Here is a 113,818-nt window from a genome sequence, read left to right on the forward strand (position 1 = left end):
AAGTTATCGGTCACCAACGGCAACAGGCCGGTAGGCCGCAGCGTCAGCACCTGTGTGGAGACCAGAATGCTCGAAGGTTCAAACAGACCGCGCAGGCGATCCATCATGCCCGCCGCTTCACCGGCGGTGATGGTTACCTCATCGCCTTTTGACATATCGATCAGCACTTCGCGGCGTTCGCCCGGCGCCAGCGAAAGTTGCTGCACCGCCACCGGCGCAGGCAGGAAGCCCTGATCGCTGGCGACAACGTTAAGCGGCCGGCCGTCGCTCAGTTGCAGCATGTAGCGGCGCGAGTTGGAAGCATTGAGCAGGCGCAGACGTACCCAGCCGCGTGAAACCTCGACGTAAGGATTTTGCACGCCGTTGACCAACAGCGTGTCACCGACAAAACCGCCCTGCGACGGCGGATCGTATTCCGGCGTACCGAAGTTATCCAACCGCTTGTCCTGAATGATCAGCGGGAAGTCGTCAACGCCGTAGTGGTTCGGCAACGGCAGCGCTTTGCTGACCTCATCCTCAACCAGCCACAGCCCGGTCAGGCCATTGTAAACGTGCGGTGCCATGCGGTTCGGCGTATTGGCGTGATACCAGCAGGTAGCCGCGCTCTGGCGAATGGGCAACACCGGCGACCAGTCAACGTTAGGCGACATCATGCGCGCCGCGCCGCCCATCAGGGTACCGGGCACCTGCAGGCCGCTGATGGTCATCGCCACCGGCTCCGGTAGACGGTTGCTGTAGATCAGCTTGACGTCGTCCCCGTTATAAACCCGCACCGTCGGCCCGAGATACATGCCGTTAATGCCCCACACCGATGCCTTGCGGTTATCCATAAACGCCCAGTGGGCACGCTGCAGGGTTAAAAACAGCGGCTGACCTCGGCGGGACTCCAGCAGCGGAGGAATGGGTAATGGCGTCTGCATTCCGCTCGCCTCAGCCCTCAGCGGCACGGCTCCCGCGCACAGCGCCAAGCCCGATGCCTGAATAAACTGACGTCGACTGAGTGACATATTTTCTCCATGAAAAGCAATGACTAAACTCTGGGCAAAGACCGGGCCCCTGTTAATCAGATTAGCAGGAGCCCAGGCGTTAACGGCAGCAGGCGCCGTTTAAAAATTCATTCTTTGAAGCCGGTTGGAATATTATTTTCCGGCCGCATTGCGCTGGGCGACTTCCTCGTCCAGTTCGGCGATTTTCGCCAGCATCAGCTCATGGCAATGGGCCGCCAGCTCACGCACATTTTCTCTGCCGTAATTGCTGATGTCGATCGGCTCCAGTATTTCTACGATCGCATGGCCATTATTCCAACGGTTAAGATTAATTTTACCGGTGGTGGTAGAAACGCAGATCGGCACAATCGGCACCCCTGCGGCAATGGCCGCGTGGAATGCACCGGTTTTAAACGGCATCAGCCCGCGCCCACGGCTGCGGGTGCCTTCAGGAAACATCCAGATCGAAATGTCTCTTTTTTTGAACTGTTCGGCTACCTGAGCAATGGTACCGTGCGCTTTGGCGCGGTTATCCCGATCAATCAGCAGATTGCCGGTCAGCCAATACAGCGGACCAAAAAAGGGAACCCACAACAGGCTTTTTTTACCTACGGTCACGGTTCGCGGCTGCACGGCTTTGGCGGCCGTCACCATATCGTAATTATTCTGGTGATTGGCGATATAAATGCAGTTGCCGTTTTTGGCCGCATCGGCCGGTACGCGGACTTCTACTTTCAGCCCGAATAACCCGGACAGGCGGCCAAACAGGTGGCCGAACGTCGCCACATGGCGGGGATCGCGGGGACGGAATAATAAACAGTAAATAGAACCGAAAATGCACACCAGAAGACAATACAGAGTGGCGAGCACGGCACGCAAAATTAATAACATAACAACCTCATTAGCACACTGCCGACGCAGCCTGAAGCGCTGCGCAGATCCCTTTACTCATTCTTTGATTGCAGAGTCCGAAAACCTGTCCTGCATTTTTTTCTATTTTCCCGCCAGCCGACGATACGCACAATAATTTTATGCAGGGAAATGTTAACTATTTGAAAATAATTGCCGGTGGCTGGAAATAAAGCGGGCGCAGCATGCTGCGCCCGTTTGTTATGCCGTCAGGTTTACTCTTCGCTGTCGCCCGCAGGCGCACGCGCCGGCGCATCGACCTCTACGCGATCGATTCGCTGCAGGCCACGCGGCAGTGAGGTACCTTTACGGCCACGCTCCGCACGGAATTTCTGCAAATCTTCCGGGCGCAGCGTCAGCTTGCGTTTGCCCACATGCAAGGTCACGGAGGTTTGCGGCGGCAACACGAACAGCCACGCCAGTTTGTCTTCACCGGAAGCGGCCTGCGCCGCCGGGATGGAAACAATCTTGTTGCCCTTGCCCTTCGACAGCTGCGGCAAATCGGCAACCGGGAACAGCAACATGCGCCCGGCGGCGGTGATCGACAGCAACATGTCGTCGTCGCCGTGGATTTCCATCGGCGCCAGCGCCTTGGCGTTATCCGGCAGGGTGATCATCGCCTTACCGGCACGGTTGCGCGCCACCAAGTCGTTGAAAGTACAAACGAAACCGTAACCGGCGTCAGAGGCCATCAGCAGTTTCTGATCGTCCGCCGCCATCAGTACTTGTTCGATGGTGGCGCCCGGCGGTGGCGTCAGCTTGCCGGTTAACGGCTCGCCCTGCCCGCGTGCCGAAGGCAGCGTCAGCGGATCAAGCGCGTAGCTGCGCCCGGTGGAGTCGATAAACACCACCGGCTGGTTGGTTTTGCCGCGCGCCGCGCTGCGATAGCTGTCGCCGGCCTTGTAGCTCAGGCCGCTTGGATCGATATCGTGGCCCTTGGCGCTGCGTACCCAGCCCATTTCCGACAGTACGATGGTCACCGGCTCGGACGGCACAAAATCGTGCTCGCTCATTGCCTTGGCTTCCGCACGCTCGGTAATCGGCGAGCGGCGATCGTCGCCATAGGCCTGCGCATCGGCCTGGATCTCTTTTTTGATCAGGGTATTCAGCTTGCGTTCGGAAGCCAGCAATGCCTGCAGGTGATCGCGTTCTTTGGCCAGCTCATCCTGCTCGCCGCGGATCTTGAACTCTTCCAGCTTCGCCAAATGGCGCAGTTTCAGCTCGAGGATCGCTTCCGCCTGGGTGTCGGAAATGCCGAAACGCTGCATCAGCACCGGCTTGGGTTCGTCCTCGCTGCGGATGATGTGGATCACTTCATCAATATTGAGGAACGCCACCAGCAAACCTTCCAGAATGTGCAGGCGTTTCAGCACTTTTTCCAGACGGTAATTCAGGCGGCGGCGCACCGTGTCGCGGCGGAATGCCAGCCATTCGGTGAGGATTTCAACCAGCCCTTTGACCTGCGGGCGGTTGTCCAGACCGATCATGTTCATATTGATGCGGTAGCTGCGCTCCAGATCGGTGGTGGCGAACAGATGGTTCATCACCTGATCCAGATCGATACGGTTGGAGCGCGGCACAATCACCAGCCGCGTCGGGTTCTCGTGATCGGATTCGTCACGCAGATCTTCCACCATCGGCAGCTTTTTGGCGCGCATCTGGCTGGCGATCTGCTCCAGCACCTTGGCGCCGGAAACCTGGTGCGGCAAGGCGGTGATCACCGCGCTGCCGTCTTCTTTTTTCCATACGGCGCGCATGCGCACCGAACCGCGGCCGTTTTGGTAAATTTTACGGATTTCATCGCGCGGCGTAATGATTTCGGCTTCGGTCGGGAAGTCCGGGCCCTGCACGAACTCGAGCAACTCCTCAAGCCCTGCGCCGGGTTTGTCGATCAGCGCCACCACGGCGGCAGCCACTTCGCGCACGTTGTGCGGCGGGATGTCGGTCGCCATGCCGACGGCAATGCCGGTGGTGCCATTGAGCAGGATGTTGGGCAGGCGCGCCGGCAACATCTTCGGCTCTTGCATGGTGCCGTCAAAGTTCGGCACCCAGTCAACGGTGCCCTGGCCCAATTCGGCCAGCAGCACTTCCGCATATTTGGACAGGCGAGATTCGGTATAACGCATCGCCGCGAAGGATTTCGGATCGTCCGGCGCCCCCCAGTTCCCCTGGCCGTCTACCAGCGGATAGCGATAAGAGAACGGCTGCGCCATCAGCACCATAGCTTCATAGCAGGCGCTGTCGCCGTGCGGATGGTATTTACCCAGCACGTCACCCACGGTACGGGCGGATTTTTTGAATTTGGCGCTGTTGTTCAGCCCCAGTTCGGACATGGCGTAGATAATGCGGCGTTGTACCGGCTTTAGACCGTCGCCAATGTACGGCAACGCCCGATCCATGATGACGTACATGGAATAGTTCAGATAGGCGTTTTCAGTGAATGTGTGCAGCGGTAAACGCTCTACACCGTCATGAGTCAGATCACTCATTACTCAATTATCCTCAGACCGTGGCTTGGCAATCCCTGGACGACAAAGCAAAGGGTACAGCTTGTCGATTCTGTCGGCGATAGTAACCCATCAGCAGGGTAGCTGTCACAGTTGGCGCAGCAATCACCTTGTGAAGCCGATTCAACTGCCGATTTTATGCAAAAATTCATTGTCTGCCGGTGGATTTGTTGACTCCGAGTCAACACTGTTGTGCGCTGGATCCCATTTTTACCGGCATTGCTAACGATTACACTCCCTGTCAGCGAAATGTTTTCTGCGCCAAAACGCGGAAAGCTCCCCCTATTTCAACTCTGACAGGAGCCGCGAAAAATGAGCAATATCCTGATTATTAATGCTAAAAAACAATTCGGTCATTCTAATGGCGAACTCAACCAAACGCTGAGCGACGTGGCGGAAAGCTACCTGCGCGACGTGAAACACGATGTGCAGGTGACCGTGGTCGACGACGGTTATGATATTGAGGCCGAAGTGCAGAAATACCTGTGGGCCGACGTGGTGATTTATCAGATGCCGGGTTGGTGGATGGGCGAACCCTGGATCCTGAAAAAATACATCGATGAAGTGTTCACCGCCGGGCACGGCAGCCTGTACGCCAGCGACGGTCGCACCCGCGCGGACGCCGGCAAGAAATACGGCTCCGGCGGCCTGATTCAGGGCAAGAAATACCTGCTGAGCCTGACCTGGAACGCGCCGCTGGAGGCCTTTACCGATCCGCAGCAGTTTTTCCATGGCGTCGGCGTTGACGGCGTTTATCTGCACTTCCACAAAGCCAACCAGTTCCTGGGCATGGAAGCGCTGCCGACCTTTATCTGTAATGACGTGATTAAACAACCTGATATCGACAGCGATATCGCACGTTATCGCGCGCACCTGGCAGAAATTTTTGCTTAACTAAGACCGCTTAAGCACATAAATCAATGAGGTTGTGATGATCACCGTAATTGCAGAAATCAAGACCAAGCCGGGCCACCGTGAAACGGTGCTGAAAGCGATCGAAAAACTGATCCCGTTGGTACTGGCGGAAGAGGGTTGCGGCGAATATACGCCGATGATCGACAGCCATACTCAGGCACCGTGGCAGAAACTGTCGCCGGACTCGGTGTTTATGCTGGAAAAATGGGAAAGCCAGGCGCACCTGGAAAAACATCTGGATATCGCGCATATGCACAAGCATCGCGACACCATCAAAGACAGCGTGGTTGGCGTGACCATTCACGTGCTGGGTAACGCGCTGTAATACCTGGGGCTGCTCTGGCCCCTACAGCGTCTGCGCGTCGATATGCGCGCTGACGTAGTCCAGAAAACAGGTAATACGCGCCGCCAACTGGGTATTGCGGTAATACACCGCATTAATCGGCTGGCGCACGTCCAGCGTATCCTGTTCCAGCAGTTGCACCAACCGTCCGCTTTGCCGATCGTCGCGCGTCATGAAGTCCGCCAACTGCACTATTCCTTCGCCACGTAACGCCAGTTGCCTCAGCGTTTCACCGCTGGATGCCGAGAGGGTCGGCGTAATGGCGAAATGCTGCGCCTGCGGGTTGCGCAGCGGCCACAGATTGAGTGATTCCGGTTGGCTAAAGCCGAGCAGACAGTGGTCGCGCAGCGCTTCCACGCTGTTTGGGGTGCCGTAACGCTCAAGATAATCCGGGCTGGCGAGAATGCGCAAACGGCTGGCCCCCAGCAGACGCGCATGAATGGTCGAGTCGCGCAGTGTGCCGATGCGAATGGCAATATCGGTGCGCTTCTCCAGCAGATCGATGATCAGGTTGTCGGTGTTCAACTCCAGCTCGATCTGCGGGTAACTTTGGCGAAACCCCGCCACCAGCGGCACTATCACGTGTTCCATAAACGGGGCGGCGGCGTTGACCCGCAATTTGCCGGCCGGGATCAACCTGCGCAGCGCCATCTGCTCTTCGGCGTTCTCCACCGAACTGATAATGTCGCGTGCATGGCCAAGAAAGCTTTGACCTTCTTCGGTCAGCTCAAGCCGGCGCGTGGTGCGGCGCATCAGGGTGGTGTCGAGTTTCTTTTCCAGACGACTGAGCGCGCGGCTGATACCGGACGTGGTCTGGCCGAGCTGCTCAGCGGCGGAGGTAATGGAGCCGCTGTCGACCACAGAGATAAACGCCAGCAATTCTTCGAGGGTGATTTTCATGCATTCCGCCCAGAGTGGTCGGGTGCGGCTTGCGCCCCCCTGCGGGAAGAAGGCCCGGCGCAGAAGCCGGGCCTGACATATGGATCAGAATCAGACGGAAAGTTCGGCCATGTCGCCTTTGTCCTGCAGCCAGTTACGGCGGTCTTCAGAACGTTTCTTGGCCAGCAGCATGTCCATCATCGCCAGCGTCTGAGCCACATCGTCATCGCTCACCGTCAGTTGCACCAGACGACGGGTATTGGGGTCGAGCGTGGTTTCACGCAGTTGCAGCGGGTTCATCTCGCCCAGCCCTTTAAAGCGCTGAACGTTCGGTTTGCCCTTTTTGCGCTTCAACTGTTCCAGCACGCCGGCTTTCTCTTCTTCATCCAGCGCGTAGAACACCTCTTTGCCGAGGTCGATGCGATACAGCGGCGGCATTGCCACATACACGTGGCCGCCCTTCACCAGCGAACTGAAGTGGCGCACGAACAGCGCGCACAGCAGCGTGGCGATGTGCAAGCCGTCGGAGTCCGCATCCGCCAGGATACAGATTTTGCCGTAACGCAGTTGGCTGAGATCTTCGCTGTCCGGATCGATGCCGATCGCCACGGAAATGTCATGCACCTCCTGCGAGGCCAACACTTCGTCCGAAGACACTTCCCAGGTATTCAGGATTTTGCCCTTCAGCGGCATGATGGCCTGATACTCGCGATCGCGAGCCTGCTTGGCTGAACCGCCCGCCGAGTCCCCTTCCACCAGGAACAGTTCGGTCATGTTCAGATCCTGCGAAGTGCAGTCCGCCAGTTTACCCGGCAGAGCCGGGCCGCTGGTCAGCTTCTTGCGCACCACTTTCTTGGCGGCGCGCAGACGGCGCTGGGCGCTGGAAATAGCCAGCTCGGCCAGCTGTTCCGCCGCCTGTACGTTCTGGTTCAGCCACAGGCTGAAGGCGTCTTTCACCACGCCGGAAACGAACGCCGCGCATTGGCGCGACGACAGGCGTTCTTTGGTCTGCCCGGCAAACTGCGGATCCTGCATCTTCACCGACAACACGTAAGCGCAGCGGTCCCAGATGTCTTCGGCGGACAGCTTTACGCCGCGCGGCAGAATATTGCGGAACTCGCAGAACTCGCGCATCGCGTCCAGCAGCCCCTGACGCAGGCCATTAACGTGGGTGCCGCCCTGCATGGTCGGGATCAGGTTAACGTAGCTTTCGGTCAGCAACTCGCCGCCTTCCGGCAGCCACAACAGCGCCCAATCCACCGCTTCGGTATCGCCGGCGAAGTTGCCGACAAACGGCGCTTCCGGCAGGGTGATCAGGCCGTTGACCGCTTCCATCAGGTAATCGGTCAGGCCGTCCTGATAGCACCAGCGTTGCTCGGTGTTGTTCAGCTTGTCGATAAAGTAAATTTCAACGCCGGGGCACAGCACCGCTTTGGCTTTCAGCAAATGGCTCAGGCGCGAAACCGAAAAGCGCGGGCTGTCGAAGAACTTCTCGTCAGGCCAGAAGTGGATGCTGGTGCCGGTATTGCGTTTACCGCAGCTGCCGGTTATCGCCAGTTCTTGCACCTTGTCGCCGTTTTCGAAGGCGATGCTGTAGACGTTGCCGTCACGCTTGACGTTGACTTCCACCCGCGTAGACAGGGCGTTAACCACCGAAATCCCCACGCCGTGCAGGCCGCCGGAGAACTGATAGTTTTTATTGGAGAATTTACCGCCCGCATGCAAGCGGCACATGATCAATTCAACCGCCGGGACGCCTTCTTCAGGGTGGATATCCACCGGCATACCGCGGCCGTCGTCGATCACTTCCAGTGACTGATCGGCGTGCAGAATCACGTCGATGCGCTTGGCGTGGCCGGCCAGGGCTTCATCGACGCTGTTATCGATCACCTCTTGGCCGAGGTGATTTGGGCGCGTCGTGTCGGTATACATGCCGGGACGACGGCGCACTGGTTCTAGACCGCTGAGTACTTCAATGGCATCAGCGTTATAGCTGGATTGAGTCATCGTTGAATTTTTTCGTGGTTAGTAAGGAAGGTGCCTATACCCGTCGTCTTTCAAGCCGCAGGGTATAACTCGCTTATTCACACAGCGTTTAGCCCTAAAAAATCCACAATCTGGGGGAAGTAGTGCTCGAAACCGACGAAGGCGTGGTTTCCACCCGACTCCACCGTTTGCCGGCACGCAGTGTAATAGGCCACCGCCTGCCCATAATCGAGAATTTCATCGCCCGTTTGTTGCAGCAACCAGATTAAATCCGGTGACTCCAAGGGATCGACCTGCATCGTTTTCAGATCGTAAACGTGACGTGACTCTAACACATATTGTTGACCGGTGTAGGGGTTCTCGTTTTTGCCAAGGTAGTCAATCAACAGCTCAAACGGCTTCACAGCGGGGTTAACCACTACCGCCGGCAGTGAAAAACACTGTGAAAGCCAGGTGGCGTAGTATCCGCCCAGCGAAGAACCCACGATGCCCAAGGTCTGCCCGGCGCGTTCCATCACCATGTTTTCAAGCATCTCGGCGGCATCGGCCGGAAAAACCGGCAATTGCGGCACCAGCATCTCGATGTCCGGGTGATTGTCAGCCAGCCACGCCTTGAACGAGGTTGCCTTGGCCGAGAGCGGCGAACTGTTAAAACCGTGCAAATAAAGTAGCGTCGACATCAGTACCCTTCCGAATCCATGTCGGGGCGAAAATCATCGTTTTCCAAGCGGAAAACCTGGGTCTCGACGCGGCCGTCCGGCAGCAGATCGAGATAGCGCCAGCCGGGCGAAACGTCGTCGATGGTAAAATTGGTGCAGTGCGGCTTGAATTGCACGCAGGTGGAAGGCGATGCCAGCAACCGGCGGCCCTGCCATTCCAGATCCAGATCCTGGTGAATATGCCCGCACACCACGGTGTTTACGTTCGGGTAGCGCAGCAACACCGCGCCCAGCGTGTGCGGGTTGCGCAAGCTGTGCTGATCGAGCCAGGTGCAACCGGAAGGCAGCGGATGATGATGCAGCAGCAGTAACGTATAACGCTCGGGGTGGGCCTGCAGGCAGCGCTCCATCCACTCAAGTTGATAGTCGCTCAGTTCGCCGTGCGGCACGCCAAACACCTGGCTGTCCAGCAGCAACACCTGCCAGTTATCGCCCAGCAGCACCTGCTTTGACGGGGCAATGCCTGCGGCGGCCAGCGCATCGACCATCGCCGGCTGAAAATCATGGTTGCCCGGCAGCCAGACGCAAGGCGCAGGCAGCCGCGCAATACCTTCGGCAAAGTGCCGGTAAGCAGCCAGAGAATGATCCTGCGCCAGGTCGCCGGTGGCGACGACCAGATCGAAACCGCGCTGCTGCGCCATGATGGCGTCCAGCACCGCGTGGTAGCTGCGATAGGTATTGATGCCGAGCAAGGTCTCGTTTTCGCCGGCAAAAAGGTGGGTATCTGTTATTTGCAGAATCCTGACCCTGGCCCCACTTGCCACGGTCAGTTTAAACAGGCTTTCCAAATGGTGTCCTTTGTTATTTCAGTCTGTTTAACAAACCGGAACCGCCATCGCTCCATGCGCCAAACAGTAGCGCAACCAATCAGCAAGAAACTGGTTAATTTGATGCTTTTCGTCGCGTTGATGCAACTTTTTATTGGGATAATCATAACGCGCTTTAAAGCGGTAGATCTGCTGACTGGAACACACTTCCGCAACCATCGCGTCGTGATACAGCCGCACCGTCATGGCAGGCAGGCTCCAATAACTGACCGCCGGCGCGGTCTGCTCGATCTGCACCAGCGAGGTGTAGCGCGTGGATTCAACAATAGTCAGACGATAACTGGCGCCGTTCACCTGATAAGTCACCGTTTCGCCCACTTCATCGTTGCGCGGCAGCAAGCGGCGCAATTGCGCGAAGTTGGTTTCACACAATCTCATCATTTCCGGGAAATCAGGGGTATAGCGCTGTTTCATTGGTTGGCCCACTCTTTTCTTAACGATTCATGGTGCAACGCCAGCCACTGCAATGCAATCACAGATGCGGCGTTATCAATCGCGCCTTCTTCAACCCAACGGTAAGCCTGTTCGCGGCTAACCACGTGGACACGGATATCTTCATGCTCTTCTTCCAACCCATGGATGCCTTCGGCGGTAGTGGCGTCCACTTCGCCCACCATGATTGACAGCCGCTCGCTGGTGCCGCCAGGGCTTGCCAGGTAGCTCAACACCGGTTTGCAGCGCCCGACCTCGACGCCGGCTTCTTCCTGCGCTTCACGGCGGCACACGTCTTCGACGCTCTCGCCGGTTTCGATCATACCCGCCACCATTTCCAGTAGCCAGGGGGAACTACTGGTATCGACCGCGGCGATGCGCAGTTGTTCAATCAACACCACCTCGTCCCGCACCGGGTCATAGGGCAGCAGCACCGCCGCGTGGCCGCGTTCGAAAATCTCGCGTTTTACCTCCGGGCTCATGTCGCCGTTGAACAAGCGATGGCGGAACCGATAAAGATTGAGTGAAAAAAAACCACGATAAAGCGTCTCACGTGCAATAATTTCTACATCGTTTTTATCGAGAGTGACGGGCGACGGCTGCGAGTGGTTCATAAGCGAATTCTCCTGCGTGAGTATGCCGATAAAATAAACAGTTTTGATGACAGAAACGGCGGGGTAATCTTCCGCAGCTTTATGCTAGATTGTGAGCCATGATATCAGCTGTAACCTGCTCGACCAGTTGAACCAAAGTAAACACAACGGTCTGAAAGGCAAAAGATACGCGAGATGGCACATTCAGCCACCTTATGCGAACAACAGACTCTGCTAGAATCGGCAACTATTTCGTCTATCGTCAGCGCTAACCATAGCAATATTGCTGCACAACAAGGAATGCAAATGAAGAAACTGCTCCCCCTTCTTATCGGACTGAGCCTGAGCGGCTTCAGTGCAATGAGCCAGGCAGAGAACCTGCTGCAGGTTTACAAACAGGCCAGGGAAAGTAACCCGGATCTGCGCAAGACTGCCGCTGACCGTGACGCCGCATTCGAAAAAATCAACGAAGCGCGCAGCCCGCTGCTGCCGCAGTTGGGTTTGAGCGCAGGTTATAACCGCAGTTATGGTTATCGTGACAGCCGCGACATGAACAGCAACACCACCAGTGGCTCATTAGCGCTGACCCAAACCATTTTCGACATGTCGAAATGGCGCGCGTTGACGCTGCAGGAAAAAACCGCCGGTATTTCCGACGTGACCTTCCAGACCTCGTCGCAACAGCTGATCCTCGACACCGCCACCGCCTATTTCAACGTGCTGAGCGCCATCGACTCGCTGTCCTATACTCAGGCGCAAAAACAGGCGGTTTACCGCACCCTGGATCAAACCACCCAACGTTTTAACGTGGGTCTGGTGGCGATCACCGACGTGCAAAACGCCCGTTCCAACTACGATACCGTGCTGGCGTCCGAAGTGACCGCCCGCAACACTCTGGATAACGCGCTGGAAAAACTGCGCCAGGTAACCGGCACCTTCTACCCGGAACTGGCCTCGTTGAATACCGACAGTTTCAACACCAAACGCCCGGAAGCGGTAAATAACCTGCTGAAAGAAGCCGAAGCCCGCAACCTGAGCCTGCTCTCCGCCCGTCTGAGCCAGGATCTGGCGCGCGAGCAAATCAAATCAGCGCAAACCGGCTATATGCCGACCGTTGATTTCAGCGCTTCAACCGCCGTGTCCAACAACAGATACAGCGGTTCAAATAATCTTTCTCAAGACAACGATGCCGGCGAGAACAAAGTAGGGCTGAGTTTCAATCTCCCGCTGTACAGCGGCGGCCAGACCAATTCCCAGGTGCAGCAGGCGCAGTACAACTTCGTCGGCGCCAGTGAGCAGTTGGAAAGCGCACACCGCAGCGTAGTGCAGACCGTGCGTTCGTCGTTCAACAACGTGAACGCTTCGATCAGCAGCATCAACGCCTACAAGCAGGCCGTGGTCTCTGCCCAGAGTTCATTGGATGCGATGGAAGCCGGTTATCAGGTAGGTACCCGTACTATCGTTGACGTGTTGGATGCCACCACCACGCTGTATAACGCCAAGCAGCAGCTCTCCAGCGCGCGTTATACCTATCTGATCAACCAGTTGAACATCAAGTCCGCACTCGGCACGTTGAATGAAAATGACCTGCTGTTACTGAACGGTGCGTTGGGCAAACCGGTTTCTACCTCGCAGGATGTGGTAGCACCGCCGACCAGCGCGCAGGACGCTTACGCGGACGGTTATAACGACAATGCCCCTGCGTCGCAAACGGCTGCACCGGCTCCGGTCGCAACCCGCGCTTCTGCGCCGGCGATCACCACCACCCAGCCGGCGCGCAGCGACAGCGGTAACCCATTCCGCAACTGATTCGCGCACTGCCATACACGGGGCCCGGCATCTGCCGCGCCCCGTTTTTTTTGCCTCAAAGCCGGTTCTGCCCGCCGCCTCACAGCCAGCCCCCCGCCCTGCGGTGGTATCATCAGCGCCATTGCCTTATCTCAGTCCGGATGGGATCCCATGGAGAACACCTCAAGCTGGCAACAGTTGATGGCCGATGGCGCATTGCCGCTCGCACAGCGCCCTGCGCCGGCAATCTATGCTTCCTGGTTGCGCTGCCGCAGCCTGATGCAGCCCGCAGTGTGGAAAGCACCGCACCTTGCGCTCGGCGCCACCTTCAACTCTATCTGCCAGCGTAAAAACGATCTGCTGACGCTTGGCCAGGCGTCGCTGGAAGATGCCTGCGAATATATGGAGCCACGCCGCTGCCTGCTGATGATCCTCGACGAAAGCGGCTGCATGCTGTGGCTGTGCGGTGACGCCCTGACTCGCGAACGCCTGCAGCAATTGGGGTTTACCCCCGGCGCCTATTGGGCCGAGGGCGACATTGGCACCAACGCGCCTTCGCTGGCGGCGGCAGAAGGCCACCCGATACAGGTGAGCGGCAACGAGCACGTGCGGCAGGCGCTGCACGACTGGTCATTCTGCGCCACGCCGGTTTATGACAACAGCGGCCGCCAGCGCGGCTCGATTGCGCTGGGCTGCCTGCTGGCGGACTGCGCCGCCGGCGATCTGTCACTGACGCTGGCGATCGCACGCGAGATAGGCAATTCGCTGAACGCCGACGGCCTGTTGGCGGAGTCCAACCGCCACCTGAATCAGCTTTACGGTTTGCTTGACGGGGTGGATGACGGGGTGATGGCCTGGGACCATCGCGGCTACCTGCAATACATCAACCAGCGGGCCGCCACCCTACTGAAGTTGGACGAACAGCAGAGCCAGGGCAAACCCTTGACGCAGTTGCTGACGCTACCCGCCCTGCTCAACCGGGCCATCGCTCAGCGCCAACCGCTGCAACACGTTGAAGTCACTTTCGAAAGCCAGCGGCAGTTTATCGCCGCGCTGCTGACCCTAAAACCGATCTTCGACGGCGAGCGCTGCAGCTTTATCGCCCTGCTGCACCCGATTGAACGGCTGCACCAGTACGTCAGCAGCCAACTGGGCCGCGTCAGCCACAGCTTTGAACAGATGCCTTCCGCCTCCCTGGAGATGCGCCGGTTGATCCGCTACGGCCAGCAGGCGGCAAAAGGCCAGCACCCGATCCTGCTGTGCGGCGAAGAAGGGGTCGGCAAGGAGCGGCTCAGCCAGGCAATCCACAACGCCAGTGAACGCGCCGCCGGGCCGTATATCGCGCTTAACTGCCAGTTGATGCCGGAAGCGCAGGGGCTGCGTGAACTGTTGGGCAGCGACGCCAGCGAGGAGGAAGCGGGCCAGCTCAGCAAGTTTGAACTGGCCAACGGCGGCACGCTGTACCTGGAGCAAATTGAGTATCTGCCGGCGGAAATGCAGTCTGCGCTGCTGCAGGTGCTGAAAACCGGCGTGGTAATGCGGCTGAATTCCAACCGGGTGATCCCGGTCGATGTGCGGGTGATCGCCGGCAGCGCCGCCAATCTGCCGTTGTTGGTGCAGCAGAACCGCTTTCGCCGCCAGCTGTTTTACAGCCTGCAGGCGTTCGAGATCCAGATCCCGGCGCTGCGCCAGCGGCTGAGCGACATTCCGCTGTTGGTAAAGCACCACCTGCGTACGCTGGAACAGCATTTCCAGTGCCGATTCCGGGTCGATGACGACGTCATGGCCCAGTTGGGCCTGTATCTGTGGCCCGGCAACGATCTGGAGCTGAAAGGCGTGGTTGAGCGTACGGCGATGATTTGCCACGGCCACCATCTCCAGTTAGCGGACTTGCCCACACATTTGCTCAGCCACCAGCCGTTGCTGGAAAGTGAACCGCAGCCGGGTACGCCACTGCTGACGTTGGCGGAAATGGAACGCCAGGCGATCATTCGCACTGCCAACGTCAGCCGCGGGCAGCTCAATGAAATGGCGCAGCTGTTGGGCATCGGCCGCACCACGCTGTGGCGGAAAATCAAACAATATCAGATTGATATACACCAATTTAAGCTGCGCGCCTGATAGCTCAGCTCAATGACTGAGCTGCAATACCCCACGCGCCGCGTCCAGCATCGCTTTCTGGCCGCTACGGGTTTTGCTCAGGCAGTCGTTCATGCCGATCACCATCGGGATGCCCATCGCCTTCGCCAGAATCGCGCTGTGCGACAGCGCATTGCCGCCGCTCAGGCAGATGCCGAGCACCAGGCGACGATCGAGCATCACCACGTCGGAAGGCATCAGTTCGTCCATCACCAGAATCGAGGGCACAGTCAGCGTAATCGGCTGTAGCGGCTGCTGTTGCAGATGGCTCAGGGTGCGGCGCAGCATGTCCCGCACGTCCAGTTCGCGCGCCCGCATGTACTCATCGTCCAGCGCACGATAATCCTCGATGATCGCCTCCATTTCCTGCCGCCAGGCCTGCTCGGCGCTGCATTGTTGCTGAGCAATGCGCGTATAGGCCGCCTGTTGCAGATCCGGATCGTCCAGCAGCATGCTGTGCGCACCGAAAATCGCCGCCTGCGGTTTGCCAATCAATGTGCCGGTACGCTCCGCCAGCCGGTTGAGATCGCTCAGGGTATGCTGCAGCGCCTCGCGCAGCCGCTGCTGTTCGGTCAGCACGTCGTCCGCGCCAATCGGGCGCTCGGTCACCGTCGGCCAGAAGCTGAGCGCCTGCAACACCGGGCCGCTGGTCACGCTTTCCGCCACCGGGATGCCGTGCAGCGAGGGCAGTTGCTGCTCTGAAACCGTTTCGCCAAAGTGCTGTTCCGCCAGCGCCCTGAACGCCGTCAGCGCCTGCTCAGCCTGCGGACCGTCGGCAATCAACCTAACGGTGTCACCGTACCGCACCTGCAACAACGCCAGTTGATTGAGGCTGCGCGGATTGGCGCATTGCCCCTGTTTTTCCAACACCAGCTCGGCCTCAAAAGGCGCCAACGTTTCCGCCAGCCGCGCCGCCGGTCGGGCATGCAACCCATGCGGGTTCTGCACCGTCCAACTGACGCTTTTTCCCTGCGTCAACGGCAATTCAACGCTTTTTGCCGCCGGTGCGGCTTCCCCCAGTTGCGCCTGCTTGGCCAGCAGCGCGCCCTGAGCTTCTGCCAGCACCTGTTCCAGCCCGGCACCGGAATTGGCGGCGACCACCGCGGCCAGCGTCCCCTCAACCAGCGGTGCCGAACACAGCCGCACTTTGGCGGCCAACTGAGGTTCCAGCAGCTCGATCGCGGTTTCTGCGCTCAGCAACGCACTGCCCAAATCCATCAGCACTACAATGCCTGCGCCGTCCGCCACCGACTCAATAGCTTCCATGACTTTGATCGCATCTGTGCCTATAGGATGCTCGGTGTCATCGACGCCCGCCGCCAGCACCAGTTTGCAGCCGTCGCCGCGCATCATCTGCAGCGCCAGCTCTTCGACCCCGCGCGCCAGCTGCGCGCTGTGGGAAACTACAACGATATTGATCATCTCGCCTCCTGCTAGTGGCCGGCGACCTCGGCCAGCGTTTTTATCATCAGCATCACCGAGGTGGCACCCGGATCCTGATGGCCGATGCTGCGCTCACCCAGGTAGCTGGCCCGCCCTTTACGCGCCTGCATGGTGATAGTGCTCTCTACCGCCTGCTCCGCCCGTTCACTGGCGCGCTGCATGGCCTCTGCCACGCTCAACTGCTGCTGCGCCGACTGGCCGAGGCTTTCCACCACCGGCCACCAGACGTCGCACATGGTTTTATCGCCCGGCTCTGCCTTGCCGCGCATCACCACGCCCTCGACACCCTCTTGCATCATCTGATGGAGCTCCGCCAGATCCAGGCTTTGCTTGGCATTGGCCGCCTGTGCCGCTCGGATAAAGAAAGTGCCGAACAGCGGGCCGCTGGCACCGCCAACGCTCGACAACAGCGTCATGCCGGTATTTTTGAGAATAAAACCGATGTCTTTATCCGCTACCGACGGCAGCTTTTCCACCACCTTGTTGAAACCGCGGTTCATGTTCAGGCCATGGTCGGCATCGCCAATTTCGGTATCCAGCCGGGTCAGAAAATCACGCTGCCGGGTAAACACCTCGCCGCAGCGCATCAGCCAATCCACTACTTGTTGTTTCGTTAATGCCATAGATCCTCCTAGCAACCCCAACGCAGCGCGGGCGTTTTCACCGGCGCATCCCACAATGCCAACAGCTCGTCATCCACCTTCAGCAGGGTGATCGATACTCCCTGCATGTCCAGCGAGGTGCAATAGGCTCCCACCAGGCTGCGTTCAACGATCATTCCCGCCTCGGCGCAGCGCTCCGCCAACCGGTGATAAACGCCGTAGAGTTCGGACAGAGGTGTCGCCCCCAGATTATTCACCAGCGCAATCACCCGGTCGCCGCGCGTCAGCGGCTGCTTGGTCTGCACTTCATCGCGCCATTCGCCCTGCCGGCGATCCCAGGCACGAATGGTGCGCTGGTAATGCCCATGTTCGATCAGGGTATGAAACATGTCATCCACCGCCGCATTGAGGCCGGTGAACGAACGCCGTGCAATACCCGGCTCGCCGTGAATACCGACGCCGAACTCCATCTCGTTTTCCGCCAGCACAAACGAGGGTTTGCCGGCTGCGGGCACGGTACAGGCGCCCAGCGCGATGCCAATCGAATGCCCTTGATTGTTGATCCTGTGGCCCAGCGTCACCACGGTGTCCAGATCGTCGCCGCGTGCCGTCGCGGCACCGAGCAATTTTTCCATCAGTACGGTATTCGCCACGCCACGTCGGCCGGCGGTGAACAGGCTGTCCTTGACCGCCACGTCATCGTCCACCAATACCGTCGCCACCTGAGTGCCGCTGTCGTGCAGCAGTTCGGTGGCGGTTTCGAAATTCAGCACGTCGCCGGTGTAGTTTTTGATCAGCAACAACACCCCGGCACCACCGTCGATAGCCTGGCCGCACTCGTACATTTTATCCGGCGTCGGCGAGGTAAAAATCTCCCCCGGGCAGGCGCCGTCGAGCATGCCTTCGCCGACAAAGCCGCAGTGCATCGGTTCGTGGCCGCTGCCGCCGCCGGACAGGATAGCCACCTTGCCCGCTACCGGCGCGTCGGCGCGGGTAACGAATACCGGCTCCTGATGCACCAACAGTTCAGGGTGCGCTTCCGCCAGCCCCAGCAGTTGCTCTTCCAGTACCGACTCAACCTCATTGATCAGTTTTTTCACGGTCATTTCCTCGTTTAGCCAATGGGACGCAGCCTGCTGCGCCCCTGCGGTATCAGCGTTGGTGTTGTTGCAGCCAGGCGCTGCCCAGCCGGTCTGCCGTCAAGATTGCGGCCTGTACGCCGGCCGGCGTCACCTTGAACGGCATGTTGTGGATGGTTTCGCCGGTGGCGCAGCTGGCTTCGGCAACCGCCATGACTTTCTCTGCCGCATCGCCGCTAACGCCCATCTCGGCCAGCGTGATGGGCAGGCCGATGCGGTGGCAGAAATCCAGCACCGTTTCGATCTGCGCCATGCTGCTGTTTTGCAGCACCAGTTGCGATAGCGTGCCGAAAGCCACTTTCTCGCCGTGGTACAGGTGATGGCACTCTTCCAGCACGGTAAAACCGTTGTGAATAGCATGTGCCGCCGCCAACCCGCTGCTTTCAAAACCAATGCCGCTCAAATAGGTATTGGCCTCGATAATGCGTTCGACCGCTTCCGTCACCACGCCGGCCTCGACCGCCAGTTTGGCTTTGACGCCTTCTGCCAGCAGCGTTTCATAGCACAGCCGCGCCAGGCTAAGCGCCGCCAGCGTCGATTTGCCGCCCGCCATGCTGGTTGCCTGAGCATCGAAACAAGCCTGCGCCTCAAAATAGGTGGAAAGCGCATCGCCCATTCCCGCCACCAAGAGGCGCACCGGTGCCTTGGCGATAATCGCGCTGTCCATCACCACCATATCCGGGTTGCGCGGGTAGATCAGATACTCGGCAAACTCGCCCTGTTCGGTATAGATCACCGACAGCGCGCTGGTCGGCGCATCGGTGGAAGCAATGGTGGGGATTAACACCACCGGCAATTGCTGGTAATGCGCGATGGCTTTAGCGGTATCGAGGGTTTTGCCGCCGCCGACGCCAATCACGCCGCGACAGCCATGGGCCTTCAGTTCACGCCCCAACCGGTCGATTTCCTTATGGCAGCATTCGCCGTTGAACAGGCAGGCGTGATGTTTCACCCCGTGCTGTTGCAGGCTGCCCATCAGGGTATCGCCTGCCAGCTTCATGACGAAGTCGTCGGCAATCACGAAATAATGGTCGGCAAGCGCTTTAGCGTATTGACCCACGGCGGCCAGTGCATTGGCGCCCTGAATGTACTTGCCTGGGGACTGGATGATTCTCAACATAACCGGATCCTTGTAGGGGAATTGGCGATGGTAACGTTCAGATATCAGGTGATGATGCGTCCGGTCTTGTGCCGTCGCGTTGTTATGCACTGACTATAGGGCGAACGGAGAGCTTTGCGCCAGACCGCGTTTTTGTTCCATTATGAAACGCAATAACCTTTCTGCCGTTTCATAATGGAACTCTGTCGCTACTTTTTTAGCCGGTAAAGCGAGCTGGCGCACAGCCTAACGTATAACTGCGTAAAGAGTGGATTCCACGGGCGTTTCAGCTTTAATTTTGACCATCTTTCCCCTATTCTTACCGCCACTACTGGGAAAGGGCGAAAACAGCCCGACTGATGGGATTAATAACGATGAAACGGACAAAAAACATCAACCAAGAGACGTTCCGCAAATCCTGGCGCAGCTACCGCGTTGCGCCCGTAGCCTTGGCAATCAGCGGCGTATTTATGCTGGCCGGCTGTGAAAAAACCGATGAAACGGTCTCGATGTATCAAAATGCCGACGAGTGTTCGCGCACTAACCCTTCCATGAGCGAGCAGTGCACCACCGCCTATAACAACGCCCTGAAAGAAGCCGAAAAAACCGCACCTAAATACGCCAGCCGTGAAGACTGCGTCGCCGAATTCGGTGAAGCGCAGTGTACTCAGACACCCGCTCCGGCGCAGGCCGGCATGGCGGCAGAATCGCAAAGCAGCGGCAGTTTCTGGATGCCGCTGATGGCAGGCTACATGATGGGCCGCATGATGGGCGGCTCCGGCTTTGCCCAACAGCCGCTGTTCACCTCCAAAAACGCCGCCAGCCCGGCCAACGGCAAGTTCGTTGACGCCACCGGCAAGAGCTATGGCCCAGCCACCGCCGGCGGCCGCACCATGACGGTGCCGAAAACCGCGATGGCGCCAAAACCGGCAGTAACCAACACCGTTACCCGCGGCGGCTTTGGCGAATCCGTGGCCAAGCAGACCAGCATGCAGCGCAGCAGCGCGACCTCCGGCAGCTCACGCAGCATGGGCGGTTAAGACATGAAACGCGTTGCGATTACCGAGCGCCCGGACTGGCGCGAAAAAGCGACCGAGTTCGGCTTCAAATTCCACACCATGTACGGCGAGCCGTACTGGTGTGAGGATGCCTATTACCAGTTTACGCTGGCGCAAATTGAAGAGATTGAAAGCGCCACTGCCGAACTGCATCAGATGTGCCTGCAGGTGGTGGAGAAAGTGGTCAGCAGCGATGCGCTGATGGCCAAATTCCAGATCCCGAAACACACCTGGGATTTCGTGCGCAGCTCATGGCGCACCAGCCAACCTTCGCTGTATTCGCGTCTCGATCTGGCCTACGACGGCGTCAATCCGCCCAAATTGCTGGAGAACAATGCCGATACGCCAACCTCGCTGTATGAAGCGGCCTTCTTCCAATGGCTGTGGCTGGAAGACCAGATCAACGCCGGCAATCTCAGCCCGGAGTCCGATCAGTACAACAGCCTGCAGGAAAAACTGATCGAGCGTTTTGCCGATCTGAAAGCGCACCACGGCTTCGGTCTGCTGCATCTGGCCTGCTGCCAGGACAGCGAAGAAGATCGCGGTACGGTGCAATACCTGCAAGACTGCGCACTGGAAGCCGGCGTGCCGACCGAGTTCCTGTTTATGGAAGAGATTGGTCTCGGCGAGAAGGGCCAGTTTACCGATCTGCAAGACCAGGTTATCGGCAATCTGTTCAAGCTTTATCCGTGGGAGTTTATGCTGCGCGAGATGTTTTCCACCAAGCTGGAAGATGCTGGCGTGCGCTGGCTGGAGCCGGCGTGGAAAAGCATTATCTCCAACAAGGCGCTGCTGCCGATGCTGTGGGAAATGTTCCCGGATCACCCGAACCTGCTGGCAGCCTACTTCGCGCAAGACGAGCATCCGCAGCTCGATCACTACGTCACCAAGCCGCTGTTCTCACGCGAAGGCGCCAATATCCAGATCGTGCAGAACGGTCAGGAAGTGGTACGCGTTGACGGCCCGTACGGTGAAGAAGGCATGATTGTGCAACAGTTCCACCCGTTGCCGCAGTTCGAGGGCAGCTATACGCTGATCGGCAGTTGGTTGGTGGACGATCAGCCCTGCGGTATCGGCCTGCGTGAAGATCGCGAGTTGATCACTCAGGATCTGTCGCGCTTCTACCCGCATATCATCCTCGGCTGACGAAGACTCGCCAGATACCTGAAATGCAAACGCCAGTCTGAGACTGGTGTTTTTTATCGGGTGCGCCGTAAAACCCCGTCCTTCAGGGCGGGGAGGATGTCAATTAACCGACCTGCACCGACAGCATGCTCAAAGCCCCCATCTCGATGCCGTCCACAGGCACGGATATCGCTTCTTCACCATCCCAACTGCCCAGCACATACAGCAGCGGCAAATAGTGTTCCGGCGTCGGGTTCGACAACGCCGCCCCCTGATGTTGCATGAAATTCACCAGAGGATGGTTATCTCCCTGATAATTCAGATTATCGCGCACATACTTGTCAAAGGATTCCGCCCACGGATAAGGGGTGGCGTCACCCTGCCATTTCACCATCCGCAGGTTATGTACCACGTTGCCGCTGGCGACAATCATCACCCCCTGCTCACGCAACGCCGCCAGTTTGCGGCCCAGCTGGTAATGATATTCAGCCGGTTTGGTGCCGTCGATACTGAGTTGTACGATCGGGATATCCGCATCAGGATACATCTTGATCAAGACTCCCCAGGTGCCGTGGTCCAGCCCCCATTCGCTGATATCCGCCGTGACCTCAATCGGCGCAAGCAACTGCTGCAACTGCGCCGCCAGTTCAGGAGAGCCCGGCGCCGGGTACTGAGTATCAAATAGCGCCTGCGGGAAACCGCCAAAATCATGGATGGTTTTCGGCTTTTCCATCGCGGTAACCGCGGTGCCACGGGTGTACCAGTGAGCAGAAACGGCGACGATGGCTTTCGGACGCGGTAGCGTTTCACCCAACGTACGCCATGCCTGAGTGTAGCGATTTTCTTCCAGCGCGTTCATCGGGCTACCGTGGCCGAGGAAAAGAGCAGGCATACGAGAGGTGTTCATACATAATCCTTGGTTAGTCATCATAGGTTCTGCTAAGCAGATTACGCCGTTTACCACGGCAACACAGCCGGATAACCATGATGATCATCTTCAATAAATTTGAATGGTTTAAACAATCGAAGTCATCCGTCAAACCCGCTCGATTTCAGCTGTGACTCTGTTAGTATCAGAAAACAAACAATAATTATCAGCATATAAGGAGGCTATTCTGTCAGTACCCCTGATCCTGACCCTGCTGGCCGGCGGAGCCACCTTTGTCGGCGCCCTGTTCGGCATCATCGGCCAAAAACCGTCAAACCGGATGCTGGCCTTTGCCCTCGGCTTTGCCGCCGGGATTATGCTGCTGATTTCACTCATGGAAATGCTGCCTGCGGCGTTGCACACCCAGGGTATGTCGCCGATGCTGGGCTACGGCATGTTCATGCTCGGCCTCTTGGGGTATTTTGCGCTGGACCGCCTGCTGCCACATCAGCACCCACAGGATTTGCAGCAAAAGCCGCTCACTCCCTATAACCTGAAACGCACCGCAATGCTGCTGACGCTCGGCATCAGCCTGCACAATTTCCCGGAAGGCGTCGCGACCTTCGTCACCGCCAGCGCCGATCTGGAATTGGGGATGGGCGTCGCGCTGGCCGTCGCCATCCACAATATTCCTGAAGGATTGGCGGTTGCCGGGCCGGTGTATGCCGCAACCGGCTCAAAAACCAAAGCGCTGCTGTGGTCGGGCATTTCCGGCATGGCGGAAATTCTCGGCGGCGTGCTGGCGTTCCTGCTGCTCGGCCCGATGATCTCGCCGGTAGTGATGGCGTCGATTATGGCAGCGGTGGCCGGTATCATGGTGGCGCTGTCGGTGGATGAACTGATGCCGCTGGCCAAAGAGATCGACCCGCACAACAACCCCAGCTACGGCGTGCTGTGCGGGATGGCGGTCATGGGGTTCAGCCTGACGCTGTTGCAAAGCGGCGGTATCGGCTAAGTATTTTCAGCCACAAAAAAAGCCGCATTCGCGGCTTTCTTCATATCGGCGTAGCTATCAGCTGGCCTTCTGCTCGTGGGCCTGGCGATAAGCCACCAGATCCTCGATGGTCACCACGGTCATATCATGCTGCCTGGCGAAAGCGATCACTTCCGGGGCATGCGCCATGCTGCCATCGTCGTTGGTCAGTTCACACAGCACGCCGGCAGGTTTGAAACCGGCCATTGCCACCAGATCTATGGTCGCTTCGGTGTGACCGCGGCGGCTTAGCACCCCGCCCGGCTGCGCACGCAGAGGGAACACGTGGCCAGGGCGGTTCAGATCGCTCGGCTTGGCGTTCTCGGCAACTGCCGCACGAATGGTGGTCAGGCGGTCGGAAGCGGAAACGCCGGTCGTCACACCCTGCGCCGCTTCGATAGTCACGGTGAAGGCGGTCTGGAACTGGCTTGAGTTGTTGGTCACCATCATCGGCAGCTCAAGCTGCTGACGGCGGTCTTCGGTGATGCACAGGCACACGATACCGCTGCCGTGACGAATGGTCAGCGCCATTTGCTCAACGGTCATGGTTTCTGCGGCGAAGATCATATCACCTTCGTTTTCACGATTTTCATCATCAAGCACCATCACACCGCGCCCGTTGCGCAATGCTTCAAGAGCGCGTTCAACGCGTTCTACCGGCGTGCCGAAATCTGAAAGTAGCGTCTGATTCATGGTAAAAAACCTCATTAGAAAATTATGGATTACCAGAACCAGGGCGATCTTGAGGAGTAGCTACAGCAATAGCTAAAAAAATAACGCAGCGGGCGCAAGCCCGGCAGATACCGTTACTCTCTCCCATCCGGACTATAACCGTCGGCCCCGGAATTACACCGGATCTGCTGACCTCTAACCAAACTACAAGAGACTGGTTGAGCGCTCGCGGGCTTTCACCGTAGAAGGTGATTTACCGCCGGTGGGGACTTGCACCCCGCCCTGAGAATAAGCATTCTGACTATAACGCTAATGATTAATCAGGGCAATTGGCAAAAGCACAATTCGGCCCCCTGCGGAGAATGCGGTTATTGGTTTATCCGGCGGGCAACTCGCATTACACTAGGCAACAGCTATTAAACTCTGAAAGGGATACGCCATGATTGACCCGAAAAAAATTGAACAGATCGCACGCCAGGTTCATGAGTCCATGCCTAAAGGCGTTCGTGAATTCGGGGAAGACGTCGAGAAGAAAATCCGTCAGGTGCTGCAGTCACAGCTCACTCGCCTGGATTTGGTCAACCGCGAAGAGTTCGACGTGCAAACCCAGGTGCTGCTGCGCACCCGAGAAAAACTGGCGTTACTGGAACAGCGTATGAGCGAGCTGGAAAGCAAGCTGAACGCAGCACCGGCAGCGCAACAGCCGGACGCCGAATAAGGCTTCACCAAGGGCGCGATACCGCGCCCTTATCAGGGTTCGATCGCCGCCCGCGGCCTGCGCGGTAGCACCAGCCAAATCAGCGCGAACATCCCCAGCGCATACAGACTTTTCCAGCCGATAATCACCATTAGCAACAGACACAGCACCAAACCTGTCGCCGCCATCAGCCGTGAGCGCCCGTGCAAAATTCGGCACCCCGCCAGCATGCACAGCAGATAAATCAGCACAAAAATGCCATTGGCATACACCAACAGCGTATCCAGCGGCAGCTTCAGCGTATAAATCAGCAAGGTGAACAGCAGGCAGCAGCCCACTACCGCGCTTAATGCGTTGACCGGCACCTGCCCGGCAGACAGTTTTGCCAGCGCACTGGACGGCCGCTCCTGTGCCTGCGACCACACCAGCCTGGCGAAGCTCTGCGTATAGATATTCACGCTGGCGAAACAGGCCAGATAACCAATGATGCAGGCCACCCACAGCGCATGCTGGCCAAACAATTGCACCACGATGCCGGGCAGCGACGCGGCGGCAGCCTGATGCTCGCCGTAAGCGTGGAAATGCAGCACCGCTACGGTGCAGCCCCAGTAGACAGCCCCGGCGACCAACATGCCAAGCAGCAACGCACGCGGAAAATCGCGCTCGGGGTTACGGAATTCCGTCGCCAAATGCGCGAACGCCTCCAGGCCGACAAAACACCAGAACATTACCGCCAGCGCATGGAACAGATTGGGGGGTGAAATTTCGTCTATCGCAGGCCAGGGAATTTGGGCGGGCGAGATATCGCCTCGCCACCAGATAGCGGCCACCAGCGCCACCACCAGAATGGCGATCAGCGTTTGAATATTGGCGCTGGAGCCCGCGCTGCGCGTCCCCAGTAGCCAAATCGCCACCAGCGTGGCGATCTGTACCAGCAGCAGGCCGTTGGCGCTCCAACCGAGCGTGGCCTGCCAGAACCCGGCGGCAATTTGCAAGGCGGCCGGCAGACCGACCGGGATCACCGACAGAAACAACCAGCCGGTGACCTTCGCCATGCGCGGGCCAAAGGCCATACCGACAAAGTGCGCAGCACCGCCGGCGCTGGGGAAGTGGCGCCCCAAAGCCGCAAAGGCGATGGCGATAGGGAATACCAACGCAATCAGCACCGGCCAGGCCCACAGGCTATCGCCCTGCGCCACCTGTGCCGCCAGTGCCGGGACGGCAAACACCCCGGTACCCAGCAACGAAGTGGACAATAACCCGACGCCCTGCGCCAACCCCAGCTCCTGCTTCAGTCCACTCACTGACCACCGCCATTTTATCCGTCATACTTCAAGCTGCATCCACGTTGGCTGCTCTTACTCACCCGGATCACTAACTCGTGTAAGCTCATCGGGACTCACTCGATTGCCGCCTTTATGCAACTCGAATTATTTAGGCTAAAAAAAGAAGATGTTAACCACGCCCGTCTTTGATTGCCTTGATGATGTTGGTGGTCGACAGGCCGTCTTCAAAGTTCAGTACCTTGACGTCGCCGCCGTTGGCCCACACCTCGGCACTGCCGGCGATCTCTTCAGGTTTGTAGTCACCGCCTTTCACCAGCAGATCCGGCAGGATGTCGGCGATCAAGCGCTGAGGCGTGTCTTCTTCAAACGGCACTACCCAGTCCACCGCTTCCAGCGCACCGAGCACGATCATGCGGTTTTCCAGCACGTTGACCGGACGGGTTTCACCTTTCAGACGTTTGGTGGAAGCATCGCTGTTCACCGCCACGATCAGACGATCGCCCATTTTGCGGGCATTGGCCAGATAGGAAACATGGCCGGCATGCAGAATGTCGAAGATGCCGTTGGTCATCACCACTTTCTCACCGCGCTGGCGGGCCTGCGCCACGGCTGTTTTCAACTGGGCTTCGGTCATCACGCCAAAGCCGGTTTCGGCACGGCCGCGCACTGCGTTTTCCAGTTCGATTGGCGAAACGGTCGAGGTCCCCAACTTGCCCACCACCACGCCGGCGGCGGCATTGGCCAGGAAACAGGATTCTTCCAGCGTATTACCGGCGGCCAGAGCGGCAGCCAGCACGCCAATCACGGTATCGCCGGCACCGGTCACGTCAAACACTTCCTGCGCCAACGTTGGCAGATGCAGCGGCGCAATGCCCGGTTGCAGCAGCGTCATGCCATGTTCGGAACGGGTAACCAGCAGCGCGGAAAGATCAAAATCCGCCACCAGCTTCATGCCGCGTTCAACCAGTTCGGCTTCGTCTTTGCAGTGGCCTACCACCGCCTCAAACTCGGACAGGTTTGGCGTCAGCAGCGTCGCGCCGCGATAGCGCTCAAAATCGGAGCCTTTTGGATCGATGAGTACCGGCACCTTGGCGGCGCGTGCCAGTTGGATCATGCTCTGCACCTGGCTCAATGCGCCTTTGGCGTAGTCAGACAGCACCAGCGCGCCAATGTGCGGCAGCGCCTGCTGGATGCGTTCCAGCATCGGCTGCGGATCGACGTTGGAAAAACCTTCTTCGAAATCGAGACGGATCAGTTGCTGATTACGCGACAGCACGCGCAGCTTGGTGATGGTCGGGTGCGTTGGCACCGAGACAAAATCGCAGCGCACGTTCACTTCGTTCAGCTTGGCGCTCAGCGCCCGCGCCGCGTCATCAATGCCGGTCAGGCCCACCAGGCGTGAGTTGGCGCCCAGCGAAGCAATGTTCATCGCCACGTTAGCCGCACCGCCCGGACGCTCTTCGATGGTATCAACCTTGACCACCGGCACCGGCGCTTCCGGTGAAATGCGGCTGGTCGGGCCATACCAATAGCGATCCAACATGACGTCACCCACCACCAATACCCCGGCGCGGCGAAAATCAGGCAGCGTAACTTTCATCCGATAACTCCAAAAAAGTCCAAAATTTTAGTGGCGCAGATATTACCACAGACGTCCGTAATACCTGCAAAACGTATTGCGCAACCGGCCTTGTCAACCCAGCCATTTCGCCCAACTGGCGCGTACCTGCTCACGTTCGGCGGCGAACAGCTCACTACCGACCTTGCCGGAATGCTCTTGCAACGCCAGGTGATGGATCTCATCGCGCATGGTGACGTAAGCCTGGGTCAGCGCGCGCGCTTCCTCTTCCGGCATGATGTCGTAATTGGCCATCAGCTCGAAAATGCGCACGTTATCCGACCAGCGCGTCAGGCGCGGCTCGGCGCTCGCATAGCCTAAGACCAGATACTGGGCAATAAATTCGATATCGGTGATGCCGCCCTCGTCGGCTTTGATATCAAACAATTCGCGCTGCTTGCTGCCGAGGTGATTGCGCATTTTCTCGCGCATCTCGCGCACCTCCTTCCGCAAGGTTTCAGGATCGCGCGGTTTGCACAGGATTTCGCGGCGGATGACGTCAAACTGTTGATGCAAAACCGGATCGCCGTGCACGATGCGTGCCCGCACCAGCGCCTGATGTTCCCAGGTCCAGGCCTCGTTCTGTTGATAATCGGCAAACGCCTCGACGGTGCTGACCAGCATACCGGCAGCGCCCGAAGGCCGCAGGCGAGCATCCACCTCATACAAAATACCGGACGAGGTGCGAGTGCCGAACAGGTGCATCACCCGCTGCGCCAGGCGCAGATAGAACTGGCGCCCATCAATGCAACGTTCGCCGTCAGTCATCACGTCCGGCGGGCAATCGAGGATAAACACCAGGTCCAGATCGGAACTGTAGCCCAGTTCCCAACCGCCCAATTTACCGTAACCAATCACCGCAAAACCACGCCCTTCCCGCTCTTGCAAATGGGTTGGCTGGCCATAGCGCGCCACCATGTCGCTCCATGCCTGCTGCACCACCACGTCGATGATCGCCTCTGCCAGATAGGTGAGGTGATCGCTGACTTTCATCACCGGCAGCGCGCCGGAGATATCCCCGGCGGCGATACGCAACTGCTGGGCCTGTTTGAACTGGCGCAACGCTTCCAGCTTTTGCTCTTCATCGTCTTCCGGCACCCGCAGCAGGTACTGGCGCAGCTCGCTGCGGTAGGCGTCCGGCGCCACCGGCTGATACAACGTCGCCGGTTCCAGCAGTTCATCCAGCAGCAGCGGGTAGCGCGACAGCTGATTGGCGACCATCGGCGAAGCGGCGCACAGGCGAATCAAATGGTTAAGCGCCGCGTGATACTCCACCAGCAGCTCAAGATAGGTAGTGCGGGTCACAATGCTCAGCAGCAGTTGCGTCAAACGCAGCAGCGCGGTCGGCGCATCCCGACGCGGGCACACCTCGGCCAACAAGCGCGGCATCAGTTGATCGAGCACATCGCGGCCGCGCGGGCCAATGGTGCGTTTGTCTACGTCATGGCGGAATTCGGCAATGATACGCAGCACCTGCCTGCGAGCGTCTTCATCCAGATGCGGGGTCAGCGGCGCCAGTTCGTTCTCTTCAAGCGCATCCTGCCACAGACTGTGATAGTGCTGATAATCGGGATCTTCGCCCACATCGGGGCTGTCATCGCCAATCAGGTCGTTAAATACCGCCCTTACTGCCTGCATGTGGGTTTCCAGCGTCGCCAGCAGCGCCGGCCAGTCGCTGAACCCCATGCCCCAGGCCAGACGCGCCTGATCGAGCTCATCCTGCGGCAGCGTTTGGGTCTGTTGATCGGCAATCGCCTGCAGCAGGTTTTCCAGCCGGCGCAGGAACAGATAGCTGGTGCTCAGCGCCTGCGCCTGTTGCGGCTCCAGCAGCCCCAGCTCCCCCACCGCTTGCAATGTCGGCAGCAGCGAACGCCCTTGCAGCATCGGCTCGCGCCCGCCGCGGATCAGCTGGAACACCTGGGTGATAAATTCAATTTCGCGAATGCCGCCGGCACCCAGTTTGATGTTGTCTTTCAAACCGCGTCGCCGCACTTCACGCGCGATCATGCCTTTCATGTTGCGCAGCGACTGGATCACGCTGAAATCGATGTAACGGCGGAACACGAACGGCCGCAGGGTTTTGCGCAACTCCTGGCTGTAAGCGTCTTCAGATCCGCCCATCAGCCGCGCTTTTACCATGGCGTAACGCTCCCAGTCACGGCCCTGCTCCTGATAATAATCTTCCAGCGCGGCAAAACTCATCACCAGAGGACCGCTGTCGCCGAAAGGCCGCAGCCGCATGTCCACGCGATAGACAAAGCCGTCAATGGTTTGCTGGTCCAGCGCTTTGATCAGCCGCTGCCCCAGACGGGTGAAGAACTGGGCGTTATCCAGCTCGCGCCGCCCGCCCTGGGTCTGGCCGTTTTCCGGGTAGGCGAAGATCAGATCGATATCGGACGAGAAGTTCAGTTCACCGCCGCCCAATTTCCCCATCCCGAGGATCAGCAGCGGCTGCGGAACGCCCTGTGCGTTGCAAGGCGTGCCCCACTCGCGGCAACAGGTTTGGTACAGCCAGTCGCGGGCGCTGACGATCAGCGTTTCCGCCAGCCTGCTCAGTTGCAGCAACGTTTCTTCCGTGCTGCACAGGTTCAGCGCCTGCGCCCAGGCGATCCTCACCAGCGTCTCGCGGCGGAACAGGCGCAACACGCGCATCAGTTGCGTTTCGTCACGCACCTCTTCCAGAGAGTCCTGCAACCAGGCGGCATAGTGTTGCCACTCATCCGCCACCGGCGGTTGCTTGCGCAGCGTCTCCAGCCATGCAGGCTGGTTGAGCAACATGTCGCTGACAAAGTCACTTGACGCTAAAACCCACTGTTCCTGACTGCTGAGTGCGCAATCCGCACCCTGAGTTTCCTGAAAACGCTGCACGATGTTCTGTGCCTGAGCCTGTAACGCGCACGAGAGTGGCAACATAGTGAATGATCCGTCCTGCGGCCTGCACCTCGCAGGCCGGCTTGATTAGCGGAGCGCGCCGTTTAACCAGAATGGCGCATGCGATAAGGCCTGCTTGCGGGTGGCCTCGTACCAACCCTGACGCCGTTCAGCCACCGCCAGCTGCAGCTCGCGCCAGCTTTCGATATACGGGCCGGTTTCGTCATCCGGATACGCGCCCGACAGCAGAATAAATGCCGAGACCTGGCGCGTCAGACGCGGCAGCTGTTCTTCATACTCGTCGTCATTGAGCGTGCGGGTGAAGGCTTCTTTCAACTCGGCGGCGCTGCGCCCAAGCATAATGTCGCTGAAACGTTTGAAAGAGCCGTCCAGCTTGGTCTGGGCTTTGGCATCGATAAACGGTCGCCAGGCGCCGGTCACCAGCCACGATGTGAGCGCCAACTTACATTGCAGGTATTCTGCGCTGTAGCACAGCACCTGCGGTTTGGTGGTCTTATCAACCAGCAGCGGCTCCAGCGCAGTCAGCCGGGTACGCAGATCGGCGCTGGCCTTGCGTGGCACCAGGCCGCCGAAGACCACCAGCGCCTGGCGGATCAGTGCAATCGCTTCCATTACCGAACGGCGGGCCAGGCCATCGCCGCGCAGCCACAGTTCTTCGTGATACTGCCAATGGCTCAGCCCCAGTTCAAAGCCGGCAACCATCCCTTGCTCAACGCTGGATTTGGCTGGTGGTTTCAATACCGCCAGAGGGTGGCGCTCGCGCGGGAGGTTGCCCTGCGCCAAATGATAACCGCGCGCCGCCTTGCTCAGGCTACTCTGACGCAGGCCGCCGTGTTCTGCCAGCGCGTTGGCCAACGCCAGCAAATCGGCGGTGTTGCCTTCTTTAAGCTCCAGCTCGATCTCGCACAGCGCTTCGTTCAGTTCATCCGCGCTCACTTCACCTTGGTCCAGACCAACCTCAATCTCGCTCTTACCGTAAGTGACCACCCACTTCTCACGCACGAAATCGGTGCGGAACAGCGGTTGCAGTTGCTGCTGCAACGCCTGGATGTCGCAGCCCTGTGGCCAGATATCCGTCGGGAACAAATCCAGCGCCAGTTCCGGCCTGGCGATCGCCACATTGTATTCCGGACGTTGGTGCAAACCTGCCACTACCTTGCCGGCGGTTTTGATGGTCATTTCGTAACTGTCGTCAAAACCGCGAATGCGCAGCCCCATATCATGGCTGCGCAAAAAATTGTCGGCGGTTTCGAAGTAAATATTGGTCAGCTTTTGCGGCGCCGAATGCTGATGCGGCCAGGCGGCCAGTTGCAGCGGCAAAGCGGCGACGGCATCCTGGGTGGCAATAAATTTCAATTCTATTTCAACGGTCATAAGTCTTTTACACCAATAAGTTACGCATTCGCGCCAGCCTTCACGGCGGCGGGCTCTGCCTGCCACGCTCTGCCCGATGACGCACAGTTGCCGTTATCTTACCGCGATTCCCGGCGCCTTAACCCTGCTAACTGCAGAAAAAACCTGTTACGTTATAAAACGCTGCGCAACTCACAGAATCTGCCACAGTAAGATAGTTCTCATTCCGGTTTTTGCGTTGCGTCGTCAGACTGAACGCTCTACTATCGTTCCATAAATTCACACAGAAACGATGAACTAATGCAGAAATTACGCCTAATTTGCCTTGCCGTGCTGAGCTTCAGCATCACTTGGGGCGCACATGCCGAAGATAAGCGCTATATCTCCGATGAATTGAGTACTTACGTCCACAGCGGCCCGGGTAATCAGTACCGTATCGTCGGTACTCTGAACGCCGGTGAAGAAGTCACCCTGTTGAGCGTAAATGACAGCACCAACTATGGCCAAATCCGCGATCCGAAAGGCCGCACTATCTGGATCCCGCTCGATCAGCTCAGCGAAACGCCAAGCCTGCGCACCCGCGTGCCTGCGCTGGAACAGCAGGTGAAAACCCTGACCGACAAGCTGGCCAATATCGACAACAGCTGGAACCAACGCACCGCGGAAATGCAGCAAAAAGTGGCTGCAAGCGACGGCACCATCAGCGGCCTGCAGCAGGAAAATCAAGATCTGAAAAATCAGCTGGTCGTAGCCCAGAAGAAGGTTAACGCGGTTAACCTGCAGCTCGACGACAAACAGCGCACCATTATCCTGCAGTGGTTCATGTACGGCGGCGGCGTCGCCGGCGTTGGCCTGCTGCTCGGCCTGCTGTTGCCACACCTGATCCCGCGTCGCAAGAACAGCAATCGCTGGATGAACTGATCTCAGTATCGTTCAGTTTGAGATTGGCGCCTGCGGGCGCCTTTTTTATTGGCTTCGGCACGGCCCGGCTAATTGAGGTAATCTGGTCAACAGAGTCCCAGAATCATGCAGGAGCATAATAGTGAAGATCTACCTGGTCGGCGGCGCCGTCCGCGACAGTTTGCTTGAGATACCGGTTTTCGACCGCGACTGGGTGGTGGTAGGCGCTGCGCCTGCAGAACTGCTGGCGCAGGGGTATCAACAGGTCGGTAAAGACTTCCCGGTGTTTCTCAACCCTGAGACCCATGAAGAATATGCGCTGGCGCGCACCGAGCGTAAATCCGGCCAGGGGTATACCGGTTTTACCTGCTACGCCGCACCGGACGTAACGCTGGAAGAAGATTTGCAGCGCCGCGATTTGACCATCAACGCCATCGCTCGCGGCAGCGACGGCGAGTTGATCGATCCTTTCCACGGCGTGGCCGATTTGCAAGCCCACGTGCTGCGCCACGTTTCCGATGCCTTCGGTGAAGATCCGCTGCGCGTGCTGCGCGTGGCCCGTTTTGCCGCCCGCTTTGCTCATCTGGGTTTTACCCTTGCCCCGGAAACCGCTGAGCTGATGCGCCAAATGGCCCACAGCGGTGAGTTGTCGGCGCTGACCGCCGAACGGGTATGGAAAGAAACCGAAAAAGCGCTGCAAAGCCAAAGCCCGCAAGTGTATTTCCAGGTCCTGCGCGACTGCGATGCGCTGACAGTGTTGTTCCCCGAGATTGACGCCCTGTTCGGCGTGCCGGCCCCGGCCAAATGGCACCCGGAGATCGACACCGGCATTCACACCCTGATGACGCTGGCTATCGCCGCCCAACTCAGCCCCGAAGTCGACGTACGCTTCGCGGCACTGTGCCACGATCTCGGTAAGGGGCTGACGCCGCAAGAACTCTGGCCACATCATCACGGTCACGGCCTGAGCGGCGTTAAGCTGGTCGAAGAACTATGCCAACGTTTACGGGTACCCAATCCGGTACGCGACTTGGCCAAGCTGGTGGCCGAAAACCATGATCTGATTCATACCGTCAACAAGCTGCGCCCGGAGACCCTGCTGAAGCTTTTCGATGCGATAGACGTCTGGCGTAAACCGCAGAGGCTGGAACAGATGATCCTGACCAGCGAGGCGGACGCACGCGGCCGTACCGGGTTTGAAAACAATCCTTATCCGCAGGGCGACTATTTGCGCCAGGCTTTCCAGGTGGCGAATGCCGTCTCGGTAAAAGAGGTCGTGGCCAGCGGCCTGCAGGGGCTGGCGATCCGCGATGAGCTCAAACGCCGCCGCCAGCAGATGCTGGCCGACTGGAAACTCACCCAGGACCTCCCTCTCGATCAGGCATAAAAAAACCCCGCAAAGCGGGGTTTTTCATTGACGCTGCCGCTTACATGAAGACCATGTAAACCACGGCGGCAACGATAAAGCGGTAAATAGCGAACGGCACAAACGAGATGCGCTTAATCAGCGACAGGAAGGTTTTGATCGCGATCAGTGCCACCACGAAAGCGGTCGCAAAACCGACGGCAAACATCGGCAGATCGCCCATCGTCAGGAAGTGCAGGCTCTTGTACAGATCCAGGCCGCTGGCGCCAATCATCATCGGCACCGCCAGAATAAAGGAGAACTCAGAAGCCGCATAACGGTTCACGCCCACCAACATGCCGCCGGCAATGGTGGAGCCTGAACGGGAGAAGCCTGGCCACAACGCCAGACACTGGAAACAACCGATCATAAACGCCTGACGGTAGGTGATGTCGTCCAGCCCTTCCGCACTCGGTTTTTTCGGCTTCAGCCATTCCGCCGCCAGCAGCAGCAAACCGCCGACCACCAATGCATACATCACGTTTTTTGGCGCGAACAGCGATTTAATGACGTCGTGGAACACCAAACCCAGCACCACCGCCGGGATCATCGCCAACAGGATATGGCCCAGCTTTAACCGCCCTGCGGTCTTGCCTTCGTGCTCCACCGGCTTGCCGCCAAAGTGAATGCCGATCAGGCCGAACAGACGGCGCCAGAACATCACCACCACCGCCAGAATCGATCCCAACTGAATAATGACTTCAAAGGTTTTGGCCTTGTCGCCGGTAAAGCCCAGCCACTCGCCCACAATAATCATGTGCCCGGTAGAGGATACCGGCAAGAATTCAGTTAACCCTTCGACCACCCCAAGAACAAACGCGATAAACAGTGAATGCATGTCCGCCATGTGTTTCGCTCACCCTATAAATTTGCGACTACCAACATAAAAAAGCGGCAGTGTTCAATACATTGCCGCTAAAACAATTCTCAGGTTCAGACCAGGTTAACGGTCTTTAGTTGCACGCGCATGACAGGAAGTCACACCGGCCGGGTGCCACGCTCAATAATGACCCCAACCCGGCTGGCGTGTGCAACTGCGCCCGGTTTGCTGACCTTAATACGGACCCACGGGGAATTGAAGCGCTGGAGTAAAATTTCAGATATTTCCTCTGCTACCCGCTCCACCAACGCAAAACGATTCGGCTCCACGTGCTGGATGATAGCTTCGCTGATATCGGCATAGCTAAGACAGTCGTTTACGTCGTCGCTGGCAGCAGCCTGGCGGTTGTCCCAGCCCATTTCGATATCGAACACCAGCTTCTGGCGAATGTTTTGTTCCCAATCATAAACGCCAATGGTAGTAATAACGGTAAGCTCTTCAATAAATACGATATCCATCACGTCATTCTCTGTTTTTGGCCTTGCCGGATACCACTTCCAGCGGAATATGCGTATTATCCATAGATGTTGCTAGTAAAACGACCATTATTAAACGGAACCGCGTTATGAGTGCTACCGCGCTTGGCATGATTATCTTCGCGTATCTGTGTGGCTCAGTTTCCAGTGCGATCCTGGTTTGTCGGATCGCCAGGCTGCCCGATCCGCGTGAACATGGCTCAGGGAATCCAGGGGCCACCAACGTCCTGCGCATCGGCGGTCGCCTGGCGGCGGCGGCGGTGCTGGTGTTCGATATTCTCAAGGGAATGCTGCCGGTTTGGCTGGCGTACAAGCTGGAGATACCGCCGCTGTATCTGGGCCTGACGGCGATCGCCGCCTGCCTGGGGCATATCTACCCGGTGTTCTTCCATTTCCGCGGCGGTAAAGGCGTGGCTACGGCCTTTGGTGCCATAGCGCCGATAGGCTGGGATCTTACCGGCCTGATGACCGGCACCTGGTTGCTGACCGTGCTGCTCAGCGGTTATTCCTCATTGGGCGCGATTGTCAGCGCCTTGATTGCCCCTTTTTACGTTTGGTGGTTCAAACCGCAGTTCACCTTCCCGGTGGCGATGCTGTCTTGCCTGATTTTGATGCGGCACCATGACAATATCCAACGCCTGTGGCGTGGGCAGGAAGGGAAAATCTGGGACAAGTTCCGCAAGAAAAAAGCGGATGCGGTGGAGCCGGAAGAGAAAAAACAAGAGTGATCAAAAAGGCCGGAAATCTCCGGCCTTTGATCTATCATACCGCAGGCAATTCTGCCAACGGCCAGCGCGGGCGCACCGAAACGCTCAGTTCCGGGTTGGCGCCGCTTTTCAATCGCACCAAGCCCGCATAGGCGATCATCGCACCGTTATCGGTACAGAATTCCGGACGGGCATAGAACACCTGACCACCGCGTTTACGCATCATTTCCGCCATTTTGGTGCGCAGAGTACGGTTGGCGCTGACGCCGCCGGCCATCACCAGGCGTTTAAAACCGGTCTGCTCCAGCGCACGTTTGCATTTGATCGCCAACGTATCCACCACCGCATCCTCAAACGCGCGAGCTATGTCCGCGCGTGTCTGGTCATCATTACCGTTGGAACGAATGGTGTTGGCGGCAAAGGTCTTCAGCCCTGAGAAGCTGAAATCCAGCCCCGGACGATCGGTCATCGGGCGCGGGAAGGTGAAGCGGCCCGCAATGCCCTGTTGCGCCATTTTCGACAACATCGGCCCGCCGGGGTAATCCAGCCCAAGCAGCTTGGCGGTTTTATCGAAAGCTTCACCGGCCGCATCGTCTATCGACTCGCCCAGCAACTCATACTGCCCAATGCCGGTCACGCCGATCAACTGCGTGTGGCCGCCGGAAACCAGCAACGCGACAAACGGGAATGCGGGCGGATTGTCTTCCAGCATCGGTGCCAGCAGGTGGCCTTCCATGTGGTGCACCGGCACCGCCGGCACGTTCCAGGCAAACGCCAGCGCGCGACCAATGGTGGCGCCGACCAGCAACGCGCCCACCAGGCCAGGCCCGGCAGTGTAGGCGACGCCGTCGATATCGGCAGCGGTCAGGTTAGCTTCCTTCAAGGCCGCCTGAATCAGCGGCACGGTTTTACGCACGTGATCGCGGGAGGCCAGCTCCGGCACTACACCGCCGTAATCGGCATGCAGCTTCACCTGGCTGTACAACTGATTCGCTAATAAACCGGTCTGATCGTCATACACTGCAATTCCGGTTTCATCGCAGGAGGTTTCTATACCCAGTACTCGCATTACCCTTTCCCATCATTCACGTGCGGCCTGCAGTTTACCACAATCATGCCTATTTACCGCCAGCCGGGTACATCTTGTCGCCGGCCGGAAGCTATGTTGATGATTCCAGCCATAAATGCCGGTTTGATTAAAAACGAGCATTTTTTTCTGATTAGACTATAATCAGCGCCCGATGCAAAATTGCGCACGTTTTACCAGGGCGGCGCAGGTTTCAATTTGCTGTGGTGCTTTACAAAGCAGCATCCGTTGAAGTAAAATTCCGCACCATTTTGAAAAGGCTGGCGCTTGGCCAGCAGCAAACCGAATTTTATTGAGGTGAGAGGCACATGCCGGTAATTAAAGTACGTGAAAACGAGCCATTTGACGTTGCTCTGCGTCGTTTCAAACGCTCTTGCGAGAAAGCAGGCGTTTTAGCTGAAGTTCGTCGTCGTGAGTTCTATGAAAAACCGACTACCGAACGTAAACGCGCTAAAGCTTCTGCTGTGAAACGTCACGCGAAGAAACTGGCTCGCGAAAACGCACGCCGCACTCGTCTGTATTAATTCTTCGGGGGTAACCCCGCCGCGTGAATTTCTGATTTTAAAAATCGCGCAGACCGTGTAGTTGCATACGAAGGCCGTGCTTTCCGAAAGGAATGCGCGGCTTGTTCTCGTTTATAGGCTAGTAAAGTAAGGGCTTATGGCTGGACGAATTCCGCGTGTATTTATCAATGACTTGCTGGCTCGCACCGACATCGTCGATCTGATCGACGCGCGTGTAAAGCTCAAGAAGCAAGGCAAGAACTATCACGCGTGCTGTCCGTTCCACCACGAAAAAACGCCTTCATTTACTGTTAATGGCGAAAAGCAGTTTTACCACTGTTTTGGTTGTGGTGCGCACGGTAACGCCGTCGACTTTCTGATGAATTACGACAGGCTCGAGTTTGTCGAAACCATCGAAGAGCTGGCGACCATGCACGGGCTGGAAGTGCCTTACGAGGCAGGAACCGGGCCGACCCAGATCGAACGTCATCAGCGTCAAAGCCTGTATCAACTGATGGAACAGCTCAGTACGTTCTATCAACAGTCACTGCATCAGCCTTCCGGCACGCCGGCGCGTAATTATCTGCAACAGCGCGGGCTCAGTGACGACGTTATCCGCCATTTTGCCATCGGCTTTGCACCCGCCGGTTGGGATAACGCATTGAAACGTTTTGGTCGTGACGCCGACACGCGTCTCGCATTGAACGATGCCGGCATGCTGGTGACTAACGATCAAGGCCGCTCGTACGATCGTTTCCGTGAGCGCGTGATGTTCCCTATTCGCGACAAACGCGGGCGAGTGATCGCCTTTGGCGGACGCGTATTGGGTGACGGCATGCCGAAATACCTGAACTCGCCGGAAACCGAAGTATTCCACAAGGGTCGTCAGCTGTACGGCCTGTATGAAGCGCAGCAGAACCACCCTACCCCGCAGCGTTTGCTGGTAGTGGAAGGCTATATGGACGTGGTAGCGCTGGCGCAATACGGCATCGATTATGCCGTCGCCTCGCTCGGAACCTCAACGACGGCTGAACATATTCAGCTGCTGTTCCGCGCTACCGATAACGTTGTCTGCTGCTATGACGGTGACAGAGCCGGTCGCGAAGCGGCCTGGCGCGCACTGGAAACCGCGCTGCCCTATCTGAACGACGGGCGCCAACTGCGGTTTATGTTTTTGCCCGACGGCGAAGACCCGGACACATTGGTCCGAAAAGAAGGCAAAGATGCCTTCGAACAGCGAATGGAGCTGGCGCAGCCGCTTTCCACTTTCCTGTTCGAAACGCTGATGCCACAGGTGGATTTGAGCAGCCCGGACGGCCGCGCCAAACTGAGTACGCTGGCACTGCCACTGATTACCCAGGTGCCGGGCGAAACGTTGCGCTTGTACCTGCGCCAACAGCTCGGCAGCAAGCTTGGCCTGCTCGATGACAGCCAGCTAGACAAGCTGATGCCCAAACAGGCCGAAAATGCGAATACTTATCAGGCGCCCCAGCTAAAACGCACAACCATGCGTATACTAATAGGGTTACTGGTACAAAATCCGCAACTGGCTACACTTATCCCTTCACTCGAGGGATTGGAGCAGACCAAACAGGCGGGTTTACCGCTGTTTGTCGAGCTGGTGCAGACCTGCCTGGCCCAGCCGGGGCTGACAACCGGCCAATTGTTGGAGCAATATCGCGACAACAAATTGAGCCAGCAGCTTGAAACCCTGGCGACATGGAACCATATGATCGTTGAGGACAGGGTCGAGCAGACATTTTTGGATACCTTGGCCAGCCTGTACGACTCCGTACTGGAGCAGCGGCTGGAGACATTGATCGCACAGGCCAGAACGCACGGCCTGAGCCCGGAAGAACGTGAAGAAGTCCGTTCTCTCAATCAGGTTTTAGCGAAGAAAAACTGAATACCAAACGGCTTAAGTGCCGATAAATGCGAGGGCAGAAGCCCTGCAATATGCCGCCACAGTGGGCCGCGGCAACAACAAAAACGCCCCAAATGCTATTGTTGGCGGTTTCGCCGACCGACACCAACCTAAATACTCTGAAGTGTGGATACCGTCTTATGGAGCAAAACCCGCAGTCACAGCTTAAACTTCTTGTCCAACGTGGTAAGGAGCAAGGCTATCTGACCTATGCTGAGGTCAATGACCATCTGCCGGAAGATATCGTCGACTCCGATCAGATCGAAGACATCATCCAGATGATTAACGACATGGGCATCCAGGTGATGGAAGAAGCCCCGGACGCCGATGACCTGTTGCTGGCTGAAAACTCAAACAGCACAGACGAAGATGCGGAAGAAGCTGCCGCTCAAGTCTTGTCCAGCGTTGAATCTGAAATTGGCCGTACCACCGACCCGGTGCGCATGTACATGCGTGAAATGGGTACCGTTGAACTGCTGACGCGCGAAGGCGAAATCGACATCGCCAAGCGTATTGAAGACGGTATCAACCAGGTTCAGTGCTCGGTTGCCGAATACCCGGAAGCCATTACCTACCTGCTGGAGCAGTACGATCGCGTTGAAGCCGGCGAAGCTCGCCTGTCCGACCTGATCACCGGTTTCGTCGATCCTAATGCGGAAGAGGACATCGCCCCAACCGCAACGCACGTCGGTTCTGAGCTGTCGACCGAAGAGCAGAACGATGACGAAGAAGACGAAGAAGACGACGACGACGCTGAAGACGACAACAGCATCGATCCGGAGCTGGCACGTCAGAAATTCACCGACCTGCGCGATCAGTATGAAGCGACCCGTCTGGTCATCAAAAAGAACGGCCGTAGCCACGCCAGCGCAGCGGAAGAAATTCTGAAGCTGTCTGAGGTGTTCAAGCAGTTCCGCCTGGTGCCAAAACAGTTCGACTTCCTGGTCAACAGCATGCGCATCATGATGGACCGCGTTCGTACTCAGGAACGTATCATCATGAAGCTGTGCGTTGAACAGTGCAAAATGCCGAAGAAAAACTTCGTCACTTTGTTCGCCGGCAACGAAACCAGCGATTCCTGGTTCGAAGCGGCGCTGGCGATGGCCAAGCCATGGTCAGAAAAGCTGAAAGACGTAACGGATGACGTACAGCGCAGCCTGCAGAAACTGCGTCAGATCGAAGAAGAGACCGGCCTGACCATCGAGCAGGTGAAGGACATCAACCGTCGCATGTCTATCGGTGAAGCGAAAGCGCGCCGTGCGAAGAAAGAGATGGTTGAAGCCAACTTGCGTCTGGTTATTTCTATCGCCAAGAAATACACCAACCGCGGTCTGCAGTTCCTGGATCTGATTCAGGAAGGCAACATCGGTTTGATGAAAGCGGTAGACAAGTTCGAATACCGTCGTGGTTATAAGTTCTCAACTTACGCCACCTGGTGGATCCGTCAGGCCATCACCCGCTCTATCGCCGACCAGGCGCGTACCATCCGTATTCCGGTGCACATGATTGAGACCATCAACAAACTCAATCGTATTTCGCGCCAGATGCTGCAAGAGATGGGCCGCGAACCGACGCCGGAAGAGCTGGCTGAACGTATGCTGATGCCGGAAGACAAAATCCGCAAAGTGCTGAAGATCGCCAAAGAGCCGATCTCCATGGAAACGCCGATCGGTGATGATGAAGATTCGCATCTGGGCGATTTCATCGAGGATACCACCCTCGAGCTGCCACTGGATTCTGCCACCTCGGAAAGCCTGCGCTCTGCAACGCACGACGTATTGGCCGGCCTGACCGCCCGTGAAGCGAAAGTGCTGCGCATGCGTTTCGGCATCGATATGAACACTGACCACACGCTGGAAGAAGTGGGCAAACAGTTCGACGTTACCCGTGAGCGTATTCGTCAGATCGAAGCCAAAGCCCTGCGTAAACTGCGCCACCCAAGCCGTTCCGAAGTGTTGCGCAGCTTCCTGGACGACTAAGGCCAGCGATTGGCTGCAAACAAAAAACCCCGGCCTGCCGGGGTTTTTTATTGCCTGAAATCCTGGGGGAGTCACTCCAGCGCCAGGAACAGCTCGCGGTAGCTCTCGGTAAGCTGCTCCAGCGTGGCGCGGTTCAGCCCGCTGGGATTAGGCAATACCCACACCTGGGTTTTGCCGATCGTCATCTCCTGCCGCCCCCAGGGCGCATTTTTCACCCCGAAGGCGCTGCTGAACGCCTGCTTACCCAGAACCGCCAATGCATGCGGCTGGAATTGCAGAATTTTGTCTTTTAACGCATCGCCGCCGCTGCGCAATTCTTCACGCGTCACTTCGCTGGCCGCGACCGTCGGGCGCGCCACCAAAGCGGTGATGCCGCAGCCGGTATCCTGCAACTGCTGCCACTGCTCCGGTGCCAGTTGGCGCTGGGTGAAACCGGCCTGATGCAACACCTTCCAGAAACGGTTACTGCCATTGGCAAAGGGATAGCCCTGATGAGCCGATGAAAGGCCGGGATTGATGCCGCAAAACACCACCCGCAAGTTTGGCGCCAAAAGATTCATGGATCGATGAGGTCCGATAAAAGGGATTTACACCGGTTATCGCAAAATCCACCAGCAATTACAACAGACTAGAACTGCGCATAAAAACAACATACAGATGCTTAACTATAGACCTGCGCCGAAGGATTACCGTATAATCTCGCCGCTTGGCCCCTTAGCTCAGTTGGTTAGAGCACGCGACTCATAATCGCTTGGTCACTGGTTCAAGTCCAGTAGGGGCCACCAAATTCTCGCTGATATAACAGCGCATCAAACCACCTCACAGCAGGTGGTTTTTTGTTTCCGCTCACTCAACGCTGCCAAAGCGAATCCCGTCCTTCCTGATGCACATCGCAACGCCGTAGCCCGATGTCACGCAGTTGCTCCCGGCTCATCGAGTGTAAAGCCTTTCTGCGACCATACGAAAAAAAACCACGGCTGCAATACCGGCATAATTTACGCCACAAGCGTTCGCGGTCAGCAGGCAAGTCTATTGCCTTTTCCATCACGTCACCTCAATTACACGCAAAGTAATAGGGTGACTCAGGTCACAAACACAAGACAGATTCAACGACTAACAATCAAAACCACACAGATCAACGTTCTGTGATTCTGTATGGTTAAAACAGTGGGTTTGTGTACCGGTTGCCGTTTTGCTGCACGCCGACGTAATCAGGCTGCGCCGTTCTGCCGCCGATGAGCGACCTGCTCCGCTCGTTGCAGGATTTCCTGCAAATCGTCCTCGTCGATGTCAAACAGCTCGCCCTGCATCAGCACTTCATGCAGATCCGCCCGGGTAATAGATACCGCATCAATCGGCAGGCCGGTGGGCTTGGCTTCGGCCGGTGCCAGTTGGTGCGGATAGCGGCGTCCGGCCAGGTTATTGAAGATAATCGCCAGTACCGCCAGCAACACCGAATTAAGCAGCACCGGGTACAGCACAAAGCTGTAACCCAGTTGGTGAATGCCCGGCCCGCCGAGGATCGCGGTCAGCGCCACCGCGCCGCCGGGTGGATGCAGGCAACGCAGTTTGAACATCAATCCAATGGCCACTGCGGCCGCCACTCCACAAGCCAGCCCGGGATCGGCAATCAGCAGGCTGGTGCTGACCCCCACCAGCGCAGCCGACATATTGCCGCCCACGATCGACCAGGGTTGCGCCAACGGGCTGTTCGGTACGCCAAACAGCAAAACGGCGGAGGCCCCCATCGGGGCGATAAACCACAGGTTCACCTCCCCCAAAACAAAGTGGCTGATCCAGCCGGTAATCATCAACCCCAGCCCGGCGCCGATGCTGGAAAGCAAAATCTCTTTTTTGCCCATGGCCAACGGGTGCGGCCACAGGCGCGCGCAACCAATCTTGAATCTTGTTACTAATGAGTTCTTCATGTTACTTCGCACTGCCAAATTCAACGTAATAGCAACAAATATATCACATCATCCCTGGCGGAATAATCGCTGCCCCGCCTGCCCCCGGCAACAACTTTCCGCTAACAGATTGATTTTTCGCCACCCCTCGGCAATGATCAATGTTCTCCCCTTAGCCTTGAGGAAAAGCCGATGTCTCAACCGATTACCGAGCTCTATACCGACAGCCAATTTTTCAGCCCTTATGCCATGTCCGCATTTATTGCACTGACGGAGAAAAGTATCCCCTTCACCGTGAAACCGGTCGATTTGGCGCAGGAAGAAAATAAAGGCGCTGCCTATGCGGCACTGTCGCTAACCCGTCGGGTACCTACGTTGGTGATCGGTGAGTTCCAGCTGTCCGAGTCCTCGGCGATTACCGAGTATCTGGAGGATATTCATCCGGCTCATGCGGTCTACCCGCGCGACGTCAAGCTGCGGGCCAAAGCGCGTGAAATTCAAGCCTGGCTGCGCAGCGATCTGTTGCCAATTCGCGTCGAACGGCCAACCGAGGCGGTATTCGCCAACCAAAAATTCCCGCCGCTGTCCGCCGCCGCCGAGGCCGCAACCAACAAGCTGATCGCCGCAGTCGAAAAATTACTGAGCCACGGCCAGGATAATTTGTTCAGGGAGTGGTGCATTGCCGATACCGATCTGGCGTTGATGCTGAACCGGTTGGTGATACACGGGGATGAAGTGCCGGAAAACCTTCGCCACTACGCGCAAAAACAGTGGCAACGCCCCTCTGTGCAGGCCTGGCTGGCGCTGCCGGAGAAAACGCACGGCTGAAAAAAATCGGCGGCCACAACGCCGCCGTTCTCAACTGAGAAACAACATCACTTCTTGAGGGAAGGCAGTCACCATCCAGAGGGCAGATAACCTAACAACGAGGCAATGGCGTATACCGCACTGGCCAGATACAGCAGCACAATGCTGATCTGCAACAACGGGTGGGTGATCCAGTTGCACTGCCAGCGCGGCGTTTGATCACCGTGCTTGCGCGCCCCTCGCAGGATCAACATCGGCATAATCGACAGGATCACCCCGCTGAACACCCCGGCGAAATACAGCGCGTTAACGAACGACACCAGGCCGCTGTATGCCAGCGCGAACGGGGGTACCACCACCAGCAACAGCACGCCGAATCGGCGCAGCGGTTGCTCGTCATTGCCCAGTCTGAACTGGTCGAAAATATTGGTCAGGAAACTGCCGCCCAGCCCCCAGTAAGAGGTCAGCATCGCGCACAGCGCAAAGATATTGGCGGAGAAGAACGCCCACTGCCCAAGAGCCTGCCCCCAGGAAATGGTCGCCACGTCGGAGATATTATTCAGCCCGCTGAGGGCGATCACCGACATCGGCACCGCCGCCAGCAGCACGAAGGTTACCGCCATGCCGACGATAATCGCCTTCGGCAGTTGCTCCGGCTTATCCGAGAAGCCACGCGCCATTTCCGGCACTATGTACTGCGCCGAGAAGCAGAACACCACCACGTTGAATACCGGCACCATAAAGCGCCAGTCGCCGTCCAACAGGTTGCGCATCTGGGTGGTGTCTTTCAGCAGTGTGGCCGCCACCAGCGCGGTCAGCATCACCACCATGCCGATGCTGATAAATTTCTCGCCGCGGCCAATCGCCTTCAGCCCCAGGTACAACACCCCCGCTGCGGGAACGAAAAACAGCAGGCTGCCGATGGCCGGCGAGATACCGAACAGAGATTGCAGCAGCTTGCCGCTGCCGGTCATGTATGCGGTCAACGCCCCGACGCTGTTGACGCAAACCGAAGCAAACATCAGCCAGGCGCCGATACCGCCGACATAACGTTTAGCCAGCCCGCTTAATTGCAGGTGCGCGCGGGTGCGCAGGGTGGATTCGGCGACGTACAGCATGGTGATGGTGGTCAGACTCCCCACCAGCACCAGCCAGAACAACAGCGGTAAAAAACCGGCTTTGCTGGAGGCATAGGCGATGGACAGCACGCCGGCGCCAATATTGGTGCCGACAATCATCGCCACCCCTTCGAGGAAACTCAGTGATTTGGCGGGTGCAGGCGTTCGCACCCCGGCGGCAAGCGCCGGAGAAACAGTGGTGTTATCAGCAGACATACGGCATCCTTTGTTGCCCGGCGGCTCCGGCCACCGGGGCAGGTTAATTTCCCGGTGGTTAACAGCTCACATCGATACACAGGTATTTCAGCTCCAGATATTCTTCAATGCCGTAACGCGATCCTTCACGTCCGAGTCCTGATTGCTTCACACCGCCAAACGGCGCGACTTCATTGGAGATCAGCCCGGTGTTGATGCCGACCATGCCGTATTCCAGCGCTTCCGGCACTCGCCACTGGCGCGAGGCGCTTTGCGTGAACAGATAAGCGGCCAGACCGAATTCGGTGTCGTTGGCCATGGCGATCGCTTCCGCTTCATCATGGAAACGGAACAACGGCGCCACCGGGCCAAAGGTTTCTTCCCGGGCGAAGCGCATTTTTTGCGTCACACCAGTCACCACCGTCGGCTGGAAGAAGGTACGGCCCAGTTCGTGCGGCTGCCCGCCAATAGCAATCTGCGCGCCTTTGATCAAGGCATCGTCGATGTGGCTCTGCACTTTATCCACCGCGTCCTGATCGATCAGCGGCCCCTGGGTGGTGCCTTCATGACTGCCGTCACCGACCTTCAGTTGCTCGACCGCCGCCACCAGTTTGTCCACCAAACTGTCGTAGATGCCGTCCTGCACGTAGATGCGGTTGGCGCAAACGCAGGTCTGGCCGCTGTTACGGAATTTTGAGGCCATGATGCCCGCCACCGCCGCGTCCAGATTGGCGTCGTCGAAAACGATCACCGGCGCGTTGCCCCCCAGCTCCAGCGACAATTTTTTAATCGTTGGCGCGCACTGCGCCATTAAAATGCGGCCGACCTCGGTCGAACCGGTAAAGCTCAGTTTGCGCACCACCGGGCTGTCGCACAGCACCTTGCCTACCTGCGCTGCGTCGCCGGTCACCACCTGCAGCACGCCCGGCGGAATACCGGCATCCTGCGCCAGCTTCGCCAACGCCAGCGCGGTCAGCGGCGTCTGCTCGGCCGGTTTGACAATAATTGCGCAGCCCGCCGCCAGCGCCGGCGCAACCTTGCGGGTGATCATCGCCGCCGGGAAGTTCCACGGCGTGATCGCCGCGCAAACGCCGATCGGCTGTTTCACTACCACCAGGCGCTGCGAAGCCAGTGGCGCCTGTAACACGGCGCCGTCGACGCGCTTGGCCTCTTCGGCGAACCAGGTAATAAACGAAGCGGCATAGGCGACTTCACCACGCGCTTCCGCCAGCGATTTACCCTGCTCGGCAGTCATCAACTGCGCCAAATCCTCCTGGGCCGCCAGTACCTTGTCGGCCCAGGCCAGCAGCAGTACGGAGCGCTGTTTGGCCGTCAGCTGTTTCCAGCCCTGCTGCGCCAACTGCGCTGCGTTAATCGCCTGCTGCGTTTCTTCTTCGCTGACCAACGGAATGCTTGCCAGCTCTGCGCCGGTCGCCGGGTTGATGACCGCTTCACGCTGGCCGCTCAACGCGTCGCACCACTCACCGTTAATCAGGCACTGGCTGCGCAGCAGCTCGGGATTATTCAGTTTCATTGCCGGTCACTCCTTATTGGGCCAACGCGCGGGAAAGAATGCCCAGCGCCTGGGTGAACTGCTCCTCAGGGATGGTCAGCGGATACAGGAAGCGGATCACGTTGCCGTTCACACCGCAGCTCAACAGCAGCAGGCCCTCTTCCAGCGCCTTCTGCTGTACCTGACGGGTGATCTCCGCCGAAGGCTTGCCGGTCGCCGGATCCTTGAACTCCACCGCCACCATCGATCCCTGCGCGCGAATATCCGCGATCGCCGGGCTGGTTTTACGCGCCTGTTGCAGCACTTCTACCAAATGCTGGCCCAAACGTTGGGAACGCTGGCACAGCTGTTCTTCGTCAATCACGTCCAGCACCGCCAGTGCCGCGGCCACCGCCAGCGGGTTACCGGCATAGGTGCCGCCCAGCCCGCCCGGCGCCGGGGCATCCATCACCTCTGCACGGCCGGCCACCGCCGACAGCGGCATACCGCCCGCCAGGCTTTTCGCCATGGTGATCAGATCCGGTTTCACCGCGTAATGCTCCATGGCAAACAGCTTGCCGGTACGGGCAAAACCGGTCTGCACTTCGTCGGCAATCAGCAAAATGCCGTGCTGGTCGCACAGTTCGCGCAGCGCCTGCATAAAATCGGCCGGCGCGATGTTGAAACCGCCCTCGCCCTGCACCGGCTCCAGCACGATGGCGGCCACTTGTTTGGGATCGATATCCGCCTTAAAGATGCGCTCCAGGCTGTTCATCGCGTCTTCGGTGGTCACGCCATACAGCGCATTAGGGTACTGGCCGTGGAACACCGAACCGGGGAAGGGCCCGAAGCCCAGCTTGTAAGGCGCCACTTTGCCGGTCAGCGCCATGGTCATGTAAGTGCGGCCATGGAAACCGCCGCCAAAGGTGATCAGGCCCGGCCGGCCGGTATAGGCGCGGGCGATTTTGACCGCGTTTTCCACCGCTTCGGCGCCGGTGGTGAACAAGGCGGTTTTGCAAGGGCCTTCGATCGGTGCGCGCTGGTTGATACGCTCTGCCAACGAGACGTAGCTTTCGTAGGGAACAATCTGATAAGCGGTGTGGGTGAAGGCCTTCAGTTGCCGTTCAATGGCGGCGATCACCTTCGGATGCCGGTGTCCTGTATTCAGAACAGCAATACCGGAAGCGAAATCGATAACCTCATTGCCTTCTACGTCCCACAGCGTGGCGTTCTCCGCACGCTCGGCGTAAAAACCGCACATCACGCCAATCCCGCGTGGGGTGGCATCCTGGCGACGTTGATTCAGTTCTGCGTTTTTCATGCTGTTCTCTCCGCTCGGTGTCCGTTGTACGTTTCGTTCACATTCGTGAAACAATGACGTTTATTTACACAGGATGTGGCTCTATAATCGAGTGCCAGTTACGATTAATTGAGGGATCCAATTGCGCTCACTGAGTGGTGATCTGTTATTGCAGCGCCTCGGCGAACAGCCCGATGATAAGCTGCACAAGCGGCTGTATAACGCGATCCGCACCAGCATTTTGGACGGCAGTTTGCCGCCCTCCAGCCGCCTGCCCGCCTCGCGCGATCTGGCGCAGGAACTCAGGCTGTCACGCAACACCGTATTAACCGTTTATGAACAACTTTTGGCAGAAGGTTATGTTTTGGCACGCGCAGGCAGCGGCACATTCGTCGCCGAAACCGTGCCGGACAGCTGTTTATCTGCCGTCAGCGCCCCCGCAGGCAGTGACGGAGAACAACGGCGCATTGAGCTGTCGGCCCGAGGATCCACCCTGCTGCATCACGCCAGCGCCAGCCCCAAACAGTGGGGCGCGTTTATCCCCGGCGTACCCGACGTCAACGCCTTTCCTCACCAGCTGTTCAGCAAGATCCAGGCGCGCATCAGCCGCCGCCCGGTCCCGCAGCGACTGACCTACAGCAATCAGGGCGGCAGCCCGGAGTTACAGCATGCATTGGTGGACTATCTGCGCGTGGCGCGTTCGGTGCGCTGCTCGCCAGAGCAAATTTTGATTACCGAAGGTATTCATCAGGCGATAGATCTGGTGACGCGCATGCTGTGCAATCCGGGTGACGACGCGTGGATTGAAGAACCGGGTTATTGGGGGATCCGCAATATTCTGCGGATGAACGACGTGAATATCTGCCCGCTGGGGGTCGATGAGGCCGGCATGGTGCCGCCGGAGCAGCCAACCGGCTCGCCACGACTGATTTTCGTCACCCCATCGCACCAGTATCCGCTGGGATCGGTGATGAGCCTGGCGCGGCGGCAGCGGTTGCTGGCATTGGCGCGCAACGGCGGCAGCTGGATTGTCGAAGATGACTACGACAGCGAATTCCGCTTTTCCGGCCAGCCCATCCCGGCGCTGCAAGGATTGGAAGCCGATGCGCCGGTGATTTATATCGGCACCTTCAGCAAGACGCTGTACCCGGCGCTGCGGCTGGGTTACGTGGTGCTGCCAAAACCCTTGATGACGGCGCTGAAAACCGCGCACGCCGAACTGTATCGCGGCGGACACCTGCTGATCCAGACCGCGCTGGCGCAGTTTATTCAGGAAGGCCACTACACCGCGCATATTCGCCGCATGCGGCTGCTGTATGCCCGGCGGCGGGCATTTCTGACCGCGTTGATTGAGCAGCATCTGGGCAAGCAGGCGCTGAGCGAATTCAACAACAACGCCGGGTTGCACCTGATCCTGAACCTGCCGGACGAAGCCGACGACGTGGCGATCGCCGCCGCCGCCGCCGCACGCGGCGTGCTGGTGCGGCCGCTGTCGCGTTACTATATGCTGCCCAACCACCGCCGCGGGCTGCTGATGGGCTTCGCCTGCGTGCCGGAGGAACAGATGGCCGCCGCCTTTACCCTGTTGCTGCAATGCATTACAGCGCCCTGAACTGCCAGCCCTCGTCCTGCCAGTGCAGGCGATGAGTCAGTTTCAGCGCCCGCAGGAAGGCTTCGTCGTGCGAGACCACCAGCATCGCACCGGGAAACTCCGCCAGCGCGGCCTCAATGGCCAGTGACGAAGCAAGATCCAAATGGTTGGTCGGCTCGTCCAGCAACAGCAATTGCGCCGGCTCCTTACGCCACAGCGCACAGGCCAGCGCCGCCTTCAGCCTTTCTCCACCGCTCAGCGCCGCCAACGGCAACCTGATCCGTTCCGCACCAAGTTGCAACTGCGCCAGTTGGGTGCGCAATGCCCCCTCGGCCAGCGGAGAATCCTGCAACCCCAGCAGCGCCATCACCGATAGCCGCGAATCGAACTGCGACAGGGTTTGGTCGAGGTAAGCCATTGGCAGCGGGCAGTGAACGTGACCGGACACCGCAGCCAACTGGCCGAGAATCACCTTCAGTAACGTGGATTTTCCGCAGCCGTTCGGGCCGGTCAGCGCTACGCGCATCGGCCCGTCGATACGCATATCCAGCGGCGGCGCACTGACAAAAGGCAGTTGCAGCTGCTCGAGCACCAGTACCTGTTTGCCCGGCATCACCGCGCTGCCTGGCAGGGTCAACATCACCGGACTGTCTTCTTCCACCCGCTGGTACGCCTCGCGCACGGCGGCATCGAGGCTGCCTTTTTGGTCCTGATGCTGTTTGCGCAGCGTGCCGAGGCTCTCTTTGGCCGCCGCCTTGTAGGCCACACGTTCGAAAGAGGCGATATTCAGCGTGTCGACGGTTCTCAACGTTTGGGCTGAGCGCCGCTGGCTGATGTCGTGTTCTTTCTGCTGCCGGGCGCGAGCGCGTTTGCGCTCCTGCCGGGCATGTTCCCAGCCGGCTCGCGCCGCCTGCTGCTCCAAATCGCGCTGCCGGCGATAGTCATCGTAGTTGCCGCCATAGCTGTGCAGCCCGTCGGGCGTCAGCTCGACGATGCGCGCCATACGCGCCAGCAATTGCCGATCGTGGCTGGCAACCAGCAGCCCGCCGCGCCACTGCGCCAACTGCCGGTACAGCCAGTCGCGCCCGTCGGTATCAAGATGATTGGTCGGTTCATCCAGCAGCAAGCAATCCGCACCGCCCAGCAGCGCGCTGCACAGTGCCGCGCGCATTCGCTCCCCGCCGCTCAGGGAGCCGGCCGGCCGCAGCGGATCGAACGCCGGCAGCCCGGCTGCGGTAAAGGCGGCGTGCAGACGATCTTTCAGATCCCACTGCCCTTCCAGGCGATCGATATCGTCCGCCAACGGACGCCCCTGCTCAATGCGCGCCAGCGCGGCAAACACTTCGCCATAGCCCAGCAATTGCGCCAGCGTGATCTGCGCTGCAATCTCCGGCTGTTGCGCCACATAGGCCAGCGAAGCATGTTTTTCCACATGCCCGCCACCCGGTTGATCCAGGCCGGCGATCAGGCGCAGCAGACGGGTTTTGCCGACGCCGTTGCGCCCAACCAGGCCACAGTGTTGTTGATCGAAAGTGAGATCCAGCGGGCCGAACAGCATTTCGCCGTTAGCAAGCTGGCAGGTCAGTTGGTGTAAAACAAAATAAGGGGATTGCGCAAAATGAGCCATAAGCACTCCTGAGTGAAATCAAAGCATCCCCATCCGGCACCGGCGTGCTCAGCATGGGACAAGATATCAACAGGCGTGTTTGTTCATTTTCGGTTATGGCTCCGCAGAGAAGGCATGGATATGCCGCAGGCAAAGGTTATCCGATAACTTGTCTACTATGCAAACAACTACAAAGATTCATGACATCTATCACATTCAGCGCAACGCAGATTCCCAATGGCACAGACAACGGCTAGATTTATCTCATCCGACCACTTGGGTCGAACATAATAATAACGATGAAAGACGCGATGGAGACTGCAATGAGCAATTACCCACACCTGCTGGCGCCGCTGGATCTCGGCTTCACCACCCTGAAAAACCGGGTGCTGATGGGATCGATGCACACCGGCCTGGAAGAACTTCCCGATGGCCCGGAACGCATGGCCGCTTTCTATGCCGAACGCGCAGCGGCCGGCGTAGCGCTGATCGTGACCGGCGGTATCGCCCCCAATGAAAAAGGCGTGGTATACCGCGGCGGTTCCACTCTCAGCCGCCGGGATCAGGTCGATCATCACCGGATCGTCACCGATGCCGTCCACCGGGCCGGGGGCAAAATTGCTTTGCAGATCCTGCATGCCGGCCGCTACAGCTATCAACCGCAGCCGGTGGCGCCGTCCGCGCTGCAAGCGCCGATCAACCCTTTCGCCCCGACCGCGCTGAGCGAGGCGGAGATCGAACAGACCATCGCCGACTTCGCCCACTGTGCACTGCTGGCGCAGCAGGCCGGTTACGACGGCGTAGAAGTGATGGGTTCCGAAGGCTATTTGATCAACCAATTCCTGGTGTCGCGCACCAACCAGCGCGATGACTCATGGGGAGGCAGTTTCAGCAACCGCATGCGTTTTGCCGTGGAGATCGTCCGGGCGGTGCGTCAGGCGGTTGGCCGCGAGTTCATTTTGATTTACCGCCTGTCGATGCTCGATCTGGTGGAAGACGGCTCCAGCTGGCAGGAGATCGAACAGCTGGCGCTGGCGATAGAACAGGCGGGCGCAACCCTGATCAACACCGGCATTGGCTGGCATGAGGCGCGGATCCCGACTATCGCCACCATGGTGCCGCGTGCCGGTTTCAGTTGGGTGACCCGCAAGCTGATGGGCAAAGTGCGCATCCCGCTGATCACCACCAACCGCATCAATGACCCCGCGGTTGCAGAACAAGTGCTGGCGGACGGCTGCGCCGACATGGTGTCGATGGCGCGCCCGTTCCTGGCCGACGCCGCTTTTGTGCAAAAAGCTGCCGAAGGGCGCGCCGACGAAATAAACACCTGCATTGGCTGCAATCAGGCCTGTCTCGATCAGATTTTTGAAGGCAAGCTCACCTCCTGCCTGGTGAACCCGCGCGCCTGCCGCGAAACCGAAATGCCGCTGACCATGGCCGAAAAGCCGAAAAAGCTGGCGGTGATCGGCGCCGGGCCGGCCGGGCTGGCGTTTGCCACCACCGCCGCCAGCCGCGGCCACCGGGTGACGTTGTTCGATGCCGCCGATCAGATTGGCGGGCAGTTCAATATCGCCAAGCAGATCCCCGGTAAAGAAGAATTCCACGAAACCCTGCGCTACTTCCGCCGCCAGCTGGCACTGCTTGAGGTGACGGTGAAACTGGGTACGCAGGTAGAAGCCGCCGATCTGGCGGAATTCGACGAAGTGATCCTCGCCTGCGGCATAGTGCCGCGCACGCCGGCGATCCCAGGGATTGATAACGCCAAGGTGCTGACTTATCTGGACGTATTGCGCGACAAAAAGCCGGTCGGCCAGCGGGTGGCGATTATCGGCGCCGGCGGCATCGGCTTCGACACCGCCGAGTACCTCAGCCAGCACGGTGTGTCGAGCAGTCTGGATCAAGCAGAATTTAACCGTGAATGGGGTATCGATGGCCAGCTCAGCCAACGCGGCGGGCTGGCGGCGCAAGGGCCGGTGGCGGAGCGCGGGCCGCGGCAAATCTATCTGCTGCAGCGCAAAACCAGCAAAGTGGGTGAAGGCCTGGGGAAAACTACCGGTTGGATCCACCGCACCAGCCTGACAATGCGTGGCGTCAAGATGCTCAATAGCGTGAACTATCAACGTATTGATGAGGAAGGATTGCACATTTCACGCGCCGAGCAGGAAAGCTGTCTGCCGGTGGATACGGTGATTATCTGCGCCGGGCAGGAACCACGCCGCGAACTACAGCAGCCGCTGCTGGCGATGGGAAAAACCGTGCATTTGATTGGCGGTGCGGACGTTGCCGCCGAGCTGGATGCCCGCCGCGCAATCGATCAGGGTACGCGGCTGGCGATGGCACTGTAATAAATAGCCATTCATTAAGGGGCGCATGCATTGCGCCCCCGGTTACTCAGTAACGTGCGCCGGATTTCACCGCTTTCAGGATCACAAACTTCTTGTTGGATGCCACAAGGGTGCAGTTACCAAACAGACGCTTCAGCTTCTGGTGGTAATCCAGATGACGATTGCCGACGATGCGCAGCTCGCCGCCCACCTGCAGGCAACGCTTGGCGTCACAGAACATCTGCCAGGCGGTATGATCGGTGATCGCATGCTGCTGGTGGAACGGCGGGTTGCACAGCACTGCCTGCACGCTTTCGCGCTCAATCCCTGCCAGTGAGTTATTCACTTCAAACTGACAGCGATCCAGCTCCTGCGGCAGGTTGCGCTCCACGTTCAACTCACTGGACGCCACCGCCATGTAAGATTCATCGACAAAGCTCATCTGCGCCTGCGGGTTCTGCACCAGCGCGGCCAGGCCAATAACGCCGTTACCGCAGCCGAGATCGACAATGTGACCGTCCAGATCGTGCGGCAGATTGTCCAGGAACAGACGAGCGCCAATATCCAGGCTGCCGCGTGAGAACACGTTGGCATGGTTGTGGATCAGCCAATCGGTGCCGTCCAGCGTCCAGTTGGTGGTTTCCGGTGCCGCCGGTGGCACTATGTCCGCCACTTCGCAGTGGATCAGGCGCGCTTTCTTCCATGCCAGGCTGGTGCGCGTCGGCCCCAGCACCTTTTCAAACAGCTGCATGGTTGAGGTGTGCACATCGCGCGCCTTGGCTCCGGCGATGATCACCGTGTCCGGCGCCACCACGTTGCGCAGCGAGCGCAGTTGCTGTTCCAGCAGCGCCAGCGCCTTGGGTATGCGGATCAACACCACTGCCGGTGATGCAGGCAGTTCGGCGAGGCTGTCCAGCAGCGTAACCTGCTCCGGATCCAGCTCATTGAGCTTCAGATTATGGCGCGTAGCCAGCTGGCTCATGTATGAATCGCTGATGCTGTAGGGCTGATGGCCGTGCAGCGCACAGGCCAGCGTACCGAAGTTGTCGTTGAAAATCAGCACCGGACGATCGCCAATGTCTACATTTTCAAGCTGTTGCAGCAGATATTCGTCTGCCGCTTCCCACGCCTGCAATTGGGTGGATTCTTCCTGTTGGGGATAACGCTCCAGCTCAAGTTGCTGTGTTCCCAGATCGAGTTGGCTCATTGCCCCTCCTGACTGATAAAATTTGGGCTGTTTATCCCCTAAAAACGTCCATCAGTAAAATGTTTTTTCGGATAAATTGCGCATTCACTCGCGTATCTGAAACCCAATCCCGCGTTTCTGTCCTGATAGCTATAGCATTCCTTCCGCTCACACTCTGTTGAGTTATTTTTAACCTGCCGTAATGTAACTTTAAATGTTACAATCATTCACCCAATGGAATGGGGACTCAGATGATTAAATCTTTCCGGGACAGATATCTGGAAAAATTCTATCGGGAAGGCCGGCGCAATCGTTTGATTCCTTCCCCCCTTGAACGCCAATTGGCCAGAAAACTCGATATACTGGCCGCCGCACAAAAGGAATGTGATTTACATCATCCAACCGGTAATTATTACAAACGCCTGTCCGGCCCCTTTCAAGGCTGGTCCAGCATGCGGGTTAATATGCAATGGCGTTTAATGTTCCAATGGCGCCATGATGCCGCAGAACAGATTTATCTGGACCCACATCAAGATACCTGAGCAAGGGAGAATGTATGTTAGAAACCACAACCCGAAAACCCACGACAGTAGGGGAAGTGCTGCAAGAAGAGTATTTAACTCCGCTGGGTATCGGCCAGGAAGATCTGGCGAAGGTTTTGGGGGTCACTCGCGCCACGGTAAACCGCTTATGCAACGGTCATCGCCGTCTCAGCGTTGCGGAAGCCAATCTGTTTGCAGACTTGTTCGAAACCACGGCTGATTTTTGGCTAAACCTGCAAGCAGCCCACGACCGTTGGGAAGCCAGACAGGCAAATATGCAACGTGAACGGCTGCGTCCGATTATGGAAATACTGGGGCGTAATGTTACCCATGCATGAAAGAGAACTGACTTACCTGCAGGGTTACCCTGAACATCTGCAAAGCCAGGTGCAGCAGTTGATCGACCAGCAGCGGCTGGGGGATGTGCTGTTGCAGCGCTATCCGCAGGTGCATGATTGCACCACCGACAAGTCGCTTTATCAGTATACCGTCGATCTGAAAAACCAATACCTGCGCAACGCCCAGCCGCTGAGCAAAGTGGCCTACGACGGTAAAATCCAGGTGATGAAACACGCGCTTGGCATGCACACCGCCATTTCACGCGTACAGGGTGGCAAGCTGAAGGCCAAGGCAGAAATCCGCGTGGCGACGGTATTCAAGCTGGCGCCGGAGCCGTTCCTGCGCATGATCGTGGTACATGAACTGGCGCATCTGAAAGAGAAGGATCACAACAAAGCCTTCTACAGCCTGTGCTGCCATATGGAGCCGAATTACCATCAGTTGGAATTCGACACCCGACTGTACCTGACCCACCTCTCTGTCTTTGGCGATCTGTATGCATAGCGGGATTCGCCTTCGGTAATTGCCGTGATAATCTGGTTCTTTCTACCCTGTGCCACACTTGAAATTCACAGGGTATAGGGCTTGGGAACCGGAGATATCTATGATTCGCTTTGCCGTTGTTGGCACCAACTGGATTACGGAACGCTTTATCGATGCCGCACATGAAAGCGGCAAACTGAAGCTGACCGCCATCTATTCGCGCAAGCTCGAGCAAGCGCAGGCATTTGGCGCCAACTATCACGTCAGTCTGTTTTTCGATTCCCTGGAGGCGCTGGCCCAATCCGACGCCATCGATGCGGTATACATCGCCAGCCCCAATTCCCTGCATTGCCAGCAATCGCTGCTGTTCCTCAGCCATAAAAAGCACGTGATCTGCGAAAAGCCGCTGGCCTCCAACCTGCGCGAAGCAGAACAACTGGTCGCCTGCGCACGCGAAAACCAGGTGGTGCTGTTCGAAGCCTTCAAAAGCGCCCATCTGCCGAATTTCCTGACCCTGAAGCAGACGCTGCCGAAAATCGGCAGGTTGCGCAAAGCCTTTATCAACTACTGCCAATACTCTTCGCGCTATCCGCGCTATCTGGCCGGCGAGAACCCAAACACCTTTAACCCGCAGTTTTCCAATGGCTCTATCATGGACATTGGCTACTATTGCCTGGCCAGTGCCGTAGCGCTGTTTGGCGCACCAAAATCCGTGATCGCCAGCGCCGCGCTGCTGGACACCGGCGTTGATGCGCATGGAACCGCCTGCCTCAATTACGGGGATTTTGACGTAACCATTTCTCATTCCAAGGTCAGCAACTCGGATATTCCGAGCGAGATCCAGGGTGAAGAAGGGACGCTGGTCATTGATAAAATTTCGGAGTGTCAGGGTGTGGCGCTGACGCCGCGCGGTGGCAATCGTCAGGATCTGACCCAACCGCAGCATATCAATACCATGCTGTATGAGGCACAAGCCTTCGCCGAGCTGGTTGAAAAACGGCAGGTGGAACATCCGGGGTTAGAAAACTCGCTGATCGTCGCCCAGTTGCTGACCGAAATCCGCCGCCAGACCGGCGTGACCTTCCCTGCCGATGGAGAATGACATGAAACCGCTATTGTTGATGCAAACCGGCGATGCGCCGGAGGCAATACGTCGTGATAAAGGCAATTTCGACGGGATGTTCCTGCAACAGGGCAACATCGCCGCCGATCGCGTGCAAATCGTGCATCTTCCGTCAGGCGAACCGCTGCCGGCGCCGCAAAACTACGCCGGCGTGGTAATTACCGGATCCGCAGCGATGGTCACCGAACAATTACCGTGGAGCGAGCAGGCCGCCGAGTGGCTGCGTCAGGCGATGCAGATCAAGCTACCGATTTTCGGCGCCTGTTACGGCCACCAATTGCTGGCCTATGCGCTCGGCGGTGAAGTGGGTTACCACCCGCAAGGCATGGAAGTCGGTACGCTGGATATCGAACTGCTGCCAGACGCCGCCAACGATCGCCGCCTGGCGATGCTGCCGCCGCATTTCAAGGCCAATCTGATCCACTCGCAAAGCGTACTGACGCCGCCTGCCGGCGCGAAGGTGCTGGCTCGCTCACAACAGGACGCCTGTCAGATCATCAGTTATGGCGATCACGCACTGACCACCCAGTTCCATCCGGAATTTAACGGCGCGGTGATGCATCAATACCTGAGCTGGCTCGGCGAACTGTACCCCGAGCAGCAGACGGAGTATCAGCTTAAGCAACAGCAGGTTAGCGATACGCCCTTCAGCCGGTTGCTGCTGCAAGGTTTCGTCGTCAGTCTCGGCGCGCAAAAGGCCCTGGCCGGCTAGCGTGATAAACGTTGACCGCTGACACATTTTGCATTACTTTCTGCGATGCAAAGGGGAGTAACTTCATTGCCGGTTAATCGTCATTACGGTGCGCAAGCATCCGGTTACCGGGCAACATGAGTGGCGGGCACTGCGGGTGCACCTTCATCAACGTTGTAAGTGAGACCTTGCCGGAAGGCGAGGTTTGCTTGTAGCGTTCACAAAGCGGCTGGCGTCTTCCGACGTTGGCCGTTTTTGTTTTTGAAGGATATCTCTGATGATGAATACTGTTGGCACACCTTGGTTATGGGGCAGTTTCGCCGCCATCATAGTTGTGATGCTCGCAATCGACTTACTGCTGCAGGGCCGCAAAGGCGCGCACACCATGACGCTGAAGCAGGCCGCCAGTTGGTCGCTGGTGTGGGTCAGCCTTTCCCTGCTGTTCAACCTGGGTTTCTGGTACTACCTGAACCAAACCGCCGGGCGCGCCGTCGCCGATACGCAGGCGCTCGCCTTCCTCACCGGTTACCTGATCGAAAAAGCACTGGCGGTCGATAACGTCTTCGTCTGGCTGATGCTGTTCAGTTACTTTGCCGTTCCGGCTAACCTGCAACGACGCGTGCTGATTTTTGGCGTATTGGGCGCGATCGTGCTGCGTACCATCATGATCTTCGCCGGTAGCTGGCTGGTGACCCAGTTCCAGTGGCTGCTGTATCTGTTCGGTGCCTTCCTGCTGTTCACCGGTATCAAAATGGCGCTGGCGAAGGAAGACGATTCGGCGATTGGCGACAAGCCGCTGGTAAGGTGGCTGCGCAGCCACCTGCGCATGACCGACAACCTCGAAGGCGAACGTTTCTTCGTGCGTCGCAACGGGTTGCTGTTCGCTACGCCGCTGGTGCTGGTGTTGATCCTGGTGGAGCTGAGCGACGTGATTTTCGCGGTCGACAGCATTCCGGCCATCTTTGCCGTGACTACCGATCCGTTTATCGTCCTGACCTCTAACCTGTTTGCCATCATGGGCCTGCGCGCCATGTATTTCCTGCTGGCCAACGTGGCGGAACGCTTCTCGATGCTGAAATACGGCCTGTCGATCATTCTGATGTTTATCGGCGTCAAGATGCTGATTATCGACTTCTTCCATATCCCGATCGGCGTTTCGCTCGGCGTGGTAGCCGGTATTCTGACATTAACGCTGCTGATCAATGCCTGGGTTAACCGCCGCAACGATCGCCTGGCGAATAAAGCGCCATAATCTGTTATCCGGGGCGCTAGCCGCCCCGTGATTGTTTGGCAATTCGTCCAAAACACCAAACGTTATTGCGATCACACAAATGTAGCCAGTATGTTATCAAGAGTTGATCCGTCCTCAGAATTTCACTTCCTCCCCTTTCCAACCCCATTCGTTTACTGAATACTGGTTTGGCAAACATATTTAGTTACGGATAGAAATAAAAATTGCCCGGCAGCGTTCCTGTCGAGGCAGTCAGTCTGTGCGCAACATCACCGGGAAGAAAAGCATTATGCAAAAACTTTTACAACGGATCATACAGGGCAGCCTGGTTAAGCAAATCATGGTCGGTCTGGCGGCCGGTATTATCGTAGCGCTGGTTTCACCGGCGACAGCCTCCGCCGTCGGGCTGCTTGGCGCGCTGTTCGTCGGCGCGTTGAAAGCGGTGGCTCCAGTATTGGTATTGGTACTGGTGATGGCCTCAATCGCCAACCACAAGCACGGGCAGAAAACCAATATTCGCCCGATCCTGTTCCTCTATCTGCTGGGGACTTTCGCTGCGGCGCTGGTGGCGGTGGTAGTCAGCTTTATGTTCCCGTCCAATCTGGCGCTGGTTACCGGCAATGCGGACATCAACCCGCCGGGCGGTATTGTTGAAGTGTTGAAAAGCCTGCTGATGAGCGTGGTCGCCAACCCGTTCCACGCGCTGATTAACGCCAACTATATCGGCATCCTGGCCTGGGCGATTGGCCTGGGGCTGGCGCTGCGCCACGCTTCGGAAACCACCAAGTCGCTGATTAACGACATGTCGCATGCAGTCACCTTGGTGGTGCGCGCGGTGATCCGCTGTGCACCGCTCGGCATCTTCGGCCTGGTGGCTTCGACGCTGGCGGAAACCGGCTTCGGCGCGCTGTGGGGCTACGCGCAACTGCTGGTGGTGTTGATCGGCTGTATGCTGCTGGTCGCGCTGGTGCTGAACCCGCTGATCGTTTACTGGAAAATCCGCCGCAACCCTTATCCGCTGGTGTTCGCCTGCCTGCGTGAAAGCGGCGTGACCGCGTTCTTCACCCGCAGCTCGGCCGCCAACATTCCGGTGAATATGGAGTTGTGCAAGAAGCTGAATCTGAACGAAGACACCTACTCGGTTTCTATCCCGTTGGGCGCAACCATCAATATGGCCGGCGCGGCGATCACCATTACCGTGCTGACGCTGGCGGCGGTGCACACTCTGGGCATTCCGGTTGACGTCCCGACCGCGCTGCTGCTGAGCGTGGTGGCGGCGATCTGCGCCTGCGGCGCTTCCGGCGTGGCCGGCGGTTCGCTGTTGCTGATCCCACTGGCATGCAACATGTTCGGCATCCCGAACGATGTCGCCATGCAGGTCGTGGCGGTGGGCTTTATCATCGGCGTGTTGCAGGACTCCGCAGAGACCGCACTGAACTCTTCTACCGACGTGCTGTTCACCGCGGCGGCCTGCCAGGCGGAAGATCAACGCCTGGCGGATGAAGACCCGTTGAAGGTGCGTTAAGCGGTTAACGATCGTCAGCGAGGCGCCCAATGGGCGCCTTTTTTTCTACCGCGAAAGGATCGATGCCGCGCAGTTGCAGGCGGCGGAAACGGATAATGTTGAAGCCGTTCATCAGCAGGAAGCTGCCTTCTATCAGCGAACCGCCTATCGACCCGAGCCAGATGTTATGCGTGACCCAGCAGGCGGTGGAACACCACATCACGCAGCGGGTCGTCAGCCCACGGGTGCGAAACAGCGCCCAGGTGCTGATCGACGTACCGAAGATCGGCAGCAGTTCGATGGGATGTTGGAAGTGCGTCAGGCCAATGGTCAGCGTCAAACTGATAAACAGCCACATCACCCACAGGCTGCGAGTGCGCATTGAAACCAGGTTGCGGCAGGCGCTGAGCAACGCACTGCTGCCGGCGGCGCTCGCCCCCATCAGGAAGAAGTGGATACCAATGATCAGGCTGTATCCGGATAGTTGCAGCTTGAAACGCTGGTCGTCGCGATTGAAAAAACTGGTGATACCTACCAGAAAAGCCAACACGCCCACAGCCTGGGCAAACCAATAAAACGTCATTAGGGGATCCTGAAGCGGGAGACAAGAACGTTAAAAGTGAAACGCTGTTTTATGCTACTCCCGCTGCCGGTGCTTTACAATGTCACCCCGCTTTTAAAAATCGCCAACTCGCGGAAATCGTTCGCTTCGTTGCGCGCCGCTTGGCCATTGGCGATCGCCACGATCAGATCGACAAACTGTTCCAGCAGGCGATCCATCGGCGTGCCGTGGATCAATTGCCCGGCGTCGAAGTCGATCCAGTGCGGTTTTTTCGCCGCCAGTTCGCTGTTGGTCGCCAGTTTTACCGTGGGAACGAAGCCGCCGTAGGGCGTGCCGCGCCCGGTACTGAACAACACCATATGACAGCCGGCGCCGGCCAGCGCGCTGGTCGCCACCGCATCATTGCCGGGCGCACTGAGCAGGTTTAGCCCAGGCTGCCGCAGCCGCTCGCCGTATTTGAGCACGTCCACCACCCGGCTCTGCCCGGCTTTCTGCGTGCAACCGAGGGATTTTTCTTCCAGGGTGGTAATACCGCCCGCCTTGTTGCCCGGCGAAGGGTTTTCATAAATCGGCTGGTTATGGGCGATAAAGTACTGTTTGAAATCGTTGACCATACTGACGGTTTTCTCGAAGGTCGCTCGATCGCGACAGCGGCTCATCAGGATCCGTTCTGCGCCAAACATCTCCGGCACCTCGGTCAGCACCGTGGTACCGCCGTTGGCGATCACATAGTCGGAAAACCGCCCCAGCAGCGGGTTGGCGGTGATGCCGGATAGCCCGTCCGATCCGCCGCACTCCAGGCCGAACTTCAACTCGCTCAATTTACCCGGCTGGCGACGATCGTCGCGCATGACCCGGTACAACTCATGCAGTTGCTCCAGCCCGGCCTCCACCTCATCGTCCTGCTGCTGGCACACCATAAAGCGCACCCGCTGCTCATCCGTCGCCCCCAGCGTGCTGCGGAAAACATCGACCTGATTGTTCTCGCACCCCAGGCCAATCACCAGCACCGCGCCGGCGTTCGGATGGCGCACCATATTTTGCAGCATGGTACGGGTGTTTTCATGATCCTGCCCCAATTGCGAACAGCCGAACGGATGGCTGAACAGGTGTACGCCATCGATCCCCTGCGCATCCTGAGTTTCCTTCAGAAAACGCTGCTGGATCTGCCGGGCAATGCCGTTGACGCAGCCGACGGTCGGCACGATCCACAGTTCGTTGCGGATCCCCACCTCGCCGCTGCTGCGGCGATAGAGTTGCACTTCACGATCCGCAGCCTGCGGCGGCAGCGCGGGAAATTCCGGTTGGTACTGATAGCTGTCCAGATCGCTCAGGTTGGTTTTGGCATTTTGCGAGTGGATGTGCACGCCCGGCTCTATGGCGACCAACGCATGGCCGATCGGCAGCCCGTACTTGATGATCGTCTCGCCGGCTGCGATCGGCTGCAGCGCAAACTTGTGCCCACGCGCCACCGGCTGCGAAAGCCGAATAGTCAGCGCTTCCAGCGCCAGCGTTTCTCCGTCGGCCAGATCGCGCAGCGCCACCGCCACATTATCCTGCGAATGAATTTTTACGATGCTTTGCATAAACCAACCTCGGGCAGCGGCTACGCCAGTTCAATGGCGAAATAATTTTTGGCATTGTCGAAGCAGATGTTTTTCACCATCTCGCCGAGCAGCGCGATATCCGCCGGCGCTTCCCCCTCTTCCACCCAGCGTCCTATCATCTGGCAAAGAATGCGGCGGAAATATTCATGACGGGTATACGACAAGAAGCTGCGACTGTCGGTCAACATGCCGACAAAACGGCTCAGCAGGCCAAGCTGTGCCAACTGCGTCATCTGGCGTTGCATGCCGTCTTTCTGATCGTTGAACCACCAGCCTGAACCAAACTGCATTTTGCCTGGCGTGCCTTCCCCCTGGAAATTACCCACCATGGTGCCGATCACTTCGTTATCGCGCGGGTTAAGGCAATACAGGATGGTTTTCGGTAATCCTCCCTGCCGGGATTGGGCATCCAGCAAGCGGGAAAGCGGCTCTGCCAGCGGCCGGTCGTTAATGGAGTCGAAGCCGATATCCGGGCCAACGCTTGCCAGCATCCGGCTGTTGTTATTGCGCAATGCGCCGATGTGATACTGCTGTACCCATTCACGGCGTTGATATTCAGCGGCCAGGAACAGCAGCACTGCGCTTTTGAACTGGGCGCTCTGCTCCGGTCCAGGCAGTTTGCCGCTCAGGCGTTGGGCCAGAATGGCGTCCAGTTCGGCTTCGTTCGCTTCGCCATACACCACCACGTCCAGTGCATGGTCAGCCACTTTGCAGCCGTGGGCGGCGAAGTGGTCCATGCGTTTTTTCAGCGCGTCGCACAGCGAGGTGAAGCGGCTGATATTAATATCCGCTGCCGCCTCCAGCTTTTTCAGGTAATCGTTAAAGCCCGGCGCATCGATATTGAACGCCTTATCCGGCCGCCAGCTTGGCAGCACCTTGATATCGAAACTGTCGTCGGCGGCAATCGCTTTATGGTGGCGCAGATCGTCGATCGGATCGTCAGTGGTGCCGACCATTTTGACCTTCATCTGCTGCATGATGCCGCGCGCCCTGAAATCGTCCTGCGCCAACAGCGCGTTACCGCGATGCCAGATATCGTCCGCCGTGGTCGGTGAAAGCAGCGTGCCGGTGATGCCGAACGGACGGCGCAGTTCGAGATGGGTCCAGTGATACAGCGGATTGCCGATGGTATGGGGCACGGTGGCAGCCCAGGCGTCAAACTTCTCGCGGTCGCCGGCATCGCCGGTGCACAGACGTTCGGCCACGCCGTTGGTGCGCATCGCCCGCCACTTGTAGTGATCGCCCTTTAACCAGATGTCATATAAGTTTTTGAAGCGGGTATTCTCGGCGATCTGTTCCGGCGGCAAATGACAGTGGTAGTCAAAGATCGGCTGATCCGCCGCATAGTCATGATACAAACGCCGGGCAAATTCACTGCCCAACAAGAAATCTTCATTTAAAAACGTCGCCATATCAGGCTCCTCACCTTGCTGGCCGTTCGGCCCAGTGTTCGACACGACAAAGTTATCACACCAATTACACGGAGCGTCCAGCAAAATCTTATCCCAGCCTGCGGGCTATTTCCCTCGAAAAATGGCGCTAAATACACAATCTCACGGCGAAACACGGCCTGAATCACGTGATTATGGGCCAAAGCCTATGGCCAAATTGAATCTCGGCTTTTGTGATATCACTCAACTTTTAAATCTGTATGACAAGTTATTGTCTCGCCACCCCGTCGCTGGTGCGTTGGGAATGCGACGGTGATGGAAGGGCCGGTGCAGAGCAACGAAAAGGAATCACACCCTACACGCCGCCACCTTAACCGCCGCGGCCTCTTAAAGACTGGGAGATATTTCGGATGCGTAAAATTAAAGGGTTACGCTGGTACATGATTGGGCTGGTAACCATCGGCACCGTGCTGGGTTACCTGACCCGCAACGCGATTGCCGTGGCGGCGCCGACGCTGGAAGGCACCTTGCATATCACCACGCAACAGTATTCTTACATCGTCGCCGCTTATTCCGCTTGCTACACCCTGATGCAACCGGTGGCGGGATACGTGCTGGACGTCCTGGGCACCAAGGTGGGCTACGCCATGTTCGCCATCCTGTGGGCGCTGTTTTGCATGGCTACCGCGCTGGCTAACAGCTGGGGCGGGCTGGCGCTGGCGCGCGGCGCCGTGGGCATGGCCGAAGCGGCAATGATCCCCGCCGGCCTGAAGGCCAGCAGCGAGTGGTTCCCGGCCAAAGAGCGTTCCATCGCCGTAGGGTACTTTAATGTAGGTTCGTCGATCGGCGGGATGATCGCGCCGCCGCTGGTGGTCTGGGCCATCGTCGCCCACAGCTGGGAAATGGCGTTTATCATTACCGGCATACTGAGTCTGATCTGGGCCATCTGCTGGCTGATCTTCTACAAGCACCCGAAAGATCAGAAGAAACTCAGCCAGCAAGAGCGGGATTACATCCTCGAGGGCCAGGAACCGCAACACCAGACCGGCAACGCCAAGAAAATGTCCGCCTGGCAGATCGTACGCAACCGCCAGTTCTGGGGCATCGCGCTGCCGCGTTTTCTGGCAGAGCCGGCCTGGGGTACCTTTAATGCCTGGATCCCGTTATTCATGTTCAAAGCCTATGGCTTTAACCTGAAAGAGATCGCCATGTTCGCCTGGATGCCGATGTTGTTCGCCGATCTCGGCTGCATCGTTGGCGGGTATCTGCCGCCGTTTTTCCAGAAACACTTTAAGGTGAACCTGATCGTTTCACGCAAGCTGGTGGTCACGATGGGCGCGGTGCTGATGATTGGCCCCGGTATGATTGGCCTGTTCACCAGCCCCTATGCCGCCATCGCGCTGCTGTGCGTCGGGGGTTTTGCTCACCAGGCGCTGTCCGGCGCGCTGATCACCCTGTCTTCAGACGTATTTGGCCGTAACGAGGTAGCGACCGCCAACGGCCTGACCGGCATGGCGGCCTGGACCGCCAGTACCCTGTTTGCGCTGGTGGTCGGCGCGTTGGCGGATACCCTGGGTTTCAGCCCGCTGTTCGCCGCGCTGTCGGTATTCGATATTCTCGGCGCCATCGTTATCTGGACCGTCCTGCAAAACAGGCCGGCCTTGCCGCCCACGCAAGACTCTCTGCAGCCGGCCCCGGCGCGCAGTTAACCCACCGCCCGGCCACGCGCCGGGCGCCCCTGCGGCCACTGGCAGCCCTGCCGAATAAGTGGTATAACAAATCCGACAGCCACGCCCCTTCTTACCCTAAGAGCATTCACTATGGAATTCACTGAAACCAGACGCCTGTATCAGCAACTGGCCGCCGAGCTTAAGCAGCGCATTGAAAGTGGCCGCTATCCGGTGGGCGATAAGCTGCCGGCCGAGCGCTACATTGCTGAGGAGATGAACGTCAGCCGCACCGTGGTGCGCGAAGCCATCATCATGCTGGAAGTGGAAGGCTACGTTGACGTGCGCAAGGGGTCCGGGATCCACGTGATGTCCAACCAGCAAAAACATCTGGTGGTACCGGGCGACAGCATTGAATTCGCCACCGCCGGGCCGTTCGAACTGCTGCAGGCACGCCAGTTGATCGAAAGCAACATCGCCGAATTCGCCGCCACCCAGGTCACCAAGCAAGATATCGTCCAACTGATGGAAATCCAGGAGCATGCGCGCAAGGAAGATCGCTTCCGTGATTCGCAATGGGATCTGAAATTCCACGTGCAGGTGGCGCTGGCTACGCAAAATACCGCGATGGCCACCATCGTGGAAAAAATGTGGAGCCAGCGGGTGAATAATCCTTACTGGATCAAGCTGCACGAGCATATCGACGAGCGCTCTATCGCCAGTTGGTGTGATGACCACGATCAGATCCTCAAGGCGTTGATACGTAAAGATCCTTACGCCGCCAAACTGGCGATGTGGCAGCACCTGGAAAACACCAAGCAAATGCTGTTCAACGCCACCAGCGACGATTTCGAATATAACGCCGACCGCTATCTGTTCGCCGAAAACCCGGTGGTGCATCTGGACGGCGTGACCGCCGAAAACAAATAACGCACGCGGTCAAAAACCTTTGGGTTATGTCAGGTAATGTAAAATCCGCTGAATCGATGCCTGAACCGCCGATTGCCGTGTAGTATTTCACCGGTGGCAACGTAGATTTCCCTGTTGCCAATCGTGCTATTTTGGTAAAGTTAGGCCACTTTTTTTACCCTTTGCTGCGGGGCGGAACGCGAATACATGCGCTGGTTGTTTGCCATGCTTATTGCTCTTTTTTGCTGGACCGGCTCGGTCTCCGGCCAAAAACTATGTGCGGCGCCCTCCAAAGCAACCCCCACGGCACTGAGCAGCCTGCCATCGCTCGATAACCCGGCGTTGTCCCCTTATGACCAGGTTTATCGGTCTCCGGCAGAGTTACGGCGCAAAGCGCCCGGCAAATTGCCGCTGCTGTTGCCGCGTGTGCATTCTTACCCCGGTTCGCTGCCAGCCTCCACCCAATTGCAGCCGGTCTATGCGTTGGCCGCTGAGCTGGGCCATAACGCCAGATTTCCGCGTCAGCACCTATCTGTGCCCAACCGGCTGATCCAGGCCGACTGGATGCTGCATACCCCGCAGCAGCAAAACAGGCTCGGCGGCTGGAAAGAAAGTAATATGCTTTATCGTGGCACGCTGACTTACCACTCATGACCGGTGTCGCACCGACGAGAACTCACTAAAAAGCAACGCCGTTTCATCGTTATCAGCAGCCAGGATCGCCCACGCGCTTTCAGCCCACTCCTGATCCGCCGCTGAGATAAAGACAAACAATGACGTTTTAGGAACACCGGATGGACATCATTAAAGAACTGTTACATGCCCTATGGCAGCAGGATTTTGAGACGCTGGCGAACCCGTCGCTGGTCTGGACGCTCTACGTCCTGCTGTTTCTGATTTTATTTCTGGAAAACGGCCTGCTGCCGGCGGCCTTTTTACCCGGCGACAGCCTGCTGATCCTGGTTGGGGTATTGATCGCCAAAGGCACCATGAATTTCCCGCTCACCATCCTGATCCTGACCGTCGCCGCCAGCCTGGGGTGCTGGGTCAGTTACATACAGGGCAAATGGCTGGGCAATACGCGAACGGTGCAAGGCTGGCTGTCGCATCTGCCGGCGCACTATCACCAGCGCGCACACCAATTGTTCCACCGCCACGGGCTTTCCGCTCTGCTGGTCGGCCGTTTTCTGGCGTTTGTCCGCACCCTGTTGCCTACCATTGCCGGTCTTTCCGGCCTGAGTAATGCCCGCTTCCAATTCTTTAACTGGATGAGCGGTCTGCTTTGGGTGGTGATCCTGACGTCACTGGGCTTTGCTTTGGGCAAAACCCCGGTGTTCCGCAAATATGAAGACCAACTGATGTTCTGCCTGATGCTGTTGCCGCTGGTGCTGCTGGTCGTTGGGCTGGTGGGATCGCTGATCGTGCTGTGGCGCAAGAAACGCGCCGACAACCAGAATCAGGGGAAAGGGGCGTGATGGCAAAACGCCCGCGCTGGCAGTATGTTTTGCTGATTGCACTCGCCCTGTTGGCGCTGGCGACGCTGCTGGTCCCCTGTATGGTGCGCACCGAAAGCGAGCTGCGCATCCGAGCCGGCCAGCAAGGCCTTTCGCTGCCTGACGGTTTTTTTGTCTATCAGCGGCTGGATGAGCGCGGTATTCGTATCAAAAGCATTACCCCCGAAGGTGATGGCCTGGTGATCCGCCTCGATTCACCAGAGCAGCAATTGCTGGCGCGCGAAGCGCTGCAAACGATTTTACCGCCGGGTTATATCATCGCTCTGAGCGAATCCCCTGTTCCGACTCATTGGGTGCGTGAATTTGCACGCGCCCCACTCAATCTGGGATAATACCCCTTCGAATGAAGGGTTTTCCTTTCGTTTTTACGCCCCGCTCAATTAATCATCAATCGCCATCGAACTGCGGCTGATTCTTTGGGGGTCTGCGCGATCCAAGACTATGCTGAAAGCTAGCTGCGTAGACTCCTGTCGCACTGCTTTTGCAAGCAGTCAGGAAAAGCGGATGCGTACCGATGCATCCCAGTTAACAAGGAACCGATAGCATGAAATTACGCCACTCACTCTTACTGGCCCTCCCGTTATGTGCATTGCCGGCCCTGTCGCTTGCCGCCGAAGGTGGTTGTGCGGCCAAGGCACAAAGCATCCAACAACAGATTGATTACGCCACCCAACATGGCAATCATAACCGCATAGCCGGGCTGAAAAAGGCGCTGAGCGAAGTACAGACCAACTGCACGGAAGCGGGCCTGCAGGCCGATCGCCAGAAAAAAATCGAAGAGAAACAAAGCAAGGTCGCTGAACGTCAGCAAGAGCTGAAAAAAGCTCAGCAAACCGGCAATCTGGATAAAGTCGCCAAGAAGCAGAAAAAGCTGACGGAAGCACAGGCCGAACTTGAGCAGGCCCAGGCGGAGTAATTTTTTATACCAGCGTATTTATCGCCGAGAGCCGCGTCACACGGGATTTTTATTGCATATAGAATGGATGCCTAGTGATATCAGCTACCCATTCACCCTTTGCTCCGGCGAAAAAATCCGCTATGTTGAAAGTCTGTCGAAGTTAACGTTAAGGAATAATCACATGGCACATGATTCAAATGCAGAAAACTTACGCGCTGAACTTAAATCCTTAGCCGATACGCTGGAAGAAGTGCTGAACTCTTCCACCGATAAACCCAAAGCCGAGCTGGAAAAGCTGCGCTCCAAAGCCGAAAGCGCCTTGAAAGATACCCGCGTTCGCCTGAGCGACGCCGGGGACAAAATTGCTTCCCAGACCAAGCAAATCGCCGGCCAGGCGGATGATTACGTACGTGATAATCCGTGGACAGGTATCGGTATCGGCGCTGCGGTTGGCGTGGTGCTGGGCGTTCTGTTAGCGCGCCGCTAATTATGGCAGAACAACCACAAGTTCGTGCACAGGGCCCCGCCAAAGGGGTCCTGGATGTCGCCCAGCGCATCATCACCATTCTGGTGAGTATGGTTGAAACCCGGGTGCGCCTGGCGGTTGTCGAGCTGGAAGAGGAGAAAGCCAATCTCATTCAGTTGCTGATCATGGCCGGCATGACCCTGCTGTTCACCGCATTCGGCCTGATGAGCCTGCTGATCCTGATTTTCTGGGCCATTGACCCTATCTACCGCCTGATGGCGTTAGGTGTCACCACGGGCGTACTGCTGTTCCTGGCCATTTTCGGCGCCATCTGGACGCTGGTCAAAGCACGCCGCTCCACCCTGTTGGGCGCTACGCGCAAACAGTTGGAGATCGACCGTTCCGAGCTGGAGGGCGAAAAATGAACCGCCGTCGCTACCTGGAGTGGAGAAAAGAGAAACTGATTCGGCAGATCCAGCAACAACGGCTGGATCTGGCCGAAAACAAAACTCTGTGGCTGGAAAAAACCGAACGCATCGATCGCGGCTGGCAAACCCTTTTCGGCCTGCGCAAATACCTGGTTGTCGGCTCCAGCGTGATGGCGCTTTACGGCATCCGCCACCCAAGCAAACTGATTCGCTGGTCACGCCGCGCCTTTGGCATCTTCGGTACTATCCGATTGATCCAGAAAACCTTTTCTTCCAAGTAAATCCCCCTTTTTTATTCAACGCTTTCGTCGTTACGCCCGCTTTTTCACAGAAATTCATTCTTTCTGTCGATAAAGGCTGGGCAACTTTCTGATTCCCCATTATTTGTTAGCAGACTATAGATTCAGTTTTTTTGAAAAAATACGACAGTTTTACTTGCTAACAACTGAATCGCTTCCCGATTAACATTCACTCCATCAAACGCATAACGGGCAGGACAGGGTCAGAAACCCGACATACCGCCCGCTAACATGGTCAACGCCAAGACTGGCGAACTAAAATCACTTTGGAGTAGATGATGAAAAAATTAGAAGATACAGGTTTGCTGGTTGCTCGTATTCTGATGCCAATCCTGTTTATCGTGGCAGGTTACGGCAAAATGGGTGATGCCTATGCCGGCACCCAGCAATACATGCAGGCGATGGGCGTACCTGGCTTCTTGCTGCCGCTGACCATCTTGCTGGAGTTTGGCGGTGGCCTGGCAATTCTGTTCGGTTTCCTGACCCGCACCGTGGCGCTGTTCACTGCCGGTTTTACCCTTCTGACCGCGGTACTGTTCCATACCAACTTTGCGGACGGCGTAAACCAGCTGATGTTCATGAAGAACCTGACTATCGCCGGTGGCTTCATCGTACTGGCGATTGCCGGCCCGGGCGGTTTCAGTATCGACCGTCTTCTGAACAAAAAGTGGTAAGCTTCTAATACCGACTCAGGGGTCCGGCATGCCGGGCCCTTCTGCTTTTCACTCGGACACTAAGGAGATCATCATGGGACAACTCGTCGATGGCGTTTGGCAAGACATCTGGTATGACACATCGTCCACCGGAGGCCGTTTCAAACGCTCAACCTCCCAGTTCCGCAACTGGGTGACCGCAGACGGCCAGCCGGGCGAACACGGTACCGGCGGTTTTAAAGCGGAGAAAGATCGTTATCACCTGTATGTTTCACTCGCCTGTCCTTGGGCGCACCGCACTTTGCTGATGCGCAAGCTGAAAGGGTTGGAGCAGATTATCCCGGTTTCCGTGGTACACCCGCTGATGCTGGAAAACGGCTGGACCTTCGGCCAGGACTTCCCTGAAACGACCGGCGACAGCCTCTATCACTCAGACTTTCTCTATCAGCTTTACCTGCGCGCCGATGAACACTATACCGGCCGCGTAACGGTACCGGTGCTGTGGGACAAACAGCAGCAGACCATCGTCAGCAATGAATCCGCCGACATCATCCGCATGTTCAACAGTGCATTTGACGGTGCCGGCGCTCGCGCGGGGGATTATTATCCCCACGACCTGCGCGGCAAAATCGATGAGCTGAACGGTTGGATTTATGACCAGGTGAATAACGGTGTGTACAAGGCCGGTTTCGCCACCAGCCAGGAAGCCTATGACGAAGCGGTGAATGCGTTGTTTGACGCGTTGGCGCGGCTGGAGCAGATCCTGGGCCAACACCGTTACCTGACCGGCGATCGCCTGACCGAGGCCGACCTGCGCCTGTGGACCACGTTGGTGCGCTTCGATCCGGTGTATGTCACCCATTTTAAATGCGACAAACACCGCATCAGCGATTATCTCAACCTGTACGGCTTCCTGCGCGATATCTACCAGATGCCGGGCATCGCCGAAACGGTTAGCCTGCCGCACATCCGCAACCATTATTACCGTAGCCACACCACTATCAATCCGCACGGCATTATTTCCATCGGGCCGGCGCAGGATCTGGACGAGCCACACGGCCGCGACACACGTTTCAGTTAGCCCGTTTTCCTCTTTCTTAGTGGAGGAGGAAACAGTCAAGGGCCCGCCGTGCTTGCACGTGCGGGCCCTTGGCGATCAATGGCCGAACGCGGCCCGTTACTGCCGTTCCTGCTGAGCGAAGAGCCGTGGAATTTCGCGCAGGAACCAGGCTTTCGCCTCCCCCATGCTGTCGCGCCGCCAGGCCATGATGATATCGGCCTCACGGCTGTATTCCGGGCCCACCACCCTCAGGCGCCCTTCTTCAATGTCTTTTTCCACCAGCGGATAAGGCATGGTTGCCACGCCCAGGCCGGCCAGCAGCGCCAGGCGCTTGTCGCCAATGGTGCTGACCGTCAGGCGTTGCTGCTTGTCCAACAGCTGTACGGTCAACACCGGCCGTTCGCGGGCAGTATCCGCCACCGCAATGCCGCGGTACTTTACGCGCGTCAGTTCGGACAAGGGTTCCGGCTCCAGATGAATGGGGTGATCCGGTGCTGCGACATACACGCTCATCACTTTGTACAGTTTACGGGTGTTGATTTCTGACGAGGCGCGGAAATGCATGTCCGGCGCGATAACGATATCGGCGCGCCCTTGTTCCAGCCGCTCCCAGGCACCGGCCAGCACTTCGGTGAAGATCGATACCTGGGTATTGGCCTTCAGCGCCAGCTTGTCGACCAGCGGAAACAGTTTGCTCGCCGGCGACAGCGCTTCACTGACGATGGTCAAATGGGTTTCCCAACCGCGCGCCAGCGCTTCGGCATCCGTGGTCAGCTTGTCTGCCGCCTCCAGCAGCACCCGTCCGCGCTCCAGCAACATGCGCCCGACGTTGGTGAACTTGGTACGGTGGCCGGAGCGATCGAACAGCACCACATCCAATTCTTCTTCCAATTTTTGCATGGTGTAGCTGAGCGCCGAGGGCACCCGCCCCAGCTCATCGGCTGCCGCAGCAAAGCTGCCACGTCGGTCGATCGCATCCATAACCCTTAACGCTTCAAGCGTTAACGCCCGATCTCTGGCCATCGAATCTCTCTGTCAGGAAATTTGAATATGCCGACCAGATTAACTGGCTAACAATCCGGCGTCCAGATGCTTACCATTTGGATAATGAATTTAGAGAGCCGATTGCCATGATTACATGCAGAACAGCACAACAATGCGGGCAAGCTGACTTTGGTTGGCTGCAGGCTCGCTACACCTTTTCTTTTGGACATTACTTCGATCCCAAGCTGATGGGCTACGCCTCATTGCGGGTGCTGAATCAGGAGGTGCTGGCGCCAGGTGCGTCGTTCCAGCCACGCACCTATCCCAGCGTGGATATCCTGAATCTGATCTTGCAGGGGGAAGCCGAATACCGCGACAACGACGGCAATACCGTGCGCGCCAAGACCGGAGAAGCCTTGTTGTTGGCCACGCAACCCGGGCTGAGCTACAGCGAACAAAACGTCAGCAGCGATACGCCGCTGACCCGTCTGCAACTGTGGTTGGACGCCTGCCCGGAGCGCAACAACGAGCGAGTACAGCGCCTGACGTTGCCGGATAACGGCTCGACATTGCTGGCGTCACCGGACGGTGCGCAAGGCAGCCTGCAACTGCGACAGCAGGTATGGATCCATCATTTGGATTTACAGCCGGGCGAACAGCAGACGTTTGCGCTGAACGGACAACGGGCTTACCTGCAGTCGATCCACGGCACCATTGAAGCCAATGGCGACCGTAACGAAGGCCAACGGTTGACCTGCGGCGACGGGGCGTTTATCCATGAAGAGAACCGCCTGACGATCCGCGCCGAAACGCCGCTGCGCGCGCTGCTGATTGATTTGCCGGTGTGAATCAAGCGGGCGCGGCATGCCGAACCCATTGAGTACAAATAGAAAAAACCCCGCGTAACTTGCGTCACGCGGGGTTTCCTTTATAGAGGGAGTTGACCGGTAAGCCGGGTTCTGTCGTGGACAGTCATTCCTCTAGGCCAGCAATCGCTCACTGGCTCAAGCAGCCTACCCGGGTTCAGTACGGGCCGTACCATGTGAACCCCTATTTGGCCTTGCTCCGGGTGGAGTTTACCGTGCCACGAACTGTTGCCAGCCGCGCGGTGCGCTCTTACCGCACCCTTTCACCCTTACCTGATCCCGCTTGCGCGGGCCATCGGCGGTTTGCTCTCTGTTGCACTAGTCGTAGGCTTGCGCCTCCCAGGCGTTACCTGGCACCCTGCCCTATGGAGCCCGGACTTTCCTCCCCTCCACCTGTCTCCCCCGAAAGGGACGGCAGTGAAGCGGCGACTGTCTGGTCAACTCCGGCGCGGATAGTAGCGTTGCGCTCACGGCAGGTCAACCGCTTTACTGTTCTTGTTGCTCTAACGCGTATTTATATAACGCATTTTTCTTCACGCCGTGGATTTCCGCCGCCAGCGCCGCCGCCTTTTTCAGCGGCAATTCTTTTTGCAGCAACGCCAGCGTGCGCAACGCTTCCAGCGGCAATGCGTCATCCTGCGCCTTATGGCCTTCGACGATCAGCACCATTTCGCCGCGGCGACGCACTTCGTCTTCCTGCACCCAGGCCAGCAGTTCACCCACCGGCGCACCCGTGATGGACTCCCAGGTTTTGGTCAGCTCACGCGCCAGCACCACATAGCGCTGCGGCCCCCACACCGTGACCATGTCCTGCAAACTTTCCAGCAACCGGTGGGTCGATTCGTAGAAAATCAATGTGCGCGGTTCCTCTGCCAGCGCCATCAGCGTATCCTTACGCCCCTTGGTTTTCGCCGGCAGGAACCCTTCGTAACAGAAGCGGTCTGAAGCAACACCGGCGGCACAGAGTGCGGTGGTTGCCGCACAGGCGCCCGGCAGCGGTACCACGCGAATGCCGGCTTCGCGGCAACGGCGCACCAGGTGATAACCGGGATCGTTGATCAACGGCGTGCCGGCATCGGAAACCAGCGCAATGCTCTGACCTTCCTGCAGTTTCGCCAGCAGTTGGTCCGCCTTTTGTTGTTCGTTATGGTCATGCAGCGCAAACAGCCGCGCGCTAATCGCAAAGTGTTGCAACAGCAGCCCGGTGTGGCGCGTGTCCTCGGCCGCAATCAGATCAACGCTTTTCAGTACCTCTAACGCACGGTGGGTAATATCCCCCAAATTGCCGATGGGGGTGGGCACCACATACAGCGTTGATGCAGAAATGACTGATTGTTGGTGTTGATTCATTGTTTCATCCGGGTTGCCGATTTAATATTGAGCATCTTGAAAAAAACATCACTGGATACAGTATGCTTTCCTCAACATTCGTTCGTACCAAAGCAGGGCGTTCAATGCCTGTCCGACTTACCGCAGTTATCGCGGCAGCCCTGTTCCTTGCAGGCTGTCCTGGTCAGGCCCCACAGACGCCGTCCGTCAATATACAGGACGAAGCGAGCGCCAGCTCCGATTACTATCTGAAGCAGCTGCAACAAAGTAGCGATGATAACAAGGCTGACTGGCAATTACTTGCTATTCGCGCACTGTTACGTGAAGGAAAACTGCCGCAGGCCGGTGAACAACTGAAGCAACTGCCGAAAAACCTCAGCAGCGTTCAGCAAGTTGAACGCCAGTTGTTGACCGCAGAATTGCAGGTGGCGAACAAAAGTTACGTGAGCGCCCGCAGCACGCTGGGCCATCTGGATAACGGTTCGCTGTCAGCCAACCAATTGGTGCGCTTCTACCAGGCGCAGATCGCCGCCAATCAGGGCAAAGCCTCTCTGCCGCTGATCCGCGCCTACGTTGCGCAGGAACCGCTGCTGACCGGCAAGGCTCATCAAACCAATCTGGATCAAACCTGGCTGGCGCTGCTGCAGTTGACGCCGCAGGACATGAACAGCCTGGTGATCGATGCCAATGAAAATGTGTTGCAAGGCTGGCTGGATTTACTGCGCGTTTATCAAGATAACAAGCAAGATCCCGACCTGCTGAAAGCCGGCATCAAAGACTGGCAAAACCGTTACCCGCAGAACCCGGCGGCGAAAACATTGCCGGCGCAGCTGAATCAGGTGCTGAACTTTACCCAAGCTTCCACATCCAAAATTGCTCTGCTGCTGCCGATGAACGGCCAGGCAAAAGTGTTCGCCGATGCGATCCAACAAGGTTTTGAAGCGGCGAAAAACGGCATGGCCGCACCTGTACAGGCACCACAACAGCAATCTGAACCTGCCAACAATCCCGATCAGGCTTCAGCCTCTGCGGACGTCAATGCCAACGGTGCGGTAAGCACCTCGGCACCATCTGCGGATACCGCTTCCGTGACTGCGGCTCAGCCTTCTACGCCGTCCCAAGCGCCGATTACGCCGCCGCAGGCCACCAATGCGCAAATTAAAGTGTATGATACCACCAGCCAACCGCTGGCCGCGATACTGACGCAGGCACAGCAGGACGGCGCCACTCTGGTGGTGGGCCCGCTGCTGAAAGAGAACGTCGATCAGTTGTCCGGCACCACCACCACGCTGAACGTGCTGGCACTCAATCAGCCGGGAACGCCGAAAGACAATCCGAACATCTGTTACTTCGCCTTGTCGCCGGAAGACGAAGCGCGCGACGCGGCCCGTCACATGTGGGAACAACAAAAGCGCCAGCCGCTGCTGCTGATCCCGCGCGGTTCGTTCGGCGATCGCATTGCCAAAGCCTTTAACCAGGAGTGGCAAAAACTGGGCGGTCAGACCGTGCTGCAACAAGGCATCGGCTCTGCCGGCGAACTGCGTCAGTCGGTGAACAGCGGTGGCATCCGCATGACCGGTACGCCGATCTCCGCAGCACCGGCTCCGCAGGCCGTAACCATTGCCGGGCTGACCATTCCGGCGCCGCCAAGCGATGTGCCTGCCGAGTCCGGCGATAACGTGGATGCGGTCTATATCGTGGCGACCCAGTCCCAACTGACGCTGATCAAACCGATGATCGACATGGCCACCACCTCGCGCAGCAAACCGGCAATGTACGCCAGCTCACGCAGTTATCAGGCCGGTGCCGGCCCGGACTTCCGCCTGGAGATGGAAGGCCTGCAGTTCAGCGATATCCCGCTGTTGGCCGGGGCCAACCCGCAGCTGTTGCAGCAGGCGAGCAGCCGGTTCCGCAACGACTATTCGCTGGTGCGTCTGTACGCAATGGGGATGGATGCCTGGACATTGGCCAATCACTTTGCTGAAATGCGCCAGCTCCCCGGTTTCCAGGTGTCCGGCTCCACCGGCATGCTGACCGCCTCACCGAGCTGTGTGATCAACAGGAAACTGCCTTGGCTGCAATACCGTCAGGGAATGGTCGTTCCGGTCTCTTGAGTCAACGCGCCAAGGGGGCGGGCTATGAGTTACAGGCCCGCCGCTATCTGGAACGCGCCGGGCTCACCTTCTTCGCCGCCAACGTTACGCTGCGCGGCGGTGAGCTCGATCTCATCATGCGCGATGGCCAAACCTGGGTGTTTGTTGAAGTCCGCTACCGCCGCAGCGACGCCTTTGGCGGTGCGGCCGCCAGTGTGACTTACCGTAAACAGCAGCGATTGCTGCATGCCGCCGCCGTTTGGTTGGCGGGGCGCGGAGCCAGTTTTGACACATCGTCTTGCCGTTTTGATGTTTTGGCCATGACCGGTAGCCAGTTAGAATGGATACCCAATGCCTTCAATGCGGATTAATCATGGTTTACCGGTGCAGACCGGCCCTTTGACTTAGTGGATTAATACAACGTGCTGGATAGAATTAAAGCCTGTTTTACCGAAAGCATCCAAACCCAGATTGCGGCGGCGGAAGCCTTGCCCGACGCCATCTCGCGTGCCGCGATGACGCTGGTTCAATCCTTACTTAACGGTAATAAAATTCTGTGCTGCGGCAACGGTACCTCGGCGGCCAACGCGCAGCATTTCGCCGCCAGCATGATCAATCGCTTTGAAACCGAGCGCCCAAGCCTGCCGGCTATTGCCCTGAACGCCGATAACGTGGTGCTGACGGCGATCACCAACGATCGTCTGCACGATGAAGTCTATGCCAAGCAGGTGCGCGCCCTCGGCCATGCCGGCGACGTCTTGCTGGCAATTTCCACCCGCGGCAACAGCCGTGATATTGTGAAAGCGGTCGAAGCCGCAGTGACGCGTGATATGACGATTGTCGCGCTCACCGGTTACGACGGCGGGGAACTGGCCGGTTTGCTCGGCCAACAGGATGTCGAGATCCGTATCCCATCGCATCGCAGTGCTCGCATTCAGGAAATGCATATGCTCACAGTTAATTGCCTATGCGACCTGATAGATAATACGTTGTTTCCCCACCAGGACGATTAAGGAACTGAGATGAAGCTGAAAGCCACATTTGCAGTGCTGTCCAGCGCCCTGCTGTTACAAGGCTGTATTGCCGGCGTTGTCGTCGGCAGCGCAGCTGTCGCCACCAAGAGCGCCACCGATCCGCGCAGCGTAGGCACTCAGGTAGACGACGGCACGTTGGAAGCCCGGGTCGAAAACGCCCTGAGTAAAGATCAACAACTGAAGAAAGACGCTCGGGTGGTTGCTACCGCCTATCAGGGGAAAGTGTTGCTGACCGGCCAGTCGCCGAGCACCGACCTTGCCGCCCGCGCCAAGCAAATAGCGATGGGCGTTGAAGGCACGGCCGAAGTGTATAACGAGATCCGTCAGGGAACGCCGGTCAGCCTGAGCACTGCGTCCTCGGATACCTGGATCACCACCAAGGTCCGTTCACAGTTGCTGACCAGCGACACGGTGAAATCCTCTAACGTGAAAGTCACCACCGAAAACGGCGAGGTGTTCTTGCTGGGCCTGGTCACACAACAGGAAGCGCAATCGGCCGCGCAGATCGCCAGCCAGGTGAGCGGCGTGAAGCACGTCACCACCGCCTTTACCTTTGTGAAATAACCTGCTGCGCCGGGATGGGCCTGAAAGCTTTATCCCGGCGCGCTAATCCAGGTTATTTTCTTTCAAAAAACCTTCCCCACCCAGTTGCCGCATCTGGCGCATAATCCACTGCTGCCGTTGAATCACATAGCCGGAAGGCGCACCGGCCTTGAAACGATGCGGGTTCGGCAACACCGCCGCCAGCAGCGCCGCTTCAGAAGCGGTCAGGCGTTTAGCCGGCTTATTGAAAAAGCGTTGCGACGCCTCTTCCACACCGAATACCCCATCACCAAACTCAACGATATTCAGGTAAACCGTCAGGATGCGCCGTTTGGTCCACACCAGCTCAATCCCCGACGTCAGCCCGGCTTCCAACCCCTTGCGCAGCCAACTGCGGCCATCCCACAGAAACAGGTTTTTCGCCGTTTGCTGCGACAGCGTGGAGGCACCGCGAATGCGTGTGGGGCGACGTTCGTTGTGGCTGAGCGCCTTTTCGATCGCCGCCACGTCGAAACCCCAATGTTCAGGGAACTTCTGGTCCTCCGCCGCCATGACAGCCAGCGCCATCTGCGGGGAAATATCGTCCATAGATACCCAGTCGGAGTGCGCCACATAGCCAAAATCGCCGCTCAGCCAGGCGCCGACCTGCCGCTCAACCATCACCGCAGAAAAAGGCACCGGCAAGAAAGCAAAAACCGCGATCCCAAGCAGCCACAGGCCAACAAGAGCAATAACTCCACGCTTCAGCCAAAACCAGGGTCGGGAAAAAATCGATTTGCCCGCGGACTTTCTCATTCAACTAAATCCAGTACCCGTGAAACCAGCTTATCAATCCCGTCGGCCGCCTCGCCGATAGATTTCGCCAACATATAGGCCGGCGTGGTCACCACTTTGTTCTCGATATCCACCACGATGTCATCAACCGGGCAAATAACCGGCTCGCCACCCATGGCATCAATCACTTCACCCAGGTCAGGATCGTTGCCAATGGTCAGCCGCACTTGTTGATCCAACAGCTTCGGCAGCAATGCGGGGCTAATACACATAAAACCAATTGGTTTATTTGCCTTATGCATTTGCTGCGTTAACTTAGCCAAATCTTTATCAATCCAGCATTCTGCCCCTTCACTGGCGAAGCTGCTGAGGTTCTTCGCCACGCCAAATCCACCGGGTACGATCAGCGCGTCCAACTGGCTGGCATCGGCCTGCGAAAGCGGCTGAATGTTCCCTCTGGCAATACGCGCCGACTCGACCAAAACATTGCGTTCTTCCGGCACTTCATCGCCGGTTAAGTGATTAATAACATGAAGTTGAGATTTATCCGGTGCAAAGCACACCGCCTGTGCCCCCGCCCGGTCCAAGGCAAGCAGCGTCAGGACGGCTTCATGGATCTCCGCACCGTCATAAACTCCGCAGCCGCTCAGCACAACGCCAACGCTTTTCATCACCCGTACTCCTCTTAAGACTGTCAACTGGTTAGTGCTCGGAGTTAACAAACACTAATCTACATCACACATTTTAATGAATCTTCTAACAAGAGCGCTTACATTTGCTATGTTGTTGGCTGTATGATGTTTAGGAATTCTCTACAACCTGCTCGACCAGAACACTGAATACCAATACGCAGGTTCACAATTTCCCTGGTGTTGGCGCAATATTCGCGCACCCCGGCCTAGGTCGGGGTCATTTTTTTTCAGCGTTCGCAACCCACTCACGCAGTACCTGCACGTCGTTGCGCCATTCCTGCTTCAGCTCATCAACCCAATCCTGCACGTTATCCCACCACGCCGGCAGCGTCGGGGTCTGAATTTGCTGTGCAAGCTGCTGCAGATGGCGCAGGCCAACCGAACCGCAAGCGCCCTTGATTTTATGCCCTTCTTCGGCGATGCCTTTCTGGTCACGCGCCGTCATATTGGAGTCCAGCACCGCCAGATAGCCCGGCATCATCTGCTCAAACATTTCCAGGCTCTGATGAATCAGTTGTGGTCCCACCAGGTCCATGTACTGTTCCAGCATTGTGGTATCCAGTAACGACTCATTAATCTGCATCGCCTTTTGCTCCGTTTTCTTTGTGGTGTGAGAGGGTTGATGATCCCAGTAATGTTTAATGACTTTGGTCAACGCCGGTACCGAAAGCGGTTTGCTCAGTACATCGTCCATTCCCGCGTCGAGATACTCTTTTTTGTCCTTCAGTACGTTGGCGGTCAAGGCAACCAGCGGCGGCAGCGCTTGCCCGGCATAACGTTCGCGCAGCACCCGGGCGATATCCAGCCCCGTCATGTCCGGCAGTTGGATGTCCAGCAGCACCAGATCAAACTCGTCCGGATCGAACATCGCCAGCGCGTCGGCGCCGTTCATCGCCACGTCCACGCTGTTGCCGAGCTTTTCCAGCACCGAACGCGCCACAATCACGTTCAGTTCGATATCTTCCACCAGCAGGATATGCAGCGCCGGCAACGGCAGGTCCTCTTCGGCCCGCGTCTCGCTTTCCGCTTCCAGCACCGCCGGCGCATTGATGGTCAAGGTGAAGCAAGAACCGTGCCCCTGCACGCTGCTGACGGCGATATCGCCGCCCATGCTCTGCGCCAGCCGCTTGGAAACGGCCAGCCCAATGCCGGTGCCGGTCGCCGGGCGGCCACCGTGCTGATCTTTCACCTGATAATACATGGCGAAGATTTTGTCCTGTTCGTCCTGCGGAATGCCCATACCGGAGTCTTCCACTTCAAACACCAGCCGATCCTGCTCTTCACGCCGCACGCGCACCACAATCTGCCCCTGAGGGGTAAACTTCACGGCATTGCCGATCAGGTTCCACAGGATCTGCCGCAGGCGGGTGCCGTCCGTAATGATTTGTTGGGGCAGCGGCGATTGCGGCTCCATCACGAATTGCAGGCCCTTTGGCTGCGCCAGCAGGCCGGAGAGGTTTTCCAGATCCGCCAGGAAACCGGTAAAATCCACCGGCTGGTTGTCGAGCTGCACTTTCCGCCGCTCGAGTTTGTCCATCTCGATAATGTCATTGAAGATATTGCCCAGCGTGATGGCGCTGACATGGATGGTCTTCAGGTATTTCAGCTGTTCATCGTTCAAATCGGTATCGAGCAGAATGCGGCTCAGCCCGACTATGCCGTTAAGCGGCGTACGAAGCTCGTGGCTGATCGTTGAGATGAAGGTGGTCTTGTCCCTGCTGGCGTTCTCCAGCGCGTCCTGGTAGCGCTTACGCTCGGTTATATCGCGGCCAAAGCCCATCAACCCATGACGTTTACCCACGCGATCGTAAAACGGTACCTTGCGCAGCTCGAAACAGGCCTTGCGGCCATCCGGGTAAACCAGCCACTGTTCGTAGGTCAGGGAGACGTTATGCCGAAAGACCTTCTCGTCGGTTTCTATCACCTTTTCGGCGATTTCCCGGCTATAGACGTCAAACGGCGTCAGGCCGATCAGCTGTTTTTCGCTTTTGCCGGTCAGCAGCTCCATCGCCCGGTTACAGCCGGAGAATTCTTTGTCTTCGTTGCGGTAATACACCAGGTCAGGGGAAGCATCGAGGAACGAACGCAACAGCGCCGATTGTTGCCCCAGCTCAATCTGCGCCAGTTCGCGCTGTTCCATCTCTTCCGTCAGCTTGTTCATCACCTGCTGGCGATCTTCCTCCGCCTTGATACGGTCGGCGATTTCCTGATTCAGCTGGCTGATATTGTCTTTAAGCTGCTGGTTCAGCTCCAGATCGCGGTGGCGCATTTCTTCCAGTTTATCGACCAGCCGCGCCAGGCGCTGGCGAGATTCTTCCAGTTGTTCGACCACTACCGACAGAAAATACACCGCCCACGGCGTAATCAGCAGGCCGAAGAAGATCGAACGCACCACGTCGATGCTTTCTACCTCGCCGCGCAGCAGCATGGTCACCGCCATCTGCACCACCATCGCCAGTACCACCAGCGCCGAAGCCAGCAGCAGCGAAAAGCGTACCAGCCCCAGTTTCACCATTAAATCAACGTAGTACTGGGCTAACACCCGGATTTGCTTCATAGCGGCTCCCATCAGACAGAATCGGTTAAATCATACCGTAAAACCTCGGTGAGATAAGGAAGCAAACGCCGAAGTGTGGGAAAGTTTGCAAATCAAAACAGCGATCAAGGGCGATATTGCCGCTTTTCGTCCAAACCGCTGCCCTGCCCGCCATATCGCTGCAGATAACCACCGACCGCCTGCATGCCATTCCAGCGGTTTTCGCACCATAATGGTGCCAACAGCGTCGGTCGACGGGCGTTGGCGGAGATGCGGTGATAGACAATCTCTTTCGGCGTATGGCGGATCATCTCCCCGGCGCTGGCAGCGTATTCCTCCAGCGCCAGTTCAGGCATCCGCCCGGCACGCCAGACTCTCGCCAGGGTGCTGCCGGCAACAATATGCAGCGGGTGCAGCTTGATGCCATCCACGCCGCTGTCCACCACCTGCCGCAGCGTAGCCAGATGATCGGCCGCAGTTTCTCCCGGCAAGCCGACGATCAGGTGGCTGCACACCTTCAACCCGCGTTCGCGCGCCAGTCGGGCGGTGTGCTGATAACAGGAGAAATTGTGGCCGCGATTAATGCGTTTCAGCGTTTTATCGTGCGCAGTCTGCAGACCCAGCTCGAGCCAAACCTCATACCCTTGTTCAAGGTAGCCCGCCAGCAGATCCAGCGCGGCAGAGGGTACGCAGTCCGGCCGCGTACCAACGCAGATCCCGACCATATCGGCCTGCGCCAGCGCTTGCCGATACATCTCCGCCAGCAGGCTCACTTCTGCATAAGTACTGGTATAAGCCTGAAAGTAGGCCAGGTAACGTTTTGCGCGGTTGACCCTGCCGGCCTGCAGCGTCAGTTGTTCGGCAATGCTCTGGCGCTGCATCTGTTCGTCCGCAAAGGAGGCCACGTTGCAGAAAGTACAGCCGCCGCGCCCCAGGGTACCGTCACGATTTGGGCAGCTGAAACCGCCGTGCAGCGTGAGCTTGTGGATCTTTTCGCCGTAGCGGCGCTGGAGATCGGCGCCAAACATATTGACTAATTGCGGCAACTGCATAATCTTGTCTTTCTCTGTGCTCAAAGCCCGTGATGCTAATAAGAAACGGCTTTTCCCGCGATGACAGAGATCAACGCTTTCCCCGCAAGGCTTCAGCAGGCATAACTATTCATTATAAATGCAAATAAAATCACACGAGCCACGATGAATTTTTCTTATTCTCACGTAACCGTTAACGCCTGTATGACAAAGCGATGAAAAATAGTTACAAATAACAAGAAAGCATAACTTAATAGAATAAAATTCCGAGATTCCCACCCGCACTAGCATGGTGCAGAGATTCAGAGGTTGCACTATAGTGAGACAGCTCACATTTCCCCGGAGCCGGACGCTCCTCGCCATCACCGTAAATTCATGTAAAAATCATTAATATTCAAAAAGATAACCCGCATTAATTCAATAAAAAACCCTCTTAAGCCTATATTTGACCTGCGTATTCTTTCTCGCTAAGTTGGAAGTCCGCTGGAAGCTTTCTGGACGGGCAAACGTCTCGTCATATTTATGCAGTTATTTAAGACTCCCTCTTAAAACAAGTCATTCACCACTTGTGAGAACCGTCACGAGAGGCCATTGATGGAGGGCGGAAAAGCAGATCGGCGATAGTAACCTTGCTGATTGGACTTCCGCCTGACGTTGGGAAGCCCCCTCGCAGTTGGTTGTAAGAGTCACGCAGAGCCTGGGGAGGTTCACTGATATGTTGTACGATAAATCCCTTGAGAGGGACAACTGTGGTTTCGGCCTAATCGCCCACATAGAAGGCGAACCTAGCCACAAGGTGGTGCGAACTGCTATTCACGCGCTGGCCCGTATGCAGCACCGTGGCGCAATTCTTGCTGACGGCAAGACTGGCGACGGTTGCGGCCTGTTATTGCAAAAGCCCGATCGCTTTTTCCGCATGGTTGGGGAAGAGCGCGGCTGGCGTTTAGCCAAGAACTACGCCGTTGGCATGATGTTCCTCAGCCAGAACGAAGAGGAAGCCCGTGCCAGCCGCCGCATTGTGGAAGAAGAGCTGCAAAATGAAACGCTGTCGGTCGTCGGCTGGCGTGAAGTGCCGACCAACCCGGACGTTTTGGGTGAAATCGCCCTCTCTTCCCTGCCGCGCATTGAACAGATCTTCGTGAACGCCCCGGCAGGTTGGCGTCCGCGCGATATGGAACGCCGCCTGTTTGTGGCGCGTCGCCGTATCGAAAAACGCGTTCAGGACGACAGCTTCTATGTCTGCAGCTTCTCGAATCTGGTCACGATCTATAAAGGCCTGTGCATGCCTGCGGATCTGCCGCGTTTCTATCTCGATCTGGCGGACCTGCGCCTGGAATCGGCCATCTGCCTGTTCCACCAGCGTTTCTCCACCAACACCGTACCGCGCTGGCCGCTCGCGCAGCCGTTCCGTTATTTGGCGCACAACGGTGAGATCAACACCATCACCGGCAACCGCCAATGGGCGCGCGCTCGTACTTATAAATTCCAGACGCCGCTGATCCCGGATTTGCAAACCGCCGCCCCCTTCGTTAACGAAACCGGTTCCGACTCCAGTTCGCTGGACAACATGCTGGAACTGCTGCTGGCGGGGGGCATGGACCTGATCCGCGCCATGCGTTTGCTGGTGCCGCCGGCCTGGCAGAACAACCCGGACATGGACACCGACCTGCGCGCCTTCTTCGACTTCAACTCGATGCACATGGAGCCGTGGGACGGCCCGGCCGGCATCGTGATGTCCGATGGCCGCTACGCCGCCTGTAACCTGGACCGTAACGGTCTGCGCCCGGCGCGTTATGTGATAACCAAAGACAAACTGATCACCTGCGCCTCCGAAGTCGGCATCTGGGATTACCAGCCGGATGAAGTGGTGGAAAAAGGCCGCGTTGGCCCTGGCGAACTGATGGTGATCGATACCCGCAGCGGCAAGATCCTGCACTCTGCCGAAACCGACGACGATCTGAAAAGCCGCCACCCGTATAAAGAGTGGATGGAAAAGAACGTCAAGCGCCTGGTGCCGTTCGAGGATCTGCCTGAAGATCAGGTCGGCAGCCGTGAACTCGACGACTCACAGCTCGAGACCTATCAGAAGCAGTTCGGCTACAGCAGCGAAGAACTGGATCAGGTGATCCGCGTGCTGGGCGAGATCGGCCAGGAAGCCACCGGTTCGATGGGTGACGATACCCCATTTGCGGTGCTCTCCAGCCGTCCGCGCATCGTTTACGATTATTTCCGTCAGCAGTTCGCGCAGGTGACCAACCCGCCAATCGACCCGCTGCGCGAAGCACATGTGATGTCGCTGGCGACCAGCATCGGCCGCGAAATGAACGTGTTCTGCGAGGCCGAAGGCCAGGCACACCGCCTGAGCTTCAAATCGCCGATCCTGCTCTACTCAGACTTCAAGCAGCTCACCACGCTGGAAGGCGAATATTATCGCGCTGACACGCTCGATCTGACCTTCGATCCCGCAGTACAGGATCTGGAGCAGACCATCCGCGCCCTGTGCGACGAAGCGGAACGTAAAGTCCGCGACGGCGCCGTGCTGCTGGTGCTGTCCGATCGCGCCATCGCAGCCAACCGTCTGCCGGTGCCCGCACCGATGGCAGTAGGCGCGATCCAGACCCGTTTGGTAGAGAAAAACCTGCGTTGCGATGCCAACATTATCGTCGAAACCGCCAGCGCCCGCGATCCGCACCACTTCGCCGTGCTGTTGGGCTTCGGCGCGACTGCGGTTTACCCGTACCTGGCCTACGAAACGCTGGCCAAACTGGTAGATACCCAGGCGATCGACAAGAAATACCGCGACGTGATGCTGAACTACCGCAACGGCATCAATAAAGGCCTGTACAAGATCATGTCCAAAATGGGCATCTCGACTATCGCCTCTTACCGCTGCGCCAAACTGTTTGAAGCGGTCGGTCTGCATCGTGATTTGTCCGATCTCTGCTTCCAGGGCGTAGTCAGCCGCATCGGCGGCGCCAGCTTCAGCGACTTCCAGCAGGATTTGCAGAACCTGTCCAAGCGCGCATGGCTGAAACGCAAACCGTTGGAACAGGGCGGCCTGCTGAAGTTCGTCCACGGCGGCGAGTACCATGCGTACAACCCTGACGTGGTTAGCACCTTGCAAACTGCGGTGCACAGCGGCAAATACAGCGACTATCAGGCTTATGCCAAACTGGTGAATGAACGCCCGGTCGCCATGCTGCGTGACCTGCTGGCCATTACGCCGCAGGGCACGCCGATTCCGGTCGACCAGGTAGAGCCGGCAGAATCGCTGTTCAAACGCTTCGATACCGCAGCCATGTCTATCGGCGCACTGAGCCCGGAGGCCCACGAATCGCTGGCCATCGCGATGAACAGCCTCGGCGGTTTCTCCAACTCCGGTGAAGGCGGCGAAGATCCTGCGCGTTACGGCACCAACAAGGTTTCACGCATCAAGCAGGTGGCATCCGGCCGTTTCGGCGTGACGCCAGCCTACCTGGTGAATGCCGACGTGATCCAGATTAAAGTGGCGCAAGGGGCAAAACCGGGTGAAGGCGGCCAGTTGCCTGGCGATAAAGTGACGCCTTATATCGCCAAGCTGCGTTATTCGGTGCCGGGTGTAACCCTGATTTCTCCACCGCCGCACCATGACATCTATTCGATCGAAGATCTGGCGCAGCTGATTTTCGACCTGAAACAGGTCAACCCGAAGGCGATGATCTCGGTGAAGCTGGTTTCCGAACCGGGTGTCGGCACCATCGCGACCGGCGTGGCGAAAGCCTATGCCGATCTGATCACTATCGCCGGTTACGACGGCGGTACCGGCGCCAGCCCACTGTCTTCAGTGAAATACGCCGGTTGCCCGTGGGAACTGGGCCTGGTGGAAACTCAGCAGGCGCTGGTGGCTAACGGCCTGCGCCACAAAATCCGCCTGCAGGTGGATGGCGGCCTGAAAACCGGCGTGGATATCGTCAAAGCGGCGATCCTCGGTGCAGAAAGCTTCGGCTTCGGCACCGGCCCGATGGTGGCGCTGGGTTGTAAATACCTGCGTATCTGTCATCTGAACAACTGCGCAACCGGCGTGGCGACTCAGGATGAAAAACTGCGCCGCGATCACTATCACGGCCTGCCGGAACGCGTAACCAACTACTTCCAGTTCATCGCGCGTGAAACCCGCGAGATCATGGCGCAGCTGGGTGTCAGCCAATTGGTTGATCTGATTGGCCGCACTGAGTTCCTGACCGAGCTGGACGGCATCTCCGCCAAGCAGAACAAGCTGGATCTGTCGCCGCTGCTGAAAACCGCAACGCCGCATCCAGGCAAGGCGCTGTACTGCACCGAAAGCAGCAACCCGCCGTTCGACAAAGGGTTGATGAACAAAGATCTGCTGGCGCAGGCAGAGCCGCATATCGAAGCGAAGCACAGCAAGACCTTCTACTTCGATATCCGTAACACCGACCGTTCAGTGGGTGCCACTCTGTCCGGCGCTATTGCCACCGTGCATGGCGATCAGGGCATGGCAGCTGACCCGATCAAGGCCTATTTCTCAGGCACCGCAGGCCAGAGCTTCGGCGTATGGAATGCGGGCGGCGTTGAGCTGACCCTGACCGGCGACGCCAACGACTATGTTGGCAAAGGCATGGCCGGCGGCCGTATCGCCGTACGCCCACCGATTGGTTCTGCCTTCCGCAGCCATGAAGCGAGCATTATCGGCAACACCTGTCTGTACGGCGCCACCGGCGGCAAGCTGTTCGCTGCAGGCCGTGCGGGTGAGCGCTTCGCGGTGCGTAACTCCGGCGCCATCACCGTAGTTGAAGGCATTGGTGATAACGGTTGTGAATACATGACCGGCGGCATCGTCTGTGTACTGGGTAAAACCGGCATCAACTTTGGTGCGGGCATGACCGGTGGCTTCGCTTACGTGCTGGATGAAGATGGCGAATTCCGCAAACGCGTGAACCCGGAGCTGGTGGAGGTATTGGATGTCGACCAACTGGCCATTCATGAGGAGCACCTGCGCGGTTTGATTACCGAACACGTGCAAGCGACCGGTTCTGCGCGCGGGGAAGAGATTCTGGCTAACTGGCCGGAATGGGCGCCGAAGTTCGCTCTGGTCAAGCCGAAGTCCAGTGATGTCAAAGCATTGTTGGGTCACCGTAGTCGTTCCGCAGCCGAGCTGCGGGTTCAGGCGCAGTAAGAGGTCATTAATGAGTCAGAATGTTTATCAATTTATCGACCTGCAGCGCGTTGATCCGCCAAAAAAACCGCTGAAGATCCGTAAAATTGAGTTTGTAGAGATTTACGAGCCGTTTTCGGAAACTCAGGCGAAAGCGCAGGCGGACCGTTGTCTTTCCTGCGGCAACCCTTATTGCGAATGGAAATGCCCGGTTCACAACTACATCCCGAACTGGCTGAAGCTGGCGAACGAAGGCCGCATCATGGAGGCGGCGGATCTGGCGCACCAGACCAACAGCCTGCCGGAAGTGTGCGGCCGCGTCTGCCCGCAGGATCGCCTGTGTGAAGGTTCCTGTACCCTGAACGACGAGTTTGGTGCTGTGACCATCGGTAACATCGAACGCTATATCAGCGATAAAGCGATCGAAATGGGCTGGAAGCCGGACATGTCCCACGTGCAGCCTACCGGCAAGCGGGTGGCGGTGATTGGTGCCGGTCCGGCCGGCCTGGCCTGTGCCGATGTGTTGACCCGTAACGGCGTGAAAGCGGTGGTTTACGATCGTCATCCGGAGATCGGCGGCCTGCTGACCTTCGGTATTCCGGCCTTCAAGCTGGAAAAAGAAGTGATGGTGAAACGCCGTGGCATCTTCAGCGAGATGGGCATTGAGTTCCAGCTGAATACCGAAGTGGGCAAGGACATCACCATGGATGCGCTGCTGAACGAGTTCGACGCCGTGTTCCTTGGCGTCGGCACCTATCAGTCGATGCGCGGCGGATTGGAGAACGAAGAAGCGCCGGGCGTCTATGACGCACTGCCATTCCTGATCGCCAATACCAAGCAGTTGATGGGTTATGAAGCCGAGCAGCACGAGCCGTATGTCAACATGGAAGGCAAACGCGTTGTGGTTCTGGGCGGTGGCGATACCGCAATGGACTGCGTGCGTACTTCTATCCGCCAGGGCGCAACTCAGGTTATCTGCGCCTACCGTCGTGATGAGGCCAATATGCCGGGTTCCAAACGCGAAGTGAAAAATGCGCGTGAGGAAGGGGTTGAATTCAAGTTCAATCTGCAGCCGCTGAGCATCGAACTGAACAGCGCCGGCCGCGTCGCCGGTGTGAAAATGGTTCGCACTCAATTGGGTGAGCCGGATGCCAATGGCCGTCAGGTCGCTGAGCAAGTGCCGGGTTCCGAGCACGTGATCGATGCCGATGCCGTAGTGTTGGCGTTTGGTTTCCGTCCGCACAAGATGGACTGGCTGGCGGCACATGACGTTCAACTCGACAAGCAGGGCCGCATTGTGGCACCGGAAGGCATCGATAACGCCTTCCAGACCAGCAACCCGAAAATCTTCGCCGGTGGCGATGCGGTGCGCGGTTCAGATCTGGTCGTCACGGCGATTGCCGAAGGCCGTAAAGCCGCCGATGGCATCATGAGCTATCTGGAAGTGTAATATCCCTTCTGCTTCACACCTCAGGGGCCCGGTTCAATACCGGGCCCTTTTTTTTTCCGCACACGCAACAACCGCCGTCTTCTGCGCCCGATAGAACGATTGCGTGCATCGTAAAAAACGGATTGTTCGGCAGGATCAGGGCAATAAAAAAGGTCGCCTGAGCGACCTTTGCTGTTCATTGCGGCGGGATTATTTCACCACGCGCAGCGCTGGACGGCCACCGCGCGGCGGCTGTGGCGGTTCATCGTCCGGCTCGTTGTCATCACTCATGTCCGGGCGATCGCCATCAATCACCGACATCAAGCTTTCCGATGGGATCGTCTCATTGTCCATGCCTTCAAAGGTGCCTTCCGCTTCATAGGCGGCTTCCGGTTCAAACATGGTGCCTGCGCCATTTTCACGCGCATAAATCGCCAGTACCGCTGCCATTGGCACCGAAACCTGACGTGGCACGCCACCGAAACGCGCGTTGAAATGCACTTCTTCGTTGCCTAATTCCAGGCTACCTACCGCACGTGGCGCAATGTTCAGTACGATCTGACCATCGCGGGCAAACTCCATCGGCACCTGCACGTCAGGGCGCGTTACATCCACCACCAGATGCGGAGTCAACTGATTATCAAGCAACCAGTCATAGAACGCCCTCAGCAGGTATGGACGGCGCGGGGTCATCTGAGACATATCCATGACGCTTAGCCCCGGGTCTGCAGGCGCATTTCGCGCTCGGCTTCGGTCAGGGAGGCCAGGAAGGCGTCACGCTCGAACACGCGGGTCATGTAGCCTTTCAGCTCTTTGGAACCGGCACCGCTCAGTTCAATGCCCAACTGCGGCAAACGCCACAGCAACGGCGCCAGGTAGCAATCCACCAGGCTAAACTCTTCGCTCATGAAGTAAGGGGTCTGACCAAAGATCGGAGCAATCGCCAACAGCTCTTCGCGCAGCTGACGGCGTGCCGATTCTGCTTCCTGGCCATTGCTCTTCTCGATTTTGTACATCAGCGAGTACCAGTTCTTCTCGATACGCAGCATCATCAGGCGGCTTTCACCACGAGCGACCGGGTAAACCGGCATCAGCGGCGGGTGCGGGAAGCGCTCATCCAGGTATTCCATGATGATACGGGATTCATACAGGGTCAGCTCGCGATCAACCAGCGTAGGCACCGTCTGGTACGGGTTGAGGTCAATCAGATCCTGCGGCAGGTTATCCAATTCAACCTGCTCAATCTCGACGCTGACACCTTTCTCCGCCAGTACGATACGTACTTGATGGCTAAAAATGTCGGTCGGGCCAGAAAACAGCGTCATTACCGAACGTTTGTTGGCAGCGACAGCCATGAAAACCTCCAAGTTTATCTAGAAAATACTGCGAATAGCCAACTGACAGGCTGCTATCCTGAATGATCTTGACCGCTGGCCAGCAGCACACAGATAAACCCTGGGTCTAAAACAGGACGCGGAGGTAGACTGACAACAGCTGCATGGCGAACAGGCACAAAAGTGGATGATAGTTTACCAGATTTTGCTTGTTTTGTGGGGACTGTGCGGTGATTTCGTGTTGAATTGTCTGATATACCACAGATTTTAGTCGAGAGAAGGTGATTTTCAGGCATAAAAAAACCCGGTGAAGCACCGGGTTTTTGGCGTAAACTCCACTGCCGAAGCAGTAAAAATTAACGCTTGGAGAACTGCGGACGACGACGTGCTTTACGCAGGCCGACTTTCTTACGTTCAACCTGACGAGCGTCACGAGTAACGAAGCCAGCTTTACGCAGCTCACCACGCAGAGTCTCGTCATATTCCATCAGTGCACGGGTGATACCGTGACGGATAGCACCAGCTTGACCAGAGATACCACCACCTTTAACAGTGATGTACAGGTCAAATTTGCCAACCATGTCGACCAGTTCCAGCGGCTGACGAACTACCATGCGGGCAGTTTCGCGACCGAAGTACTGTTCCAGGCTGCGCTGGTTAATTACGATGTTACCGTTGCCCGGCTTGATGAAGACGCGAGCGGCGGAGCTTTTGCGGCGACCAGTGCCGTAGTATTGATTTTCAGCCATTGCCTATAATCCCGATTAGATGTCAAGAACTTGCGGTTGCTGTGCCGCGTGAGTGTGCTCGTTGCCCGCGTAAACTTTCAGTTTACGGAACATTGCACGACCCAACGGACCCTTTGGCAGCATGCCTTTAACCGCGATTTCAATCACGCGCTCAGGATTGCGGGCAATCATCTCTTCAAAGGTCGCTTGCTTGATACCACCGATGTGGCCGGTGTGGCGGTAATACACCTTGTCTGTACGCTTCTTGCCGGTTACAGCAACTTTTTCTGCGTTCAGAACGATGATGTAGTCACCGGTATCAACGTGCGGGGTGTATTCCGCTTTATGCTTGCCGCGCAAACGACGAGCGAGTTCAGTAGCGAGACGGCCTAAAGTTTTACCATCTGCATCAACAACGAACCAGTCGCGTTTTACGGTTTCTGGTTTAGCTGTAAAAGTTTTCATTAGAAAGCTTACCCAATAATTAGTTACACGTTGGTGAACACCCAAACGCTCGAAAACAGTTGAGGCTCACACGACCATACAAGTCCAGCAAACCTACCCCTTCGAATAGCCATTGCCGGCACTATAAAGTTTTTGGGAAAAAAACTTTGTTGTAACGTGGGGTCGCAAGATTATAGAGAAGTCGCTCACAAAGATCGAACGCTTTTTGAATGGAAAAGCAATTTAGCGCCGGCGAAAGGAAAACGGGGGATCCTGGCGGCCAGATCCCCGGGCCATCAAGGCAGATGAGGCAGCTTCAGATACTCTTCGCTTTGCATCTCCTGCAGGCGCGACAGGCAACGCTGATACTCGAACTTCAACCGCTCGCCCTGGTAGATGTCGAACATCGACGCTTCGGCGGCAATCACCAACTTGACGTGCCGTTCGTAGAATTCGTCCACCAGCGCCAGGAAGCGGCGGGCGGTATTTTCCTTCAACGGCCCCATCACCTGCACATTGTACAGCATGACGCTGTGATACAACCGCGACAGCGCAATATAGTCCAGTTGACTGCGCGGCTCTTCGCACAAAGTATGGAAATCCACCGCCAACACCCCGTCCACCGCGCGGATCGCCTGCAGCGGGCGGTGATTGACCTGCAGCACCGGCGCGGCTTCCCCCTCCTTCCCCGCCAGCTTGATGAACATCCGGTCCATGGTGTCTCGGGTTTGACTGTCGAGCGGCGTCAGGTACAAATGCGCCTGAGTCAGAGTACGCAAACGGTAATCGATGCCGGCATCGACGTTCATCACATCGCAGTAGTCGTTAATCAAGGCAATCGCCGGCAGGAAACGCGCACGTTGCAAGCCGTTGCGGTACAGATCGTCCGGCGGAATATTCGACGTTGCCACCAGCGTGATGCCGCGCGCAAACAGCGCCTGCAACAACGTGGCCAACAGCATCGCGTCGGTGATGTCGGAAACGAAGAATTCGTCAAAACACAATACGTCGGTCTGCGCCTTGAAACCGTCGGCGATGATGTCCAGCGGGTTCTCCTGCCCTTGCAACTCGGTCAACTCTTCATGCACCCGCAACATAAAGCGGTGGAAGTGCAGACGCAGTTTGCGCTCTCCCGGCAGGCTGTGGAAGAACATGTCCATCAGCCAGGTTTTACCGCGCCCGACCCCACCCCACATATACAGCCCCTGCACCGGGCGTCGGCTGGCCGTTTCATCGCCCTTGCCAAGCCAGCGGCTGAACTTGCCGCGCAATCCACCGGCCGGCACACTTGCCGCGGGTATTTGCTGCAATGCCAGATAAATGCCCTCAAGCCGGGTAACCGCCTGGCGTTGAACCTCATCGGCCTGATATTCCCCCGCCTCCAGCGCCTGCTGGTAGCGTGATAACGGTGATAATGCCTGCATCTGTTCGATGTTCCCTTAGAACCCGTAGAAATTATTTAGCAAATTTTCGCGGCATGTTGATGCTGCTTCGCACCGTTATCGCCACATATGCCCGCGTCGCGGCGTCTTGAAAAACCCTGTAAACGCCAGGTTATGGCTTATCAGGATTCCACTCGGACAAGGTTAACGGTTATAGTGGATATTATTAAGTGAAAAATCCCTGCGGAACAACGAAGTCAAAATAGGAGTCATCATGACCTGGGAGTATGCGCTGATTGGTTTAGTCGTCGGCATCGCCATTGGTGCGGTAGCGATGCGTTTTGGTAATCGTAAATTACGTCAACAACAAGTGTTGCAAAACGAGTTGGACAAGAGCAAAACCGAGCTGGAAGAGTACCGTCAGGAGCTGGTCGGCCATTTTGCCCGCAGCGCCGAGCTGTTGGATAACATGGCACGAGACTATCGCCAGCTGTATCAGCATATGGCGAAAAGCTCCAACAACCTGCTGCCGGATCTGCCGATGCAGGAAAATCCGTTCCGCTATCGCCTGACCGAAGCTGAAGCCGATAACGATCAGGCGCCGGTAGAAATGCCGCGCGACTACTCTGAAGGTGCCTCCGGCCTGTTGCGTGGCGAACGTCCGCGCCGCGACTGATCCTCGCCCTGCCCGTGGGCCTGTCCCACGGGTTTTCATCTTGCCCCGCTTTATCCCCCCGCCTGAGCTATCCTTAACGCTGGCGCTTGAGTGAACTTTTCACGCAAATTCACGGTCTTACCCTTCACTATGGTATTGCTGCTGCTTTATCATCACTATTTCACCGGCAGGTATTGAGAGAGTTATTATCAATGAAGAAAAAGTCGTTAATTCTTAGTGCATTGGCAATGAGTATTGGCCTCACGCTCACCTCCGTACCGGCAGTCAGCGCGGCATTGCCCGTCGCCGTTCAGGGGCAATCGCTGCCAAGCCTGGCGCCGATGCTGGAAAAAGTCTTGCCCGCAGTAGTCAGCGTGCATGTTGAAGGGACTCAGGTGCAGCGCCAGCAAGTTCCAGAGGAATTCAAACGCTTCTTCGGCCCCGACGCTCCTGGACAGCAGCAAAGCTCACGCCCGTTTGAAGGGCTGGGCTCCGGCGTCATCATCGACGCCGCCAAAGGCTATGTGCTGACCAACAACCACGTCATCAACAACGCCGACAAAATCAGCGTGCAGCTGAATGACGGCCGCGAAGTGGACGCCAAACTGGTTGGCCGCGACGAGCAATCCGATATTGCCCTGCTGCAGCTCAGTGACGTGAAAAACCTGACCGCGATAAAAATGGCGGACTCCGATGCGTTGCGGGTAGGCGATTTCGCCGTTGCCGTCGGTAACCCGTTTGGTCTCGGCCAAACCGCCACCTCCGGCATTATCTCCGCACTGGGCCGCAGTGGCCTGAACCTGGAAGGGCTGGAAAACTTTATCCAGACGGACGCCTCCATCAACCGCGGTAACTCCGGCGGCGCACTGGTTAATCTTAACGGCGAGCTGATAGGCATCAACACGGCCATTCTGGCGCCGGGCGGCGGCAACGTTGGCATCGGCTTTGCCATTCCTAGCAACATGGCGCAGAACCTCAGCCGGCAGCTGATCGAATTTGGCGAGGTGAAACGCGGCCTGCTTGGCATTAAAGGCAGTGAAATGACCGCCGATATGGCCAAGGCGTTTAATACTGACGCTCAACGCGGTGCCTTCGTCAGCGAAGTGTTGCCGAAATCCGCCGCCGCCAAGGCAGGTATCAAGGCCGGCGACATTTTGGTTTCCGTCGACGGCAAGCCGGTCAGCAGCTTCGCCGAACTGCGCGCCAAAGTGGGCACTACCGCACCGGGTAAAACCATCAAGGTCGGGCTGTTGCGCGATGGCAAACCGCAGGAAGTTGCCGTTACGCTGGATAACAGCGAAGGTGCCTCCACCAATGCCGAAACGTTGTCACCGGCCCTGCAGGGGGTTTCCCTCAGTAATGGCGCCCTCGCCAGCGGTGACAAAGGCGTGAAGATCGATAAGGTAGATAAAGGCTCAACGGCGGCGCAAATCGGGCTGCAGAAAGACGATGTGATTATTGGCGTCAACCGCCAGCGCGTTGAGAACATCACGGCGTTGCGTAAAGTCCTGGAAGCCAAACCACCGGTCATGGCGCTGAACATCGTGCGCGGCACCGAAACCATTTATCTGCTGCTGCGTTAATTTGTTTAAAAACCGGGCCCGGTGACATACTGCGCCCGGTATTCTCATGTTATCCTCCGTTCATCCTTCATCTCACGTACTAAAACTCCATGTTTGCTAAGCTCTTGCGTTCTGTCGTTATTGGTTTAATCGTTGCCGGCCTGCTGCTGGTTGCGCTGCCTGTGCTGCGCTCTTCCAATACTCTGTTCGCAGAAAAACATGAGAATACCAGTGACGAAACGCCGGTCAGCTACAACAAGGCCGTGCGACGCGCTGCACCCGCCGTAGTAAATATCTACAATCGCAATATGAGCGGGACCGCCAACGTGCTGTCGCTGGGTTCCGGCGTGATCATGAACGAGCGCGGTTATATTCTGACCAACCGCCACGTTATCAAGGATGCCCAACAAATTACCGTCGTGCTGCAGGACGGCCGTCGCTACGAAGCGCTGCTGGTCGGCTCCGACAGCCTGACCGATCTGGCCGTACTGAAGATAGACCCGGGCAATCTGCCGGTTATCCCTATCAATAACGCCCGTGCCGCGCACGTGGGCGATGTGGTCCTGGCGATAGGCAATCCCTATAACCTCGGCCAGACCGTCACTCAGGGGATCCTCAGCGCCACGGGGCGCATCAGTATGAGCACCACCGGCCGTCAGACCTTCCTGCAAACCGATGCCTCGATTAACCGTGGCAACTCCGGCGGCGCTTTGGTCAACTCGTTGGGTGAGTTAATCGGCATCAACACCCTGACCTACGACAAAATCACCGACGGTGAAACGCCGGAAGGCCTGGGTTTCGCCATTCCCATTGAACTTGCCACCAAGATCATGGACAAACTGATCCGTGATGGCCGCGTTATCCGCGGTTACTTCGGCATTCAGGGCAAAGAGATTATTCCTTTGCGTTCGTCCAATTCCGGCATCGATCGCCTGCAAGGCATTATCGTGACCGAAATTACGCCGAACGGACCGGCGGGTAACGCAGGCTTCCATATCAACGACGTGATCATCAACGTAGACAACAAACCGGCGATATCGGTGCTGGAGACCATGGACCAGGTGGCAGAGATACGCCCGGGTACGGAAATACCGGTCGTCGTGCTGCGTGACGGCAAGCGCATTACGCTGAAGATGGCGGTAGGTGAATTTCCGGAAGACAGCAATTAAAAAGGGTCCGGCCAAAGTAAGCCGGACCCTCAATAGGATATTTCCGCCGGGGCGTCGCCCCGGCGTCTGACAGATTACTCGCCTTTCACACGCTCGATATTCGCACCCAGCGCACGCAGCTTGTCTTCAATACGTTCATAGCCACGGTCGATATGATAGATACGATCGACGACGGTCACACCGTCGGCGATGCAGCCGGCGATCACCAGGCTGGCAGAAGCGCGCAGATCGGTCGCCATCACCTGGGCGCCGGAAAGCTGCTCAACGCCATGACAAATCACGGTGTTGCTCTCGATCTCGGCGTGAGCACCCATGCGGATCAACTCAGGCACGTGCATGAAGCGGTTTTCGAAAATGGTCTCGGTGATCACGCCGGTGCCTTCCGCCACCAGGTTCAGCAAGCTGAACTGGGCCTGCATATCGGTCGGGAAACCAGGATGTGGCGCGGTACGAATGGTAACCGCTTTAGGGCGATTGCCGTGCATGTCCAGGCTGATCCAGTCTTCGCCCACTTCGATATCCGCGCCGGCTTCACGCAGCTTGGCCAACACGGCGTCCAGCGTATCCGGACGGGTGTCGCGGCACATCACTTTGCCACCGGAAACCGCAGCGGCAATCAGGAAGGTGCCGGTCTCGATACGGTCAGGCAGAACGCGATAAACGCCGCCGCCCAGGCGCTCAACGCCTTCGATGGTGATGCGGTCACTGCCGGCGCCGCTGATTTTCGCGCCCAGCGTATTAAGGAAGTTGGCAGTATCGACAATTTCCGGCTCGCGCGCGGCATTTTCGATCACTGTGGTGCCGGTCGCCAGGGTCGCTGCGCTCATGATAGTCACGGTAGCGCCAACGCTTACCTTATCCATCACGATGTGCGCGCCTTTCAGGCGGCCTTCAACGGAAGCTTTAACGTAACCTTCTTCCAGTTTGATCTCCGCGCCGAGTTGTTCCAGGCCGGTGATGTGCAGATCGACCGGACGCGCGCCGATCGCACAGCCGCCCGGCAGGGAAACCTGACCGCGGCCAAAACGCGCGACCAGCGGCCCCAGCGCCCAGATAGAAGCACGCATGGTTTTCACCAGGTCGTACGGCGCACAGAACTCGTTCACGCCGCTGGCGTCAACATACACAGAACCGTTGCGCTCGATCTTGGTGCCTAACTGGCTGAGTAGCTTAATGGTGGTGTCGATGTCCTTCAGCTTCGGGACATTCTGCAGCTCGACCGGCTCTTCCGCTAATAATGCGGCGAACAGGATCGGCAGGGCGGCGTTTTTCGCCCCGGAAATAGCAACTTCACCGCTGAGGCGGGTCCGGCCCTGCACACGAAATTTATCCATCTGACTACTCTCTGTTATCTAATCTGAAGCTGCCCGCCCGGAGGGCAAACAGCCTTAAAATCCGTTGAGTTTGCGGTCTCGCTGCCACTCTTCAGGGGTGTACGCCTTGATCGATAAGGCATGAATGCGGTTGTCCGCAATGTATTCCATCAGCGGTGCGTAGACCGTCTGTTGTTTTTTGACGCGGCTCATGCCGGCAAACAGCTCGCCGACCACGATCGCCTGGAAGTGGCTGCCGTCGCCCGTGACATGTGCTTCATCCAGTGCCAACGCTTGCATCAGCACGTCTTTAATCTCGTTATTTTCCATAGTATCCAGTTCTGCAGCAAAAGGATCATAATCAGCCTGACATCTTAGTGGAATACGACGTTTTCTTAAACTAAAGAAAAAGCCCCTATTACATAGGGGCTTTTGGGGATATGACCATCTTCAGCCAGCTGAAAATATCGCTAACCAGCGGTATCGACAGGCATTATTGCTTGCAGGTTGTACAACGCTATCAGCGTTTTCAAGCGATCGGTGGCGCCGGAAATTTTTAATTCAACGCCTCGCTGGCGCTGCAGCTCACGCAAATGCACCAGCAGCGCCAACCCGGAAGAGTCCACGCGTTGCAGTTGCGAGACGTCGAGAGCGGTTTTATCCGCCAGCAACCTTTCCCGCTGCTCCCACAACGGCAGCAGCGTTTCCCGGTCCAGCTCGCCGCGCAGGATCAAGGTCTGCTGCTGCGATTCAAAGCTGAGTGCGGCCGACATCAGTTTTTCTGTTCCAGCGTGATAGGCCGCTGCGCCGCTGCCTGCAGCTGTTTGGTCAGACCGTCAATGCCCTGAGTACGCAGGGTCGACGCCCACTCGTTCTGTTTGGTGGTAATCATGCTGACGCCTTCGGCGATCATGTCATACGCCTGCCAGTGGCCGGTTTTACTGTTTTTACGCCATTGGAAATCCAAGCGTACCGGTGGGCGACCGTCTTTATCAATGATGGTCACGCGGATGGCGACGATGTCGGCGTCACCCAGCGGCTGCTCAGGGGCGATCTGGTAGGTCTGGCCGTGGTACATCGCCAGCGCCTGGCCATAAGCCTGCTCCAGATAGGCCTGGAATGCGGTGAAATAGGCATCACGCTGCGCCGGCGTCGCTTCTTTGTAATAACGGCCCAGCACCAACGCACCGGCGTATTTGACCTGCACGAACGGCATCAGCTCCTGATGCACCACCGAACGCAGGTAGTTAGGGTCCTGCTTGATTTTTGGCTGTTCGGTTTTCAGCCGGGTAAAGGTTTTCTCAGCCGCGTCTTGCATCAGGCTGTACGGGTTGGTTTGATCGACCGCATTCGCCAGCGGAGCAACCACCAGCAGGGCAACCATAAGTAAACGTTTAAACATGCAGGTTTCCTCTCTTAATGACTTGGGGCGACAGATTGCGGCGCAGTACCGGCAGCCGGCTCGGCGGCCGCGTCTCCCGGTTTGGCTGCATTATCCTGGCCGCCGCTTTTATACAGGAACTGGCCGATCAGATCTTCCAGAACCATGGCTGATTTGGTGTCCTGAATAGTGCCGCCGTCCTTCAGAATGGTGGTGCCCATATCAGGATCTTCAAAACCGACGTTCAGTGCCAGATACTGCTCCCCCAACAGGCCGGAAGTGCGGATCGCCAGTGAGCTGGTGTCCGGGATTTGGTTATATTTGTCCTGAATGTCCAAGGCTACGCGCGGCGTATAAGTTTTAGGATCGAGCGAGATGTCGGCCACACGACCAATCATCACGCCACCTATTTTCACCGGCGAGCGCGCTTTAAGGCCGCCGATATTATCGAAGGTCGCATAGATGCGGTACGTCGGCTCGTTACCGATCGACTTAATGTTCGCTACCTGCAGGCAGAGAAAGACGATGGCGCACAGCGCAATCAGCATAAACGCCCCAACCCAAATTTCACTCTTCTTCGTTTGCATCGAATCAATTCCCAAACATCAGTGCTGTCAGCACGAAATCCAATCCCAACACCGCCAGTGACGAATGTACCACGGTACGCGTCGTTGCCCGGCTAATCCCTTCAGAGGTCGGCACCGCATCATACCCGTTGAAAATGGCAATCCAGGTCACGGTGATGGCGAATACCACGCTCTTGAGCAGGCAGTTGAGCAAGTCTTTTCTCCACTCCACTGCACCCTGCATCGCCGACCAGAAGAAGCCGCTGTCGATGCCCTTCCAATCCACGCCGACTATCGATCCGCCCCAGATGCCCACAGCGACGAAGATAATCGTCAGCAGAGGCATGCTGATCAAACCGGCCCAAAAGCGCGGCGCGACAATCCGCCGCAGCGGATCGACGGCCATCATTTCCAGGCTGGAAATTTGTTCGGTCGCCTTCATCAGGCCGATTTCTGCCGTCAACGCAGACCCGGCGCGGCCGGCAAACAGCAGCGCAGTGACCACAGGCCCCAGCTCACGCAGCAGCGACAGCGCCACCATCATACCCAGACTGGCTTCGGCGCTGTAAGTGGTCAGTACCAGATAACCTTGCAGCCCCAGCACCATGCCGATAAACAGCCCGGAAACCATGATGATCAGCAGCGATTGCACACCCACGCTGTGCATTTGCTTTAGCAACAGCGGCCACTGTTTGCGCGGCTCCGGCCGCCCGACCAGTGCGTTGAACAACATCAACCCCGCGCGCCCAAAGCTGGCGCTGGTATTGATGCCACGGCGCCCTAACGACGCTAACGCCTGTAATAACATGAGCTTATTTACTCCCTAAGCCTAACAGTTCGGCCTGGTAATCCCCGGCCGGATAACGGAAGGGTACCGGCCCATCGGCAATACCATCCAGGAACTGGCGCACGCGTGCATCAGGATTGTTCTGTAATTGCGGCGTCGTCCCTTCGGCAATCACCCGATGATCGGCAACGATATACGCGTAGTCGGCGATGCTCAGCACTTCCGGCACGTCGTGCGAAACCACGATGCAGGTGATACCCAGCGCATGGTTCAGCTCATCGATCAGCTTCACCAACACGCCCATGGTGATCGGATCCTGGCCGACGAAAGGTTCGTCGAACATGATAAGCTCCGGGTCGAGCGCTATCGCCCGTGCCAACGCGGCTCGCCGCGCCATGCCACCGGACAGTTCGTTGGGCATCAGCTCCGCCGCGCCGCGCAACCCGACCGCTTCCAGTTTCATCATCACCGTGCTGCGCAAAATCGGTTCCGGCAAACGGCTGTGCTCACGCAGCGGATAGGCCACGTTTTCAAACACCGTAAGATCGGTGAACAGCGCGCCAGACTGGAACAACATGCTCATTTTCTTGCGCGCCTCATACAGCTGATGGCGGGATAACGCGGGAATATTATCGCCATCGAACCAGATCTCGCCGCGGTCCGGTGCCAGTTGGCCGCCAATCAGGCGCAACAGCGTGGTTTTACCAATACCGGACGGCCCCATGATCGCCGTGACCTTGCCGCGGGGAACCGTCAGGTTGATGTCTTCGAATATCAGTCGATCGCCGCGCGAGAAACTCATGTCGCGCACTTCGACCAGATTCTCTGCATTTTGGTGCATGTTAATGGATCCTTTACGGCTCATTTTTGCCAAATCTACCCGCGATGTTAAAGCAACGGGCGCAACGCGTCTCATCTTTACAAAAACTTACCGGCATTTCGCTACCAATGGTGCGCTAAGGCTGTACCTGATTTTACTTTTACGCGCCACACGGTCAAAATTGCGTATATAACGAAAAAAACGAATCTGTTCATATATTAGCCGGGAAAACCCGTTGCTGTGGCTTTAGCCTGCACAACGGAGGGCAAAGCAAGATAGCCGAATTTCGGCTTTTAACCAACGAACCGGGATGATACCCAACAATAGGACCCTGCATGTTTCTCGCGATAGTTTTACTCATCGTTGGTTTATTTTTACTGGTGTATGGCGCAGACCGCTTAGTTTACGGTGCTGCGGTGATTTCCCGTTCGCTTGGCGTGCCGCCGTTAATCATCGGCATGACCATCGTCGGTATCGGCACTTCGCTGCCGGAGCTGTTCGTGTCGACCACCGCTGCGCTGAATGGGCAGATAGATATGGCCGTGGGGAACGTATTAGGTTCCAACATTGCAAATATATTATTGATCCTTGGCGTGGCTGCGCTGATTCACCCGCTGGCGGCGCGATCCGAGGTACTGCGCCGCGAACTGCCGCTGATGTTGGCGGTCACAGTATTGTGCGGTTTTGTGTTGATGGACGGCACCCTGAGCCGCCTGGATGGCGTAGTGCTGTTGGCCGCCGCTGCCGCCTTTATTTTATTGATGCTGAAAATCGCCCGGCTGGCGCAGCGCGAAGGCAGCGACAGCCTGACCGTGGAGCAAATCGCCGAGCTGCCGCAAGACAGCAGCAACACCGTGGCGGTGCTGTGGCTGGTGCTGGCGTTCATTATTCTGCCGTTATCGTCCAAAATGGTGGTCGATAACGCCACGGTGATTGCGCACTATTTTGGCATGAGTGAACTGGTGGTCGGTTTGACCCTAATCGCCATCGGCACCAGCCTGCCGGAGTTGGCCACAACCATCGCCGGGGCACTAAAGGGGGAGGATGATATGGCGATTGGCAATATCATCGGCTCCAACATTTTCAACACGGTGATCGTGCTGGGCGTTCCCGCTCTGTTGTCGCCGGGCAGCGTCGACCCTGCCGCCTTCCACCGCGATTATTGGGTCATGTTGGCGGTCAGCATTGTGCTCAGCGCCCTGTGCATCGGGCGAAAACATCGCATCGGTCATCTGGCGGGCGCTCTGTTATTATGTGGCTTTATTGCGTATCTTGCGGTGCTGTTTTTTAACCCTTTCAATACTTTCGGCTAAATCGATGGGAATGAGCATGTCGAACATTCAGTTGCAACCGGGTTTTGATTTTCAACAGGCAGGCAAAGAAGTGCTGCAGATTGAGCGTGACGGGCTGGCCCAGCTCGATCGGTACATCAATGCAGACTTTACCCGCGCCTGCGAATTGATCGCCGGCTGCTGCGGTAAAGTGGTCGTGATGGGCATGGGTAAATCCGGGCACATTGGCTGCAAGATTGCCGCCACCTTTGCCAGCACCGGCACGCCATCCTTCTTTGTTCACCCGGCGGAGGCCAGCCACGGCGACCTTGGCATGGTGACGGCACAGGATATCGTGCTCGCCATTTCCAATTCAGGCGAGTCCAACGAGATCCAGGCGCTCATCCCGGTCCTGAAGCGCCAGCAAATCCCGCTGATCTGCATGACCAACAACCCGGAAAGCTCGATGGGCAAAGCGGCGGATATTCACCTGTGCATCAAGGTGCCGCAGGAAGCCTGCCCGCTCGGCCTGGCACCCACCACCAGCACCACCGCTACCCTGGTGATGGGCGATGCGCTGGCAGTGGCGTTGCTGAAAGCCCGCGGTTTCACGCCGGAAGATTTTGCGCTGTCGCACCCCGGTGGCGCCCTGGGCCGCAGGTTGTTGCTGCGCGTTTGCGACATCATGCACAGCGGCGAGGAAATCCCGCACGTCAGCGCCGATGCATCGCTGCGCGACGCGTTGCTGGAAATCACGCGCAAAAACCTGGGCATGACGGTCATCTGCGACGATCTGATGAAAATCGCCGGCATCTTTACCGATGGTGACCTGCGGCGGATATTTGATATGGGCATCAACCTCAACGAAGCCCGGATCATCGATGTCATGACGCTCGGCGGCGTACGGGTACGCCCGAACCTGCTGGCGGTCGATGCGTTGAACCTGATGCAGCAGCGCCATATCACCGCGCTGCTGGTTGCCGATGGCGACCAATTGCTGGGTGTGGTACATATGCATGACATGCTGCGCGCCGGCGTCGTTTAATTAAGGAATAGAACTCAATGAGTCTGGTTGAAACCTGCTACGGGCCTGTAGAACAAGACGTCATGGCGCGTGCCGGCAAAATCCGCCTGCTGATTTGCGATGTCGACGGCGTGCTGTCAGACGGCCTGATTTTTATGGGCAACAACGGCGAAGAATTAAAAGCGTTCAACGTGCGCGACGGTTACGGCATTCGCTGCCTGAAAACTTCGGATATCGACGTGGCGATTATCACCGGACGTTCAGCCAAACTGCTGGAAGATCGGGCGAAAACCCTCGGCATCACCCATCTGTATCAAGGGCAGTCCGATAAGCTTTTGGCCTTCCGCGAACTGTTGGATACACTGTCATTGAACGCGGATCAGGTGGCCTATATCGGTGACGACTTGATCGACTGGCCGGTGATGGCTCAGGTTGGTCTGGCGGTCGCCGTGGCGGATGCGCATCCGTTACTGACGCCAAGAGCCCACTACGTTACCCGTATTGCCGGTGGCCGCGGCGCGGTGCGCGAACTGTGCGACATTATTCTTTTGGCACAAAATAAGCTGGAGGACGCCAAAGGGCTGTCGATATGAGCAAAACCAAACTTTGGATCACCCTCCTTCTGGCGGTGATCGCCCTGGCGCTGATTGGCTGGAACATGACTGATTTCAGTGATGATACGGTTCCAGGCCCCGTCAATGATCAGGACCCGACTTATCAGAGCCAGCATACGGTCACCATAGTGTACAATCCGACCGGGAAGCTGAGTTACAAGCTGGTGGCGGAAGACGTGAAATATTATACCGCCGATGAATTAAGCTGGTTTACCCAGCCGGTGATGACGCTGTTTGATGAAAACGCGGTGGCCACCTGGTCAGTTCGCGCCGATCGCGCCAAACTGACTAAAGACCGAATGCTGTATCTTTACGGCCATGTTGAGGTGAACAGCCTGACCACCACCTCGCAGCTGGAAAAAATTAAAACGGACAATGCTCAGGTGAATCTGGTGACCCAGGATGTCGCTTCGGATGATGAAGTGACTCTCTATGGGACAAACTTTACCTCTAACGGCATGAAAATGCGTGGGAACCTGCGGGCCAAAACCGCTGAGCTGATTGATAAGGTTAAGACCAACTATGAAATTCAGAACCAAAAAACAACGCCGTAATCTATTGATCGGAAGCCTCATTTTGGCCGCCAGCGCACCCGCATGGGCGCTGAAATCTGACTCCAACCAACCGGTAAGTATCGACTCGCTGAAACAATCTCTGGATATGCAGAGCAACGTCAGCACCTTTACCGATAACGTGGTGATCAAGCAAGGCACCATCGACATCAAAGCGGATAAAGTGGTCGTTACCCGCCCTGGCGGCGATCAGAACAAAACCTATATCGAAGCCTTTGGCAATCCGGTTACCTTTTACCAGATGCAAGACAGCGGCAAGCCGGTAAAAGGCCATGCGCAGAAGGTCCGTTACGATGTGGCGTCGCAGTTGGTGACCCTGACCGGGAACGCCTATCTGGAGCAGCTCGACAGCAACGTGAAGGGCGATCGCATCACCTATCTGGTGCAACAGCAGCAAATGCAGGCGTTCAGCGATAAAGGCAAACGCGTGACTACGGTTCTGGTACCGTCGCAGTTGCAAGACAAAAACGGGCAAAAGAAGAGTAACTAATCACTTATGGCTACACTCATCGCAGAAAACCTGGCGAAAGCCTACAAGGGCCGTAAAGTTGTTGAAGACGTCAGCCTGAAAGTGAAATCCGGCGAGATCGTCGGCCTGCTGGGGCCAAACGGCGCCGGCAAGACCACCACCTTTTACATGGTGGTCGGTATCGTCCAGCGTGATGCCGGGCGTATCGTGATTGACGAAGAAGACATCAGCCTGCTGCCGCTGCACGCCCGTGCGCGTCGCGGCATTGGTTATTTGCCGCAGGAAGCGTCGATCTTCCGTCGTCTGAGCGTGTATGACAACCTGATGGCCGTCCTGGAGATCCGCGAGGATCTCAGCAGCGAGCAGCGTGCAGACCGTGCGGTTGAACTGATGGAAGAGTTCCATATCTCCCATCTGCGCGACAACCTTGGCCAGGCGCTTTCCGGTGGTGAACGCCGCCGCGTGGAGATCGCCCGTGCGCTGGCGGCTAACCCGAAATTCATCCTGCTGGATGAGCCTTTCGCCGGGGTTGATCCCATTTCCGTTATCGACATTAAAAAAATTATCGAGCACTTGCGTGACAGCGGCCTGGGCGTGCTGATCACCGACCATAACGTGCGCGAAACGCTGGACGTGTGTGAACGTGCCTATATCGTCAGCCAGGGCAAGCTGATTGCCCACGGCACGCCGGATGCCATTTTGGCTGATGAGCAGGTGAAACGCGTTTATCTGGGCGAAGAATTCCGCCTCTGAGTGCCGGCGCGTCCTGATGGACGACTGTTAACGGAAGTAGACTGAAGATTATGAAGCAAGGTTTGCAACTCAGGCTCAGCCAACAACTGGCCATGACCCCCCAGCTCCAGCAGGCTATCCGCCTGCTGCAGTTGTCCACGCTTGAGCTCCAGCAGGAGATACAGCTGGCGTTAGAGAGCAATCCCCTGCTTGAGCAGACCGATTTGCACGAAGAAATCGACGCCAAAGAGACCACCGAGACCGAAGGGCTGGATACCCGCGAGGCGCTGGAACAAAAGGACATGCCCGAAGAACTGCCGCTGGACGCCACCTGGGACGAAATCTATACCGCAGGCACGCCGTCCGGCACCGGCACCGATTACAGCGATGATGAGTTGCCGGTCTATCAGGGCGAAACCACCCAGACGCTGCAGGATTACCTGATGTGGCAGGTGGATCTCACGCCATTCTCTGATACCGATGTCGCCATTGCCACCTCGATAGTCGACGCCGTCGATGACACCGGCTACCTCACCGTGCCGCTGGAAGATATTCTGGAGAGCATGGGTGACGAGAATGTGACAATGGACGAAGTCGAAGCGGTTTTGAAGCGCGTGCAGCGTTTTGATCCGGTTGGCGTCGCCGCGCGCGATCTGCGCGACTGTTTGCTGATCCAGCTTTCCCAGTACGCAAAAGATACGCCCTACCTGGCTGAAGCGCGCCTGATCATCAGTGAACATCTGGCTTTGTTGGCCAATCACGACTTTCGCAGCCTGATGCGAACAACGCGGCTAAAAGAAGATACACTGAAAGAAGCGATGCTGCTGATCCAGTCGCTTGATCCGCGCCCGGGGCAGTCGATCAACACCGGCGAGTCAGAATATGTGATCCCGGACGTGCTGGTGCGCAAGGTGCAGGACTGTTGGACGGTAGAGCTCAACGCCGACAGCATTCCGCGGCTGAAGATAAACCAGCAGTACGCCGCCATGGGCAGCAGCGCGCGCAACGACAGTGACGGCCAGTATATCCGCAGTAATCTGCAGGAAGCGAAATGGCTGATCAAGAGCCTGGAAAGCCGTAACGATACCTTGCTGAAAGTCACGCGCTGCATCGTCGAGCAGCAACAAGCGTTTTTTGAACAGGGTGCCGAATTTATGAAGCCCATGGTGCTGGCGGATATCGCCCAGGCCGTGGAGATGCATGAATCGACAATCTCACGCGTCACCACGCAGAAGTTTCTGCACAGTCCGCGCGGCATTTTCGAGTTGAAATATTTCTTCTCCAGCCACGTGAATACCGACAGCGGGGGCGAAGCCTCCTCTACGGCAATCCGCGCATTGGTGAAGAAATTGATTGCGGCGGAAAACCCCGCCAAACCGCTCAGCGACAGCAAGCTGGCCACCCTGCTCTCCGATCAGGGGATCATCGTGGCGCGGCGTACCGTCGCCAAGTACCGAGAGTCTTTGTCCATCCCGCCGTCCAACCAGCGTAAACAGTTGGTTTGACCTCAATAGAGAAGGAAGACACTATGCAGCTCAACATTACCGGACACCACATCGAAATCACCGAACCATTGCGCGAGTTCGTGAACACCAAGTTCGCCAAACTCGAACAGTATTTTGACCGCATAAATCAGGTGTATGTCGTGCTTAGCGTGGAAAAAGTGCAGCAGATTGCGGAAGCGACGGTGCACGTGAATGGAGGCGAGTTGCATGCCACCTCGGAAGACGAGAACATGTATGCCGCAATTGACACCCTGATCGACAAACTGGCGCGTCAATTGAACAAACATAAAGACAAACTGAAACAACACTGACATTCTGGGCCGTCTCCGTCCGCGGGCACGGCTCAAACATAGCCCAGGTCGTCGGCGCGTTACTGTATTACCCTGGATAATTGGCGTTGCATCGAGGTGGCATGAGCGCTTATCCCGCGAGCTTACACAGGTAAGTGATTCGGGTAAGTAAACTCAGCCAACGCAGAAGCAGCTTCAAGTATGACGGGTATGGGTACCGCGCCGATAAGCCATCAGGGTTAAACAAGGCGAAAAATCACCTCACAAGGCAACTTGCTGGTGTGGTTTTAAGTGAAGATGAGATGAACAACGAAACAATGCAATTAAGCTCGGTGTTAAACATCGAGTGCACCAAAAGCTCGGTACACTGCACCAGCAAGAAACGGGCTTTGGAGATTATCAGCGAACTGGCTGCAAAACAGCTAAACCTGCCGTCGCAGGTGGTGTTTGACGCGGTTCTCACCCGGGAGCGCATGGGCAGTACCGGTATCGGCAACGGTATCGCCATTCCCCATGGCAAACTGGAAGAGGACACACTGCGGGCCGTTGGCGTGTTTATCCGTCTAGACCAACCTATTGCCTTTGACGCCATTGACAACCAGCCTGTCGATTTGCTGTTCGCCTTGCTGGTGCCGGCCGACCAATGTAAAACCCATTTGCATACCCTGTCGCTGGTCGCCAAGCGCTTGGCCGACAAAACCGTATGCCGCCGCCTGCGCTCGGCGCAAAGTGACGAAGAGCTTTACCAGATCATCACCGAGTAATGCCCGGCTGGCGTGACTTCCTGCCGGGATAACGATACTGTTTAGCTACGATGGGTTCCGGCTCAGGCCGGAATAATAAAGTTTCTAACGATAGCGATATACCCAAAATAATTGACGTTGCGTCAAGGCGGCAAAGGCGCTCATCCCGATGAGCTTACACAAGTAAGCGATTCGGGTGAGTGAATGCAGCCAACACAGAGGCAACGTCAAGTATGACGGGCATAAACGCCACTGAAATGCCAGGGGGAGTTGCCACATGGTGCTGATGATTGTCAGCGGCCGTTCCGGTTCAGGGAAATCCGTCGCCTTGCGGGCGCTGGAAGACATGGGTTTTTACTGCGTTGATAACCTGCCCGTGGTACTGCTGCCGCAGCTTGCCAATACGCTGGCGGAACGCAACATCTCCGCAGCGGTAAGCATCGACGTGCGTAACATGCCGGAATCGCCGGAAGTGTTTGAATATGCGATGACCCAATTGCCGGACTGCTTTTCGCCGCAGTTGCTGTTCCTCGACGCCGACCGCAATACCCTGATTCGCCGCTACAGTGATACCCGCCGCCTGCATCCGCTCTCCACCAAGAATCTGTCGCTGGAAAGCGCGATCGATGAAGAGAGCGATCTACTTGAGCCGTTGCGCTCAAGGGCCGACCTGCTCATCGACACGTCGGAAATGTCGGTGCATGAGCTGGCCGAAATGCTGCGAACCCGCCTGCTGGGTAAACGCGAGCGCGAACTGACCATGGTGTTCGAATCCTTCGGCTTTAAGCACGGCATCCCGATCGACGCCGATTACGTATTCGACGTACGCTTCCTGCCGAACCCGCACTGGGACCCGAAACTGCGCCCGATGACCGGCCTGGATAAACCGGTCGCCTCGTTCCTCGATCGTCACACTGAAGTGCACAACTTTATCTACCAGACGCGCAGCTATCTGGAACAGTGGCTGCCAATGCTGGAAACCAACAACCGCAGCTACCTGACGGTGGCGATTGGTTGTACCGGCGGCAAACACCGCTCCGTCTACGTAGCCGAACAACTGGCCGACTACTTCCGTTCACGCGGCAAGAACGTGCAATCGCGCCACCGGACGCTGGAAAAACGTAAGCAATGACGGTCAAGCAAACGGTTGAAATCAAAAACAAACTCGGTATGCACGCTCGCCCGGCGATGAAGCTGTTCGAGCTGGTGCAGAGTTTTGATGCCGAAGTGATGCTGCGTAACGACAGCGGCACCGAGGCCGAAGCCAGCAGCGTAATTGCGCTGCTGATGCTGGACTCTGCACAGGGGCGGCACATCGAAGTGGAAGCCACCGGCCCGGATGAGGTAAAAGCGCTGAATGCGGTGATTGAACTGATTAATTCAGGGTTTGATGAAGACTAACTTCTCCGCAACAAAGAAGTAAACCTCAGGAACGCGCCCTTTATGGCGCGTTTAACATTTATGAAGCTTCAGCAGTATACTCAGATTAAATCTATCGTTTATCGGCAATTGAGTAGACTTCATCCCCTGCCCGTTTTCCTACTGCAATAACTAACAAAATGACTTCAGTATCATTAACTTCATAAACCAGCCGGTAGCCGGATGAACGCAATTTAATCTTGTAGCGATTACTGCGGCCACTGAGCCGTGAAGCTGGCACATGCGGATTCTCCAACCGCTCCGCCAGCTTCTTTTTCAATTGTTCCCGGATAGGATGCCCCAATTTTTGCCATTCTTTCAGGGCACGTTTCTCGAATTTAAGATTATAGCTCATCGAGACTCACGCTCACAAACTCAGCATCCTCCATGCGTTCATCTGCGATCCGATTCAGTTCGGCATCTTCAGCAAGCTCTCGATAGTAAGCGTAAAGCTCTGGAGGAACGCAGTAAAAAGCAGGCTCATTGCGGTTTAATATGGCTACTGCTCCACCATCACCATCGGCGACAGTGCCCATTGGATTCTTTTTTAAATCCGTGATACTTGCAGCCGTTGTGGTCAATATTTGATAGGTCATAGTATTTACCTCACTTATTAGCACCAACATTGGCACCAACATTAGCACTCTTAAAGGTACCTAACAATATTCCCTTTAAGACGACTTCTATTTTTGGCTCATCACTTAAATCCGGCTTAAACAGTCCAGCGCCACCGCCTTGAAGCTATCGAAATTATCGCTGCCCAACAGACGGCTCATCGAACGCTCGCGTACAAAAGTGACGAACAGATCGTAAATCGCCATCGCCTCTTCATAGTCGCTTTTGCTGATCGCCAGCAGGAAAATCACATGGGCGATCTCACCGTCGCCCCACACCACGCCCTGCGGTGCCAGCAACGTCATCACCACCGTTTTTTTCGCCAGCAATCCCAACGAGTGCGGCAGTGCAATACCTTCGCCCAGCATGGTCGATACTATAGCTTCGCGCTCCACTACCGATGGGTAAAAATCGTCACCGACGTACCCTTCCTGCTCCAGTTGAACGCACACTTTCCGGAACAGCTCCGCCTGCGTCAGTGGCTCGTTCACCACCCTGAAATGCGCGGCGTCGAAGAACTTCTCCAGCATGTAGGGTTTGGTGCGATCCACCAGCACCAGTTTACCCAGCTGTTCCAGCTGGTATTCGGTAGGAAACGGCGACATCACCACCACCGGTTTGTTCTTTTCGCTGACCCGCGCGTTGGAAATGACAAAATCTTCGTCGATATGAGTAAGTACCTCATAATCGCGCAGTGAAACGATGCGCGTCATCACCAGCTGTGGGTACTTGCGTGCAATCTGCGCCTGGATCATGCGTACCGTTGAATTACCGGTATCGCACACCAGCATCACCTGCGGATGGCGCTCATAGCCGATGTTGTAGTGCCGTTCCAACCCCACGCCGATATGCAGCACCAGATAGCCGATTTCGTTTTCGCTCAGGGTGTAAGGCGTGTATTTTCCCCAGCTCGATACCGCCGCCAGCGTCACGTCATAGGCCATCGGATAGTGTTGTTTGATATTGGCCAACAGCGGGTTGGGAATATTAATCTGGTATTTCACCCGCGTAATCATGGTCTTGATATGAGTGAGCAAATCAGCCCGCAGTTGGCGGTCACCCTGCAGGTTGTAGTTATAGTGTGCGTTGATGTACGACAGAATGTAGTCCACCAGCGCTTCTTCGTCGTCGGCGTTGATCTTGGTCGGCTGCACGTCCTGTACCCGGCGCGCGGCAATATTCACCCTTAAATAAGCCTCTTCCGCCATCGACACTTCTTTGCCGCTGGCCTTGCGCAGTTCCCCCGACAGCCAGGTGGAAACCTTGCGCACCGCGTCATCGCCGTCTTCAACGTC

109 protein-coding genes, 1 tRNA gene, 1 other RNA gene and 1 riboswitch (2 of these 112 cut by a window edge) are annotated in these 113,818 nt (G+C 57.3%); of the genes, 57 read left to right on the forward strand and 54 right to left on the reverse strand.

Translation table 11 applies throughout. The annotated features are described in order from the left end of the window. The 3 genes from ftsP to parC form a co-directional block, all read right to left on the reverse strand. Positions 1-1,007, reverse strand: partial view of a cell division protein FtsP gene (gene ftsP, locus D4100_RS19390; protein WP_119805054.1) — the 5' portion only. Its footprint begins 409 nt before the window's first position; 1,007 of the gene's 1,416 nt are visible here — the first part of the coding sequence; its start codon is at positions 1,005-1,007; its stop codon lies off the left edge, out of view. A 132-nt stretch (positions 1,008-1,139) separates the two neighbouring features. Next, positions 1,140-1,877: a 1-acylglycerol-3-phosphate O-acyltransferase gene (locus D4100_RS19395; RefSeq protein WP_006320600.1), complete on the reverse strand. Its 738-nt coding sequence runs from the start codon at positions 1,875-1,877 to the stop codon at positions 1,140-1,142. Between the two features lie 233 nt (positions 1,878-2,110). Then, complete coding sequence (parC, locus tag D4100_RS19400; RefSeq protein ID WP_006320599.1) at positions 2,111-4,384, reverse strand: DNA topoisomerase IV subunit A; 2,274 nt, start codon at positions 4,382-4,384, stop codon at positions 2,111-2,113. A gap of 330 nt (positions 4,385-4,714) precedes the next feature. On the opposite strand from parC, the gene D4100_RS19405 reads away from it, so the two are divergent. Both D4100_RS19405 and D4100_RS19410 read left to right on the forward strand, forming a co-directional pair. Then, positions 4,715-5,296, forward strand: coding sequence for an NAD(P)H-dependent oxidoreductase (locus tag D4100_RS19405; protein WP_006320598.1), 582 nt, complete (start codon positions 4,715-4,717; stop codon positions 5,294-5,296). A 37-nt stretch (positions 5,297-5,333) separates the two neighbouring features. Next, a complete protein-coding gene (locus D4100_RS19410; protein WP_004948272.1) occupies positions 5,334-5,642 on the forward strand; it encodes a putative quinol monooxygenase in 309 nt (102 codons plus the stop codon). A 21-nt stretch (positions 5,643-5,663) separates the two neighbouring features. On the opposite strand, the gene D4100_RS19415 is transcribed toward D4100_RS19410, so the two are convergent. The 6 genes from D4100_RS19415 to nudF all read right to left on the reverse strand — a co-directional run bounded on the left by D4100_RS19415 (position 5,664) and on the right by nudF (position 11,117). After that, entirely contained in the window at positions 5,664-6,560 is an 897-nt protein-coding gene (locus D4100_RS19415) for a LysR substrate-binding domain-containing protein (protein WP_119805055.1), read from the reverse strand. Positions 6,561-6,650: 90 nt separating this feature from the next. Beyond that, the gene (gene parE / locus D4100_RS19420; RefSeq protein WP_006320596.1) at positions 6,651-8,546 is read right to left on the reverse strand and encodes a DNA topoisomerase IV subunit B; all 1,896 of its coding nucleotides are present in this window, start codon (positions 8,544-8,546) and stop codon (positions 6,651-6,653) included. Positions 8,547-8,623: 77 nt separating this feature from the next. Then, entirely contained in the window at positions 8,624-9,205 is a 582-nt protein-coding gene (yqiA, locus tag D4100_RS19425; RefSeq protein WP_006320595.1) for an esterase YqiA, read from the reverse strand. Beyond that, the gene (gene cpdA, locus D4100_RS19430) at positions 9,205-10,032 is read right to left on the reverse strand and encodes a 3',5'-cyclic-AMP phosphodiesterase (protein ID WP_006320594.1); all 828 of its coding nucleotides are present in this window, start codon (positions 10,030-10,032) and stop codon (positions 9,205-9,207) included. The genes yqiA and cpdA overlap by 1 nt, the downstream gene beginning before the upstream one ends. Before the next feature lie 27 nt (positions 10,033-10,059). Then, entirely contained in the window at positions 10,060-10,485 is a 426-nt protein-coding gene (locus D4100_RS19435; RefSeq protein WP_004948286.1) for a DUF1249 family protein, read from the reverse strand. Continuing rightward, the gene (nudF, locus tag D4100_RS19440) at positions 10,482-11,117 is read right to left on the reverse strand and encodes an ADP-ribose diphosphatase (RefSeq protein WP_004948289.1); all 636 of its coding nucleotides are present in this window, start codon (positions 11,115-11,117) and stop codon (positions 10,482-10,484) included. The genes D4100_RS19435 and nudF overlap by 4 nt, the downstream gene beginning before the upstream one ends. Before the next feature lie 285 nt (positions 11,118-11,402). Between nudF and tolC the strand changes: the two genes are divergently transcribed. Continuing rightward, positions 11,403-12,905 carry an outer membrane channel protein TolC gene (gene tolC / locus D4100_RS19445; protein WP_006320591.1) on the forward strand — a complete coding sequence of 501 codons (1,503 nt, stop codon included), beginning with the start codon at positions 11,403-11,405 and terminating at the stop codon, positions 12,903-12,905. A 150-nt stretch (positions 12,906-13,055) separates the two neighbouring features. Then, positions 13,056-15,005 (forward strand): dihydroxyacetone kinase operon transcriptional regulator DhaR, encoded by a 1,950-nt coding sequence (gene dhaR, locus D4100_RS19450; protein ID WP_119805056.1) that lies wholly within the window; start codon positions 13,056-13,058, stop codon positions 15,003-15,005. Positions 15,006-15,014: 9 nt separating this feature from the next. Here the strand turns inward: dhaR and dhaM are convergent, their stop codons facing one another. The 4 genes from dhaM to D4100_RS19470 are packed head-to-tail and all read right to left on the reverse strand — an operon-like array spanning position 15,015 to position 19,327. Further along, positions 15,015-16,445, reverse strand: a complete 1,431-nt coding sequence (gene dhaM / locus D4100_RS19455) for a dihydroxyacetone kinase phosphoryl donor subunit DhaM (protein ID WP_119805057.1) — start codon at positions 16,443-16,445, stop codon at positions 15,015-15,017. A gap of 11 nt (positions 16,446-16,456) precedes the next feature. Continuing rightward, a complete protein-coding gene (gene dhaL / locus D4100_RS19460; protein ID WP_006320588.1) occupies positions 16,457-17,089 on the reverse strand; it encodes a dihydroxyacetone kinase subunit DhaL in 633 nt (210 codons plus the stop codon). An 8-nt stretch (positions 17,090-17,097) separates the two neighbouring features. Further along, positions 17,098-18,168, reverse strand: coding sequence for a dihydroxyacetone kinase subunit DhaK (gene dhaK / locus D4100_RS19465; protein WP_119805096.1), 1,071 nt, complete (start codon positions 18,166-18,168; stop codon positions 17,098-17,100). Between the two features lie 52 nt (positions 18,169-18,220). Further along, a complete protein-coding gene (locus tag D4100_RS19470) occupies positions 18,221-19,327 on the reverse strand; it encodes a glycerol dehydrogenase (RefSeq protein ID WP_006320586.1) in 1,107 nt (368 codons plus the stop codon). A 353-nt stretch (positions 19,328-19,680) separates the two neighbouring features. On the opposite strand from D4100_RS19470, the gene D4100_RS19475 reads away from it, so the two are divergent. Next, positions 19,681-20,346: a DUF1190 family protein gene (locus tag D4100_RS19475; RefSeq protein WP_006320585.1), complete on the forward strand. Its 666-nt coding sequence runs from the start codon at positions 19,681-19,683 to the stop codon at positions 20,344-20,346. Positions 20,347-20,349: 3 nt separating this feature from the next. Beyond that, entirely contained in the window at positions 20,350-21,510 is a 1,161-nt protein-coding gene (locus tag D4100_RS19480) for a glutathionylspermidine synthase family protein (RefSeq protein ID WP_119805058.1), read from the forward strand. Between the two features lie 103 nt (positions 21,511-21,613). Here the strand turns inward: D4100_RS19480 and ygiD are convergent, their stop codons facing one another. Then, positions 21,614-22,396, reverse strand: a complete 783-nt coding sequence (gene ygiD, locus D4100_RS19485) for a 4,5-DOPA-extradiol-dioxygenase (protein WP_006320583.1) — start codon at positions 22,394-22,396, stop codon at positions 21,614-21,616. Between the two features lie 208 nt (positions 22,397-22,604). Here ygiD and zupT point away from each other — a divergent pair, with 208 nt between their 5' ends. Continuing rightward, positions 22,605-23,372 (forward strand): zinc transporter ZupT, encoded by a 768-nt coding sequence (gene zupT / locus D4100_RS19490; protein ID WP_119805059.1) that lies wholly within the window; start codon positions 22,605-22,607, stop codon positions 23,370-23,372. A gap of 57 nt (positions 23,373-23,429) precedes the next feature. Here the strand turns inward: zupT and ribB are convergent, their stop codons facing one another. Next, positions 23,430-24,083 carry a 3,4-dihydroxy-2-butanone-4-phosphate synthase gene (gene ribB, locus D4100_RS19495; protein ID WP_006320580.1) on the reverse strand — a complete coding sequence of 218 codons (654 nt, stop codon included), beginning with the start codon at positions 24,081-24,083 and terminating at the stop codon, positions 23,430-23,432. Between the two features lie 111 nt (positions 24,084-24,194). Further along, positions 24,195-24,356: riboswitch (FMN riboswitch) on the reverse strand. Between the two features lie 145 nt (positions 24,357-24,501). On the opposite strand from ribB, the gene ubiK reads away from it, so the two are divergent. Continuing rightward, positions 24,502-24,780, forward strand: a complete 279-nt coding sequence (ubiK, locus tag D4100_RS19500; RefSeq protein ID WP_004948322.1) for a ubiquinone biosynthesis accessory factor UbiK — start codon at positions 24,502-24,504, stop codon at positions 24,778-24,780. A gap of 32 nt (positions 24,781-24,812) precedes the next feature. On the opposite strand, the gene yjeH is transcribed toward ubiK, so the two are convergent. From yjeH to D4100_RS19520, 4 genes are all read right to left on the reverse strand, one after another. Further along, entirely contained in the window at positions 24,813-26,063 is a 1,251-nt protein-coding gene (gene yjeH / locus D4100_RS19505) for an L-methionine/branched-chain amino acid transporter (RefSeq protein WP_006320579.1), read from the reverse strand. A gap of 151 nt (positions 26,064-26,214) precedes the next feature. Then, complete coding sequence (gene hldE, locus D4100_RS19510; RefSeq protein WP_006320578.1) at positions 26,215-27,645, reverse strand: bifunctional D-glycero-beta-D-manno-heptose-7-phosphate kinase/D-glycero-beta-D-manno-heptose 1-phosphate adenylyltransferase HldE; 1,431 nt, start codon at positions 27,643-27,645, stop codon at positions 26,215-26,217. Between the two features lie 93 nt (positions 27,646-27,738). After that, positions 27,739-30,576 (reverse strand): bifunctional [glutamate--ammonia ligase]-adenylyl-L-tyrosine phosphorylase/[glutamate--ammonia-ligase] adenylyltransferase, encoded by a 2,838-nt coding sequence (gene glnE / locus D4100_RS19515; RefSeq protein ID WP_006320577.1) that lies wholly within the window; start codon positions 30,574-30,576, stop codon positions 27,739-27,741. Between the two features lie 45 nt (positions 30,577-30,621). After that, positions 30,622-31,929, reverse strand: coding sequence for a CYTH domain-containing protein (locus tag D4100_RS19520; protein WP_119805060.1), 1,308 nt, complete (start codon positions 31,927-31,929; stop codon positions 30,622-30,624). A gap of 279 nt (positions 31,930-32,208) precedes the next feature. Between D4100_RS19520 and D4100_RS19525 the strand changes: the two genes are divergently transcribed. Further along, positions 32,209-32,829, forward strand: a complete 621-nt coding sequence (locus tag D4100_RS19525) for a TIGR04211 family SH3 domain-containing protein (protein WP_006320575.1) — start codon at positions 32,209-32,211, stop codon at positions 32,827-32,829. A 121-nt stretch (positions 32,830-32,950) separates the two neighbouring features. Further along, entirely contained in the window at positions 32,951-34,195 is a 1,245-nt protein-coding gene (locus D4100_RS19530; RefSeq protein WP_119805061.1) for a multifunctional CCA addition/repair protein, read from the forward strand. Between the two features lie 40 nt (positions 34,196-34,235). Here the strand turns inward: D4100_RS19530 and bacA are convergent, their stop codons facing one another. Both bacA and folB read right to left on the reverse strand, forming a co-directional pair. Next, positions 34,236-35,060, reverse strand: coding sequence for an undecaprenyl-diphosphate phosphatase (gene bacA / locus D4100_RS19535; RefSeq protein ID WP_119805062.1), 825 nt, complete (start codon positions 35,058-35,060; stop codon positions 34,236-34,238). 131 nt (positions 35,061-35,191) lie between these two features. Further along, positions 35,192-35,551: a bifunctional dihydroneopterin aldolase/7,8-dihydroneopterin epimerase gene (gene folB, locus D4100_RS19540; RefSeq protein ID WP_006320572.1), complete on the reverse strand. Its 360-nt coding sequence runs from the start codon at positions 35,549-35,551 to the stop codon at positions 35,192-35,194. Positions 35,552-35,658: 107 nt separating this feature from the next. On the opposite strand from folB, the gene plsY reads away from it, so the two are divergent. After that, entirely contained in the window at positions 35,659-36,297 is a 639-nt protein-coding gene (gene plsY, locus D4100_RS19545; RefSeq protein WP_006320563.1) for a glycerol-3-phosphate 1-O-acyltransferase PlsY, read from the forward strand. A 34-nt stretch (positions 36,298-36,331) separates the two neighbouring features. On the opposite strand, the gene tsaD is transcribed toward plsY, so the two are convergent. Then, entirely contained in the window at positions 36,332-37,345 is a 1,014-nt protein-coding gene (tsaD, locus tag D4100_RS19550) for a tRNA (adenosine(37)-N6)-threonylcarbamoyltransferase complex transferase subunit TsaD (protein ID WP_119805063.1), read from the reverse strand. A gap of 326 nt (positions 37,346-37,671) precedes the next feature. Here tsaD and rpsU point away from each other — a divergent pair, with 326 nt between their 5' ends. The 3 genes from rpsU to rpoD all read left to right on the forward strand — a co-directional run bounded on the left by rpsU (position 37,672) and on the right by rpoD (position 41,769). Next, positions 37,672-37,887, forward strand: coding sequence for a 30S ribosomal protein S21 (rpsU, locus tag D4100_RS19555; RefSeq protein WP_001144069.1), 216 nt, complete (start codon positions 37,672-37,674; stop codon positions 37,885-37,887). Positions 37,888-38,023: 136 nt separating this feature from the next. Beyond that, on the forward strand, positions 38,024-39,772 hold the full coding sequence (gene dnaG, locus D4100_RS19560) for a DNA primase (protein ID WP_004948354.1): 1,749 nt from the start codon (positions 38,024-38,026) through the stop codon (positions 39,770-39,772). 158 nt (positions 39,773-39,930) lie between these two features. Next, positions 39,931-41,769: an RNA polymerase sigma factor RpoD gene (gene rpoD, locus D4100_RS19565; protein ID WP_006320545.1), complete on the forward strand. Its 1,839-nt coding sequence runs from the start codon at positions 39,931-39,933 to the stop codon at positions 41,767-41,769. 71 nt (positions 41,770-41,840) lie between these two features. Here the strand turns inward: rpoD and mug are convergent, their stop codons facing one another. Beyond that, positions 41,841-42,329: a G/U mismatch-specific DNA glycosylase gene (gene mug, locus D4100_RS19570; RefSeq protein WP_043912856.1), complete on the reverse strand. Its 489-nt coding sequence runs from the start codon at positions 42,327-42,329 to the stop codon at positions 41,841-41,843. A 148-nt stretch (positions 42,330-42,477) separates the two neighbouring features. Between mug and D4100_RS19575 the strand changes: the two genes are divergently transcribed. Further along, positions 42,478-42,554: transfer RNA gene (locus D4100_RS19575), tRNA-Ile, on the forward strand. Positions 42,555-42,980: 426 nt separating this feature from the next. Here the strand turns inward: D4100_RS19575 and D4100_RS19585 are convergent. After that, positions 42,981-43,697 (reverse strand): HPP family protein, encoded by a 717-nt coding sequence (locus D4100_RS19585; protein WP_006320542.1) that lies wholly within the window; start codon positions 43,695-43,697, stop codon positions 42,981-42,983. A gap of 171 nt (positions 43,698-43,868) precedes the next feature. On the opposite strand from D4100_RS19585, the gene yfcF reads away from it, so the two are divergent. Further along, a complete protein-coding gene (gene yfcF, locus D4100_RS19590; RefSeq protein ID WP_006320540.1) occupies positions 43,869-44,504 on the forward strand; it encodes a glutathione transferase in 636 nt (211 codons plus the stop codon). Positions 44,505-44,572: 68 nt separating this feature from the next. On the opposite strand, the gene D4100_RS19595 is transcribed toward yfcF, so the two are convergent. Genes D4100_RS19595 through D4100_RS19605 form a run of 3 tightly spaced genes read right to left on the reverse strand, consistent with a single transcriptional unit; the run spans position 44,573 to position 48,609 of the window. Further along, positions 44,573-45,817 carry an aromatic amino acid transport family protein gene (locus tag D4100_RS19595; RefSeq protein ID WP_006320538.1) on the reverse strand — a complete coding sequence of 415 codons (1,245 nt, stop codon included), beginning with the start codon at positions 45,815-45,817 and terminating at the stop codon, positions 44,573-44,575. 58 nt (positions 45,818-45,875) lie between these two features. Then, positions 45,876-47,330: an NAD-dependent succinate-semialdehyde dehydrogenase gene (locus D4100_RS19600; RefSeq protein WP_119805065.1), complete on the reverse strand. Its 1,455-nt coding sequence runs from the start codon at positions 47,328-47,330 to the stop codon at positions 45,876-45,878. Positions 47,331-47,343: 13 nt separating this feature from the next. Further along, positions 47,344-48,609 carry a 4-aminobutyrate--2-oxoglutarate transaminase gene (locus tag D4100_RS19605; protein ID WP_119805066.1) on the reverse strand — a complete coding sequence of 422 codons (1,266 nt, stop codon included), beginning with the start codon at positions 48,607-48,609 and terminating at the stop codon, positions 47,344-47,346. A gap of 121 nt (positions 48,610-48,730) precedes the next feature. Here D4100_RS19605 and pdxR point away from each other — a divergent pair, with 121 nt between their 5' ends. Then, positions 48,731-50,200 (forward strand): MocR-like pyridoxine biosynthesis transcription factor PdxR, encoded by a 1,470-nt coding sequence (gene pdxR, locus D4100_RS19610; RefSeq protein WP_119805067.1) that lies wholly within the window; start codon positions 48,731-48,733, stop codon positions 50,198-50,200. Here pdxR and D4100_RS19615 read toward each other — a convergent pair. Further along, positions 50,187-51,806 carry an ABC-F family ATP-binding cassette domain-containing protein gene (locus tag D4100_RS19615; protein ID WP_119805068.1) on the reverse strand — a complete coding sequence of 540 codons (1,620 nt, stop codon included), beginning with the start codon at positions 51,804-51,806 and terminating at the stop codon, positions 50,187-50,189. The two genes, pdxR and D4100_RS19615, sit on opposite strands and share 14 nt — an antisense overlap. Positions 51,807-52,108: 302 nt before the next feature. On the opposite strand from D4100_RS19615, the gene D4100_RS19620 reads away from it, so the two are divergent. Continuing rightward, positions 52,109-54,130, forward strand: a complete 2,022-nt coding sequence (locus tag D4100_RS19620) for an oxidoreductase (RefSeq protein WP_119805069.1) — start codon at positions 52,109-52,111, stop codon at positions 54,128-54,130. A 46-nt stretch (positions 54,131-54,176) separates the two neighbouring features. On the opposite strand, the gene rlmG is transcribed toward D4100_RS19620, so the two are convergent. After that, the gene (rlmG, locus tag D4100_RS19625) at positions 54,177-55,316 is read right to left on the reverse strand and encodes a 23S rRNA (guanine(1835)-N(2))-methyltransferase RlmG (RefSeq protein ID WP_006320522.1); all 1,140 of its coding nucleotides are present in this window, start codon (positions 55,314-55,316) and stop codon (positions 54,177-54,179) included. Positions 55,317-55,546: 230 nt separating this feature from the next. Here rlmG and D4100_RS19630 point away from each other — a divergent pair, with 230 nt between their 5' ends. The 7 genes from D4100_RS19630 (at position 55,547) to sstT (ending at position 61,229) form a co-directional block, all read left to right on the forward strand. Then, positions 55,547-55,837, forward strand: a complete 291-nt coding sequence (locus D4100_RS19630) for a type II toxin-antitoxin system RelE/ParE family toxin (RefSeq protein WP_119805070.1) — start codon at positions 55,547-55,549, stop codon at positions 55,835-55,837. Between the two features lie 14 nt (positions 55,838-55,851). Then, the gene (locus tag D4100_RS19635; RefSeq protein ID WP_006320518.1) at positions 55,852-56,175 is read left to right on the forward strand and encodes a HigA family addiction module antitoxin; all 324 of its coding nucleotides are present in this window, start codon (positions 55,852-55,854) and stop codon (positions 56,173-56,175) included. Continuing rightward, the gene (locus tag D4100_RS19640) at positions 56,168-56,680 is read left to right on the forward strand and encodes a M48 metallopeptidase family protein (RefSeq protein WP_006320516.1); all 513 of its coding nucleotides are present in this window, start codon (positions 56,168-56,170) and stop codon (positions 56,678-56,680) included. Before D4100_RS19635 ends, D4100_RS19640 begins: the two co-directional genes overlap by 8 nt. A gap of 100 nt (positions 56,681-56,780) precedes the next feature. Beyond that, positions 56,781-57,761 carry a Gfo/Idh/MocA family protein gene (locus D4100_RS19645; protein ID WP_006320515.1) on the forward strand — a complete coding sequence of 327 codons (981 nt, stop codon included), beginning with the start codon at positions 56,781-56,783 and terminating at the stop codon, positions 57,759-57,761. Between the two features lies 1 nt (position 57,762). Beyond that, a complete protein-coding gene (locus D4100_RS19650; protein ID WP_119805071.1) occupies positions 57,763-58,494 on the forward strand; it encodes a glutamine amidotransferase in 732 nt (243 codons plus the stop codon). 256 nt (positions 58,495-58,750) lie between these two features. Next, complete coding sequence (locus tag D4100_RS19655) at positions 58,751-59,725, forward strand: TerC family protein (RefSeq protein ID WP_006320513.1); 975 nt, start codon at positions 58,751-58,753, stop codon at positions 59,723-59,725. A gap of 268 nt (positions 59,726-59,993) precedes the next feature. Next, complete coding sequence (gene sstT, locus D4100_RS19660; RefSeq protein WP_006320512.1) at positions 59,994-61,229, forward strand: serine/threonine transporter SstT; 1,236 nt, start codon at positions 59,994-59,996, stop codon at positions 61,227-61,229. Between the two features lie 4 nt (positions 61,230-61,233). On the opposite strand, the gene D4100_RS19665 is transcribed toward sstT, so the two are convergent. From D4100_RS19665 to uxaC, 3 genes are all read right to left on the reverse strand, one after another. Further along, positions 61,234-61,791 (reverse strand): YgjV family protein, encoded by a 558-nt coding sequence (locus tag D4100_RS19665; RefSeq protein ID WP_006320511.1) that lies wholly within the window; start codon positions 61,789-61,791, stop codon positions 61,234-61,236. Between the two features lie 74 nt (positions 61,792-61,865). Next, positions 61,866-63,356: a UxaA family hydrolase gene (locus tag D4100_RS19670; protein WP_119805072.1), complete on the reverse strand. Its 1,491-nt coding sequence runs from the start codon at positions 63,354-63,356 to the stop codon at positions 61,866-61,868. A gap of 20 nt (positions 63,357-63,376) precedes the next feature. Continuing rightward, on the reverse strand, positions 63,377-64,789 hold the full coding sequence (gene uxaC, locus D4100_RS19675; RefSeq protein ID WP_119805073.1) for a glucuronate isomerase: 1,413 nt from the start codon (positions 64,787-64,789) through the stop codon (positions 63,377-63,379). Between the two features lie 389 nt (positions 64,790-65,178). On the opposite strand from uxaC, the gene D4100_RS19680 reads away from it, so the two are divergent. The 11 genes from D4100_RS19680 (at position 65,179) to D4100_RS19730 (ending at position 72,683) form a co-directional block, all read left to right on the forward strand. Continuing rightward, positions 65,179-66,477 carry an MFS transporter gene (locus D4100_RS19680; RefSeq protein WP_006320505.1) on the forward strand — a complete coding sequence of 433 codons (1,299 nt, stop codon included), beginning with the start codon at positions 65,179-65,181 and terminating at the stop codon, positions 66,475-66,477. Positions 66,478-66,588: 111 nt separating this feature from the next. Next, positions 66,589-67,365: a transcriptional regulator ExuR gene (exuR, locus tag D4100_RS19685; RefSeq protein WP_006320504.1), complete on the forward strand. Its 777-nt coding sequence runs from the start codon at positions 66,589-66,591 to the stop codon at positions 67,363-67,365. A gap of 186 nt (positions 67,366-67,551) precedes the next feature. Then, positions 67,552-67,998, forward strand: coding sequence for a hypothetical protein (locus D4100_RS19690; RefSeq protein ID WP_006320503.1), 447 nt, complete (start codon positions 67,552-67,554; stop codon positions 67,996-67,998). Positions 67,999-68,138: 140 nt separating this feature from the next. After that, positions 68,139-68,819: a DedA family protein gene (locus tag D4100_RS19695; RefSeq protein WP_006320502.1), complete on the forward strand. Its 681-nt coding sequence runs from the start codon at positions 68,139-68,141 to the stop codon at positions 68,817-68,819. Further along, on the forward strand, positions 68,819-69,190 hold the full coding sequence (gene mzrA / locus D4100_RS19700; protein WP_006320501.1) for an EnvZ/OmpR regulon moderator MzrA: 372 nt from the start codon (positions 68,819-68,821) through the stop codon (positions 69,188-69,190). Before D4100_RS19695 ends, mzrA begins: the two co-directional genes overlap by 1 nt. Before the next feature lie 212 nt (positions 69,191-69,402). Next, positions 69,403-69,774 (forward strand): DUF1090 domain-containing protein, encoded by a 372-nt coding sequence (locus D4100_RS19705; protein WP_006320500.1) that lies wholly within the window; start codon positions 69,403-69,405, stop codon positions 69,772-69,774. 163 nt (positions 69,775-69,937) lie between these two features. Continuing rightward, positions 69,938-70,243 (forward strand): ElaB/YgaM/YqjD family protein, encoded by a 306-nt coding sequence (locus tag D4100_RS19710; protein ID WP_004948431.1) that lies wholly within the window; start codon positions 69,938-69,940, stop codon positions 70,241-70,243. Positions 70,244-70,245: 2 nt separating this feature from the next. Further along, a complete protein-coding gene (locus tag D4100_RS19715; RefSeq protein ID WP_006320498.1) occupies positions 70,246-70,647 on the forward strand; it encodes a phage holin family protein in 402 nt (133 codons plus the stop codon). Next, complete coding sequence (locus D4100_RS19720; protein ID WP_006320497.1) at positions 70,644-70,931, forward strand: YqjK-like family protein; 288 nt, start codon at positions 70,644-70,646, stop codon at positions 70,929-70,931. The genes D4100_RS19715 and D4100_RS19720 overlap by 4 nt, the downstream gene beginning before the upstream one ends. Positions 70,932-71,227: 296 nt before the next feature. After that, entirely contained in the window at positions 71,228-71,623 is a 396-nt protein-coding gene (locus tag D4100_RS19725; protein WP_006320496.1) for a DoxX family protein, read from the forward strand. A 73-nt stretch (positions 71,624-71,696) separates the two neighbouring features. After that, the gene (locus tag D4100_RS19730) at positions 71,697-72,683 is read left to right on the forward strand and encodes a glutathione S-transferase family protein (RefSeq protein WP_119805074.1); all 987 of its coding nucleotides are present in this window, start codon (positions 71,697-71,699) and stop codon (positions 72,681-72,683) included. A 96-nt stretch (positions 72,684-72,779) separates the two neighbouring features. Here D4100_RS19730 and D4100_RS19735 read toward each other — a convergent pair whose 3' ends face one another. Continuing rightward, on the reverse strand, positions 72,780-73,685 hold the full coding sequence (locus tag D4100_RS19735; RefSeq protein WP_065506632.1) for a LysR family transcriptional regulator: 906 nt from the start codon (positions 73,683-73,685) through the stop codon (positions 72,780-72,782). Positions 73,686-73,792: 107 nt separating this feature from the next. On the opposite strand from D4100_RS19735, the gene D4100_RS19740 reads away from it, so the two are divergent. Next, positions 73,793-74,494: a pirin family protein gene (locus D4100_RS19740; protein WP_065506633.1), complete on the forward strand. Its 702-nt coding sequence runs from the start codon at positions 73,793-73,795 to the stop codon at positions 74,492-74,494. An 84-nt stretch (positions 74,495-74,578) separates the two neighbouring features. Here D4100_RS19740 and rnpB read toward each other — a convergent pair. Continuing rightward, positions 74,579-74,957, reverse strand: an RNA gene (rnpB, locus tag D4100_RS19745) — RNase P RNA component class A. Between the two features lie 41 nt (positions 74,958-74,998). Then, positions 74,999-75,862, reverse strand: coding sequence for a 16S rRNA (cytidine(1402)-2'-O)-methyltransferase (gene rsmI, locus D4100_RS19750; protein ID WP_065506634.1), 864 nt, complete (start codon positions 75,860-75,862; stop codon positions 74,999-75,001). A 62-nt stretch (positions 75,863-75,924) separates the two neighbouring features. On the opposite strand from rsmI, the gene D4100_RS19755 reads away from it, so the two are divergent. Genes D4100_RS19755 through dolP form a run of 4 tightly spaced genes read left to right on the forward strand, consistent with a single transcriptional unit; the run spans position 75,925 to position 79,532 of the window. Further along, entirely contained in the window at positions 75,925-77,955 is a 2,031-nt protein-coding gene (locus D4100_RS19755) for a penicillin-binding protein activator (protein ID WP_119805075.1), read from the forward strand. Continuing rightward, the gene (locus D4100_RS19760; protein WP_193395162.1) at positions 77,952-78,305 is read left to right on the forward strand and encodes a YraN family protein; all 354 of its coding nucleotides are present in this window, start codon (positions 77,952-77,954) and stop codon (positions 78,303-78,305) included. The genes D4100_RS19755 and D4100_RS19760 overlap by 4 nt, the downstream gene beginning before the upstream one ends. 51 nt (positions 78,306-78,356) lie before the next feature. Beyond that, positions 78,357-78,947 carry a DnaA initiator-associating protein DiaA gene (diaA, locus tag D4100_RS19765; RefSeq protein ID WP_020831820.1) on the forward strand — a complete coding sequence of 197 codons (591 nt, stop codon included), beginning with the start codon at positions 78,357-78,359 and terminating at the stop codon, positions 78,945-78,947. A gap of 9 nt (positions 78,948-78,956) precedes the next feature. Then, a complete protein-coding gene (gene dolP, locus D4100_RS19770) occupies positions 78,957-79,532 on the forward strand; it encodes a division/outer membrane stress-associated lipid-binding lipoprotein (RefSeq protein ID WP_065506637.1) in 576 nt (191 codons plus the stop codon). A 42-nt stretch (positions 79,533-79,574) separates the two neighbouring features. Here dolP and mtgA read toward each other — a convergent pair whose 3' ends face one another. The 4 genes from mtgA to mnmL form a co-directional block, all read right to left on the reverse strand. Then, on the reverse strand, positions 79,575-80,306 hold the full coding sequence (gene mtgA, locus D4100_RS19775; RefSeq protein ID WP_065506638.1) for a monofunctional biosynthetic peptidoglycan transglycosylase: 732 nt from the start codon (positions 80,304-80,306) through the stop codon (positions 79,575-79,577). Then, positions 80,303-80,956, reverse strand: coding sequence for an isoprenoid biosynthesis glyoxalase ElbB (elbB, locus tag D4100_RS19780; protein ID WP_119805076.1), 654 nt, complete (start codon positions 80,954-80,956; stop codon positions 80,303-80,305). Before elbB ends, mtgA begins: the two co-directional genes overlap by 4 nt. A gap of 238 nt (positions 80,957-81,194) precedes the next feature. Beyond that, the gene (gene arcB / locus D4100_RS19785; protein ID WP_119805077.1) at positions 81,195-83,534 is read right to left on the reverse strand and encodes an aerobic respiration two-component sensor histidine kinase ArcB; all 2,340 of its coding nucleotides are present in this window, start codon (positions 83,532-83,534) and stop codon (positions 81,195-81,197) included. A gap of 104 nt (positions 83,535-83,638) precedes the next feature. Next, positions 83,639-84,565: a tRNA modification radical SAM protein MnmL/YtqA gene (gene mnmL, locus D4100_RS19790; RefSeq protein WP_119805078.1), complete on the reverse strand. Its 927-nt coding sequence runs from the start codon at positions 84,563-84,565 to the stop codon at positions 83,639-83,641. Positions 84,566-85,259: 694 nt separating this feature from the next. Here mnmL and gltB point away from each other — a divergent pair. Both gltB and D4100_RS19800 read left to right on the forward strand, forming a co-directional pair. Next, the gene (gene gltB, locus D4100_RS19795; protein ID WP_119805079.1) at positions 85,260-89,720 is read left to right on the forward strand and encodes a glutamate synthase large subunit; all 4,461 of its coding nucleotides are present in this window, start codon (positions 85,260-85,262) and stop codon (positions 89,718-89,720) included. Positions 89,721-89,730: 10 nt separating this feature from the next. Continuing rightward, positions 89,731-91,149, forward strand: a complete 1,419-nt coding sequence (locus D4100_RS19800; protein WP_006317086.1) for a glutamate synthase small subunit — start codon at positions 89,731-89,733, stop codon at positions 91,147-91,149. A gap of 189 nt (positions 91,150-91,338) precedes the next feature. Here the strand turns inward: D4100_RS19800 and sspB are convergent, their stop codons facing one another. The 5 genes from sspB to zapE all read right to left on the reverse strand — a co-directional run bounded on the left by sspB (position 91,339) and on the right by zapE (position 95,058). Beyond that, positions 91,339-91,836 carry a ClpXP protease specificity-enhancing factor gene (gene sspB, locus D4100_RS19805; RefSeq protein ID WP_119805080.1) on the reverse strand — a complete coding sequence of 166 codons (498 nt, stop codon included), beginning with the start codon at positions 91,834-91,836 and terminating at the stop codon, positions 91,339-91,341. A gap of 5 nt (positions 91,837-91,841) precedes the next feature. Then, entirely contained in the window at positions 91,842-92,483 is a 642-nt protein-coding gene (sspA, locus tag D4100_RS19810) for a stringent starvation protein SspA (RefSeq protein ID WP_006317088.1), read from the reverse strand. Positions 92,484-92,818: 335 nt separating this feature from the next. Beyond that, positions 92,819-93,211 (reverse strand): 30S ribosomal protein S9, encoded by a 393-nt coding sequence (rpsI, locus tag D4100_RS19815; protein WP_006317091.1) that lies wholly within the window; start codon positions 93,209-93,211, stop codon positions 92,819-92,821. A 15-nt stretch (positions 93,212-93,226) separates the two neighbouring features. Beyond that, the gene (gene rplM, locus D4100_RS19820; protein ID WP_006317092.1) at positions 93,227-93,655 is read right to left on the reverse strand and encodes a 50S ribosomal protein L13; all 429 of its coding nucleotides are present in this window, start codon (positions 93,653-93,655) and stop codon (positions 93,227-93,229) included. 275 nt (positions 93,656-93,930) lie between these two features. Further along, entirely contained in the window at positions 93,931-95,058 is a 1,128-nt protein-coding gene (gene zapE / locus D4100_RS19825; protein ID WP_006317093.1) for a cell division protein ZapE, read from the reverse strand. A 232-nt stretch (positions 95,059-95,290) separates the two neighbouring features. Here zapE and zapG point away from each other — a divergent pair, with 232 nt between their 5' ends. From zapG to degS, 3 genes are all read left to right on the forward strand, one after another. Beyond that, positions 95,291-95,692: a Z-ring associated protein ZapG gene (gene zapG / locus D4100_RS19830; protein ID WP_006317094.1), complete on the forward strand. Its 402-nt coding sequence runs from the start codon at positions 95,291-95,293 to the stop codon at positions 95,690-95,692. A gap of 191 nt (positions 95,693-95,883) precedes the next feature. After that, positions 95,884-97,254, forward strand: coding sequence for a serine endoprotease DegQ (degQ, locus tag D4100_RS19835; RefSeq protein WP_006317095.1), 1,371 nt, complete (start codon positions 95,884-95,886; stop codon positions 97,252-97,254). A gap of 89 nt (positions 97,255-97,343) precedes the next feature. Next, complete coding sequence (gene degS / locus D4100_RS19840) at positions 97,344-98,402, forward strand: outer membrane-stress sensor serine endopeptidase DegS (RefSeq protein ID WP_006317096.1); 1,059 nt, start codon at positions 97,344-97,346, stop codon at positions 98,400-98,402. 74 nt (positions 98,403-98,476) lie between these two features. Here the strand turns inward: degS and murA are convergent, their stop codons facing one another. The 7 genes from murA to mlaF form a co-directional block, all read right to left on the reverse strand. Beyond that, positions 98,477-99,736 carry a UDP-N-acetylglucosamine 1-carboxyvinyltransferase gene (gene murA / locus D4100_RS19845; protein ID WP_006317097.1) on the reverse strand — a complete coding sequence of 420 codons (1,260 nt, stop codon included), beginning with the start codon at positions 99,734-99,736 and terminating at the stop codon, positions 98,477-98,479. Positions 99,737-99,790: 54 nt separating this feature from the next. Further along, on the reverse strand, positions 99,791-100,045 hold the full coding sequence (gene ibaG / locus D4100_RS19850; RefSeq protein WP_006317098.1) for a BolA family iron metabolism protein IbaG: 255 nt from the start codon (positions 100,043-100,045) through the stop codon (positions 99,791-99,793). A gap of 140 nt (positions 100,046-100,185) precedes the next feature. Further along, positions 100,186-100,488 (reverse strand): lipid asymmetry maintenance protein MlaB, encoded by a 303-nt coding sequence (gene mlaB / locus D4100_RS19855; protein WP_119805081.1) that lies wholly within the window; start codon positions 100,486-100,488, stop codon positions 100,186-100,188. Continuing rightward, positions 100,488-101,117: a phospholipid-binding protein MlaC gene (gene mlaC / locus D4100_RS19860; RefSeq protein ID WP_119805082.1), complete on the reverse strand. Its 630-nt coding sequence runs from the start codon at positions 101,115-101,117 to the stop codon at positions 100,488-100,490. The genes mlaB and mlaC overlap by 1 nt, the downstream gene beginning before the upstream one ends. Before the next feature lie 14 nt (positions 101,118-101,131). Then, positions 101,132-101,683: an outer membrane lipid asymmetry maintenance protein MlaD gene (mlaD, locus tag D4100_RS19865; protein WP_006317101.1), complete on the reverse strand. Its 552-nt coding sequence runs from the start codon at positions 101,681-101,683 to the stop codon at positions 101,132-101,134. A 4-nt stretch (positions 101,684-101,687) separates the two neighbouring features. Further along, positions 101,688-102,470, reverse strand: coding sequence for a lipid asymmetry maintenance ABC transporter permease subunit MlaE (mlaE, locus tag D4100_RS19870; protein ID WP_004948524.1), 783 nt, complete (start codon positions 102,468-102,470; stop codon positions 101,688-101,690). A gap of 4 nt (positions 102,471-102,474) precedes the next feature. After that, positions 102,475-103,290 carry a phospholipid ABC transporter ATP-binding protein MlaF gene (gene mlaF, locus D4100_RS19875; protein ID WP_004948525.1) on the reverse strand — a complete coding sequence of 272 codons (816 nt, stop codon included), beginning with the start codon at positions 103,288-103,290 and terminating at the stop codon, positions 102,475-102,477. Between the two features lie 314 nt (positions 103,291-103,604). Here mlaF and D4100_RS19880 point away from each other — a divergent pair, with 314 nt between their 5' ends. The 11 genes from D4100_RS19880 to npr all read left to right on the forward strand — a co-directional run bounded on the left by D4100_RS19880 (position 103,605) and on the right by npr (position 111,890). Further along, positions 103,605-104,582 (forward strand): calcium/sodium antiporter, encoded by a 978-nt coding sequence (locus D4100_RS19880; protein WP_006317102.1) that lies wholly within the window; start codon positions 103,605-103,607, stop codon positions 104,580-104,582. A 16-nt stretch (positions 104,583-104,598) separates the two neighbouring features. Continuing rightward, positions 104,599-105,585 (forward strand): arabinose-5-phosphate isomerase KdsD, encoded by a 987-nt coding sequence (gene kdsD, locus D4100_RS19885; protein ID WP_006317103.1) that lies wholly within the window; start codon positions 104,599-104,601, stop codon positions 105,583-105,585. Positions 105,586-105,602: 17 nt separating this feature from the next. Next, complete coding sequence (kdsC, locus tag D4100_RS19890; protein WP_004948532.1) at positions 105,603-106,157, forward strand: 3-deoxy-manno-octulosonate-8-phosphatase KdsC; 555 nt, start codon at positions 105,603-105,605, stop codon at positions 106,155-106,157. After that, complete coding sequence (gene lptC, locus D4100_RS19895) at positions 106,154-106,732, forward strand: LPS export ABC transporter periplasmic protein LptC (protein WP_006317104.1); 579 nt, start codon at positions 106,154-106,156, stop codon at positions 106,730-106,732. Before kdsC ends, lptC begins: the two co-directional genes overlap by 4 nt. Further along, positions 106,701-107,240, forward strand: coding sequence for a lipopolysaccharide ABC transporter substrate-binding protein LptA (lptA, locus tag D4100_RS19900; RefSeq protein WP_006317105.1), 540 nt, complete (start codon positions 106,701-106,703; stop codon positions 107,238-107,240). The genes lptC and lptA overlap by 32 nt, the downstream gene beginning before the upstream one ends. 6 nt (positions 107,241-107,246) lie before the next feature. Further along, positions 107,247-107,972: an LPS export ABC transporter ATP-binding protein gene (lptB, locus tag D4100_RS19905; protein ID WP_006317106.1), complete on the forward strand. Its 726-nt coding sequence runs from the start codon at positions 107,247-107,249 to the stop codon at positions 107,970-107,972. Between the two features lie 50 nt (positions 107,973-108,022). Then, positions 108,023-109,456, forward strand: a complete 1,434-nt coding sequence (rpoN, locus tag D4100_RS19910) for an RNA polymerase factor sigma-54 (RefSeq protein WP_006317107.1) — start codon at positions 108,023-108,025, stop codon at positions 109,454-109,456. A gap of 23 nt (positions 109,457-109,479) precedes the next feature. Continuing rightward, positions 109,480-109,767: a ribosome hibernation promoting factor gene (gene hpf, locus D4100_RS19915; RefSeq protein WP_004948547.1), complete on the forward strand. Its 288-nt coding sequence runs from the start codon at positions 109,480-109,482 to the stop codon at positions 109,765-109,767. Positions 109,768-110,048: 281 nt separating this feature from the next. Continuing rightward, on the forward strand, positions 110,049-110,510 hold the full coding sequence (gene ptsN / locus D4100_RS19920; RefSeq protein WP_004948550.1) for a PTS IIA-like nitrogen regulatory protein PtsN: 462 nt from the start codon (positions 110,049-110,051) through the stop codon (positions 110,508-110,510). Positions 110,511-110,766: 256 nt separating this feature from the next. Beyond that, a complete protein-coding gene (gene rapZ, locus D4100_RS19925; RefSeq protein ID WP_004948553.1) occupies positions 110,767-111,621 on the forward strand; it encodes an RNase adapter RapZ in 855 nt (284 codons plus the stop codon). After that, positions 111,618-111,890 carry a PTS phosphocarrier protein NPr gene (gene npr, locus D4100_RS19930; RefSeq protein WP_004948556.1) on the forward strand — a complete coding sequence of 91 codons (273 nt, stop codon included), beginning with the start codon at positions 111,618-111,620 and terminating at the stop codon, positions 111,888-111,890. The genes rapZ and npr overlap by 4 nt, the downstream gene beginning before the upstream one ends. 91 nt (positions 111,891-111,981) lie before the next feature. Here the strand turns inward: npr and D4100_RS19935 are convergent, their stop codons facing one another. From D4100_RS19935 to D4100_RS19945, 3 genes are all read right to left on the reverse strand, one after another. Then, on the reverse strand, positions 111,982-112,263 hold the full coding sequence (locus tag D4100_RS19935) for a type II toxin-antitoxin system RelE family toxin (RefSeq protein WP_006317109.1): 282 nt from the start codon (positions 112,261-112,263) through the stop codon (positions 111,982-111,984). After that, entirely contained in the window at positions 112,253-112,504 is a 252-nt protein-coding gene (locus D4100_RS19940; RefSeq protein ID WP_119805097.1) for a type II toxin-antitoxin system Phd/YefM family antitoxin, read from the reverse strand. Before D4100_RS19940 ends, D4100_RS19935 begins: the two co-directional genes overlap by 11 nt. A 105-nt stretch (positions 112,505-112,609) precedes the next feature. Next, positions 112,610-113,818: the 3' portion of a BglG family transcription antiterminator gene (locus D4100_RS19945; RefSeq protein ID WP_006317111.1), read on the reverse strand. 708 nt of this gene lie beyond the right edge of the window; the window shows 1,209 of its 1,917 coding nt (coding positions 709-1,917); its start codon lies off the right edge, out of view; the stop codon is at positions 112,610-112,612.

The organism is Serratia inhibens (assembly GCF_003591175.1).
Taxonomy (GTDB): domain Bacteria; phylum Pseudomonadota; class Gammaproteobacteria; order Enterobacterales; family Enterobacteriaceae; genus Serratia; species Serratia inhibens.

What these genes read in the sequence shown, in the direction of transcription:
- murA (WP_006317097.1), bottom strand. Translation starts at nt 99,736, where the DNA reads ATGGATAAATTTCGTGTGCAGGGCCGGACCCGCCTCAGCGGTGAAGTT.
- ribB (WP_006320580.1), bottom strand. Translation starts at nt 24,083, where the DNA reads ATGAATCAGACGCTACTTTCAGATTTCGGCACGCCGGTAGAACGCGTT.
- mlaD (WP_006317101.1), bottom strand. Translation starts at nt 101,683, where the DNA reads ATGCAAACGAAGAAGAGTGAAATTTGGGTTGGGGCGTTTATGCTGATT.
- D4100_RS19630 (WP_119805070.1), top strand. Translation starts at nt 55,547, where the DNA reads ATGATTAAATCTTTCCGGGACAGATATCTGGAAAAATTCTATCGGGAA.
- degS (WP_006317096.1), top strand. Translation starts at nt 97,344, where the DNA reads ATGTTTGCTAAGCTCTTGCGTTCTGTCGTTATTGGTTTAATCGTTGCC.
- nudF (WP_004948289.1), bottom strand. Translation starts at nt 11,117, where the DNA reads ATGAACCACTCGCAGCCGTCGCCCGTCACTCTCGATAAAAACGATGTA.
- lptC (WP_006317104.1), top strand. Translation starts at nt 106,154, where the DNA reads ATGAGCAAAACCAAACTTTGGATCACCCTCCTTCTGGCGGTGATCGCC.
- glnE (WP_006320577.1), bottom strand. Translation starts at nt 30,576, where the DNA reads ATGTTGCCACTCTCGTGCGCGTTACAGGCTCAGGCACAGAACATCGTG.
- hldE (WP_006320578.1), bottom strand. Translation starts at nt 27,645, where the DNA reads ATGAAAGTTACGCTGCCTGATTTTCGCCGCGCCGGGGTATTGGTGGTG.
- ubiK (WP_004948322.1), top strand. Translation starts at nt 24,502, where the DNA reads ATGATTGACCCGAAAAAAATTGAACAGATCGCACGCCAGGTTCATGAG.
- D4100_RS19585 (WP_006320542.1), bottom strand. Translation starts at nt 43,697, where the DNA reads ATGAAGAACTCATTAGTAACAAGATTCAAGATTGGTTGCGCGCGCCTG.
- mlaE (WP_004948524.1), bottom strand. Translation starts at nt 102,470, where the DNA reads ATGTTATTACAGGCGTTAGCGTCGTTAGGGCGCCGTGGCATCAATACC.
- D4100_RS19715 (WP_006320498.1), top strand. Translation starts at nt 70,246, where the DNA reads ATGGCAGAACAACCACAAGTTCGTGCACAGGGCCCCGCCAAAGGGGTC.
- D4100_RS19415 (WP_119805055.1), bottom strand. Translation starts at nt 6,560, where the DNA reads ATGAAAATCACCCTCGAAGAATTGCTGGCGTTTATCTCTGTGGTCGAC.
- uxaC (WP_119805073.1), bottom strand. Translation starts at nt 64,789, where the DNA reads ATGGCGACGTTTTTAAATGAAGATTTCTTGTTGGGCAGTGAATTTGCC.
- parC (WP_006320599.1), bottom strand. Translation starts at nt 4,384, where the DNA reads ATGAGTGATCTGACTCATGACGGTGTAGAGCGTTTACCGCTGCACACA.
- tsaD (WP_119805063.1), bottom strand. Translation starts at nt 37,345, where the DNA reads ATGCGAGTACTGGGTATAGAAACCTCCTGCGATGAAACCGGAATTGCA.
- D4100_RS19600 (WP_119805065.1), bottom strand. Translation starts at nt 47,330, where the DNA reads ATGAAACTGAATAATCCCGAGCTGCTGCGCAGCCAGTGCCTGATTAAC.
- zapE (WP_006317093.1), bottom strand. Translation starts at nt 95,058, where the DNA reads ATGCAGGCATTATCACCGTTATCACGCTACCAGCAGGCGCTGGAGGCG.
- dhaM (WP_119805057.1), bottom strand. Translation starts at nt 16,445, where the DNA reads ATGATCAATATCGTTGTAGTTTCCCACAGCGCGCAGCTGGCGCGCGGG.
- rlmG (WP_006320522.1), bottom strand. Translation starts at nt 55,316, where the DNA reads ATGAGCCAACTCGATCTGGGAACACAGCAACTTGAGCTGGAGCGTTAT.
- degQ (WP_006317095.1), top strand. Translation starts at nt 95,884, where the DNA reads ATGAAGAAAAAGTCGTTAATTCTTAGTGCATTGGCAATGAGTATTGGC.
- D4100_RS19720 (WP_006320497.1), top strand. Translation starts at nt 70,644, where the DNA reads ATGAACCGCCGTCGCTACCTGGAGTGGAGAAAAGAGAAACTGATTCGG.
- D4100_RS19705 (WP_006320500.1), top strand. Translation starts at nt 69,403, where the DNA reads ATGAAATTACGCCACTCACTCTTACTGGCCCTCCCGTTATGTGCATTG.
- rpoN (WP_006317107.1), top strand. Translation starts at nt 108,023, where the DNA reads ATGAAGCAAGGTTTGCAACTCAGGCTCAGCCAACAACTGGCCATGACC.
- tolC (WP_006320591.1), top strand. Translation starts at nt 11,403, where the DNA reads ATGAAGAAACTGCTCCCCCTTCTTATCGGACTGAGCCTGAGCGGCTTC.
- mlaB (WP_119805081.1), bottom strand. Translation starts at nt 100,488, where the DNA reads ATGTCGGCCGCACTCAGCTTTGAATCGCAGCAGCAGACCTTGATCCTG.
- hpf (WP_004948547.1), top strand. Translation starts at nt 109,480, where the DNA reads ATGCAGCTCAACATTACCGGACACCACATCGAAATCACCGAACCATTG.
- mzrA (WP_006320501.1), top strand. Translation starts at nt 68,819, where the DNA reads ATGGCAAAACGCCCGCGCTGGCAGTATGTTTTGCTGATTGCACTCGCC.
- elbB (WP_119805076.1), bottom strand. Translation starts at nt 80,956, where the DNA reads ATGAAAAGCGTTGGCGTTGTGCTGAGCGGCTGCGGAGTTTATGACGGT.
- D4100_RS19670 (WP_119805072.1), bottom strand. Translation starts at nt 63,356, where the DNA reads ATGCAAAGCATCGTAAAAATTCATTCGCAGGATAATGTGGCGGTGGCG.
- D4100_RS19470 (WP_006320586.1), bottom strand. Translation starts at nt 19,327, where the DNA reads ATGTTGAGAATCATCCAGTCCCCAGGCAAGTACATTCAGGGCGCCAAT.
- mtgA (WP_065506638.1), bottom strand. Translation starts at nt 80,306, where the DNA reads ATGAGAAAGTCCGCGGGCAAATCGATTTTTTCCCGACCCTGGTTTTGG.
- D4100_RS19710 (WP_004948431.1), top strand. Translation starts at nt 69,938, where the DNA reads ATGGCACATGATTCAAATGCAGAAAACTTACGCGCTGAACTTAAATCC.
- D4100_RS19935 (WP_006317109.1), bottom strand. Translation starts at nt 112,263, where the DNA reads ATGAGCTATAATCTTAAATTCGAGAAACGTGCCCTGAAAGAATGGCAA.
- D4100_RS19695 (WP_006320502.1), top strand. Translation starts at nt 68,139, where the DNA reads ATGGACATCATTAAAGAACTGTTACATGCCCTATGGCAGCAGGATTTT.
- D4100_RS19740 (WP_065506633.1), top strand. Translation starts at nt 73,793, where the DNA reads ATGATTACATGCAGAACAGCACAACAATGCGGGCAAGCTGACTTTGGT.
- D4100_RS19615 (WP_119805068.1), bottom strand. Translation starts at nt 51,806, where the DNA reads ATGGCTCATTTTGCGCAATCCCCTTATTTTGTTTTACACCAACTGACC.
- yfcF (WP_006320540.1), top strand. Translation starts at nt 43,869, where the DNA reads ATGTCTCAACCGATTACCGAGCTCTATACCGACAGCCAATTTTTCAGC.
- D4100_RS19480 (WP_119805058.1), top strand. Translation starts at nt 20,350, where the DNA reads ATGAAACGCGTTGCGATTACCGAGCGCCCGGACTGGCGCGAAAAAGCG.
- rapZ (WP_004948553.1), top strand. Translation starts at nt 110,767, where the DNA reads ATGGTGCTGATGATTGTCAGCGGCCGTTCCGGTTCAGGGAAATCCGTC.
- D4100_RS19595 (WP_006320538.1), bottom strand. Translation starts at nt 45,817, where the DNA reads ATGTCTGCTGATAACACCACTGTTTCTCCGGCGCTTGCCGCCGGGGTG.
- ibaG (WP_006317098.1), bottom strand. Translation starts at nt 100,045, where the DNA reads ATGGAAAATAACGAGATTAAAGACGTGCTGATGCAAGCGTTGGCACTG.
- D4100_RS19655 (WP_006320513.1), top strand. Translation starts at nt 58,751, where the DNA reads ATGATGAATACTGTTGGCACACCTTGGTTATGGGGCAGTTTCGCCGCC.
- D4100_RS19680 (WP_006320505.1), top strand. Translation starts at nt 65,179, where the DNA reads ATGCGTAAAATTAAAGGGTTACGCTGGTACATGATTGGGCTGGTAACC.
- rplM (WP_006317092.1), bottom strand. Translation starts at nt 93,655, where the DNA reads ATGAAAACTTTTACAGCTAAACCAGAAACCGTAAAACGCGACTGGTTC.
- D4100_RS19800 (WP_006317086.1), top strand. Translation starts at nt 89,731, where the DNA reads ATGAGTCAGAATGTTTATCAATTTATCGACCTGCAGCGCGTTGATCCG.
- D4100_RS19640 (WP_006320516.1), top strand. Translation starts at nt 56,168, where the DNA reads ATGCATGAAAGAGAACTGACTTACCTGCAGGGTTACCCTGAACATCTG.
- yqiA (WP_006320595.1), bottom strand. Translation starts at nt 9,205, where the DNA reads ATGTCGACGCTACTTTATTTGCACGGTTTTAACAGTTCGCCGCTCTCG.
- lptA (WP_006317105.1), top strand. Translation starts at nt 106,701, where the DNA reads ATGAAATTCAGAACCAAAAAACAACGCCGTAATCTATTGATCGGAAGC.
- lptB (WP_006317106.1), top strand. Translation starts at nt 107,247, where the DNA reads ATGGCTACACTCATCGCAGAAAACCTGGCGAAAGCCTACAAGGGCCGT.
- D4100_RS19635 (WP_006320518.1), top strand. Translation starts at nt 55,852, where the DNA reads ATGTTAGAAACCACAACCCGAAAACCCACGACAGTAGGGGAAGTGCTG.
- parE (WP_006320596.1), bottom strand. Translation starts at nt 8,546, where the DNA reads ATGACTCAATCCAGCTATAACGCTGATGCCATTGAAGTACTCAGCGGT.
- D4100_RS19665 (WP_006320511.1), bottom strand. Translation starts at nt 61,791, where the DNA reads ATGACGTTTTATTGGTTTGCCCAGGCTGTGGGCGTGTTGGCTTTTCTG.
- D4100_RS19410 (WP_004948272.1), top strand. Translation starts at nt 5,334, where the DNA reads ATGATCACCGTAATTGCAGAAATCAAGACCAAGCCGGGCCACCGTGAA.
- D4100_RS19395 (WP_006320600.1), bottom strand. Translation starts at nt 1,877, where the DNA reads ATGTTATTAATTTTGCGTGCCGTGCTCGCCACTCTGTATTGTCTTCTG.
- sstT (WP_006320512.1), top strand. Translation starts at nt 59,994, where the DNA reads ATGCAAAAACTTTTACAACGGATCATACAGGGCAGCCTGGTTAAGCAA.
- mug (WP_043912856.1), bottom strand. Translation starts at nt 42,329, where the DNA reads ATGAATCTTTTGGCGCCAAACTTGCGGGTGGTGTTTTGCGGCATCAAT.
- dhaR (WP_119805056.1), top strand. Translation starts at nt 13,056, where the DNA reads ATGGAGAACACCTCAAGCTGGCAACAGTTGATGGCCGATGGCGCATTG.
- ptsN (WP_004948550.1), top strand. Translation starts at nt 110,049, where the DNA reads ATGAACAACGAAACAATGCAATTAAGCTCGGTGTTAAACATCGAGTGC.
- npr (WP_004948556.1), top strand. Translation starts at nt 111,618, where the DNA reads ATGACGGTCAAGCAAACGGTTGAAATCAAAAACAAACTCGGTATGCAC.
- ygiD (WP_006320583.1), bottom strand. Translation starts at nt 22,396, where the DNA reads ATGAACACCTCTCGTATGCCTGCTCTTTTCCTCGGCCACGGTAGCCCG.
- D4100_RS19735 (WP_065506632.1), bottom strand. Translation starts at nt 73,685, where the DNA reads ATGGCCAGAGATCGGGCGTTAACGCTTGAAGCGTTAAGGGTTATGGAT.
- sspB (WP_119805080.1), bottom strand. Translation starts at nt 91,836, where the DNA reads ATGGATATGTCTCAGATGACCCCGCGCCGTCCATACCTGCTGAGGGCG.
- kdsC (WP_004948532.1), top strand. Translation starts at nt 105,603, where the DNA reads ATGAGTCTGGTTGAAACCTGCTACGGGCCTGTAGAACAAGACGTCATG.
- mlaF (WP_004948525.1), bottom strand. Translation starts at nt 103,290, where the DNA reads ATGCACCAAAATGCAGAGAATCTGGTCGAAGTGCGCGACATGAGTTTC.
- rsmI (WP_065506634.1), bottom strand. Translation starts at nt 75,862, where the DNA reads ATGAATCAACACCAACAATCAGTCATTTCTGCATCAACGCTGTATGTG.
- D4100_RS19620 (WP_119805069.1), top strand. Translation starts at nt 52,109, where the DNA reads ATGAGCAATTACCCACACCTGCTGGCGCCGCTGGATCTCGGCTTCACC.
- sspA (WP_006317088.1), bottom strand. Translation starts at nt 92,483, where the DNA reads ATGGCTGTCGCTGCCAACAAACGTTCGGTAATGACGCTGTTTTCTGGC.
- plsY (WP_006320563.1), top strand. Translation starts at nt 35,659, where the DNA reads ATGAGTGCTACCGCGCTTGGCATGATTATCTTCGCGTATCTGTGTGGC.
- D4100_RS19525 (WP_006320575.1), top strand. Translation starts at nt 32,209, where the DNA reads ATGCAGAAATTACGCCTAATTTGCCTTGCCGTGCTGAGCTTCAGCATC.
- D4100_RS19405 (WP_006320598.1), top strand. Translation starts at nt 4,715, where the DNA reads ATGAGCAATATCCTGATTATTAATGCTAAAAAACAATTCGGTCATTCT.
- D4100_RS19645 (WP_006320515.1), top strand. Translation starts at nt 56,781, where the DNA reads ATGATTCGCTTTGCCGTTGTTGGCACCAACTGGATTACGGAACGCTTT.
- mnmL (WP_119805078.1), bottom strand. Translation starts at nt 84,565, where the DNA reads ATGCAGTTGCCGCAATTAGTCAATATGTTTGGCGCCGATCTCCAGCGC.
- D4100_RS19690 (WP_006320503.1), top strand. Translation starts at nt 67,552, where the DNA reads ATGCGCTGGTTGTTTGCCATGCTTATTGCTCTTTTTTGCTGGACCGGC.
- arcB (WP_119805077.1), bottom strand. Translation starts at nt 83,534, where the DNA reads ATGAAGCAAATCCGGGTGTTAGCCCAGTACTACGTTGATTTAATGGTG.
- gltB (WP_119805079.1), top strand. Translation starts at nt 85,260, where the DNA reads ATGTTGTACGATAAATCCCTTGAGAGGGACAACTGTGGTTTCGGCCTA.
- D4100_RS19730 (WP_119805074.1), top strand. Translation starts at nt 71,697, where the DNA reads ATGGGACAACTCGTCGATGGCGTTTGGCAAGACATCTGGTATGACACA.
- kdsD (WP_006317103.1), top strand. Translation starts at nt 104,599, where the DNA reads ATGTCGAACATTCAGTTGCAACCGGGTTTTGATTTTCAACAGGCAGGC.
- D4100_RS19880 (WP_006317102.1), top strand. Translation starts at nt 103,605, where the DNA reads ATGTTTCTCGCGATAGTTTTACTCATCGTTGGTTTATTTTTACTGGTG.
- bacA (WP_119805062.1), bottom strand. Translation starts at nt 35,060, where the DNA reads ATGGCGGACATGCATTCACTGTTTATCGCGTTTGTTCTTGGGGTGGTC.
- D4100_RS19725 (WP_006320496.1), top strand. Translation starts at nt 71,228, where the DNA reads ATGAAAAAATTAGAAGATACAGGTTTGCTGGTTGCTCGTATTCTGATG.
- folB (WP_006320572.1), bottom strand. Translation starts at nt 35,551, where the DNA reads ATGGATATCGTATTTATTGAAGAGCTTACCGTTATTACTACCATTGGC.
- zapG (WP_006317094.1), top strand. Translation starts at nt 95,291, where the DNA reads ATGACCTGGGAGTATGCGCTGATTGGTTTAGTCGTCGGCATCGCCATT.
- dhaL (WP_006320588.1), bottom strand. Translation starts at nt 17,089, where the DNA reads ATGGCATTAACGAAACAACAAGTAGTGGATTGGCTGATGCGCTGCGGC.
- D4100_RS19755 (WP_119805075.1), top strand. Translation starts at nt 75,925, where the DNA reads ATGCTTTCCTCAACATTCGTTCGTACCAAAGCAGGGCGTTCAATGCCT.
- mlaC (WP_119805082.1), bottom strand. Translation starts at nt 101,117, where the DNA reads ATGTTTAAACGTTTACTTATGGTTGCCCTGCTGGTGGTTGCTCCGCTG.
- D4100_RS19605 (WP_119805066.1), bottom strand. Translation starts at nt 48,609, where the DNA reads ATGAAAAACGCAGAACTGAATCAACGTCGCCAGGATGCCACCCCACGC.
- rpsU (WP_001144069.1), top strand. Translation starts at nt 37,672, where the DNA reads ATGCCGGTAATTAAAGTACGTGAAAACGAGCCATTTGACGTTGCTCTG.
- D4100_RS19940 (WP_119805097.1), bottom strand. Translation starts at nt 112,504, where the DNA reads ATGACCTATCAAATATTGACCACAACGGCTGCAAGTATCACGGATTTA.
- dnaG (WP_004948354.1), top strand. Translation starts at nt 38,024, where the DNA reads ATGGCTGGACGAATTCCGCGTGTATTTATCAATGACTTGCTGGCTCGC.
- rpoD (WP_006320545.1), top strand. Translation starts at nt 39,931, where the DNA reads ATGGAGCAAAACCCGCAGTCACAGCTTAAACTTCTTGTCCAACGTGGT.
- rpsI (WP_006317091.1), bottom strand. Translation starts at nt 93,211, where the DNA reads ATGGCTGAAAATCAATACTACGGCACTGGTCGCCGCAAAAGCTCCGCC.
- D4100_RS19475 (WP_006320585.1), top strand. Translation starts at nt 19,681, where the DNA reads ATGAAACGGACAAAAAACATCAACCAAGAGACGTTCCGCAAATCCTGG.
- D4100_RS19650 (WP_119805071.1), top strand. Translation starts at nt 57,763, where the DNA reads ATGAAACCGCTATTGTTGATGCAAACCGGCGATGCGCCGGAGGCAATA.
- D4100_RS19435 (WP_004948286.1), bottom strand. Translation starts at nt 10,485, where the DNA reads ATGAAACAGCGCTATACCCCTGATTTCCCGGAAATGATGAGATTGTGT.
- exuR (WP_006320504.1), top strand. Translation starts at nt 66,589, where the DNA reads ATGGAATTCACTGAAACCAGACGCCTGTATCAGCAACTGGCCGCCGAG.
- dolP (WP_065506637.1), top strand. Translation starts at nt 78,957, where the DNA reads ATGAAGCTGAAAGCCACATTTGCAGTGCTGTCCAGCGCCCTGCTGTTA.
- D4100_RS19520 (WP_119805060.1), bottom strand. Translation starts at nt 31,929, where the DNA reads ATGACCGTTGAAATAGAATTGAAATTTATTGCCACCCAGGATGCCGTC.